Annotated in this window: 119 protein-coding genes, 1 tRNA gene, 1 other RNA gene, 2 pseudogenes and 1 riboswitch (1 of these 124 cut by a window edge); of the genes and pseudogenes, 87 read left to right on the top strand and 36 right to left on the bottom strand. The window is 44.2% G+C overall.

The window, feature by feature from the left end; genetic code table 11:
* Both UQ64_RS15815 and UQ64_RS15810 read left to right on the top strand, forming a co-directional pair.
* Positions 1-57 carry the end of a GNAT family N-acetyltransferase gene (locus UQ64_RS15815; protein ID WP_060624407.1) on the top strand. Its footprint begins 693 nt before the window's first position, so only the last 57 of its 750 coding nucleotides appear in the window; its start codon lies off the left edge, out of view; the stop codon is at positions 55-57.
* Between the two features lie 21 nt (positions 58-78).
* Positions 79-723 carry a class I SAM-dependent methyltransferase gene (locus UQ64_RS15810; RefSeq protein ID WP_060624406.1) on the top strand — a complete coding sequence of 215 codons (645 nt, stop codon included), beginning with the start codon at positions 79-81 and terminating at the stop codon, positions 721-723.
* Here UQ64_RS15810 and UQ64_RS15805 read toward each other — a convergent pair.
* Together UQ64_RS15805 and UQ64_RS15800 are read right to left on the bottom strand one after the other, a co-directional pair.
* Positions 697-1,500 (bottom strand): MBL fold metallo-hydrolase, encoded by an 804-nt coding sequence (locus UQ64_RS15805; protein ID WP_060624405.1) that lies wholly within the window; start codon positions 1,498-1,500, stop codon positions 697-699. The genes UQ64_RS15810 and UQ64_RS15805 overlap by 27 nt on opposite strands.
* 145 nt (positions 1,501-1,645) lie before the next feature.
* A complete protein-coding gene (locus UQ64_RS15800; protein ID WP_042186785.1) occupies positions 1,646-2,230 on the bottom strand; it encodes a helix-turn-helix domain-containing protein in 585 nt (194 codons plus the stop codon).
* A 164-nt stretch (positions 2,231-2,394) separates the two neighbouring features.
* Here UQ64_RS15800 and UQ64_RS15795 point away from each other — a divergent pair, with 164 nt between their 5' ends.
* From UQ64_RS15795 to UQ64_RS15755, 9 genes are all read left to right on the top strand, one after another.
* Positions 2,395-2,682, top strand: a complete 288-nt coding sequence (locus tag UQ64_RS15795; protein ID WP_060624404.1) for a Dabb family protein — start codon at positions 2,395-2,397, stop codon at positions 2,680-2,682.
* Positions 2,683-2,892: 210 nt separating this feature from the next.
* Positions 2,893-3,333 (top strand): DUF86 domain-containing protein, encoded by a 441-nt coding sequence (locus UQ64_RS15790; RefSeq protein WP_060624403.1) that lies wholly within the window; start codon positions 2,893-2,895, stop codon positions 3,331-3,333.
* Positions 3,334-3,392: 59 nt separating this feature from the next.
* Positions 3,393-4,058 (top strand): helix-turn-helix transcriptional regulator, encoded by a 666-nt coding sequence (locus UQ64_RS15785; protein WP_060624402.1) that lies wholly within the window; start codon positions 3,393-3,395, stop codon positions 4,056-4,058.
* 100 nt (positions 4,059-4,158) lie between these two features.
* The gene (locus UQ64_RS15780; protein ID WP_060624401.1) at positions 4,159-4,611 is read left to right on the top strand and encodes a YtxH domain-containing protein; all 453 of its coding nucleotides are present in this window, start codon (positions 4,159-4,161) and stop codon (positions 4,609-4,611) included.
* A 253-nt stretch (positions 4,612-4,864) separates the two neighbouring features.
* Positions 4,865-5,671: a glutamate racemase gene (gene racE, locus UQ64_RS15775; protein WP_060624758.1), complete on the top strand. Its 807-nt coding sequence runs from the start codon at positions 4,865-4,867 to the stop codon at positions 5,669-5,671.
* 306 nt (positions 5,672-5,977) lie between these two features.
* Positions 5,978-7,186: a M14 family metallopeptidase gene (locus tag UQ64_RS15770; protein ID WP_060624400.1), complete on the top strand. Its 1,209-nt coding sequence runs from the start codon at positions 5,978-5,980 to the stop codon at positions 7,184-7,186.
* A 110-nt stretch (positions 7,187-7,296) separates the two neighbouring features.
* Positions 7,297-7,548 (top strand): hypothetical protein, encoded by a 252-nt coding sequence (locus UQ64_RS15765; protein ID WP_060624399.1) that lies wholly within the window; start codon positions 7,297-7,299, stop codon positions 7,546-7,548.
* A gap of 125 nt (positions 7,549-7,673) precedes the next feature.
* Positions 7,674-7,976, top strand: coding sequence for a HesB/IscA family protein (locus UQ64_RS15760; RefSeq protein ID WP_042126263.1), 303 nt, complete (start codon positions 7,674-7,676; stop codon positions 7,974-7,976).
* Positions 7,977-8,017: 41 nt separating this feature from the next.
* On the top strand, positions 8,018-8,257 hold the full coding sequence (locus UQ64_RS15755; RefSeq protein WP_042126265.1) for a YuzB family protein: 240 nt from the start codon (positions 8,018-8,020) through the stop codon (positions 8,255-8,257).
* 87 nt (positions 8,258-8,344) lie between these two features.
* Here the strand turns inward: UQ64_RS15755 and UQ64_RS15750 are convergent, their stop codons facing one another.
* A complete protein-coding gene (locus tag UQ64_RS15750; RefSeq protein ID WP_060624398.1) occupies positions 8,345-10,363 on the bottom strand; it encodes an LTA synthase family protein in 2,019 nt (672 codons plus the stop codon).
* A 102-nt stretch (positions 10,364-10,465) separates the two neighbouring features.
* Positions 10,466-11,605, bottom strand: coding sequence for a THUMP domain-containing class I SAM-dependent RNA methyltransferase (locus tag UQ64_RS15745; protein WP_042126269.1), 1,140 nt, complete (start codon positions 11,603-11,605; stop codon positions 10,466-10,468).
* A gap of 279 nt (positions 11,606-11,884) precedes the next feature.
* Here UQ64_RS15745 and UQ64_RS15740 point away from each other — a divergent pair, with 279 nt between their 5' ends.
* Positions 11,885-12,514 carry an O-methyltransferase gene (locus UQ64_RS15740; protein WP_060624397.1) on the top strand — a complete coding sequence of 210 codons (630 nt, stop codon included), beginning with the start codon at positions 11,885-11,887 and terminating at the stop codon, positions 12,512-12,514.
* 6 nt (positions 12,515-12,520) lie between these two features.
* Here the strand turns inward: UQ64_RS15740 and UQ64_RS15735 are convergent, their stop codons facing one another.
* Positions 12,521-13,741 (bottom strand): MFS transporter, encoded by a 1,221-nt coding sequence (locus UQ64_RS15735; protein ID WP_060624396.1) that lies wholly within the window; start codon positions 13,739-13,741, stop codon positions 12,521-12,523.
* Between the two features lie 276 nt (positions 13,742-14,017).
* Here UQ64_RS15735 and hemE point away from each other — a divergent pair, with 276 nt between their 5' ends.
* The 10 genes from hemE to UQ64_RS30910 all read left to right on the top strand — a co-directional run bounded on the left by hemE (position 14,018) and on the right by UQ64_RS30910 (position 24,151).
* Entirely contained in the window at positions 14,018-15,079 is a 1,062-nt protein-coding gene (gene hemE / locus UQ64_RS15730) for a uroporphyrinogen decarboxylase (protein WP_060624395.1), read from the top strand.
* 35 nt (positions 15,080-15,114) lie between these two features.
* Positions 15,115-16,071, top strand: coding sequence for a ferrochelatase (gene hemH / locus UQ64_RS15725; protein ID WP_156417576.1), 957 nt, complete (start codon positions 15,115-15,117; stop codon positions 16,069-16,071).
* Entirely contained in the window at positions 16,068-17,489 is a 1,422-nt protein-coding gene (gene hemG / locus UQ64_RS15720; protein ID WP_060624393.1) for a protoporphyrinogen oxidase, read from the top strand. The genes hemH and hemG overlap by 4 nt, the downstream gene beginning before the upstream one ends.
* A gap of 173 nt (positions 17,490-17,662) precedes the next feature.
* Positions 17,663-19,051, top strand: coding sequence for a CapA family protein (locus tag UQ64_RS15715; RefSeq protein ID WP_060624392.1), 1,389 nt, complete (start codon positions 17,663-17,665; stop codon positions 19,049-19,051).
* Between the two features lie 21 nt (positions 19,052-19,072).
* Positions 19,073-19,804, top strand: coding sequence for a glycerophosphodiester phosphodiesterase (locus UQ64_RS15710; RefSeq protein WP_060624391.1), 732 nt, complete (start codon positions 19,073-19,075; stop codon positions 19,802-19,804).
* A 36-nt stretch (positions 19,805-19,840) separates the two neighbouring features.
* Positions 19,841-20,464, top strand: a complete 624-nt coding sequence (locus UQ64_RS15705; RefSeq protein ID WP_042126285.1) for a fumarylacetoacetate hydrolase family protein — start codon at positions 19,841-19,843, stop codon at positions 20,462-20,464.
* A 23-nt stretch (positions 20,465-20,487) separates the two neighbouring features.
* Complete coding sequence (locus UQ64_RS15700; RefSeq protein WP_060624390.1) at positions 20,488-21,291, top strand: DUF92 domain-containing protein; 804 nt, start codon at positions 20,488-20,490, stop codon at positions 21,289-21,291.
* 11 nt (positions 21,292-21,302) lie between these two features.
* Complete coding sequence (locus UQ64_RS15695) at positions 21,303-21,905, top strand: TetR/AcrR family transcriptional regulator (protein ID WP_060624389.1); 603 nt, start codon at positions 21,303-21,305, stop codon at positions 21,903-21,905.
* A 54-nt stretch (positions 21,906-21,959) separates the two neighbouring features.
* A complete protein-coding gene (locus UQ64_RS15690; RefSeq protein WP_060624388.1) occupies positions 21,960-23,897 on the top strand; it encodes an ABC-F family ATP-binding cassette domain-containing protein in 1,938 nt (645 codons plus the stop codon).
* A 107-nt stretch (positions 23,898-24,004) separates the two neighbouring features.
* The gene (locus tag UQ64_RS30910) at positions 24,005-24,151 is read left to right on the top strand and encodes a hypothetical protein (RefSeq protein WP_209445812.1); all 147 of its coding nucleotides are present in this window, start codon (positions 24,005-24,007) and stop codon (positions 24,149-24,151) included.
* Positions 24,152-24,205: 54 nt separating this feature from the next.
* Here the strand turns inward: UQ64_RS30910 and UQ64_RS15685 are convergent, their stop codons facing one another.
* The 6 genes from UQ64_RS15685 to UQ64_RS15665 all read right to left on the bottom strand — a co-directional run bounded on the left by UQ64_RS15685 (position 24,206) and on the right by UQ64_RS15665 (position 28,970).
* Positions 24,206-24,949 (bottom strand): hypothetical protein, encoded by a 744-nt coding sequence (locus tag UQ64_RS15685; RefSeq protein ID WP_245238013.1) that lies wholly within the window; start codon positions 24,947-24,949, stop codon positions 24,206-24,208.
* 70 nt (positions 24,950-25,019) lie between these two features.
* Complete coding sequence (locus UQ64_RS15680; RefSeq protein WP_060624757.1) at positions 25,020-26,060, bottom strand: M42 family metallopeptidase; 1,041 nt, start codon at positions 26,058-26,060, stop codon at positions 25,020-25,022.
* A gap of 2 nt (positions 26,061-26,062) precedes the next feature.
* A complete protein-coding gene (locus tag UQ64_RS15675; protein ID WP_060624386.1) occupies positions 26,063-26,374 on the bottom strand; it encodes a LapA family protein in 312 nt (103 codons plus the stop codon).
* An 87-nt stretch (positions 26,375-26,461) separates the two neighbouring features.
* The gene (gene pepF / locus UQ64_RS15670; protein ID WP_060624385.1) at positions 26,462-28,252 is read right to left on the bottom strand and encodes an oligoendopeptidase F; all 1,791 of its coding nucleotides are present in this window, start codon (positions 28,250-28,252) and stop codon (positions 26,462-26,464) included.
* 307 nt (positions 28,253-28,559) lie between these two features.
* Positions 28,560-28,730, bottom strand: coding sequence for a hypothetical protein (locus tag UQ64_RS31305; RefSeq protein ID WP_167348490.1), 171 nt, complete (start codon positions 28,728-28,730; stop codon positions 28,560-28,562).
* A gap of 6 nt (positions 28,731-28,736) precedes the next feature.
* A complete protein-coding gene (locus tag UQ64_RS15665) occupies positions 28,737-28,970 on the bottom strand; it encodes a hypothetical protein (protein ID WP_060624384.1) in 234 nt (77 codons plus the stop codon).
* 174 nt (positions 28,971-29,144) lie between these two features.
* Between UQ64_RS15665 and UQ64_RS15660 the strand changes: the two genes are divergently transcribed.
* The gene (locus UQ64_RS15660; RefSeq protein WP_042126303.1) at positions 29,145-29,342 is read left to right on the top strand and encodes a cold shock domain-containing protein; all 198 of its coding nucleotides are present in this window, start codon (positions 29,145-29,147) and stop codon (positions 29,340-29,342) included.
* Between the two features lie 215 nt (positions 29,343-29,557).
* On the opposite strand, the gene UQ64_RS15655 is transcribed toward UQ64_RS15660, so the two are convergent.
* Positions 29,558-30,805 (bottom strand): MFS transporter, encoded by a 1,248-nt coding sequence (locus UQ64_RS15655; RefSeq protein WP_060624383.1) that lies wholly within the window; start codon positions 30,803-30,805, stop codon positions 29,558-29,560.
* A gap of 201 nt (positions 30,806-31,006) precedes the next feature.
* Here UQ64_RS15655 and UQ64_RS15650 point away from each other — a divergent pair, with 201 nt between their 5' ends.
* Both UQ64_RS15650 and pfkA read left to right on the top strand, forming a co-directional pair.
* On the top strand, positions 31,007-32,089 hold the full coding sequence (locus UQ64_RS15650; protein WP_060624756.1) for a tetraprenyl-beta-curcumene synthase family protein: 1,083 nt from the start codon (positions 31,007-31,009) through the stop codon (positions 32,087-32,089).
* A 66-nt stretch (positions 32,090-32,155) separates the two neighbouring features.
* Positions 32,156-33,127, top strand: coding sequence for a 6-phosphofructokinase (gene pfkA, locus UQ64_RS15645; RefSeq protein ID WP_060624382.1), 972 nt, complete (start codon positions 32,156-32,158; stop codon positions 33,125-33,127).
* A gap of 65 nt (positions 33,128-33,192) precedes the next feature.
* Here pfkA and UQ64_RS15640 read toward each other — a convergent pair whose 3' ends face one another.
* The 4 genes from UQ64_RS15640 to UQ64_RS15625 form a co-directional block, all read right to left on the bottom strand.
* Complete coding sequence (locus UQ64_RS15640; protein WP_060624381.1) at positions 33,193-34,563, bottom strand: MATE family efflux transporter; 1,371 nt, start codon at positions 34,561-34,563, stop codon at positions 33,193-33,195.
* Between the two features lie 153 nt (positions 34,564-34,716).
* Positions 34,717-35,925: a putative glycoside hydrolase gene (locus UQ64_RS15635; protein ID WP_060624380.1), complete on the bottom strand. Its 1,209-nt coding sequence runs from the start codon at positions 35,923-35,925 to the stop codon at positions 34,717-34,719.
* Between the two features lie 229 nt (positions 35,926-36,154).
* Positions 36,155-36,343 carry a hypothetical protein gene (locus UQ64_RS15630; protein ID WP_060624755.1) on the bottom strand — a complete coding sequence of 63 codons (189 nt, stop codon included), beginning with the start codon at positions 36,341-36,343 and terminating at the stop codon, positions 36,155-36,157.
* 192 nt (positions 36,344-36,535) lie between these two features.
* Positions 36,536-37,357 (bottom strand): YitT family protein, encoded by an 822-nt coding sequence (locus tag UQ64_RS15625; protein ID WP_060624379.1) that lies wholly within the window; start codon positions 37,355-37,357, stop codon positions 36,536-36,538.
* A gap of 331 nt (positions 37,358-37,688) precedes the next feature.
* Between UQ64_RS15625 and cshA the strand changes: the two genes are divergently transcribed.
* Complete coding sequence (gene cshA, locus UQ64_RS15620; protein WP_060624378.1) at positions 37,689-39,335, top strand: degradosome RNA helicase CshA; 1,647 nt, start codon at positions 37,689-37,691, stop codon at positions 39,333-39,335.
* Between the two features lie 122 nt (positions 39,336-39,457).
* Here the strand turns inward: cshA and UQ64_RS32185 are convergent, their stop codons facing one another.
* The gene (locus UQ64_RS32185; protein ID WP_245238009.1) at positions 39,458-39,553 is read right to left on the bottom strand and encodes a YjcZ family sporulation protein; all 96 of its coding nucleotides are present in this window, start codon (positions 39,551-39,553) and stop codon (positions 39,458-39,460) included.
* A 186-nt stretch (positions 39,554-39,739) separates the two neighbouring features.
* On the opposite strand from UQ64_RS32185, the gene UQ64_RS15615 reads away from it, so the two are divergent.
* The 3 genes from UQ64_RS15615 (at position 39,740) to UQ64_RS15605 (ending at position 41,412) form a co-directional block, all read left to right on the top strand.
* Complete coding sequence (locus UQ64_RS15615) at positions 39,740-40,567, top strand: YesL family protein (protein WP_060624377.1); 828 nt, start codon at positions 39,740-39,742, stop codon at positions 40,565-40,567.
* A 104-nt stretch (positions 40,568-40,671) separates the two neighbouring features.
* Positions 40,672-40,863, top strand: a non-coding RNA gene (ssrS, locus tag UQ64_RS15610) — 6S RNA.
* A 159-nt stretch (positions 40,864-41,022) separates the two neighbouring features.
* Positions 41,023-41,412: a DUF1499 domain-containing protein gene (locus tag UQ64_RS15605; protein ID WP_060624376.1), complete on the top strand. Its 390-nt coding sequence runs from the start codon at positions 41,023-41,025 to the stop codon at positions 41,410-41,412.
* 299 nt (positions 41,413-41,711) lie between these two features.
* Here the strand turns inward: UQ64_RS15605 and tpx are convergent, their stop codons facing one another.
* On the bottom strand, positions 41,712-42,230 hold the full coding sequence (tpx, locus tag UQ64_RS15600) for a thiol peroxidase (RefSeq protein WP_042186841.1): 519 nt from the start codon (positions 42,228-42,230) through the stop codon (positions 41,712-41,714).
* Between the two features lie 116 nt (positions 42,231-42,346).
* Here tpx and UQ64_RS15595 point away from each other — a divergent pair, with 116 nt between their 5' ends.
* Positions 42,347-42,982 carry a rhomboid family intramembrane serine protease gene (locus tag UQ64_RS15595; RefSeq protein WP_060624754.1) on the top strand — a complete coding sequence of 212 codons (636 nt, stop codon included), beginning with the start codon at positions 42,347-42,349 and terminating at the stop codon, positions 42,980-42,982.
* Between the two features lie 4 nt (positions 42,983-42,986).
* A complete protein-coding gene (gene gltC / locus UQ64_RS15590; protein ID WP_060624375.1) occupies positions 42,987-43,901 on the top strand; it encodes a glutamate biosynthesis transcriptional regulator GltC in 915 nt (304 codons plus the stop codon).
* A 34-nt stretch (positions 43,902-43,935) separates the two neighbouring features.
* Here the strand turns inward: gltC and UQ64_RS15585 are convergent, their stop codons facing one another.
* Positions 43,936-44,607, bottom strand: coding sequence for a zinc metallopeptidase (locus tag UQ64_RS15585; protein ID WP_060624374.1), 672 nt, complete (start codon positions 44,605-44,607; stop codon positions 43,936-43,938).
* A 35-nt stretch (positions 44,608-44,642) separates the two neighbouring features.
* Complete coding sequence (locus UQ64_RS15580; RefSeq protein WP_060624373.1) at positions 44,643-45,077, bottom strand: MerR family transcriptional regulator; 435 nt, start codon at positions 45,075-45,077, stop codon at positions 44,643-44,645.
* A gap of 521 nt (positions 45,078-45,598) precedes the next feature.
* On the opposite strand from UQ64_RS15580, the gene UQ64_RS15575 reads away from it, so the two are divergent.
* From UQ64_RS15575 to UQ64_RS15565, 3 genes are read left to right on the top strand one after another with little or no spacing between them, the layout of a single operon-like run.
* Positions 45,599-46,993: an ammonium transporter gene (locus UQ64_RS15575; RefSeq protein ID WP_060624372.1), complete on the top strand. Its 1,395-nt coding sequence runs from the start codon at positions 45,599-45,601 to the stop codon at positions 46,991-46,993.
* A gap of 39 nt (positions 46,994-47,032) precedes the next feature.
* The gene (locus UQ64_RS15570) at positions 47,033-48,106 is read left to right on the top strand and encodes a DUF294 nucleotidyltransferase-like domain-containing protein (RefSeq protein WP_060624752.1); all 1,074 of its coding nucleotides are present in this window, start codon (positions 47,033-47,035) and stop codon (positions 48,104-48,106) included.
* On the top strand, positions 48,103-48,852 hold the full coding sequence (locus UQ64_RS15565; protein WP_060624371.1) for an exonuclease domain-containing protein: 750 nt from the start codon (positions 48,103-48,105) through the stop codon (positions 48,850-48,852). The genes UQ64_RS15570 and UQ64_RS15565 overlap by 4 nt, the downstream gene beginning before the upstream one ends.
* Here UQ64_RS15565 and UQ64_RS15560 read toward each other — a convergent pair.
* Positions 48,834-49,310 (bottom strand): M67 family metallopeptidase, encoded by a 477-nt coding sequence (locus UQ64_RS15560; RefSeq protein ID WP_060624370.1) that lies wholly within the window; start codon positions 49,308-49,310, stop codon positions 48,834-48,836. The genes UQ64_RS15565 and UQ64_RS15560 overlap by 19 nt on opposite strands.
* A gap of 195 nt (positions 49,311-49,505) precedes the next feature.
* On the opposite strand from UQ64_RS15560, the gene UQ64_RS15555 reads away from it, so the two are divergent.
* Positions 49,506-50,069: a TlpA family protein disulfide reductase gene (locus tag UQ64_RS15555; RefSeq protein WP_060624369.1), complete on the top strand. Its 564-nt coding sequence runs from the start codon at positions 49,506-49,508 to the stop codon at positions 50,067-50,069.
* A 96-nt stretch (positions 50,070-50,165) separates the two neighbouring features.
* On the opposite strand, the gene cimA is transcribed toward UQ64_RS15555, so the two are convergent.
* Positions 50,166-51,785, bottom strand: coding sequence for a citramalate synthase (gene cimA / locus UQ64_RS15550; protein WP_060624368.1), 1,620 nt, complete (start codon positions 51,783-51,785; stop codon positions 50,166-50,168).
* A 179-nt stretch (positions 51,786-51,964) separates the two neighbouring features.
* Between cimA and UQ64_RS15545 the strand changes: the two genes are divergently transcribed.
* The 3 genes from UQ64_RS15545 to UQ64_RS15535 all read left to right on the top strand — a co-directional run bounded on the left by UQ64_RS15545 (position 51,965) and on the right by UQ64_RS15535 (position 55,265).
* On the top strand, positions 51,965-53,296 hold the full coding sequence (locus UQ64_RS15545; RefSeq protein ID WP_425339597.1) for a DNA polymerase IV: 1,332 nt from the start codon (positions 51,965-51,967) through the stop codon (positions 53,294-53,296).
* Positions 53,297-53,445: 149 nt separating this feature from the next.
* Positions 53,446-53,688 (top strand): ferredoxin, encoded by a 243-nt coding sequence (locus UQ64_RS15540; protein WP_060624367.1) that lies wholly within the window; start codon positions 53,446-53,448, stop codon positions 53,686-53,688.
* 134 nt (positions 53,689-53,822) lie between these two features.
* Positions 53,823-55,265 (top strand): L,D-transpeptidase family protein, encoded by a 1,443-nt coding sequence (locus UQ64_RS15535; protein WP_060624366.1) that lies wholly within the window; start codon positions 53,823-53,825, stop codon positions 55,263-55,265.
* Here UQ64_RS15535 and UQ64_RS31300 read toward each other — a convergent pair.
* On the bottom strand, positions 55,262-55,399 hold the full coding sequence (locus UQ64_RS31300) for a hypothetical protein (protein WP_167348489.1): 138 nt from the start codon (positions 55,397-55,399) through the stop codon (positions 55,262-55,264). The genes UQ64_RS15535 and UQ64_RS31300 overlap by 4 nt on opposite strands.
* A 211-nt stretch (positions 55,400-55,610) precedes the next feature.
* Between UQ64_RS31300 and UQ64_RS15530 the strand changes: the two genes are divergently transcribed.
* The 7 genes from UQ64_RS15530 (at position 55,611) to UQ64_RS15500 (ending at position 62,705) form a co-directional block, all read left to right on the top strand.
* The gene (locus tag UQ64_RS15530; RefSeq protein ID WP_060624365.1) at positions 55,611-56,705 is read left to right on the top strand and encodes a quinone-dependent dihydroorotate dehydrogenase; all 1,095 of its coding nucleotides are present in this window, start codon (positions 55,611-55,613) and stop codon (positions 56,703-56,705) included.
* Positions 56,706-56,735: 30 nt separating this feature from the next.
* Positions 56,736-57,548, top strand: a complete 813-nt coding sequence (gene yjbM / locus UQ64_RS15525) for a GTP diphosphokinase (protein ID WP_042126350.1) — start codon at positions 56,736-56,738, stop codon at positions 57,546-57,548.
* Positions 57,538-57,990, top strand: coding sequence for a DUF309 domain-containing protein (locus UQ64_RS15520; RefSeq protein ID WP_060624364.1), 453 nt, complete (start codon positions 57,538-57,540; stop codon positions 57,988-57,990). Before yjbM ends, UQ64_RS15520 begins: the two co-directional genes overlap by 11 nt.
* A gap of 103 nt (positions 57,991-58,093) precedes the next feature.
* Positions 58,094-59,614, top strand: a complete 1,521-nt coding sequence (locus UQ64_RS15515) for an RsmB/NOP family class I SAM-dependent RNA methyltransferase (RefSeq protein ID WP_060624363.1) — start codon at positions 58,094-58,096, stop codon at positions 59,612-59,614.
* Between the two features lie 2 nt (positions 59,615-59,616).
* A complete protein-coding gene (locus UQ64_RS15510; RefSeq protein ID WP_060624362.1) occupies positions 59,617-60,378 on the top strand; it encodes a pseudouridine synthase in 762 nt (253 codons plus the stop codon).
* A 260-nt stretch (positions 60,379-60,638) separates the two neighbouring features.
* Positions 60,639-61,439 carry a Cof-type HAD-IIB family hydrolase gene (locus tag UQ64_RS15505; protein WP_060624361.1) on the top strand — a complete coding sequence of 267 codons (801 nt, stop codon included), beginning with the start codon at positions 60,639-60,641 and terminating at the stop codon, positions 61,437-61,439.
* A 208-nt stretch (positions 61,440-61,647) separates the two neighbouring features.
* Positions 61,648-61,739: riboswitch (cyclic di-GMP riboswitch) on the top strand.
* Positions 61,740-61,856: 117 nt separating this feature from the next.
* Positions 61,857-62,705, top strand: a complete 849-nt coding sequence (locus UQ64_RS15500; RefSeq protein ID WP_060624360.1) for a DUF6612 family protein — start codon at positions 61,857-61,859, stop codon at positions 62,703-62,705.
* A gap of 125 nt (positions 62,706-62,830) precedes the next feature.
* Here the strand turns inward: UQ64_RS15500 and UQ64_RS30150 are convergent, their stop codons facing one another.
* Together UQ64_RS30150 and UQ64_RS32910 are read right to left on the bottom strand one after the other, a co-directional pair.
* Positions 62,831-63,004, bottom strand: coding sequence for a CapA family protein (locus UQ64_RS30150; RefSeq protein ID WP_167348488.1), 174 nt, complete (start codon positions 63,002-63,004; stop codon positions 62,831-62,833).
* Positions 62,985-63,122 (bottom strand): annotated as a pseudogene (locus tag UQ64_RS32910) (CapA family protein); the annotation flags it as partial. The pseudogene UQ64_RS32910 and the gene UQ64_RS30150, both read right to left, overlap by 20 nt.
* 293 nt (positions 63,123-63,415) lie before the next feature.
* On the opposite strand from UQ64_RS32910, the gene UQ64_RS15495 reads away from it, so the two are divergent.
* From UQ64_RS15495 to UQ64_RS15415, 17 genes are all read left to right on the top strand, one after another.
* On the top strand, positions 63,416-64,654 hold the full coding sequence (locus UQ64_RS15495; protein ID WP_060624359.1) for an FprA family A-type flavoprotein: 1,239 nt from the start codon (positions 63,416-63,418) through the stop codon (positions 64,652-64,654).
* Between the two features lie 16 nt (positions 64,655-64,670).
* A complete protein-coding gene (locus UQ64_RS15490) occupies positions 64,671-65,885 on the top strand; it encodes an NAD(P)/FAD-dependent oxidoreductase (protein WP_060624358.1) in 1,215 nt (404 codons plus the stop codon).
* A 31-nt stretch (positions 65,886-65,916) separates the two neighbouring features.
* On the top strand, positions 65,917-66,099 hold the full coding sequence (gene rd, locus UQ64_RS15485; protein WP_060624357.1) for a rubredoxin: 183 nt from the start codon (positions 65,917-65,919) through the stop codon (positions 66,097-66,099).
* Positions 66,100-66,144: 45 nt separating this feature from the next.
* Complete coding sequence (locus UQ64_RS15480; protein WP_060624356.1) at positions 66,145-66,855, top strand: Crp/Fnr family transcriptional regulator; 711 nt, start codon at positions 66,145-66,147, stop codon at positions 66,853-66,855.
* 224 nt (positions 66,856-67,079) lie between these two features.
* The gene (locus UQ64_RS15475; RefSeq protein WP_060624355.1) at positions 67,080-67,286 is read left to right on the top strand and encodes a tautomerase family protein; all 207 of its coding nucleotides are present in this window, start codon (positions 67,080-67,082) and stop codon (positions 67,284-67,286) included.
* On the top strand, positions 67,276-68,232 hold the full coding sequence (locus tag UQ64_RS15470) for an ABC transporter permease (RefSeq protein ID WP_060624354.1): 957 nt from the start codon (positions 67,276-67,278) through the stop codon (positions 68,230-68,232). Before UQ64_RS15475 ends, UQ64_RS15470 begins: the two co-directional genes overlap by 11 nt.
* A 21-nt stretch (positions 68,233-68,253) precedes the next feature.
* Positions 68,254-69,138 carry a carbohydrate ABC transporter permease gene (locus UQ64_RS15465; protein WP_156417574.1) on the top strand — a complete coding sequence of 295 codons (885 nt, stop codon included), beginning with the start codon at positions 68,254-68,256 and terminating at the stop codon, positions 69,136-69,138.
* Between the two features lie 64 nt (positions 69,139-69,202).
* Complete coding sequence (locus UQ64_RS15460; RefSeq protein WP_060624352.1) at positions 69,203-70,234, top strand: response regulator transcription factor; 1,032 nt, start codon at positions 69,203-69,205, stop codon at positions 70,232-70,234.
* Positions 70,234-72,030, top strand: coding sequence for a sensor histidine kinase (locus UQ64_RS15455; protein WP_209445811.1), 1,797 nt, complete (start codon positions 70,234-70,236; stop codon positions 72,028-72,030). The genes UQ64_RS15460 and UQ64_RS15455 overlap by 1 nt, the downstream gene beginning before the upstream one ends.
* Before the next feature lie 47 nt (positions 72,031-72,077).
* Complete coding sequence (locus tag UQ64_RS15450; protein ID WP_060624350.1) at positions 72,078-72,839, top strand: SDR family NAD(P)-dependent oxidoreductase; 762 nt, start codon at positions 72,078-72,080, stop codon at positions 72,837-72,839.
* Complete coding sequence (locus tag UQ64_RS15445; RefSeq protein ID WP_060624349.1) at positions 72,836-74,914, top strand: heparinase II/III domain-containing protein; 2,079 nt, start codon at positions 72,836-72,838, stop codon at positions 74,912-74,914. The genes UQ64_RS15450 and UQ64_RS15445 overlap by 4 nt, the downstream gene beginning before the upstream one ends.
* Positions 74,915-74,916: 2 nt before the next feature.
* Positions 74,917-77,211 (top strand): DUF4962 domain-containing protein, encoded by a 2,295-nt coding sequence (locus tag UQ64_RS15440; protein ID WP_060624348.1) that lies wholly within the window; start codon positions 74,917-74,919, stop codon positions 77,209-77,211.
* A gap of 58 nt (positions 77,212-77,269) precedes the next feature.
* On the top strand, positions 77,270-78,826 hold the full coding sequence (locus tag UQ64_RS15435) for an extracellular solute-binding protein (RefSeq protein ID WP_060624347.1): 1,557 nt from the start codon (positions 77,270-77,272) through the stop codon (positions 78,824-78,826).
* Between the two features lie 234 nt (positions 78,827-79,060).
* Positions 79,061-80,233 carry a serine hydrolase domain-containing protein gene (locus UQ64_RS15430; RefSeq protein ID WP_060624346.1) on the top strand — a complete coding sequence of 391 codons (1,173 nt, stop codon included), beginning with the start codon at positions 79,061-79,063 and terminating at the stop codon, positions 80,231-80,233.
* Between the two features lie 49 nt (positions 80,234-80,282).
* Complete coding sequence (locus UQ64_RS15425) at positions 80,283-81,104, top strand: ABC transporter permease (RefSeq protein ID WP_060624345.1); 822 nt, start codon at positions 80,283-80,285, stop codon at positions 81,102-81,104.
* Between the two features lie 29 nt (positions 81,105-81,133).
* Entirely contained in the window at positions 81,134-81,883 is a 750-nt protein-coding gene (locus UQ64_RS15420) for an ABC transporter permease (RefSeq protein ID WP_245238007.1), read from the top strand.
* 22 nt (positions 81,884-81,905) lie between these two features.
* Entirely contained in the window at positions 81,906-82,904 is a 999-nt protein-coding gene (locus UQ64_RS15415) for an ABC transporter ATP-binding protein (RefSeq protein ID WP_245238005.1), read from the top strand.
* On the opposite strand, the gene UQ64_RS15410 is transcribed toward UQ64_RS15415, so the two are convergent.
* Positions 82,895-83,464, bottom strand: a complete 570-nt coding sequence (locus tag UQ64_RS15410) for a TetR/AcrR family transcriptional regulator (protein ID WP_060624343.1) — start codon at positions 83,462-83,464, stop codon at positions 82,895-82,897. The two genes, UQ64_RS15415 and UQ64_RS15410, sit on opposite strands and share 10 nt — an antisense overlap.
* 164 nt (positions 83,465-83,628) lie before the next feature.
* On the opposite strand from UQ64_RS15410, the gene UQ64_RS15405 reads away from it, so the two are divergent.
* The 3 genes from UQ64_RS15405 to UQ64_RS15395 all read left to right on the top strand — a co-directional run bounded on the left by UQ64_RS15405 (position 83,629) and on the right by UQ64_RS15395 (position 86,462).
* Positions 83,629-84,570, top strand: coding sequence for a ketopantoate reductase family protein (locus tag UQ64_RS15405; RefSeq protein ID WP_060624342.1), 942 nt, complete (start codon positions 83,629-83,631; stop codon positions 84,568-84,570).
* 644 nt (positions 84,571-85,214) lie between these two features.
* Entirely contained in the window at positions 85,215-85,856 is a 642-nt protein-coding gene (locus tag UQ64_RS15400) for a histidine phosphatase family protein (RefSeq protein WP_060624341.1), read from the top strand.
* A gap of 15 nt (positions 85,857-85,871) precedes the next feature.
* Positions 85,872-86,462 (top strand): class I SAM-dependent methyltransferase, encoded by a 591-nt coding sequence (locus UQ64_RS15395; protein WP_060624340.1) that lies wholly within the window; start codon positions 85,872-85,874, stop codon positions 86,460-86,462.
* Positions 86,463-86,531: 69 nt separating this feature from the next.
* Here the strand turns inward: UQ64_RS15395 and UQ64_RS31725 are convergent, their stop codons facing one another.
* Both UQ64_RS31725 and UQ64_RS15390 read right to left on the bottom strand, forming a co-directional pair.
* On the bottom strand, positions 86,532-86,627 hold the full coding sequence (locus UQ64_RS31725; RefSeq protein WP_209445810.1) for a YjcZ family sporulation protein: 96 nt from the start codon (positions 86,625-86,627) through the stop codon (positions 86,532-86,534).
* A gap of 117 nt (positions 86,628-86,744) precedes the next feature.
* Positions 86,745-88,142 carry an RsmB/NOP family class I SAM-dependent RNA methyltransferase gene (locus tag UQ64_RS15390; protein WP_060624339.1) on the bottom strand — a complete coding sequence of 466 codons (1,398 nt, stop codon included), beginning with the start codon at positions 88,140-88,142 and terminating at the stop codon, positions 86,745-86,747.
* 157 nt (positions 88,143-88,299) lie between these two features.
* Between UQ64_RS15390 and UQ64_RS15385 the strand changes: the two genes are divergently transcribed.
* Genes UQ64_RS15385 through UQ64_RS15375 form a run of 3 tightly spaced genes read left to right on the top strand, consistent with a single transcriptional unit; the run spans position 88,300 to position 93,994 of the window.
* The gene (locus UQ64_RS15385; RefSeq protein WP_060624338.1) at positions 88,300-89,436 is read left to right on the top strand and encodes a glycosyltransferase family 4 protein; all 1,137 of its coding nucleotides are present in this window, start codon (positions 88,300-88,302) and stop codon (positions 89,434-89,436) included.
* 6 nt (positions 89,437-89,442) lie between these two features.
* Positions 89,443-90,753, top strand: a complete 1,311-nt coding sequence (locus tag UQ64_RS15380; protein ID WP_060624337.1) for a metallophosphoesterase family protein — start codon at positions 89,443-89,445, stop codon at positions 90,751-90,753.
* Entirely contained in the window at positions 90,743-93,994 is a 3,252-nt protein-coding gene (locus UQ64_RS15375) for an AAA family ATPase (protein WP_060624336.1), read from the top strand. Before UQ64_RS15380 ends, UQ64_RS15375 begins: the two co-directional genes overlap by 11 nt.
* Here UQ64_RS15375 and UQ64_RS15370 read toward each other — a convergent pair.
* Positions 93,981-95,093 (bottom strand): YkvI family membrane protein, encoded by a 1,113-nt coding sequence (locus UQ64_RS15370; RefSeq protein ID WP_060624335.1) that lies wholly within the window; start codon positions 95,091-95,093, stop codon positions 93,981-93,983. The two genes, UQ64_RS15375 and UQ64_RS15370, sit on opposite strands and share 14 nt — an antisense overlap.
* A 195-nt stretch (positions 95,094-95,288) precedes the next feature.
* Here UQ64_RS15370 and UQ64_RS15365 point away from each other — a divergent pair, with 195 nt between their 5' ends.
* From UQ64_RS15365 to UQ64_RS15355, 3 genes are all read left to right on the top strand, one after another.
* Positions 95,289-95,861 carry a xanthine phosphoribosyltransferase gene (locus tag UQ64_RS15365; protein WP_060624334.1) on the top strand — a complete coding sequence of 191 codons (573 nt, stop codon included), beginning with the start codon at positions 95,289-95,291 and terminating at the stop codon, positions 95,859-95,861.
* Between the two features lie 100 nt (positions 95,862-95,961).
* Entirely contained in the window at positions 95,962-96,279 is a 318-nt protein-coding gene (locus UQ64_RS15360; RefSeq protein ID WP_036689410.1) for a hypothetical protein, read from the top strand.
* Between the two features lie 117 nt (positions 96,280-96,396).
* Positions 96,397-96,615, top strand: a complete 219-nt coding sequence (locus UQ64_RS15355) for a hypothetical protein (RefSeq protein ID WP_060624333.1) — start codon at positions 96,397-96,399, stop codon at positions 96,613-96,615.
* A gap of 77 nt (positions 96,616-96,692) precedes the next feature.
* On the opposite strand, the gene UQ64_RS15350 is transcribed toward UQ64_RS15355, so the two are convergent.
* A complete protein-coding gene (locus UQ64_RS15350) occupies positions 96,693-97,139 on the bottom strand; it encodes a YhjD family protein (RefSeq protein WP_060624332.1) in 447 nt (148 codons plus the stop codon).
* A gap of 187 nt (positions 97,140-97,326) precedes the next feature.
* On the opposite strand from UQ64_RS15350, the gene UQ64_RS15345 reads away from it, so the two are divergent.
* Positions 97,327-97,410, top strand: a tRNA-Leu gene (locus tag UQ64_RS15345).
* A gap of 722 nt (positions 97,411-98,132) precedes the next feature.
* On the opposite strand, the gene UQ64_RS15340 is transcribed toward UQ64_RS15345, so the two are convergent.
* From UQ64_RS15340 to UQ64_RS15325, 4 genes are read right to left on the bottom strand one after another with little or no spacing between them, the layout of a single operon-like run.
* Positions 98,133-98,663 carry a hypothetical protein gene (locus UQ64_RS15340; protein ID WP_060624331.1) on the bottom strand — a complete coding sequence of 177 codons (531 nt, stop codon included), beginning with the start codon at positions 98,661-98,663 and terminating at the stop codon, positions 98,133-98,135.
* A gap of 41 nt (positions 98,664-98,704) precedes the next feature.
* The gene (locus tag UQ64_RS15335; protein WP_060624330.1) at positions 98,705-99,388 is read right to left on the bottom strand and encodes a hypothetical protein; all 684 of its coding nucleotides are present in this window, start codon (positions 99,386-99,388) and stop codon (positions 98,705-98,707) included.
* Positions 99,385-100,278, bottom strand: a complete 894-nt coding sequence (locus UQ64_RS15330) for an ABC transporter ATP-binding protein (RefSeq protein WP_060624329.1) — start codon at positions 100,276-100,278, stop codon at positions 99,385-99,387. The genes UQ64_RS15335 and UQ64_RS15330 overlap by 4 nt, the downstream gene beginning before the upstream one ends.
* Positions 100,275-100,646, bottom strand: coding sequence for a GntR family transcriptional regulator (locus UQ64_RS15325; RefSeq protein ID WP_060624328.1), 372 nt, complete (start codon positions 100,644-100,646; stop codon positions 100,275-100,277). Before UQ64_RS15325 ends, UQ64_RS15330 begins: the two co-directional genes overlap by 4 nt.
* A 235-nt stretch (positions 100,647-100,881) precedes the next feature.
* Here UQ64_RS15325 and UQ64_RS15320 point away from each other — a divergent pair, with 235 nt between their 5' ends.
* Entirely contained in the window at positions 100,882-101,676 is a 795-nt protein-coding gene (locus UQ64_RS15320; protein WP_060624327.1) for a methyltransferase domain-containing protein, read from the top strand.
* A 6-nt stretch (positions 101,677-101,682) separates the two neighbouring features.
* On the opposite strand, the gene UQ64_RS15315 is transcribed toward UQ64_RS15320, so the two are convergent.
* A complete protein-coding gene (locus UQ64_RS15315) occupies positions 101,683-102,723 on the bottom strand; it encodes a S8 family peptidase (RefSeq protein WP_209445809.1) in 1,041 nt (346 codons plus the stop codon).
* Positions 102,724-103,097: 374 nt separating this feature from the next.
* Between UQ64_RS15315 and UQ64_RS15310 the strand changes: the two genes are divergently transcribed.
* The gene (locus UQ64_RS15310) at positions 103,098-103,475 is read left to right on the top strand and encodes a hypothetical protein (RefSeq protein ID WP_060624325.1); all 378 of its coding nucleotides are present in this window, start codon (positions 103,098-103,100) and stop codon (positions 103,473-103,475) included.
* A 49-nt stretch (positions 103,476-103,524) separates the two neighbouring features.
* Here the strand turns inward: UQ64_RS15310 and UQ64_RS32575 are convergent, their stop codons facing one another.
* A complete protein-coding gene (locus tag UQ64_RS32575; RefSeq protein WP_060624324.1) occupies positions 103,525-104,373 on the bottom strand; it encodes a MerR family transcriptional regulator in 849 nt (282 codons plus the stop codon).
* 102 nt (positions 104,374-104,475) lie between these two features.
* On the opposite strand from UQ64_RS32575, the gene UQ64_RS15300 reads away from it, so the two are divergent.
* From UQ64_RS15300 to UQ64_RS15245, 13 genes and pseudogenes are all read left to right on the top strand, one after another.
* Entirely contained in the window at positions 104,476-105,810 is a 1,335-nt protein-coding gene (locus UQ64_RS15300; RefSeq protein WP_060624323.1) for an MATE family efflux transporter, read from the top strand.
* 29 nt (positions 105,811-105,839) lie between these two features.
* Positions 105,840-107,111, top strand: coding sequence for a hypothetical protein (locus UQ64_RS15295; protein ID WP_060624322.1), 1,272 nt, complete (start codon positions 105,840-105,842; stop codon positions 107,109-107,111).
* Positions 107,108-107,782: a DUF6320 domain-containing protein gene (locus tag UQ64_RS15290; protein WP_060624321.1), complete on the top strand. Its 675-nt coding sequence runs from the start codon at positions 107,108-107,110 to the stop codon at positions 107,780-107,782. Before UQ64_RS15295 ends, UQ64_RS15290 begins: the two co-directional genes overlap by 4 nt.
* A gap of 195 nt (positions 107,783-107,977) precedes the next feature.
* Positions 107,978-108,460, top strand: coding sequence for a hypothetical protein (locus UQ64_RS15285; RefSeq protein WP_060624320.1), 483 nt, complete (start codon positions 107,978-107,980; stop codon positions 108,458-108,460).
* A 280-nt stretch (positions 108,461-108,740) separates the two neighbouring features.
* The gene (locus UQ64_RS15280; protein WP_060624319.1) at positions 108,741-109,778 is read left to right on the top strand and encodes an ABC transporter substrate-binding protein; all 1,038 of its coding nucleotides are present in this window, start codon (positions 108,741-108,743) and stop codon (positions 109,776-109,778) included.
* A 16-nt stretch (positions 109,779-109,794) separates the two neighbouring features.
* Positions 109,795-110,784: a FecCD family ABC transporter permease gene (locus UQ64_RS15275; RefSeq protein WP_060624318.1), complete on the top strand. Its 990-nt coding sequence runs from the start codon at positions 109,795-109,797 to the stop codon at positions 110,782-110,784.
* 1 nt (position 110,785) lies between these two features.
* Entirely contained in the window at positions 110,786-111,565 is a 780-nt protein-coding gene (locus UQ64_RS15270; RefSeq protein ID WP_060624317.1) for an ABC transporter ATP-binding protein, read from the top strand.
* A gap of 45 nt (positions 111,566-111,610) precedes the next feature.
* Positions 111,611-112,138, top strand: a complete 528-nt coding sequence (locus UQ64_RS15265; protein ID WP_060624316.1) for a HugZ family pyridoxamine 5'-phosphate oxidase — start codon at positions 111,611-111,613, stop codon at positions 112,136-112,138.
* Positions 112,139-112,141: 3 nt separating this feature from the next.
* Entirely contained in the window at positions 112,142-112,570 is a 429-nt protein-coding gene (locus UQ64_RS15260; RefSeq protein ID WP_060624315.1) for a DinB family protein, read from the top strand.
* Positions 112,571-112,733: 163 nt separating this feature from the next.
* Positions 112,734-113,033, top strand: a complete 300-nt coding sequence (locus UQ64_RS32175; protein WP_082651152.1) for a MerR family transcriptional regulator — start codon at positions 112,734-112,736, stop codon at positions 113,031-113,033.
* Positions 112,940-113,152: pseudogene (locus UQ64_RS15255) on the top strand (SDR family oxidoreductase); the annotation flags it as partial. The gene UQ64_RS32175 and the pseudogene UQ64_RS15255, both read left to right, overlap by 94 nt.
* A gap of 87 nt (positions 113,153-113,239) precedes the next feature.
* Positions 113,240-114,325, top strand: a complete 1,086-nt coding sequence (locus UQ64_RS15250) for a glycerol dehydrogenase (RefSeq protein WP_060624313.1) — start codon at positions 113,240-113,242, stop codon at positions 114,323-114,325.
* Between the two features lie 105 nt (positions 114,326-114,430).
* Complete coding sequence (locus UQ64_RS15245; RefSeq protein ID WP_060624312.1) at positions 114,431-115,297, top strand: divergent polysaccharide deacetylase family protein; 867 nt, start codon at positions 114,431-114,433, stop codon at positions 115,295-115,297.
* Positions 115,298-115,343 lie beyond the last annotated feature (46 nt).

Here is a 115,343-nt window from a genome sequence, read left to right as displayed (position 1 = left end):
GACAAGCTCGGATTTAAGGAGATATATCAATATTGGTATAGAGTGGTGGGCAATTAAAGCGAAGTGAGGCGATGACGAATGTCCAATTACTGGAACCGGCGGTTCGCTCAGGAAGGAATGATCTGGGGAACTGATCCAAGCCCTACGGCTTTGGAGGCAAAGGGTATCTTTCGTAAGCATAATGTGAAGTCTGTACTGGTGCCAGGAGCAGGTTATGGACGGAATACGAAGATGTTCTCCAGTGAATTTGAGACCATTGGTATTGAATTAAGCGGAGCCGCACTTGCGATTGCGGCGGAGTGGGACCCCGCATGCTTTTTTATTTCCGGTTCCGTGTTAGACTGCAATCTCGAGACAAAGGTCGATGCTATCTACTGCTATGACTTGTTACATCTATTTCTTATTGAGGATCGTCGTAGGTTGCTAACAAATTGTCTGGAACAGCTCCATTCCGGAGGTCTGCTTTATTTTACTTCTTTTTCCGATGAGGATCCGAATTACGGCTGTGGAGCATGTTTGGAACCTGCGACCTATGAATATAAAGCAGGAAAGTATGCTCATTTTTTTAGTGAAGCTGATTTAAAACAGCATTTTGAGCACACGGAAATTATAAAGACGGGTACCCATATGGAGACACTTAGAGATCCTCAGGGAGCTGCCCGTCAATACGTCCTAAGGTCTATATTAGCAAGGAAATCAAACGAACTTTCCTTGACCCGGTAGCGCCATTTCTTTGAAGTTTTTGCATAAATGAGCAAGCTGAGCAGACAACTTTTCGCCTTCCATAGGTACCCCATGTCCAGAGAGAACGATATGAGGATCTAGCAGTGCGAGAGTGCGGACCGACTTTTCCGCGTCTTCCCAGTCCGTCGTGAAATAAGAGGGTGGGCCGTGCACAACCTGATGCTGAGTAGCCACTGCGAATACGGACTCTTGTTTGACTGTAAGAAAGGTGTCACCAGCAATCAGAACCTTATCCTCTGGTCTGAATAGAGAAATATGACCGGGACTATGACCGGGAGTATGGATCCATTTCCAGCCTTTTGCACCAGGGACGGTTCTGTCTTCTGGCAACGGATGTATGGCTGATCCAAGGTCGATACCATGATGTGAAAATAATGAGGACACCATACTCATCAGCCCGCCGCCTACGGCCGGATCCGCTGGAGGATAATCCGCTTTACCTGTTAGATAAGGAAGTTCTAGTGGATGAGCATACACGGGTACATTCCATTCCTCAATAAGCTTTTTTACGCCCCCGATATGGTCAAAATGCCCATGAGTCAGGATAATTGCCACCGGAGGTTTCTCATACTTCTCCTTAGCAAACTCTATAATTCTGTTTGTGTAAGAGCTAAGTCCCGTATCTACAATGATCCAGTCCGAATTGGGCTGGCCGATGAATGCGCAATTTACGAACATGGTTCGTAGTCCGATGACACCGGGGGCCACATCCCAAGTGTCGGTGTAGCCTTCAGATAGTATTCCATCAAGTCTCATCTTACGCCTCCTGTTCCGTTCTTAAGTTCTGAACAATGTTCCTACACAATAGTATGACCCTTTTTCAAGAAAAAAATATGGCAAAAAACCCTTCTCCTTATTAAGGAAGAAGGGCTTACATTGAACTTATTGAGATAGGATCACATTAGAGCGTTCCGCAGTCTGCAAATAGAATATGGCGTGGAATCCGGAAGAAGGCTTCGGCTTTTTCCTGCAGAGCAGGGGTTGGTAGATGGCTGCTGTGCAACCATTTTCGAAATGTTCCGGGATGAACGCCTATCCAAATACTTACATCGGTTACGGAAAAATCGTAAACCATACAGAGGCCGGTCAGAATCACGTTGCTGCGTGGTGAACTGGTAATACTTCTCTTCATAAATCGTGAAGGGGTTGGTTGACATACAATTGGACTCTGACGAATTAGTGCTTCATTGAACAAAATGTGGGGCGGGTACCCGAGTAGGCGGCAGGTCTTGTCAATGTTATTGTTGGAAGGGATACGACCTTCGTATACCCAGGCGCTTACGCTGCGAGAGGATATACCAAGATCTTCTGCGAGTCGTGAAAGTTTGATATCCTTAGCCATCAATACAGCAAGTAACACACGGTTTCTAATCTGGCTACGCTTTGGACGGCGAAATCTTTTTACACGAACGCCTTGTCCAAGATATTTGCGGTTGATCAGAGACCACGCCTGGATATTATGAGTTTCTTGTTGGTTACTAGGCATAATTCCTCCGATTTTTTAAAAATATACTACAACACTTTCCTGTACATCGGCAATGGTTAATGCTGCTATTTCTGTCATCACTTCTTAAGTTTCTTTCAGAACGCTTAAGCTTATGATATATTTTTAATATCTAATTACAATATTACAACAGGGAGCGAGATAGAATGATCAAGCATATTGTGTTTTTTAAATTGAAGGACCGGTCCGAAGAGAGCATTGCGGCAACGGTAGCCGTACTGCGAAATATGGAAGGTAAAATCCCGCAGCTCCTTTCGATTGAAGTGGGTGCTGATATCATTCATTCTGATCGATCCTTTGATATTGCTCTAGTTACGGTGGTAGCTTCTCTAGATGATTTACAGGCTTATCAGGTTCATCCGGCGCACAAGGAAGTTATAGCTCATATTAATGAAGTTAAAGAACTTTCAATTGCTGTGGATTACGTAATTTAAGCGATCTACTGATTAAATAGCATCATCATTTTATACCGGAAGCGGTGACAGAAATGCGTGAGCTCGAGTATCCGATGGAAGCGTTAACTTATTTGGTCGTTTTTCTTGCGGCATGTTTCATTATGTTCTTCTGGCTGAAACGCCGTGGCAAACGCGGTAAGTAGGGATAATGCAGATTTCTCTAACTATTTTCGACATGGGGGTATTACTGTGTATTATGTCAACCGCAAACAAATCGAAACCATTCTTGCTCAAATCCCAGATATAACCACGGGTCTTCGGACTGTGGCTGCTTCATGGGATGGCAATACTTTAACCGGACTAATACAGGAACGCTGCCTTCATCTGGCGATAGAGGTGGTTACGGACGTTGGTAGTTGTCTGATTGACGGTTTTATTATGCGTGATGCTGGAAGTTATGAGGATATCATTTCTATCATACATGAAGAAAAAGTGCTAGGTAAAAGTGAGATCTACGAGCGATTGATAGAGCTTGTCGCACTTCGTAAGCCGCTCGTGCAGGATTATTTTGCCTGGGAAAGAGAAGCACTACACCCGCTCACACCAGTCCTTTCAGAGGTGCTAGAGCAGTTTGCTGTTGAAGTAGGGAATTATTTGGATCAGGAACTTGGGTCCGGTGTAACGCTATAATAGCATAAGATAGAATCATATAAAATAGGCGATAGCCGTGAAAGAGAGGGGGTTCCTTTATGATGAAGATGGGGCAGGAAAACGGATCGACAAGGCATTTGATTATGACGCTCCTGAAGACGAAAGGACCACTGACCATCGGCGCGCTGGCAGAAGAGTTGGGAATTACAGAGATGGGTGTTCGTCGTCATGTTCTTCAGCTGGAGCAGGAGGGACTTGCCAAGACAAAAGTGGTTCGGCAAGCGATGGGGCGGCCTTTACATATGTATTCTTTAACGGAGAAGTCCGAAGAGTATTTTCCAAAAAGCTATCATAATTTGGCTTTGGAGCTTCTGCGTGAATTGGATTATGGCAGTGGATTGGAAGCTGTTAATATATTATTTGAGGGACGCCGTCGCCGGATGCTCACCCAGTATGCACCGATGATGGAACGCCGGAATTTGGAAGAACGAGTAGCTGAGTTATCGTCGATCCAAAACGCTGGTGGATATATGGCGGAGTGGAACCGTGAAGAGGATGGTTCGTATGTCATAAGAGAATACAACTGCCCGATTCGCCAGGTGGCTACTCAGTATCGTAAAGCTTGTCAATGCGAGCATAGCCTATTTGAGGAATTGCTTGATGCTAAGGTTACGCGAAGTGAATGTATGGCGGAAGGCGGACAATGCTGCCGATACGCTATAGCACCCAAAAATGTAACAGACAAAACTTCTGAAAAGTCGTAATAATTAGTCACAAGACAAACTCCTGCTGCTTATGATATAGCAGATATAGGCATTAGCCCGGTAGAGCGGGGAGCAATGAATCCAAAGGAGAGATGAAACGATGAAAAAGGACACTAAAGGGTTGTTATGGGGAGCATTAGTCGGAAGTGTGGTTGGATCGGTGACAGCACTTCTGTTCGCGCCTAAGCCAGGTAAAGAGCTGCGTAAGGATATTGCCGAAGGTACAGCAGCTGGCATTGAAAAGGTACAGGAAATTGCCGTGCAGGCAGGAGACAAGAGCGTTGAGCTATATGACAAAGCTAAGGATTCTATAGGTCATGTGGTACATGAGGTCCGCGAATGGAGCAAATCATGTGCAAATACTGTAGAAGAAGATACTGCTACTGTAGCTGTAAGTGGAATTGCTGCTGAAGAAACTATTCAAGAAGCTGCGGCCACTTTGGAAGAGGTAACGGAGTTAGAGGTATCGCCTGTAAGTGATGAAGTTAGCAGTGAAGAAGCTAGTCTTGAAGAAGTTCAGCCAGATGATAAGGGCAATAACGAAATCGCATAATGAAACAGTGGATGGAGTGTTTAGTTTTACGGTCAAAAAGTACTTATTCTTTTTAATAAAGCCGCTTTTTCGCATTGGGCGGAAGGTGGCTTTTTTATTTCATTCTTACGGACCTGTAAAATGATGGTAAAAGTCTTAGCTTGAACTAAGAGTATAAAAGGAGTATTATCTGCAATTGGGGCTGAAAGTCAGGTACATTTTGTTTTCGGCTTACATAAGCTACACAAAACAAGTAGAAGGAAGCGGTGTGTTCGTGCAGCAAGCTATTGCAATATTAGACTCAGGTGTGGGAGGGCTAACAGTTGTCAAGGAAGTGATGAGGCAACTCCCGCGGGAGAAGATCATTTATTTCGGAGATACGGCCCGAGCTCCGTACGGACCCCGTTCGACCGAGGAAGTAACACTGTTTACAGAACAAATTGTTGATTATTTGATCCAGTTTAATCCTAAAATGATTGTTATCGCTTGTAATACCGCTACAGCTGCGGCACTCGATTATATCTCGGCTAAGGTCTCTATCCCTGTCATTGGGGTGATTCATCCCGGAGCCCGTGCTGCAATTAGCGCGACCAAAAGCGGACATGTCGGCGTGATCGGTACAATAGGAACCATCGGCAGTGGAGCTTATACTAACGCTCTGAAGCAGCTGTCTCCTTTTGTTGAGGTTGTAAGTCAAGCCTGCCCAGCGCTTGTCCCACTCGTTGAGCAAGGCATGTTCCGCTCAGAGAAAAGTTATGAAATTGTAGAGCAGGCATTGGAAGGCATTAAAGATAATAACATCGATACTTTAATTTTAGGATGCACTCATTATCCATTTCTTGTTGAGCCTATTGGAGAGACCATGGGACCGGGAGTCAAACTGATCAGTTCCGCAGATGAGACAGCTCGTGAGATCAGCACGATTTTATATGATAAAGGCAAGCTGTCCATCGGGGACGAAAGTCCAATTCATCAGTTCTTCTGCAGTGGTGATGCTGAAATGTTTCAGCGAATTGCACGAGACTGGCTCGGAGAACAAATTAATCGTACCCCAGTAGTATGGCAAGTATCCACGTTATAAACAGAGCAATGTTGAATTGAATAGGGACAAACTCCACGGAGTATAAGAAAAAATAGGCTGGGAAGCACATTTCCCAGTCTATTTTCTTGAAATATAATAATTATTTTGCTGTGCAACTATAAATATTCCTTATATTTCTACGAGAAACACTTGCCATCTATTAAGTGTGACAACGTTGTTCCTTCTTGTGATTCATTTCTCCTTCATGCAGGGTAGTGGCACTTGCATACAATAGAGTTAAGTGCTGTTTGCTGCTATTTTTGTATCTGCCGTATCAGCAATTAAAGGCCGAGAGGATGAGACCTAATGCGACAATATATTGCAAGCAGGGGAGATACCGTAAGCCGAATTGCCGCCCTGCATGGATTAACCCCTGAGCATGTTATTCAAGGTAATCCATGGGTTGGGAGACAGTCTTATTTATATCCGGGACAGGTTTTATTTCTGCCGTCCTCGCCACGTAAAAGGTATGCGGTGCAAGAAGGGGACGATCTTGAACACATAACCTCATTATTCAATGTGAGTTTAGATGATTTGGAGAAGCTTAATCCAGGTGTGACCTCCGGGCGCTATTGTACACCGGGAAAAGTGCTCGTCATTCCACCTCCGATTCCGGAGCGAGTAGTATTCTTGCGTGGAGAGTATGGCCCGGTTGATGTTGAGAACGATATCAGAAGTCTGATAGCACAATATCCTTTTATACAAGCACATCCAATTGGCAGCAGTGTGCTTGGCAAGCCAATTCATGTGCTTAAAATAGGCAATGGAACCCGTCATCTGCATGTTAACGCGGCTCTACATGCTAATGAATGGTTGACCTCGCCATGCCTGATGTCGTTCATAGAAGAGTATGCAGCAGCTTATGCTAAAGGTTTGGCATGGAATGGTCATCGTCCAGAAGAATGGTACAATAACTGGACCCTATGGGCTGTACCCATGGCTAACCCTGACGGCGTGGAGTTAGTACAGGAAGGTGTTTTGCCAGGCCACCCTTATTATGCGGACCTTATGAAATGGAACGGGGGACGGCGAAGTTTCCGGCATTGGAAGGCTAATATACGCGGTGTGGATCTCGGGGATCAATTCCCTGCTCATTGGGAAGAGGAACGGGAACGCCGTGGTGTAATGCTGCCCTCTCCGCGTGATTACAGTGGTCCTGAGGCGCTTAGTGAGCCTGAAGCAGCTGCTCTGGCCGCCCTGGCTGAGGAAGCGCCTGGCGAAGCTGCAGTGTCTCTGCATAGCCAAGGAGGAGAGATTTATTGGAATTATCGAGGGTATGAGCCTCCCGAGAGCCGTGAATTAGCCGTGCAGCTGGCTGCTGCGAGCAGTTACCGGGCAGTTGAGCTGACTGGAAGTGATGCTGGATATAAGGATTGGTTCATTCAGACCTTTCGCAAGCCTGGATTTACAGTGGAGCTGGGGATCGGTAAAAATCCGTTGCCACTGACAGATTTTGAAGATATGGCACTAGAAACGGGTCTGATTTTGGGAACGATACTATCCAATGTGAAATAATTATGAAACAATTACAGTAAACTTGCGTAACATAAACCATAGGGTATGGCCGCTGTCGTCACTACACGTTATCCGCGGCTGTATCCTTTTTACTTGGGAGGAGGGCCACTATGAAACTGAAAAAACTGCTGTCACTGAAACAATGGTCTACTATCTTCAGTAGTTCCTGGCGATATGTAATCTCCCCTAAAGTCGCAATAGGGGACAAGCTGTTATTCACAATTCCAGTGCTGCTCTATTGGGTATTGCCGGATTTCATGCCTTTTTTGCCGGTCGATGATATTGGAGTGACGATGCTCCTTATGGGCTGGTTCGTGTCACGGATGGGACGGAAATACCCGGCACTTCAGGTCGGGAAATGAGGCAGTAAAGAGTGGTTTGCCTCGGATTGTGTGTCTAATTCGCTAATTTAGTTGCTTTTAGATGTCATTTACCTTTAAAATAGGTAATTGAGTATTTAATTTAAGTACTAGGAGATGGATGATAGATGAAGGTCAAAATTACCCGCAATGCGGCTAAAGTGATAAAGAAACAAATGGAACTTGAAGGAAACAGCGAGTTGAAGCTTCGCGTAGCGATTACGCATGCTCACGGTGATCATGCTCACTACGGACTGGATTTGGACACGCCTAATGAGAATGATGTTGTAGTCTCGACAGATAAAGAAATCGATGTTATTCTTGATCCGAATCAACCGCTCCTTGATGGTGTGGTCGTTGATTATTTGTATCTTCCTGAAGAAGGTTTTGTCATTACTAATCCGTCTAAAGGTAATCACGGCGATCACTAAACATTTCGCCTTAAATTTCGGACATAAAGAAGGGTTGCTCCATGGCTAACGATATACAAGTGTGCGATGAATGTAATTTCATGAAATTGAAGAGTATTATACCCAAACTGCAAAAGATGGCGCCTGATGCAGAGATCAAGGTCGGCTGTAAGTCGTACTGCGGTCCGTGCGGCAAACGGGCCTTTGTTTATGTTAATGGTCGTTATGTGAGTGCTCCAACAGAGGAAGAAGTGTTGAAGAAGGTAGAAGCTTTTATCAAACAACCGGCCGTTCAGAAATAATGCAGAGGTCTTATCCATCAACTTAAAAAGTCCTAAACCCGTGTTGATAACGGAGTTTAGGGCTTTTTTGTTTATAGATCGGAATTTTTATGGTGTAGATTCTTCTTTTCGGAGCATTTTAATACCATCGTATTTCATGATATCGTCCGAGATTTGCAGTCGTTGCTTGCTTGTCTCGAACCCGGTGCTGCACCCCGCAACGTCAATGGCTTCGCGGCTGCCCTGGCTATAACAGGTGCCACTGTCGAATTGTCCATTTTCACTTGGGAGATAGGATCTCTTTGCATCGGCAAAGGCACCAGTTCGCAGTGTCACAAGTCGCTCTTTACCGCTGAACAGGTTATTACCCATAAGATAATAAGGATCACGAGAGATCCCCAGCAGATGGAGTAAGGAAGGTGTGAGATCCATTTGACCAGCCGGATTAGCATCAACGATCGAGACGTTAGTGCCCGGTAGATGAATAAGTAATGGAACTTGGTGCATGATTTGATGCATGTCGAGCTTACTTAGGCTTTTGCCAAGAAATTGTTCGTAATAAGAGGTCTCTTGGATGGAGTTATCATGATCCCCATAAAAGGCAAGAATCGTATTATCCCACAACCCACGCTGTTTCATATCACTCACTAATTCCCCTAAAGCTTCATCCGTATAGTGAACAGCCTGCAAATAATCTCCGAAGATGGTGCCCTTAAACTCGCCGGTTTCAAGCCCTTGCTTGTCCGCAGGGAGAGAATAAGGATGATGACTAGATAGTGTAGTCAAAAAAGAGTAAAAAGGCTTCTGTATCGATTCTTTAGAATCCATAATGTTTAGTGACTGCCGCAGGAACGATTTATCTCCCAAAGACCAGCCTAGGGGTTCGTCGATCTTGAAGTCTTTTTTACTATAAAAATGATCATACCCCATCGCCTTATACATGATCTGCCGATTCCAGAAGCTTCCCTCATACGCATGGAAAGCATTGGTGCTGTAGCCCTTTGACTTTAAAATGGCAGGTAGCGTGTCAAATTGATGATCCGGGTAACGTACAAATACTGAGCCTGAGACCAGCGGATACAGCGAACCATTCGAGGCGAAATCGGCATCGGAGGTTCGTCCTTGTGAGGTCTGATGATAGTAATCACTGAAGTAGGTGTTCTCTTTGATTAGAGCGTTCAAATTAGGTGTGACCTCTTGTCCATTGATTGAACGTCCTACTACAAAATTCATAAAAGCTTCGGCCTGAATAACAACGATATTACTTCCGCTGTATTTCCCGAAGCTGTCGTTAAGAGCACTTTGCTCAGCATTCTGTTCATTGAACCAGAGCTTCATGGAGCTGGCTTCCTTTTGTGAAAGCTCAGGCTGCAGGCCTGAATGATCTTTGGCATACAAGTAAATATCATAACCGTGAAATCCAATGAGTCCTGTAACGTTATACATTGCCAAGCTCCACCAGTTACCAGTGAATAAACCTTTGGCCCACGTAGTGGCGTAAGAGTGGATAGGACCAAAAGTCAGAATGGACCCTAACACCAATGCTACGACACCGTTAGCGCTCCGTTTCAGCACTCTCATTAAGCGTGAAGAGGGACGGAAATGACTTGTACGAGCATAATAGGAAGGCTGCCTATTGTTATTGGTATCGGTGTTCCAGCGGAATAGCACTATGCATAAGGCGTAAACCATAAACAGAAGCCAATCCGCGAACAAGTAGAGATCAGAAGGACGGAGCAGTGCAAAGATACTCCCGCCAAGTGCATCCATCTGTCCGGCTTGAAACAGAACAGGAACGGTGATGAAATCCTGAAAGTAGCGGTAGTAAACAATATCAGAATAAATAAGTAGTGTCAGAAGCACGTTTATGATTGACAGGGCTATGGTTTGTCCACGTCGGGGGAGCCATAGCACCCAAAATGACAACAGCATAACTGAACCGAGAGCAATCAGCTTGTCGAGACGGTTCATATCAATATTAGGGGCATGCAGCCCGCTGTGAAGAAACATTAGCTTTGCGAACATAATGCCAAGAAAAAGGATATAACCGATATAACGGGAGCGGACAATAGTGATTATTGTATCTGTTAAGGACGAACTGCTCCTAGTAAATGGATCTCGTGACACATTAAAGCCTCCTAGCGCAGAAGTTGAATATGTAAGAAGAAACGGACACCGTCCTCTATCGAGGTAGATGTCCGTTTATGTTTGGCGTAATTGAATTCCAAATCATTTTGGATTTCTAGGTGGAAGTGGACCCAGGTATTGATAATATTGACACTCAATACGTCCGTTATACAGCTTGCGACGCTTGTCCGCTTTACGGCCGTAATATTGTTCGAATTCCTTATAAGGACTAATCGCAAAGAATGACCAAGTCGGTAGATATAACATCATTTCACCAAATTGGCGAGTCAGCTTCTCAACCTCTTTGTCATTACTGATCCGTTCACCATATGGCGGGTTGGTGATGATACAACCATATTCACCTTGGGGTCTTGCTTTGGCGGCAGCCATCACGGTGAAGGTTATTTCTCCGGATAGGCCGGCGCTTTTAGCAGCGGCTTCAGCAATTTCTATGGCAGCAGGATCGATATCAGTGCCAGTTAGCTGCAACGGATAATCGTCTCGCACGGCATCGAAAGCTTCTTCGCGAGCTTCTTCCCACAGATACTTAGGAATGACTGGCCAATGTTCCGAAGGGAAGGAGCGGCGTAGTCCCGGTGCGATGTTCCAAGCGATCATAGCAGCTTCGATCAACAGTGTTCCCGAACCACAACACGGATCATAAAGCGGTCGGTGGCCATTCCAGCGGCTAAGCTGGATTAGCGCAGCAGCCATCGTTTCCTTCAGTGGCGCTTCCGTTGCTTGTCTGCGGTATCCACGTTTGTGAAGAGCAGGTCCAGTGGTGTCTAGTGTAATGAGCGCAATATCATTTAGCAAAATCACTTCGATTACATAACGAGGTCCGTTCTCTGGAAACCAGTCCGTATGGTAGGAGAGCTTCAGCTTTTCGACAATAGCTTTTTTGACAATCCCTTGGCAAGCGGGTACACTCGTTAGTTGTGATTTATGGGACCGTCCTTCCACCGGAAATTCTCCATTCTCTGGTATCCAGTCTTCCCAGGGAAGGGCTTTAACACCTTCAAATAATTCATCAAAGGTTTTAGCCGGGAATTGGCCCATTTTCACTAATACGCGGTCGGATGTACGCAGCCATAAATTACAGCGACAGATGTCGATATAATCACCACTGAACAATACACGACCGTTCTCGACCGTGGTCTCATAACCCAGTTCGTTTAATTCGCGCGCTACTACAGCTTCTAATCCCATAGGGGCAGTAGCGATTAATTGTAATTTGCTCAAATACTCTCAACTCCGTTTAACTTGTAGATAAATACAAAAAGCCAGTACAATAAGAAGAAACGACATTGTCGTCCTTTAAAGACGATAAGCGTTTCTCGTAAAAATATAAGACATAAACAATAGCGTGAAGCTATGGTTTCTTATATTTTAAGAAAAGCATCCATACAAGTATAGGGGAATGCGGGACACTTCACAATGCCCGGCATTCCATAAACCATAAAATCTTCCCCGTCATCCCTTCATTCGAGAAAACGGGGGATCATCAAAGGAGAATTTTTAATGCTTACACAAGAAGAATACAGTGAACAACTTTATACCGAGGACGAAATCCTGCTTCAGGTAAAAGAAGCAATCGTCCAAGCAGGTATGCCGGAGGTGTCTGTCGAGCCGGGGTACGGAAGACTGCTCACTATGCTTGTAAGACTGTCCCGCTCCACGTGTGTTTTGGAGATTGGCGCACTTGGCGGCTATAGCGGGATTTGCTTATCTCGCGGTTTCGCTGCGGGTGGTCAGCTAACCTCACTGGAGCTAAGGGCCGATTATGCCGAGCTTGCTCGCCGCAATTTAGAACTGGCCGGATTCGGGGACTCCACGGAGTACAGAATCGGTCCTGCTATGGACAGTTTGAAGGCATTGGAAGCAGAAGGCGCTAAGTTCGACTTCTTTTTCATTGACGCAGATAAGATGAATTACCCTAATTACTTGGAATATGCCATCAAGCTGGCTAACCCAGGAGCGATTATTGCTGGTGATAATATTTTCCTCCGCGGACGAACGCTAAATACAGATCGAAATGGACCTGCCATTCTGGCTGTACGGCATTTCAATGAAATGATCGCCACCGATGAACGTCTGATCAGCACTTGTCTGCCAGCTTATGATGGACTGGCGTTGGCAATGGTGAAATAGCAGAAGTTAGCGGAATAGCCGTGGCGGAGTAGCTTTGTATAGTTTAACCCGGACCCATACGGTGTTTAACAGCAACAAGCTTCCGGAGATGATAAATAGTCCCTCAATACCAATATAACCAGATAGAAAGCCGCCTATGATAGCTCCCAGCATATTGCCCAGTGACAAGGTGCTGCCGTTGAAGCCGAATGCGCGGCTTTCTTTCCCGTCAGGGGTATAAGACCGGATAAGCGCATTAACGCTGGGCAATAGACCGCCCATAAAAATCCCCATGAGAAAACGGACAATGATTAGCTGCCAAACGCTAGTAACGAATGCCTGCGGAATCAGGAACAGTGAAGCCCCGATTAACGCGTAGGTCAGAATGCGATGTGCACCGACTTTATCACTCAGCTTGCCGAGCAAGGGGGAAGCCAGCATGTTAGAGATCCCAGTCACAGCGCTGACCATTCCGGCTAGGAAGGCTATATTCTCAGCAGGACCATTTAGCTTTTCTACATAGAGTGGCAGCAAGGCCATGGGGCTGATCATTGCAAATTGCAGCAAAAAGGTTACACCAAACAGCGCCGGGAGCTGAGGGATTTTGATCAATTCCTTCAAGCCCTCCATAACTGAAACCTGTGGCTCTTGTGCCGCTTCTGCACGATCGAATTTCTCTTTAACGAGAAATAATGCCAGCAGAGAGGCGATGAAGAGCAAGGCGCCAACGATATAAAAGATCGGACGAAATCCGATTATATCAGCAAGAAAACCACCAATAAGTGGTCCAAGAATGGTACCTGCAACAGAACCCGACTGCATCAGCCCCATCGAAAATCCCATACGTGCTTTCGGAGTAGTACCCGAAACGAGTGCGATGGAAGCGGGATTGAAGCCGGAGATTGTACCGTTTAGCAGTCGCAGTAAGAGCAGCTGCATAGGGGATTGTGCGAAGCCCATCAACACCATAACGATAGCCATGCCAAAGCTGGAGCGCAGGAGCATGATTTTACGTCCGTATTTGTCAGCAAGTTTCCCCCATAGTGGCTGGAAAATGAAAGAAGTTAAAAAGTTTGCGGCAAAAATTAGGCCCGCCCAAATTCCAATTTCATGCTCACCCTGAACACCAAGATCCTTAGCAAGATACAAGGTCAGGAACGGTGTAATCATCGTCATTCCGGCATTTACCAAGAATTGTCCGAACCAAAGCACTAAGAGGTTGACCTTCCATGTCTCCCATTTCTTCAAAGTGCTTTCACTTCCTTTCAAAGAATTTCAGAAATTACATGATTCACAGAAAAATAGACATTATATCAGTATATCATTTTTTTAGCTTCAAAAGTGCAATACATGTCATAGTAATGTCATAGGATTGTCATTCCACGATCTTCGTTTTGCTTGTTACAACCTTTTAAAAAGGGCATAATAGTAAGTATGTCAATAAGCATAAACGCCATCGGCGTCCTAATCAGGACGGTAAGCGTTTATTAAAAAAATCTTATAAAATATAATGGAGATCTTATCATGACCTACAACGACACTTTTATCCGCGCCTGCAGAAAGCAGGATACGGAGCACGTTCCCGTATGGTACATGCGGCAGGCCGGCCGTTATGATCCCGAGTACCGTAAAATCAAGGAAAAATACTCATTGCTTGAAATCTGCAAACAGCCTGAGTTAGCGGCAGAAGTAACCATGATGCCTGTGCACAAGCTAGGTGTAGACGCGGCCATTCTGTATTCGGACATTATGAATCCGGTCGCTTCTATTGGTGTGAAGTTCGATATCGTCAAAGATATCGGTCCTGTAATCGAGAATCCGATTCGCTCTGCAGCAGATGTTGAGAGACTGAAACCCATTGATGTTGAAGGGGATCTCGGACATATTTTGGAGACGATTGCAATTCTGGATAAGGAGCTGGACGTGCCCTTAATTACTTTTGCAGGCGCACCTTTTACGATTGCCAGCTATTTGATCGAAGGCAGACCCTCTAAAGGATATATCCGTACTAAAGAGCTAATGTACAGTGAACCTCGTGTCTGGGAAATGCTGATGGACAAGCTCGGCGATATGATCATCGCTTACCTCCGCAGTCACGTGCGTAGTGGTGGAAAAGCATTTCAATTGTTCGACAGCTGGGTTGGTGCCCTTGCGCCACGCGATTTTGAAAAGTATGTGTTACCGACGGTTTCTCGTATTTTCTCCGAATTATCTGATCTTGATGTACCGAAAATATACTTTCCTGGTGTAAGCTCTGGTGAATTGCTGCCGAGTCTTACGAAGCTTCAAGCAGATGTTATTGGGGTGGACTGGCGTGTGAGCTTGTCCGAAGGTCGACGTAGAATGGGTGGGAAGTTTGCAATTCAAGGAAACCTAGATCCATATTTACTTACTGCGCCGATGGATGTCTTGAAGGAGCATGCGAAAGAACTGATTGATGAAGGGGTGCAGGAGCCAGGTTATATCTTCAATCTGGGTCATGGATTATTCCCGGAGGCTTCCTTAGAGAAGCTTAGAGAATTAACGGAATATATTCACGATTATTCACAGGAAGTATTGAAACAATCAGCGAAACTGCGTTCTTAAAGGCAACCTATTAAATCTTAAAGGGGATGGAATCCGTGACAGCAAAAATAGGTGTTCTCGTCATGTCGTATGGCACTCCTAAGAGCTTAGAAGACGTTGAAGCATATTACACACATATTCGGCGAGGTAATCCGCCGACAGTGGAGCAGCTTAAAGAATTAACAGATCGCTATGAAGCGATCGTCGGGGGTGTATTCCCGCTGCGGGAGAACACAGACCGTCAAGTAGCAGCATTACAGGCAGCACTAAACGCGGATAAAGCTGGGGTAGATGTTGAATTTGTCTGCTATCAGGGGTTGAAGCATGCCTATCCGTTTATTGAGGACGGCGTCGAGGCGATGGCGAAGGACAGCATTACCCAAGCAGTTGGTGTTGTGCTTGCCCCTCACTATTCAAGCATGAGCGTGGGTGGCTATATCAAACGTGCTCAGGAAAAGGCTGAAGCATGTAAGATCGACATGGGTTTTGTGGAGAGCTACCATATGCACCCAGTATTGATTGATGTTCTAAGCCGGAGAGTAACTGCGAAAATAGATCAATATATCGAAGCAGGCGCTACTCGCGATGAGATACGGGTATTATTTAGCGCTCATAGTCTTCCAGAGCGTATTCTAGCTATGGGGGATCCTTATAAAGATCAACTATTGGAGACCTCAAAGGCTATTGCAGATCAAGCGGGGATAACCAATTGGCAGTTTACGTGGCAAAGCGCAGGACGGACGGCTGAACCATGGCTTGGACCAGATATTCTGGATACGCTTCACCAGCTTAGCAAGGAACAGGTAGAGTATGTTCTAGCGGCACCGATCGGGTTCGTATCCGATCATTTAGAAGTGCTGTACGACCTCGATATCGAGGCAACAGCCATAGCTTCAGAGCTGGATATGCGTCTTATGCGGATAGAATCATTGAATAGTGATCCTGCGTACATGTCCGTATTGAGCGATGTTGTTCGTACAAGACTGAATCAAATGACAGCCGGTCAGTCATGAGTGGTCCCTCTAGGCGAATTGTTATCATAGGCGGTGGGCTGAGTGGACTCAGCGCCGCCTTTTACATTCGTAAATATTATAAAGAAGCTGGCATTAAACCTGATATAGTCCTGCTTGAGAAAGACAAGACACTTGGTGGGAAGATCGAAACCTTGCACCGGGATGGATTTGTAATTGAAAAAGGTCCGGATTCGTTTTTAGCTAGTAAAACAGAGATGATCGATCTGGCTAAGGAATTGGAGCTGGACCACGAATTGGTGACCACAAATCCAAAGGCAATGAAGACCTATGTATTGCAGCGTGATAAGCTTCATCCTTTGCCTTCCGGTCTTGTGCTTGGAATTCCTACTGAGCTCAAGCCATTTTTATCTAGTGGACTAATTTCATTTGGTGGCAAAGTACGCGCGATGATGGATTTAATCCTTCCTCGCCAACGTAGTGGTGAAGATGAATCCCTTGGCCAGCTGATCGAGCGTCGTTTAGGTACTGAAGTGATGGAGAATTTGACCGAACCGCTATTGTCCGGTATGTATGCGGCCAATATACACGAAATCAGCCTACAGGCTACCTTTCCGCAATTTGGAGAAGTAGAACGGAAATACGGCAGTCTTATTCGTGGAGTTACTGCAGAGCGAAAGTCAAATAAGACAGTTTTGAGCACAATGAGCAACACTTTACTGACGTTTCGAAAAGGGCTCCAAAGTCTCGTGCATAGCTTGATTCATGAGCTACACGATGTAGAACAGCGTACCGAAGCTGCGGTTGTCTCTATTCATTCTTCAGGAAATACATCTGCTTCCTACGAACTAGAGCTGGAAAATGGTGAACGGCTGCTAGCGGATGGGATTTATATCACCACACCAAATTCTGTAGCCGCCGAACTTCTGCGTCCACATCTGGATGTTTCAGCGCTCGATGCAGTAAATTATGTATCGGTGGCTAACCTTGTCATGGCCTTTAACAAGAAGGATATTGCCATCGAGGATGATGGATCAGGTTTTCTTGTGCCATTTAAAGAAGGACGTAACATTACTGCTTGTACATGGACGTCTAAGAAGTGGCTGCATACAAGTCCAGATGATAAAGTGCTCATGCGCTGTCATGTAGGACGATCAGGAGATGAGCAGAATGTTCAGCTTCCGGATGAGGCACTTACGGAGCTGGTAAGTAAGGATTTGCGAGAAATTATGGGGATTACAGCGAAACCCATATTCACGGAAATTACTCGGTTGGAACATTCGATGCCGCAGTATCCTGTTGGACATTTAGGCAATCTTTCTGAATTCCATAGGGAACTTGAGAAAGCTCTTCCTGAGATCTATGTTATTGGAGCTGGATACGATGGATTGGCAATGCCCGATTGTGTCAAGCAGGCCAAGCTTACAGCACAAAGCGCTGCTAAGCGGTTAATGAATTAGATGACATGGAGATCTAATATTACAAAATGAACGGTGAAGCGAAGATTATTTTGCTTCACCGTTTTTGTTTAAATATAAGAACCTAGTATTTTGACGACTCTCTTATTTGGAGGGACAGGTGCTAGATATGCTATAATAGAACCAATTTGAGAGTAGAGGAGATCATAGAATCAATGTATCCGCCGCGATCGCGTTCTAGACAGAAGAACAAACATAAGAGCAAGCGTAAGCGCAGAACGGCCTGGATGTGGATCAATGCAGGTCTTCTTCTGATGATTATTGTGGCGCTCAGCTATAGTTTTATGGATGACAGATTCAAGGGGAGTTCTGAGCCACCTCCGGTGGCACAAGTCACAGCTTCACCAACACCGGATATTACTGCTCAGGAGACAGCACCTATAGTAACGGCAACGCCAGAAGCTACGGAGACTCCCGTCCCTTCTCCTACAGTAACCCCTGAGGTCACGGCTACACCGGAGCCAGAGAAGGAAGAGAATATTGAAACACAGGCGCCTGAAGCAACTGCGACCCCTTCGTCAGATGAGGGTGGCTCTCAAGTCGCAGATGGTGGTCCTGTGTCTGGACTTCCATCAGATGATCAGGCTTCTGGCAATACAGTGACATTGAATTTTGGTGGAGATGTTATTTTTTCAGGGAAAGCTGGAGAATTACTTGAAAAGAAAGGCTACGATTATTCGTATGCCGCGCTGAATGGAATGTTCAAGAAAGATGACCTTACGGTCGTGAATCTGGAAACTCCTGTGACCACGGGCGGGGTTGGCGCCGCTAATAAGCAATTTGTATTTAAAGGCTCGCCGAAGGCGCTAGATGCTCTTAAGGCAGCCGGAGTGGATGCAGTAAATATGGCGAACAATCATACGCTGGATCAAGGGGAGGAAGGTCTGCGAGACACGCTTAGCCATCTATCGGAAAGAGGCATTCCTTATGTTGGTGCTGGACTAAATAGTAAAGAAGCATTCTCGGCGCAATATTTTGAGCGTAAAGGGATTAAAATCGCCTTGCTAGGGTTCACGCGGGTGATTCCTGCATCTGATTGGATGGCGGGAAAGAATAAACCGGGACTTGCTTCAGTATATGATAGTAGAGAAGGACTTAAAGCGATCGCGGCAGCCAAACAGAAAGCCGATTTGGTTGTCGTAGTTGTTCATTGGGGCAAGGAACGGGTAGAGCAGTTCGATAATATCCAGCAGACACTAGGACGTAGCTTTGTCGATGCGGGAGCTGATCTTGTCATTGGCGGTCACCCACATGTGTTGCAAGGTCTGGAGCCGTACAAAGGCAAGTGGATCGCGTACAGCACTGGTAATTTTATTTTTACGAGATCAACGGTACCAGCCACTTGGGAAACTGCTGTTTTTCAGGCGGAATGTAGTAAAAAAGGTCAATGTTCATTACAGCTAAAGCCTATGACTGCTGAGCTAGCACAGCCCGTGCCCATGAACCAGGTGAACGGACAGCTATTGCTGAAAAAAGTAGAGTCTTTATCTGCTGGTCGAGTTAAGATCGACAGTGACGGCAAAGTCACTCAAGTGACAAAATAGGGTTCCTGGGAGGTCCTTATGATGAACAATTTATGTGTTGCCCATCGGGGATTTTCTGGTAAAGCTCCTGAGAATACATTAGCAGCGATCCGGATGGCTATTGCCATGCCATTTGTGCACTGGATGGAATTGGATGTCCAGCTTTCCAAGGATGGTGTTCCTGTTGTCATTCATGACTTTACGCTGGACCGTACGACCAATGGTCATGGTAAGGTGAAGAACATGGATTGGGAACATATCCGGCGTCTCGACGCGGGGAGCTGGAAAGGGCGTCCTTTTCGGGGCGAGAGGGTGCCTTCTTTGGAAGAGGTACTCTCACTAGCCTCCGGCAGACTGCGTCTCAATATTGAACTGAAAACAGTGGGCGATATGTATCCTGGTATCGAGAAGAAGGTGACGGGTCTTATTTCCTCCAAAGGCATGCGGGATGACGTGATTTTGACCTCTTTTGACACAGATGTGTTAAAAAAAATCAAAGAAATAGACCCCCGCTTCCGTACAGGCTTAATTTTTGATTCAAGGTTTGGTAATCCTGCTCGAAGGCTGCATGAACTGGAGTGTTCTCTTTTATCGATCAGCTTTTCGCGATTAAATCCTAGATTGGCTAAGCTTTTGACGGAGCAAGGTGTAAAAATTATGGCTTGGACTGTGAACAAAGGGAAAGAGATGCGTCGCTTAGCAGATATGCATTCTGATATAATGATTTGTACAAACCGTCCGGATATCTGGGGCGATACATTTCTAAAAGTATAAACAATCCAATTCGATGAAAAAGAGAGCTGATTGTCTGTGTGCGCTGCTGTTAATAATTTATATTGTGTTGGACGGAACTACAAGCTACATGCCGAGGAATTAGGGAATAATATCCCCGTGGAGCCACTTATTTTTTTGAAGCCCTCACATGCGGCGGTTTCCCTCGATAAAGCAGTCATTCAGCTACCAAAGGATTCAGGTCAGGTACATTATGAAGGAGAGCTTGTGCTACGTATCGCGCGGGACTATGTACCGGGTATGAGCGTGGAGGATCTGGTGGATGTTATGGCCCTGGGACTAGATTTCACACTACGTGATGTGCATAATGATCTACAAAAGAAAGGCCTACCTTGGACACCGGCTAAAGGCTTTAAGAACGCTGCTCCACTCACACCTTACATTGCGTTTCCTGACAAGGAAGAGCTGGAGGGAACAGATTTCACGGTTTTGAAAAATGGTGTTGAAGTTCAGCGAGGTAATGTCAAAAACATGATCTTTTCACTCCAAAAAATTGTCGATTTTATAGCTGCGCGTTACGGGCTGGGTAAAGACGATGTAATATTCACAGGAACACCAGCAGGCGTAGGCCCTACCGTATCAGGAGATTCCTTTGAATTGTATTGGGGTGACAAGCTGATGGGGACTTGCCTGATCGGCTAAAAACATCTGTTGGAGATGAATCTATGTTATGGATTATTGGCGCCCTTGGCGCTTTGTTAGTTGCGGGAGCGGCTTATAGGAAACAATCCTTAAGCCTCTCCGGCATGCTTGCCGCGATAGCGATGGGGACCATTTATTTTGGTGCTGGGAATGCCTTTTGGTTTGGAATATTGTTGATTTTTTTCATCTCATCAAGCCTGCTGTCTAAGCTCCATCATGACAATAAGGCGGAGCTTGAGCTAACTTATGCCAAGACAGGTCGCCGAGATGCTGGGCAGGTCTTTGCTAATGGTGGGCTCGGGATGGTTTTCGTTCTACTGAATGCGATTGTTCCAATGGAACTTTGGGAATTTTTATTTATCGGCGTTATGGCAACGGTAACCTCTGATACATGGGCTACGGAGATTGGTACACTCAGCAAGAAGCCACCTCGGTCTGTCCTGACAGGTAAAATACTTACGGCAGGTGCCTCGGGTGGTGTATCCAGCCTTGGTACGCTGGCCGCCGCCGCAGGAGGCGCACTTATTGGTGCAGCTTCATGGCTCCTGCGGATGATATCCGGCATGCCGGATCAATCCTTCCTGCTGCTTACCTTGGCTGGACTCGCCGGAGGACTTACAGGTGCGTTTACGGATTCTATTCTAGGAGCAACCGTGCAGCAGATGAATCGCTGCACCGTATGCGGGCGCGAAGTGGAAAGTACACACCACTGCGGTAATAAGGTTGAATACGCACGTGGCTGGAAATGGATGAGCAATGATGCAGTTAATGCTATCAGCTCTATCGCCGGAGGGGCAGCTGCTTTATTGCTTGGGGTGATAATTTAAAGGAGGAACCGATGAGCAGCATGTCCAATCATAAACATACAGCCATTCTGGATGCCGCATACGAGCTCTTCGGTTCAGGAGGATTTTACGAAACGAAGATGTCGGAGATTGCGGTTCAGGCCGGGATTGCTAAGGGCACCGTTTATTTATACTTCAAGAGTAAAGAAGAATTGTTCATGGCGGTAACGCGCCGGGATTGTGAAGGATTCCTTCAGCAGTTGCAGGAAAGGCTTAAGGCTAGTGATACTTTGGCAGGTAAACTGTCCATCATCGCTAAACATCATCTTTACTATTATTATGAGCGCAAGCGACACACGAAGCTCTTTTTCCGCGCACCTAACAATAACCCTGAGCTTGTGGCGTATATGACGCTTTTTATGAAAGAATATATGCAGGCAGTAGTGATGGTATTGCTGGAGGGCGGAGCGTCCGAGCCTGAGCTTATGGCGCAGTCCTACATAGGGATGTTGGATCGACTGAAAATGGATATTTTGTTTGATCCGTCTTTTAAGGAAGAGGACGCGTATAAACGCGCTGGCTTTGCTGCGGGTCTTTTTATTAAAGGGGCCTTGGATTACTTGAATTTAGGTCAGGATGATAGACCGGTGGAATAGCTGTCTAGAGCGGCTACCGGTTTTATGAAAATATAAGGCAAGCGAGGAAATAGCATGAATATTATGACCGTGGAACATCTTTCCAAGAGTTATGGAGAGAAAGTACTCTTTAGTGATGCTTCATTTGGCATGGATGATCGGGATAAAATTGGCTTGATCGGTGTGAATGGAACGGGGAAATCAACGTTTTTACGTATTATTGCTGGTCTGGATACTCCTGACGGTGGGCAAATAGCGATTGGAAATAATGTACGCGTACAGTACTTGGCCCAGAACCCGCCTTATGAGCCCACTAATACGGTATTGCAACAGGTCTTCGCCGGAGATGATCCAGATCTTACTACCATGCGTGAGTATATGGAGACCATGTCACAACTTGAAAAAGAGCCAGGCAATGCAGAACTGGAAGGCAAACTGGTGCGGATTGGGCAGGCTATCGATGCAGCAGGTACTTGGCATTTAGAGAGTGAAGCTAAGAGCGTGCTTACTAAACTGGGTATAGTGAAGTTCGATGCGCTAATGGATACGCTGTCTGGTGGACAACGGAAACGTGTAGCACTTGCGGCTGCCCTGATTACGCCATCTGAGCTTCTTATTCTGGATGAGCCTACGAACCATATTGATACGGACTCCGTGGCTTGGTTAGAGCAATATTTACAGAAACGGCGCGGCGCCCTCTTAATGGTAACACATGATCGTTACTTCCTGGAGCGTGTCGCAAGTGTCATGCTGGAGTTAGACGGAGGGCAGTTGTACCGTTATGAGGCTAACTATTCCCGTTTTCTAGAGCTAAAAGCCGATCGAGAAGAGCGTGAGGCCTCTGCGGAGCAAAAGCGTAAGAACCTGCTTCGGACGGAGCTTGCTTGGATTCGTCGTGGAGCTAAAGCTCGTTCAACGAAACAAAAGGCAAGAATCGACCGTTTTGAGAAGCTGAAAGAAGGTACAGGAAGCAGTTCGAACGGTTCGCTGGATATTTCGGTGGCTTCGACACGTTTGGGCCGTAAAATCATTGAAATCAATGAACTGTCGAAATCGCTGGATGGTCGTCAGCTGATTAAAGATTTGACCTATATTGCTGTACCGCAAGATCGCGTAGGTATTGTAGGACCGAATGGTAGCGGTAAATCAACACTTTTGAATCTGATTGCAGGTAAGCTGCAGCCGGATAAGGGAGAGGTTCAGCTTGGTGCGACGGTTAAGTTGGGTTACTTTACGCAAGAACATCAGGATATGGATGACAGCATGCGAGCTATTGAATATGTGAAGGAAGAAGCGGAAGTCATACGTACGGCTGATGGTAGCGTCATTACGGCAGGCCAAATGCTCGAACGCTTCTTATTCCCTCCTGCGATGCAATGGACGCCGATATCCAAACTGTCAGGTGGCGAAAAAAGACGCCTGTATCTGCTTCGTGTATTGATGGGAGCACCAAATGTATTGCTGTTGGATGAGCCTACGAACGACTTGGATATCGGCACGTTGGCTGTTTTAGAAGACTATCTGGATGAATTCCCGGGCGTTGTCTTTACAGTATCCCATGACCGTTATTTCTTAGATCGTACTATAGATAAGCTGATCGCTTTTGAAAATGGTGATATCCGGATTCATGTTGGCGATTATACGGAATATGAAGAATGGCTGGCCAAAAATGCTCCTTCGCGCAATCCAGAATCGAACAAAGATGACGGAAATGCAAAGCGTAAAGAGATTATAGATACAGGTAGTAACACAGCGGAATCATCAGCTCCCAAGACTAAACTCAAATTCAGTTTTAAGGAACAGCGTGAATATGAGGGGATTGACGAGCAAATCGAGCTTGCAGAGCAGCGCTTGACGGATATTAGTGCGGAGATGGAAGCAGCGTTTGCTGACTCGGGGAGATTACAGGAGTTAGTGGAAGAGCAGCGGCTTGCCGAAGCTGAACTGGAGCGTTTGATGGAGCGCTGGACCTATCTGAATGAGCTTGCAGAGAAAATTGCGGGTAAGGCATAAACCGGATTGTCCTTAACACACTCGGAGAATATGAGAACTCCAAAGCAATTCTGGAGTAGGCCGTTCATGAATACCCAGAGAATAAGGAATTTCCAGTGTTTCTGGCGATGACTATGCACAATCCTGGAGATCATAGTCTGGCTATGGGGATGTTGCTTAAATTACTGGCAGAAACCTCAGCGGACGAAGGGATTAGAAGCTACAGTAAGGCCATTTCGTATTATTCAGATAAGCTAGAGCAAGTCTGGGATTGAATAAAAACAAAGAAAGAAGCGATCTCTAATACCAGAGTATCGCTTCTTTTTGCTTTATTTCGTTCCGTCCACCGCGATCATTTGCACCACGGCACGAGAGTCGCCAGGTAAGATAATTTCATCAGCATTCATCTGAGAGGAGCCATCTCCATCTAGGAAGATACCTTCGAGACCTTTAGCAGGCACGGTCTGTAGGAGGGCTGAGCGGAACTCTGCCGCCGTCGAGAGCGTTGGTGTAACAATCAGCCATAGCTTGCCGTTATCGTCATACAGCATGCCTGAGCGCATTCGTTTCTCATCCGCATAAGGAAGATGCTCTTCGGCTATGGCAGCTTCCCAGAGATCCTCATGCTTCAGATTCATACTAATGCCACCTTGCGCAAAATAATGCTCGCGATCCGTAACGTTCAATTCTTCTCCTGAAGAGACGACCTGTACGGAGAAGCTGCGACTGGCACCATCCCAGACTAGTGTTCCGCGAGCATATTTAGCGTTAAACCAGCCGGAGCCATACGCCTTTTTAACACCGTTAGTGGGAATATCATTCATGATAGCAATGGATAGAAGTGCATCTCCGTAGAAGAAGCCTCCATTAATCCCATAAGCAATCACTTGCTGAAGGGGTGTACCAGCGGCTCTGAGTTTAATATCTTCTGGCGAAAGTGACATCATATAGAGTTGTATATTTTCTGGACTCACGGTCTCTAAATAGGTGTAAGCATGGGGAAGACCGTTAAAGGGATTTTCCTTGTGACTTCTGGATAACAGGAACATCGAGATTGCTGATGCTGTTATCAAGAGCAGCAGAAGTGAGACTATCAGCCATTGTCTACGTCTCCGGAGCTGCTTAATCCTGCTGGTGATAGACTCAGTTAGTACCCACATAAGCAGCGAGAAGCTTAGCAGTGTTGACTACAGCTTGCTTATGTGTACGTTCCATGGAGTGGGAGGCATGTACGCCTGGGCCGATCAGTGCTGCGCGAATATTGTTGCCGCCTCGAAGGGCAGCGGAAGCATCGGAGCCGTACATTGGATAGATATCAACGGCATAAGGAATAGCAAGTGCCTCTGCCAGCTCAATCAAACGGCCAGTCATAACATAATCGTAAGGGCCGGAAGAATCTTTTGCACAGATGGACACATCGGTTTCTTTGCAGCTAAGATCGTCGCCCATGGCGCCCATATCGACTGCGATCATTTCATTGATCTCGCCAGGAATCCAAGCTGTACCATGTCCTACTTCTTCGTAGTTGGAGATGAGGAAGGAAAGGTTGTGGAGCGGTTTCCAACCTTCACGCTTCATACTTTCCAGTAGTCCAAGTAGGGCAGCAACGCTCGCTTTGTCATCCAGATGACGGGATTTAATATACCCGCTAGGTGTAATCACCGCACGTGCATCGAAGGAAATGAAATCACCAACAGAGATGCCAAGCTTGAGTACATCTTCTTTGGTAGATACTAGCTCATCAATCCGTACTTCCATGTTCTCCTCTGAACGGTTAAATTCACGAGCATCTGGATATACGTGAACGGATGGATGGCTGGTTAAGATGGTTCCAGTATAGGTTCTACCACTGCGGGTATGGATCACGCAGTATTCATTCTCGATACTGTGCATAGCGAAACCACCAACAGAGGTCAGTCGCAGCGTACCATTAGATTTAATAGAGCGAACCATGCCTCCAAGTGTATCCACGTGAGCGCTGATGCCGATTGTACGGGAAGGATCAAGGCCTGGAACGGTTAGAATTACGCCGCCTTTTTCATTCCAGCTTAGCGGTACATTCAATGCTGCCGCTTCTTCGGCTACAAGATTCATTACTTGTGCTGTGAAGCCGCTGGGGCTCGGTGTATCAAGTAATTTTTTAAGAATTGAGAGTATGTAATCTTCGTTTGGTTGAATAGTAATCATTAGTTAAGTCCTCCTGTTAGGCCATCATTGTCTGTGTTAAAAGAATCTAAAGAAGTGTTGGCATCACGAAGTTTGGTTAGCTCAGCATTTAAGCTTTTAATTTGTTTTTGTAGTTTGTACTGGCGAAAAATACCGTAAGAACCCACGATGATTCCACCAATTAACGCGCAGCCCAGAATAACTAGGATCAGCGGTATTTTAACTACATCAAAACCGAAATTGACTTGAACGGGATCTACGTTGATGACTGCAAATATGGCTGTTAGCAACGCAAAGATTAGACCTGCAATTAAAGACCATTGAATTCTCATTGAATTCTTCCTCCTCAGGGGATATAACAGAATAAAATCCCTTGCCCAAATAGGGCAAGGGATTAATGCAATACTAAGCTCTCTGCCTTATTTGGTCAACTGTTCCATTTGAGCGATAACATCTTCGAAGACACTCATCGCTTCGCGAATCGGTTCAGGAGAAGACATATCAACACCAGCTTTAGACAAAATATTAATGGAGTAGTCACTGCCGCCACTCTTCAGGAAGCCGAGGTAACGATCCACCGCAGGTTTGCCTTCTTCAAGAATTTGTTTGGCAAAGCTAGTCGCTGCTGAGAAGCCGGTTGCGTATTTATAAACATAGAAGCTGTTATAGAAATGCGGAATCCGCGCCCATTCCATCTCGATATCCTGATCTACAACCATATCTTTACCGTAGTATTTAAGATTCAGGTCATAGTAGATGCTCGAAAGATCTTGCGGAGTAAGCGATTCGCCCTCTTCAACACGCTGATGAATGATTTTCTCGAATTCAGCGAACATCGTCTGCCGGAAAATCGTTGTCCGGAACTGATCAGCGTAGTAGGTGAGCAAATACATTTTTTCCTTAGGATCTGTAGACTTTTTGAGTAAATAATCCATAAGCAGCGCTTCGTTGGTAGTAGAAGCAACCTCTGCTAGGAAAATCGTATATTGCGCATCCCGATAATTCAGAGCGTTATCCGAAAAATACGAGTGTAATGCATGGCCCATCTCATGTGCCAGTGTAAACATACTGTTTAAATTATCATTATGGTTCAACAGTACGAAAGGATGCGTACCATATGGCCCCCAGCTGTAAGCCCCGGATCGTTTGTTCTCGTTCTCATACACATCGATCCATCCGTTGTCGTAGCCTTTTTGCAGCACATTCAGATAATCTTCACCGAGCGGTTTGAGACCCTCTTTAGTGATTTTCTTGGCTTCTTCATAGGTAATATCTAATTTATATTCATCAACAAGTGGTGCAAAAAGATCATACATATGTAGCTCATCGACACCCAGCAGCTTCTGACGCAATTTCATATAACGGTGCATCAATGGAAGGCTTTCGTGAATCGTATCAATCAAGTTGGTGTAAACCTCTTTAGGAATGTTATCACCATAGAGTGACATTTCCATTACAGAAGGATACTTACGAATCCGTGAGTAGAACACATTTTTATTCACATTGGCGCTAAGCGTTGCTGCTATAGTATTCTTTTGCTTCCGGTAGGTATCGTAGACTGCTTTAAAAGCATTGCTGCGAACCTCACGGTCGCTACTTTCGAGAAACTTGATATAGTTGCCATGAGTCAGCTCAACTTCTTTGCCATCCTCATCTTTGATCTTGGGGAACTTCATATCGGCATTGTTCAGCATGCTGAAAATGTTCTGAGGCGCTTGAGCTAAATTCCCTACCTGGGCAAGCAATGCTTCTTCAGCCTTAGAAAGTACGTGGGCTTTTTCGCGTTTCATTTCAGTTAAGGTGAATTTATAAGCAGATAGACTCGGATCAGCGATGAACTGGTCTAACTTCTCAATAGGCAACGCCAGGATTTCTGGGGTTACAAAAGATAAGGCTTCACCTGCTTCAATCCCAAGCTTTTTTGCTTTGGAGGACAAAGCTTGAGAGTCAGGATTAGCGGTGTCTTCATCCTGACGCATGTGTGCATATACATAGAGTCGTTCAGTTAGAATGGACAGCTTGTCATCCAGCTCAAAACACTTTTTTAAAGCATCCGCGGAATCTAGTGTACCTTGAAAATCCGCCGCTTTTTTGATTAGGGATATAGATTCTGCATATTCTGAATCCCAGTCCTTCTGAGAAGCAAACACATCTTCAAGCTTCCAACGATTCTCAGCAGGTACTTCGCTTCTTTTCAATAATTGTTCCATAGAAACCCTCCTAGAATGATGAGATGTAGTAGGCATAATCTCCCTCGGCAATACTGTAGATGATAAATCACCTGGTAGCAAGCTGAGCACAAGTAGAAGAGGGATGGACTTAGGTGAAATAGGCATAACGTCCTCCTCTTGAAAGTAGAGTCGGTTTATTATGCCCTGTTAAGTCCTGATTATTAATGTTTAGTCTTCTTTAAAATATAAGAAAGTATAAGTTATGAACCTCTACTTTATGTCTTATATTTCTCACTTAAACCTTACCGTCCTTTATAAGCCGAAGGCATTTATACTTGTATGGTAGTTATGCCAATAAGCTATAAATAACAAAGATGAAGGCGAACAGTATCATAATGACTGCAGTTAAGGCCATGCCCCGCTTAAACTGCGGCGGGACACGATCCTTGGTCATAATTAGAACTGCGCCTAGACATAAGACTAGTACAACATAAATCGCGATGTTTTCTGTATTCATTTTCTGTTATACCTGTTTGAAAGCTGCGATAATATTTTTGTACTCTTCTTCATTATCTTTATAAGAATCTTTGTTGAATCGGTTGTTCACCCACTGCATCATAGCTGGACGACTAAGGAAAGTATGTGTTTCTTCTCCCCATTGATCGGAGATTTCGCGAAGTACGATATAACGTCCTTGAACTTCTACCGTCATCATATTCCATTTGTCTGTTTTGTATATTTCATGTTTTTTGATCATTATCATTACCACCCTGGCGATTTTTGGCTTTTGGCTCAATGATAACGCACTGGAGAAGGGAAAAGCAAATTAAATCACATATTTAAAGGTCTAGATAGATTGATTTGAGCAAAAGATTGCAGTATAATATAGTTATACGCCATATATGGCGGTTATTTTTAGGAGGTTGTTCAATTGAAAGGTACAGTAAAATGGTTTAACGCAGAAAAAGGTTATGGTTTTCTTCAAGTAGAAGGCGGCGAAGATGTATTCGTACACTTCTCAGCAATTCAAGGTGAAGGATTCAAAACTTTGGACGAAGGTCAAGAAGTAGAATTCGATATCACTGATGGTAATCGTGGACCGCAAGCTGAAAACGTAGTAAAATTATAAGAAACGGCAAAGACAGTTAAGCTGTCAGCTATAAATATATAATTTACTTGGCAAGCCCTTGCAAGAGTGGTTACCAACTATAGAACACAGTTCTTTCGGGAACTGTGTTTTTTTACGTCTATTAGAGGTCAACTTAGATAAAAAGGTCTTTTGCGATCCCAGTGCAGGGACAGCAAAAGACCTTTTCTATATTTTTGAGTTTTAGAAGTGTTCTATTATAGTGAAGCTTTTTTGTTTCTTTTCTTAGAGTAGCGAATCGAATCTCGATGGGTATCCAATAAATGCTGTCCTAAAAAGCCTACAAAAGCAAGAAGGCTGAAGCCAACCGCTACCATATAAAAGGTGAAGCGTCCAGCTTCTTGATAGATCATTCCACCAAATGTACCACTTAGAAGTCCAGCTGCACTTGACCAAACAACTGTGTAGATGGCAAGACCGGTTGCTCTGAGACGATCAGGAATAATCCGAGTGATATAACGGACACATGTTACAAAAAAGACGCCAAATGTCAGGCTATGCAAGGCTTGAATCGCGATTATTGAGCCTGGATGATCAGCGAGCGCCATTAGTAGAAAACGAAGGGCATACATGAGACTTGCTAAAACTAACAAGGGCAGTTCTTTAAATTTGTCACCGTATTTGCCGAGTATAAATAATACAGGGATTTCACTTAGTGCTGAGGCAAGTAATGCCCAGCCGATCACTTCCTCACCAGCGCCAAGGTTCTTTAAACTGATGGTGAGAAAAGCTTCGTTCATTCTATGGCCCAGTGCGAGTACAAAGACACATCCGAAGAACCACAGCACCTCTTTTCGTAAAAGAATATCTTTAAGCCCATGCTCTTTCTTGCCTGGTTTGGCAGTAACAGCTTTCTGATTGGGGAGCTCTGGAACAGTTTTTTTGACATCCTTTAGGCCAATTGTAATTAGAAGTGCGATTATAATGATGATAATACATAAGGTAAGACTCCATGTAGCACCTAAAGCTCTAAGCGCATAACCGATGGTTAAAGCAAAGAAAGAATAGCCTAATGAGCCAAATACACGAATTGTAATGAAGTTCCGTCCGTGACGCTCCGCAATTTTGATGGCCATTGTATCAGCAAGCGGAAAAACTGGGTAATAGAAGAAGTAGAAAAAGGACAAAATAAGCATAACGGAAGAAAATTCGGTCGCTCTGGCTAATAGAAGTCCGGTTACTAATTGCCCCGCGAGTAAAATAAACATGATTTTTCGAATGGTACCCAGCTTATCGCTCATCATACTCCAGAAGAGATTGGATAGGATGGAGATGAGGGGACCGAGGGAATACAAGTAGCCCACCTGAGAACTGCTAAACCCTAAATGTGTGTAGAATAAAGGAAAGTAGGATACTACAAGAACGCTAGTGCCATAAATCGTAAATAGAAAGGAACGAAGCCAGTTCTGATCACTGTAAGGGCTTCCGGTCCGTTTTGAAAACATGAAAGTGCACTCCTCTGAGATTGAAATATGGCTAGTATAGCATAAAGCAATGGAGGGGTTATGTGTTTTATTCTTGAATTGCGTTATTTCTGAATCTTTCATAATTTTACGAAAGTGATTTTGTTGTTTGTACAAATAGTCTGATCATATTATAATAAGTGGTGATTTGGATAAGGAGACAACAATGTGGAGGCACTATCATTGAGTGAATTAGAGCAAGGCCGTTACCTTAGCCCGCGTGGCCCTATTGGGCTTATGAACAGGGTCTATAAGTACGTGCTGCCTGAAGTGAGAGAAAGTCTGCACTTCTGGCGCCAAGATGCGAATGGGATTCCCGATCCCGAGCTCCGGAAGCAAGCACTTGCCAGCATTGAAACAAAGGAGTTTCACTGCATAGGTGGTGGTATTTATGCCGCCGGCAATTTATCGATGAGACATATACTTATTCCGCTTATTGTTGCTTATCAAACTATCAGTGATTATCTAGATAACTTATGTGATCGCAGTACTTCGCTTGATCCTGCAGATTTCAGGCTGCTGCATCAATCTATGCTGGATGCCATTGATCCAAACGCTGAACCTGTCAATTATTATGCGCTTCGCGATGAACAGAATGACGGCGGGTACTTGTATAGGCTAGTTCGAAAATGCCAGGAGATGATCTCTTTGCTGCCAGGTTATTCCGCTGCTGCAGCGGAGATTCGTGATTTGGCTGTGCTGTATACAGATTTGCAGGTATATAAGCATATCCGCCCGGAACTCAGGGAAACAGCCCTGAAGGAATGGTGGGAGCAACAGGGTAGCCGTGCTCCGCATCTGCACTGGAATGAGTTTGCGGCTGCGACGGGCTCTACTTTAGGCGTATTCATGCTTTTTCTATCCGCATGTGATCCGAAGCTAAGTAAGTCTTCTTCGGAATCGATTCGAGCTGCATACTTTCCAAATGTGTGTGGATTGCACATTATGCTGGATTATTTAATTGATCAGGAAGAGGACCGAGCAGGCGGTGATCTTAACTTCTGCAATTATTATGACGACACGGATACCATGTTAAGTCGGATCGCTTCCATGGTTGAGTGGGCCCGTAAGGATGTACGTGAACTTCCGGAATCATCTATGCATCGTATGGTGATTGAAGGATTGCTGGCACTTTATTTATCTGATCCGAAAGTTAGCGAACAGCGGGAAGTTCGCACTGTATCTAAAAGCCTAATGAGAGGAAGTCCGCTTACAAGGCTGTTCTTCTTCGCTAATAGCCGCTGGATACGCAATCGTTTTTTGTAACAAGGCTGCGAAGCTTCACCATTACAACGGATGGGGCATTGCACAACTTTAAGGAGGAACAACAGAATGTCAAAAATCAAAAAAATTGCAGTACTGACTAGTGGTGGAGATTCACAAGGTATGAACGCCGCTGTTCGTGCGGTTGTAAGAAGCGCACTTTATTACGGCATTGAAGTTTTTGGAGTTCAACGTGGATATCAAGGACTTCTGAATCGTGATATTTTCCCTATGGATCTTCGCAGTGTTGGTGACATTATTCAACGTGGTGGAACCGTTTTGCAATCTGCAAGATGTCTGGAGTTTACAAAACCAGAAGGTCAGCAAAAGGGTGCAGATATTCTAAATGAAATGGGCATCGATGGTTTAGTAGTTATAGGTGGAGATGGTTCTTATAAAGGGGCTAATAAACTAAGTAAACTCGGTATCAAGACGATGGCATTACCGGGAACTATTGATAATGATATTTCCTTCACGGATTACACTATTGGGTTTGATACAGCAGTTGGTGTCGTTGTAGACGCCATTAACAAGCTGCGTGACACGATGTCCTCCCATGAGCGTTCTTCCATTGTAGAAGTTATGGGACGTCATTGTGGCGATATTGCGCTGCATGCGGGTCTGGCTTCTGGAGCAGAAACAATTCTCGTGCCAGAAATGCCATATGACTTGAATGAAGTTGCGGATCGGATGCGCGACAATTTTGTCAGAGGTAAACGTCACAGTATCGTTATCGTTGCAGAAGGTGTAGGTAAAGGCGAAGATGTGGCCCAAGCGTTGAAAGATCGTCATGCTTCTCTGGATGCACGGGTTACTGTACTTGGACATATTCAGCGCGGAGGAACACCAACCCCAGGAGACCGGAACCTTGCTAGCCGTCTTGGTGACTTTGCCGTTCGTAAACTAATTGAAGGTGAGTCTGATAAAGGTTGCGGTATTATCAAGGGTGAACTAACCCTTACAGATATCGATCTTGTAGTGAATACGAAGAAGGAATTTGACGTGGAGTTGTACGAGCTTGCATCCCGTCTTTCTCAATAATTAACCACACAAAAAAGGAGCAGCTGCGAACTTCGCACTGTTCCTTTTTTGTGTTCTTTTGATGACTAATGATGTGCTTGTGCGTCTGCCTGTGTGGCATAACGGCGTTGAACTTTAACTAGCCGAGTCAAGAGTAGTATGGCCCCAATCGCAAGGCCGGTGATAAGGCCAATCCAATAACCATATGCCCCTAGATCCGTGTAAGTAGCAAGTGCATAGCCAGTAGGAAGCCCTATAACCCAATAAGCTATAAAGCAAATAATGAAGGCTGGGTTAACGTCCTTATACCCACGAAGCGCTCCTTGTGTAGGTGTGGCAATCGCATCAGAAATCTGGAAAAAGATCGCATAGATCAAGAAATGCTGGATTAATGAAATGACAACAGGCTCATCAGAGTACAAACCAGCTACATGGTGGCCAGCAAATAAGAGCAGGAGTGCTGTTGCCAGGGAGAGAATAGCCGCAAGGCCAATACCCATTATGGCATATTGTCGGGCATCCTTTTGTCTGCCAGATCCAGTCTCGAAGCCGACGAGAATGGTAAGGCTCATACAGATACTGAGCGGAATCATATATAACGTAGTTGCAAAATTAATAGCTGCTTGGTGAGCGGCAATCGTTACGGTATCGAAGCGACTCATCAACAAGGTTACTGCGGAAAAGACCGCAGTTTCAAAAAAGATCGAGAAGCCAATAGGTACACCAATCTTTAGTAGGTCTTTGAAGCTTTTTAGCGATATAAAGTAGAACTTTCTGAAAATTCTAAGGCTTGCAAAGGGTTCAGCTCGATAAATGAACAACAATGCAACGGAAAAGATTACCCAGTAGGTGATGGCGGATGCCACTCCAGCTCCAACACCACCAAGTCGAGGAAATCCGAATTTACCGAAGATAAGCAAGTAGTTCAAACCAACATTCACGGGTAAGGCTATTAATGTGATCAACATGGACACGCGCGTTTGCCCTAGAGCGTCTATACAACTACGGAGAACCGTATATCCAAACAGCGGGATAATTCCGAAGGAGATCGAACTAAGGAAACGGAATGCAACATCTCTTACAGTTGGCTCCAGATTCATAAAATTAAGGATAGGTGACAAGGCGAAGCTCCCGATTAGTAATACAATTACAGAGACGATCAATGATAGCCAGATTCCCTGTGTGACTTGATAGGCTACATCCTTATCTTTTTTGCTTCCAATGAGCTGAGAGACAATGGGGGTAATCCCCATAAGAATTCCACTTAAGCCTGTTTGAATTGGAATCCAGAGACTGGTTCCTATCGCCACACCTGCCAGATCGGCTGTACCAAATTTACCTGACATGTTTGTATCAAAGAAGGTTATCGCTGATAAAGCAATCTGTGTAACCAGAATTGGAAATAAAATATGGAAAAATTGTCCTGCTTTTTGTTTTAAAGAGGTGGTTTGTATCATAGTTCTTTGCCTCATTCTTTGTTGATTTGTAATGATTACAGTAAAAGTTCCTTTTCTCCATTAAAAGACCCGGCAGATGCCGGGTCTTTATCTAAATTAATGATTTATATATCATACCTGATTTCAATTATAAATAATAAGGGCCTCTATACATTATTTCTCATAATCGACATCGGAGGTATATCGGTTATTGGCGTTCCAGAGCAGAAACTCCTCTACATTTTCATCTTTTAAAGCGCGGATTTGATCTTCCACCTGTTTTTTGCCGTATTTAATATAATGACCTTTTCCGAGCCAGCTTGCTGTAAAGTCTTGAATCCAAGGACGAATAACGGGTTTGTAACTGCCCAGAGGATCAAGCTTCTTATGGGTATCAACTATGGAGCCTTTAATGGTAGCATATGGATCTAAGTCAGGCTCTTTCACTCCAAACCATCCTGTTGAATAATGACTTGGATAAATCATCGGACTGATGACATCCACATTCTTAGATATTTTAACGAAGTCTTGTCCAATGCCCTCAGCAGGGGCAGATGCAGCATATCCAAAAATATCTACAGATACACGAACACCTAGTGGAGCAAGCTCTGCTTTGGCGTATTTCACAAAATTAGAAATGATATCTACACGAGAATCGCTAGTTTTGGTGTATTTAAGTGTATCTGCACGTTTTTCGAATCCTTCAGGAAAGCGCACATAGTCGAATTGAATTTCTTTAAAGCCGAGTTTGACAGCTTCTTTGGCAATATCGACATTGTACTTCCAGACATCTTCATTATAAGGATTAACAAAGCTATCGCCGCCTTTATTCTTCCATACTGAGCCGTCTGCATTAACAAAGGATAATTGCGGGTTCTTTTTGGCGAGTATAGAGTCCTTGAAGACAACAATTCGAGCAATAGGATAAACATCATGCTTATTCAATCTTTCCATCAGTTTGTTGATGTCACCAATAAAGGTCTGCGGATTACCGAGTTTCTGAAGTTCTGGATTATCGGTTTTATACGTGATGTAACCTGCATCATCCTTAATGTCGATGACCATAGAATTTAGTTCAGTTTGATCAAGTAAAGAAAGAAGCTTTTCCATTCGTTCTCCACCGGCACTGTATGCGGTAACATAGATGCCTTTTACTTTCGGTGCATCTGGCTGAGGATCTGCGTGTAGCACACTTTGTGAGTCGTTTGACTCTGTTGTAGCATTTGGAGCTGGAGTTGCAACATTTGAATTATTGTTTTGCGCAGCGATGATGGGGGGATTCATGGCGGACTTCAATGCGATTGCCACTTCAGCGTCATGTTGATTCTGTTGCACGCCTACGCTTCCCAAGGCCATCATCAGTAGAGCCCAGGTGATGTTCATTCGTATTCTCTCCCTTTATGTACATTTCCTAAATTATATAGGAACGGTTGCTTCTAAAAAGAACAGTGTTGTAATAATGTTGGCTCAGATCGGGTCTGAAAAACCATCCTTGTTGTATATAACCGGGACGCACTGATTCTAAACGTTTGTTAAAAAGTAAATGCCGCCTCAACACGGCTTCATGGCCGAACTTAAGGCGGCAACTATCAAGACTTCTCTTGCGGCATACTCATTGAAGATACGCAGAATTCTGATGTTCACAGATACTGTAATGGATGATATCCATGGCATCTGCAGGTTGCAGAATACTAAGCCCGTCACGCAGAACGATTACGGAATTTAATTCGTTCTGCTTAAGAAACGGCATCATATCAGGATACCACCTCATGACGATTGCTGACAGCTTTACCGTTTCCATTTCCACAAAAATCACCCTTTCCTTTTTCGATAGGTCTGAATGGAATTCAGTGTTCATCGGAAAACGAAGTGCTTGGAAAAAAGAGGGGTAAATCTCAATCTTTATGAAATTGTTAGGGTTCTGCGTGATTATAATATATCATAATTCTGTGATTGGTGCATTTTCCAAATTAATACTATTCATTGCCAATTTTTATCTTTTTCGGAAGGAACCCATAACGCCAACCGTTTCGACAATATTTACAAAAGCTTGAGGATCTGTCGTGCGGATAATACGTTGCAGCTCCGCAAGTTCGTAGCGGGTTGTTACTGTCATTAGCATATCCTTTTCAACAAGAGAATAAGCGCCTTCTGTTTTAATCTTTGTGACACCACGTTGGAGTCCCATTAGATGCTGAAGGAGCTCATCTGTACGATTTGTTACTATATATACGGTTACCTTTAAATGACTGATGTGAATCATATCTAGTACCTTACCAGTTACGTATATAGATACCATCGATGCAAGAGCCAAGTTCCAGTTGTTATCAAAATATGCCGCAGCAAGAATAACGAGTCCGTTTAAGCTTACCACCACATTTCCAACTGGGAAATCGCGGAATTTAGTGATGATGGATCCCAGAATATCAAAACCTCCGGAGGAACCACCTGCACGGAAGCTGAAACCACAGCCAATACCGACCAATACTCCACCAAATACAGAAGAAAGCAGCATATCTGTAGCTACCAAATATTCGGGAATGATCGTTAAGAACCAGGTTGTTGCCACAACGGATAACATGCTTAGCATAATGAATCTCCGGCCCAGCTGGAACCAACCAGCTATAAGCAAAGGAATATTAAAGAGCAAGTACAAAAGGCTTATGTTTATTGGTGTAAAGTAACCCACTAACATCGAAAGCCCTGATACTCCTCCGCTGAGTAAGCGATGAGGGATTAGAAAAAGATTAAATCCACTGGCAATCAGCGCTGCTCCGAAAATAACTGCAATACAATTCCAAATCTGTCTTAACAAGCGATCCACCTCTATAAATTAATTTATAAATAAACCATGTATGCAATGAAAAGAAAGGAACCCACTGGTATTCCTACTTAGAGTTGTGATATAATGTACAGGATATTCTTGAGTAGGACGTTACAATGGTATTTTTGCATTGCATCGGATGTAAAGCTACAGTTGCTCAGGTACAATGAAGTGCCTGATGAAAGGGAGGCTTTTCGTCCCAAAAGCGCTATATCATGCAAGAAAAAGAGCATGATTGGACAGCATATAAATGTGTTTACCGCTACTTAAGAATACAGACAAGCATGTGGAATGTCCACTGTATAGAAGGAGCATGAATAATTTGAAAACATTTGCAGAATTTGGCTTGGAGCCGAAAGTGCTACAAGCAATCACAGAGTTAGGATTTGAGGAGGCAACACCGATACAGGAGCAGTCAATTCCATTGGCATTGACTGGGTCGGATCTGATCGGTCAAGCACAGACTGGTACTGGTAAGACTGCTGCTTTTGGTATCCCTCTCATTTCAAAGATTAATCGCGAAGACGAAAAAATTCTGGCGCTTATTATGGCACCAACACGTGAGTTGGCCATTCAAGTATCAGAAGAAATCGGAAAGCTAAGCCGTTTTAAAGGTCTTCGTTCGTTGGCAATCTATGGTGGACAAGATATTGGTCGCCAAATTCGTGGTCTTAAGAAGAAACCACAAATTATTATTGGTACACCAGGTCGTTTGCTTGACCATATCAACCGTAAAACCATTCGTTTGGATGATGTTCAAACTGTTGTATTGGATGAAGCAGATGAAATGCTGGATATGGGCTTTATGGAAGATATTCAGACCATCCTCAAGCTCGTTCCTGAAGAGCGTCAAACTATGTTGTTCTCGGCTACAATGCCTCCAAACATTCAACGTCTTGCACAGCAATTCCTGAACAACCCGCAACATGTCTCCGTTATTCCGAAACAAATCAGTGCTCCGCTGATTGATCAAGCATATGTTGAAGTACCTGAACGTCAAAAGTTCGAAGCACTTAGTCGTTTGATTGATATGGAATCTCCTGAGCTTGCAATCGTGTTCGGACGTACGAAACGCCGGGTTGATGAGCTTGCAGAAGCTTTACAAAAACGTGGATACTCTGCTGATGGATTGCATGGTGACCTGTCTCAGAATCAACGTGATGCTGTAATGCGTAAATTCCGTGATGGCAGCATTGATGTGCTGGTAGCTACTGATGTAGCGGCTCGCGGTTTGGACGTATCCGGTGTTACTCATGTAATTAACTTTGACTTGCCGCAAGATCCGGAAAGCTATGTACACCGTATTGGTCGTACTGGTCGCGCTGGTAAAGAAGGTACAGCTTGGTCTTTCGTTACTCCTCGCGAAATGGATCACCTGCATTTGATCGAACGCGTTACACGTCACCGTATTACTCGTAAACCATTGCCGACTATGGCTGAGGCTATTGAAGGAAAACAACGCGTAACAGCTGAACGTTTGCTTGAGATGGTTGAGAGCGGTGAATTGAACGAGTACAAAGGTATTTCTATTCAATTGCTTGAGCAATATGATTCCGTTCAATTGCTGTCGGCTGCAATGAAACTTCTGACTGGCGATAAGAAGGATTCTGCAATTGAATTGACTCCTGAAGATCCAATCCGTGCTAAACGTCGTGGTGGTAAGAACGACATTCGCAGTGGCCGCAAACCTAATGGTGGCTACGGCGGAAACCGTGGTACTTCCGGTGGCAGTTCCGGTGGATACCGTGGAAACCGTGACAACAACGGTGGCGGTAGTCGTGGTGGCTACAGCAGCGGTGGCAGTAATTATGGTAGCGGCAGTGGCGGTTATGGCGGTGGCTATAAAGGCAACCGTGATGGCGCAGCAAGCCGTGATGGTGGAGCGAACCGCAGTGCGGACCGCAAACCATCTACTCGCCCAAGTAGCACAAGCACACGTCCTGCAAAACGTGAAGATTTCGATAACTAATACTTGATCTGAACCCCTAGGGTGATGATTTATCAAAAAAATACAAAGAAGACGAGATGCCGAATAGCGGTTCTCGTCTTTTTTTGCTGAAATATTAGGATGTTTATTGAATGAGCGCTTATTTATACGAAAGTACGAGTGATGATAACGAGAAGAATAAACAATACGAGGATCGTGCCGGTGGAAGTCCAGCAGCCGAAGCCAACAGGTGAGGACATACAATAACCTCCTTTAGAATGTGGTGATTTTGGTAATTCTTATGCTTACAATCCCAATATATGGACTTTATAAACTTGATGTATAGACGATGACCTAGAATTCTGAAAGTTGGGCTATGGAAAAGAGGAGGTCAAATGAGGTATAGTTAAGTTAAGCAGTATGCAAGAGACAGAGGAGGAAGGGAATTGGAGTTTAAAGGAGCAATGGGCGGCTTATACCGCATCACGGAATGGATTACACGTATCGCAGCTAGTAATATCTTATGGGCACTATGTTCCGCCCCGTTTTTATTTTTTGGATTGATGAAAATACTTATGCTAGGGACAAGTTCGGGTGGAGTTAATGAACAGCTCACTTTGAACTGGGCTATGGGGATTCTGGCACCATTCACAGTATTTCCTGCTTCGGCGGCTTTGTTTACCGTAGTACGTAAATGGGTTATGGGGAATACGGATGTAGGAACTTTTCGTACATTTTTTCAGGGGTATAAAGAGAATTATTTGAAAAGTATGCTCGGGGGAGTTATCTATACATTGATGTTCGTTATTATGTACGTCGATGTAACGGTTTACATGACACAAATGCCTAACTTTAGAATTGTTGGTATTTTGATGTTGGTGCTCATGATCATTTTGTCGGTGTCCATGTTTAACTTCTTCTCAATTGTTGTTCATTATCAAATGAGCTTTAAGCAAGTGATGACTAACTCAATATTGCTGACTATAGCACGTCCAATTCGTGTGTTCTCAACATTGATTGCAGCGGGAGTTCTTGCTTATATTGGCCTGAGATATCCAGTGCTGTATATTATCTGTATTCCGTCGCTGATTGCGATGGCTGCTTTCTTTAACTTCTATGCTACCTATAATAAACTGCAATTGCAGGTGGAGCAGAAGAAGCTGAAAGAGGAAGAAGAGCGAGAAGCTGCGTTGAACAATCAAATGGATGACGATGATGATGACGACGATGACTATGAAGAGAATACTGAGGGTAAAAATTTAAAACGGATTTAATAAAGACAAGTAATAAGCACTCGGAAATCGTCAGTAATTTAATTCCAGTGTAAAATAAAGCGCATACAGGTTTACTTTTTCGTTAAAACGCAATATAATAATAACAAATCCTGCGATGTTCGTTACGGTTGCTCGTTGTTTTGAACCAATGATAATGTCTTGGGAGATCTACACGAAGCGCAGCTGAACAGCCCTGTCTATATGACCTGGGGAATTCAAAAACGTTTTCTGCGGTCACCCACCTGCTCTAGCAGGTTCAGAAGACACTGTAGCCGGACGGCATAAGCGGGTTTTTCTCTTGTTTAAGCCAAGCGCCCTGTTTCCCGCGAAAGTTGGGAGCGGGCGCTTTTTTGTATGTCTGGAACAAGGATAAAGTGAGTAATACCCTTTTGTTCCTGAGACAAGAGTGTTACACTTAGAATAATGAACTTGGGATTTGTAGAGGGGGAAGAATTTTGTCGTTAAAAAGAACCTTGGTTGGTTTATTCCGCAGTCATGATGGAACAAGCGACCGCGCAAAAGATCCGACATTAAAAACGCGTTATTACAGTCTTACGAAAGACAAAGCTTGGGAGGAAGTTTCATCAACGCTTAAGAAGATTCCTGGATTTAAGGTGCTTCATGAGGTGGAGTCAGTAGGTGAGATTACTCTGGAGAAGAGAACGGCATTTGGCCGTACGCTGGACATTACTGTCTCAGTACTTAATACCACACCCGTACGTTGTGGCGTAGATATGTATTCTGCATCAAGAGGGTCGCTAGGTGATCTGGGTGCTAATTACCGTGTTATTCAGCGGTTGTATGCGTCTTTGGACAAAAAATTAGGAAAATACAAAGCAGACTAATTTTCAGAGATCCATACAAAATCTTCTTACTTAGGGATAGTATGAATGCGTTTACGCATACGATGGCTGCTCTGGATGTTATCGATAAATCTTTCTATTACAAAAAAAAGCGGGAGAAGGATGGACCTTCTTCCGCTTTTTTCAAAATATAAGAAAGTATAAGTTTTACACCTATACCTTATGTCTTATATTTCTCGCATAAACGCTTGTCGTCCCTTTTAAGGACGACAAAGGCACTTATGCTTGCAGTGATAAGTAAGTATTGTCGAAAATGGCCGCTAACTTACTGTTCTAGAGAATTAGAGCAGACTCTTCACAGCAGCTATAGCATCTTCATAATTAGGGTGCTCGGTCATTTCACTCAAATATTCAACATAGGTGAGTGTGTTGTTCTTGTCTAGTACAAAAATAGAACGCATATCTAACCGGAATTCTTTGATTAGTACGCCATAAGCTTGTCCGAATGAGGCTGCTTTGTGATCCGATAGTGTGATTACGCGATCGATTCCTGCAGCGCCGCACCAGCGGGCTTGAGCAAATGGTAGGTCCATACTTACCGTAAGGATAACTACATCGTCACCTAGCTCTGCAGCTTCGCTATTGAACCGGCGGGTCTGTGCATCGCATACACCAGTATCTAGAGAAGGTACAACACTGATCAGCTTGATTTTACCGGCATAATCACTAAGAGACACTTCTTCCAGTAGATTCTTACTAAGAACAAAATCAGGAGCGGGATCACCAGCTGTAAGCTTGGGTCCTACGAGAGTGATGGGGCTGCTTTTGAAAGTAGCTACGCCTGTTCTTTCTTGCGTCATATCCTTGTTTTCCTCCTCGAATTGTAATATTGGCTCTTACTGCCACAATAAATTATAATCTTATTTACAGGGAGATGTCCAACAGGGCAAGATATAAATGTAAAGGGATGGGTGTAATGATATTTATTCGGTATGAAAATTGGAAAAGTTATCTCCGGTATTACCCGGTAACATGTCTTCTCATTGTGGCTAACGTAATTATGTTTATCCTCATGACGTTTAATGGAGGATCTACCAACATTCAAACACTTGTTGATTTTGGTGCTATAGTTGATGTTAGTCCGTATAAAGAGGAACTATGGCGCTATGTAGCGGCTATTTTTTTACATAATGGGTTTTCCCATCTATTCTTTAATAGCTTCGCTCTGCTGGTATTTGCACCGCCTCTGGAGCGCCTGCTTGGCTGGTGGCGATATGCAATTCTTTATGTGGTAGGCGGGATTGTTGCGAACGTTCTAACGATTGCTGTCAGCAGTCGCTCAATATTAGAGGTAGGTACAGTCTCGGTTGGTGCTTCTGGAGCAATTTACGCCGTCTATGGCGCATTTTTATACATTGCTGTTATTCAACGGGCGATGATGGATGAAGGCTCACGAAAGACATTATACGGATTGCTTGTAATCGGGATCATTATGTCGTTTGCAACACCAAATGTGAATTGGGTTGCGCATATCGGAGGTTTGGTTTCTGGCTTTTTCCTATATGGACTTATTATTCGTTTATTTAATAAAAGCCTAAGACAGGGGCGATGATGGAGTGGAGCTAAGACAGCTGCAATATTTTCTAAAGGTAGCCCAAAAAGAACATGTAACAAGAGCGGCGGAGGAACTTCATGTAGCGCAGTCTGCGGTAAGCCGTCAAATTCATCAATTAGAGCAAGAGCTTGGGGTTGACTTGTTCATGCAAAAAGGGCGTAATTTGCAGCTTACGCCAGTTGGACAGCTCTTTTGCAAGCGGGTGGATAGTATCCTTAAGGAATTGGAGCATTCGGTAAATGAAGTGCATGAATTTCTGGATCCGGAACGTGGGGAGATTCGAATCGGATTTCCTCACAGTCTCGGAACGCATCTTATTCCGACGATTGTTGCAGAATTCCGCCAGCATTATCCCCATGTTAAGTTTCGTTTTAAGCAAGGGTCTTACCCATCTTTAATAAAGGATGTATTATCAGGTGAGGTAGATTTAACATTTATTTCACCTTTTCCGGAAAATGATGAGCATGTCTCTGGGGATATTGTTATGACTGAAGAGTTATTTGCGATCCTTCCTCAGAATCATCGGTTGGCAGGAGAATCTGAGATTAGATTGGAACAGCTTCAAAAAGAAAAGTTTGTTCTGTTCAGTCAAGGTTATTCTCTGAGACCGATCGTTTGGCAAGCATGCTTGCAGGCGGGATTCCAACCACAGATTGCATTCGAAGGCGGGGAGACCGATACTATTCGTGGTTTAGTGGCGGCAGGAATGGGTGTAAGCCTTCTTCCGGAGATGGCGTTCTATCAGACGAATCCTCTCCAGCCGGCTCAGGTAAGGGTTGTGGAGCCTGCTGTGACACGGACGGTTGGCTTGATTTACCGAACAGATAGTAAGCTGCCGCTGGTTGCGCGTTCATTTAGGACTTTTTTGATATCTTATTTTAAAGCTAGACAAAACAATACCCCGGTTGGCTCTTAGCCTTCCGGGGTTTCTTTTTGTACTGTGATTTGTATTAGTCGCGGTTACCTAAAAAGACGGTAATCAAACGAAGCAGTTCGAGTAAGGATACTAACGCTGCGGCAACGTATGTTAGTGCAGCTGCATTTAGGACTTTGGCTACTCCGCGTTCCTCTTCGTTACGAATGTAGCCTTGCTCTACCATGACTTGGCGTGCCCGGTTGCTGGCATTGAATTCAACTGGCAGTGTCACAAGCTGGAAGGCAACAGCGGCCGAGAAGAAGATGATACCAAGGCCTATAAGATTAAAGTAACCGAATATGAATCCTGCCATAAGCATGAATGGTGCTATACCTGATGCAAAATTAACTACTGGGAACATCCGGTGACGTAGTGTTAACATAGGATAACTTACTTTATGCTGAATGGCGTGACCCACTTCGTGGCAAGCGACGGAGACTGCTGCGATAGAACTCTCATAATATACAGGTTCCGATAAGCGTACAACTCTGTGAATCGGATCATAATGGTCAGAAAGCGTGCCTCTTACAGGCTCGATCGGAACATCGTGAAGTCCGTTTGCGTCGAGCATGCGTCTAGCTGCTTCATATCCTGTCAGGCCGTTTAGGTTCGCCACCTTGGACCATTTGCTGAATGTCCCTTTAACTCTGAACTGAGCCCATAATGAAAAAATAAAGGCGATAATTACCAATAGATACATTCCCATAGCTGCATTCCTCCACTGTATTGTAAATATGGTATTTACATTGGCGGTCCTTGCGTAAGCAATAGAAGCCGAATCGCCTCCATGCAGGCCACTCCTTGAGGGAGTAGGTTAGAGAGCGCGCGTCTGGCCTGTCCAGGCTTCAGACCGCTTATAATTGGTTCAAGTGCCTTTACTTCACGTTCTAGTCGTTGCATATGCTGCTCTAGCTCGACCAATTTATCAGATACGTCAGTTTCAGGAGTAGCCTCGCTCCATTTGCTCATCATGGATTTGATTTCTTCCAATGAATACTTGTCATGCTTTAATTGATTAATACGTTCTAAGGCGACCAAGGTTTCATGACTGTATAGTCGGTAATTTTTGGTGCTTCTTGACTCTGGGGAGATTAATCCCAATTTCGTGTAATAATCAATGGTACGCTCACTGATGTGAGCAGCCTTAGCTAATTCTCCGATTCGATATAGAATCATATCCCCATGCTACCTCGCCTCACTAATCGAATTCGACTGACCATAAAGGTAGTCGTCTCCTATATTGGTGGTTTCTATTATGCTATCTGTAATGATAACAAACTGGAAACCATACAGTCAAACGTCATACTTTCATAAAGTATATGCATTAAAGAGAGGTTAATTCAAAATACACTCAAACTCCCCGTGATATCAAATTTGAACCGATTATGATCATAAGTATAGTCCGACCACAAACATGACATCTGTTGTTATGTTTTCGTGGGTGTTTAATAAAGAAAATTCTATAAAAAGTAATATTAGAGTGTGTGTTCACGTAGTTATTTCAATGAATCTATAGCTGAATAGGTCTGAGATACTTAGATAGTCCAAGTGTACTAAGGATATTTTGTGAGCTTAATGAAAATAAATTAAAAACATTCTCCAAAATAGTCTTGTCAATTTACCTGACTTCTGATTATAATGACATTAAGAGTTTCACGCTTTGTTAGAAAATATAACATTGGGGGAGTGGGGTAAAAATGAAAAAGAAATGGTTGATGATGTTACTAGCCATGATTACGCTGATGGTTTATCCGGTAAGTGCTTTTGCGGCGGATGGTCCGACAAACGCAGATTTGCAGGTCGGGCTGGACACAGCGTTTACCTTCTTGGCATTCATCTTAGTCTTCTTTATGCAAGCAGGGTTCGCGATGCTTGAAGCAGGTTCAGTTCGAATGAAGAATGCGGGTCACGTAGCCGGTAAGACGGTACTGACACTAGCCATTGCGAGTGTTTGTTTCTGGGCCGTTGGCTTTGGACTTGGCTTCGGTAATGGTAATGGCTTCTTCGGTACTACAGGCTTCTTATTTGGCGGAGATTCAACGGCATCTTCATTTGAATCACTTGTATTTTCTGATGTTACTTTAAATGTTAAATTTTTGTTCCAAATGGCCTTTGCAGCAGTTTCCTTAGCTATCGTATCTGGAGGCATGGCAGAACGTGCGAAGATCAGTGTGTACATTATTTTCGGAATTTTATTCTCAATCGTAATTTATCCTGTCGTAGCGCACTGGGTATGGGGCGGCGGTTGGTTGGCTGAGCTGGGAATGCAAGATTATGCAGGTTCTACAGTTGTCCATCTTACAGGTGCGACTGCAGCAGTAGTAGCTACCATATTGCTTAAGCCAAGACTTGGTAAGTTTAATAAAGAAGGTAAACCAGTTATTATTCCAGGTCATAACCAAGTATTCACTGTACTCGGTGTGATTATCCTCTGGTTTGGTTGGTTCGGATTCAATCCAGGTAGTGCTCTGTCCCCAATGGGAGGTTTCTTCGGTCACGTAGCATTAACCACGAATATCGCAGCAGCAGCAGGCGGCTTGGCGGCGTTGATTGCTTCTTGGTTGTATTTTGGTAAATCTGATATTCCTGCAATGCTGAATGGCGTTCTAGCTGCACTGGTTGCGATCACTGGAGCATGTGCTTATGTTGAACCATGGGCAGCGATTATTATTGGATTAGTAGCTGGTGCATTCACATTCATGACTTCCCAATGGCTGGAACGTGCAGGACTTGACGATCCGATCTATGCTTTCTCGGTCCATGGTATTGCGGGAATGTGGGGTGCGGTTTCCACAGGTCTATTCGCAGCACCGGATCTTATTGCTAAAGGCGGTTTGGTAGGGGAAGCTGGATTATTTTACGGTGGCGGTTTCCACCAACTGGGTGTTCAAGTGTTAGGAGTAGTTGGAACATTTGCATTCGTAGCTGTGCTTTCCTTCATCATCTTGTATGTAATGAAGGTAACTACAGGACTTCGTGTTACGGAAGAAGAAGAATTGATGGGTCTGGATATCAGTGAGCATGGTACTTACGGATACCCTGAACAAATGAAATTAATCGCAGAATCAGAATCCAAAACCCTTAAACAATAATATTAATCCTCAGATAGGGAGGCGGACTGTGTGGCTTCGATGGAATTAACAGATGATTATTATGAAGATAGCTTTAGAACCATCGTCTTAGCCGGTTCGCCACAGGAACTTAGGGAGAGGCGAATTGCCTGCCAAAGTATTCTTCTGGAACAGTTGAATGTGATTCCAATTGAGGAATGGATGTTCCGTGTGAATACGATGCATGATCTTATTGCACAGACTGCAGTACTCATATGTGAGGCGCAGATGAAAGAGGCGGGCTATGGCCCGCCTCCCTGTGCTTATTCCTTTATTGTGTTTGGCAGTAGTGGGAGGCAGGAGGCTACACTGTGGAGCGATCAGGATAATGGTTTGATCGTTGAGGGTGAAGCAGATGGAGAGAAGAATAGGTATTTTGAATTTTTTGGAACGATGTTATCCGATCTGCTTGAGGAAGTAGGGTATGAGAAATGTGCAGGTAAGATAATGTGTTCCCAAGAGATGTGGCGGAAGACATTATCTGAATGGATGGTGCAGCTGAAAGAATGGAGAACCCAGCTGGAATGGGAGCCTATCCGTTATCTTATTATTTCTTCTGATATGCGCCATGTTGCGGGAAGTACGGAGTTATCATCGTTGTGGCAAGAGTCTTTCTATGAAGGTTTTATTGACAATGAGGAGTTGTCTGTGGCCGTTCTTCGTAATACAGTCCGGCATAAAGCGACTTTAAATCTGCTGGGACAGGTGTTGACAGAACGCTTTGGGGATTACGCAGGTGGATTTGACATTAAGTATGGAGTCTATATCCCGTTAGTGAACTTTGTTAGACGCTTATCGTTATTGCATGGTATTAGAGCTAGCTCGACCTTAGACCGAATTGAAGAGCTTGAAAGGCTTCAGAAATATCAACATTTGGATGATATTCGGCGAGCTTTCTTGTTGGCAACACGGATGCGAGTGAACACGCCATTTAGTGTCCAGAATGGCTTGTTAATCAGCAGTGATTATATTGCTGAGAGTGAACTGAAGAATAAGCAGCTGTTGTCTGAGTTGCGTGAAAGTCTGCTGCTTGTTAGACGCCTTCATCGGGCATTGCAGCGTCAGCTCCGCTCAGCGGAAAGGTGGCGAACATGAAGGAGCCGAACAAGAATGGAGGATTCTGGAATAACCTGAGACAAGGCGGAATGCCGTCGGCAATCGCTTCGATGAGAGGGGGAGAAACTGCTCATCAGACTGCCCAGCAAATGGCCTATATCCGATCTCTCATGCGTGAGAAGCGGCGTCCTGAGGTGCTACGTACTCCGCTGTCTGAATTGGAGACGGTTATATTTGATTTAGAGACGACGGGATTTTCTCATCAGCATGGGGATGAAATTATGTCGTTTGGTGCAATTAAGGTTGTTGGAGAGGAAATTAAGGAAGATGAATGCTTTTATACCTTGGTAAATTGTCAGACTGCAATTCCAGATGATATTACGAGGTTAACAGGGATAACGGAAGAAATGACACAATCCGCCCCCTCCTTAATAGATGGTCTTCATAATTTCATGTCCTTTGTCGGGCAAAATGTGCTGGTGGCACATGCAAGCTCGCATGATAAAGCTTTTCTTAATGCTGCGCTATGGAAAACTTCTAAAGTTCAGCTTACACACCGGGTGCTAGACACGATGATGCTTGCACGTTGGCTCGAACCGCAGCGAATTAACTATACGCTCGATGAGCTGTTATATGTCCACGAAATTCCGATCCATGGACGACACAATGCGTTAGAAGATGCCAAAATGACAGCCCAGCTGTGGGTAGCTTATCTTCGAGAAATCTCGGAGCGGGGCCAAGTAGATACCTTAGGCGATTTATATGCTTATTTAAGTAGAACGTGAAGCGGGGCTTGTGATAGTTCAGGGAAAGGTCTTCCTTGTTCATTTGAATACCGCTCAATATAGAATCCGTTCAGAAATGGAGAGCAGCCATCCCCAGTTCTGGGAGAACCAATAAGGTAGACCTTAAATTCAGGTCCTAGTGCTGCTAGTCCTTTATAATCAGCGACTGAAGGTATAGGTTCTGAATGTGGATGGGAATGAAATAAACCGATGAGTGTCGGCTCATTGTAAAGAACATGAATCCACTCTTCAGGGTGGGGAGTAAATGTGTGCAGCGGGTCTGGCGCTACGTTGCGCATAGGTACGTAAGTATCGATGAGCATGCCACCCGCTGCGGCAGCGCCCAGCAGAACTCCACATGCTTCATGTGGATAACTGGACAGCAGGTGCTTCCCCAGTGCTTGCTGTACGGAATATTTCAGTCTTATAGGCTGAACATTTCCCTGTAATGCTGCCATTTGTTCGCCCCTCTCTCTTCATTAGGGTTTCGTCACTGACGAAACCCTCTTTTTTGAATGAAATTATGTGTGTAAGTTTCTTGCTATACATAATTCTTTATATTTCTTTTTGACTAAAAAATGGATGGTTTGAAATTGAAGTTAATGAGGGTACAATAGTAGAAAACTATTCCATTCGAAAAGGAACAGATCCCTATGAAAGCAGTCAATAAATTGAATATCACGATAGTGATTCTTATTGTATGTGTAGCCGTATTTGCAGTATGGCATAATCGTGAGCCGGAGGCTGCCGCTGTTTTCGGACAACAAGATGAGCCGCCAATGAAAATAGGACCTAAGGCTGGATTGCTCGCTCCTTCGTTTTCACTCCAAGGAACGGACGGAACTACCTATGTAGTTGACGGACCACGAGAGAAGGCAGTTCTCGTTAATTTCTGGGCTTCATGGTGTGATCCCTGCAAGGAGGAGGCCCCAGAGCTTAACGCCATGGCCACTAAGTATAAGGATGCTCTAGATATTTACGGTATTAATGTGAGTAGTCAGGACTATAAACCCAATGCAGAACGTTTCATCAAGAAATACGGTCTTGTGTTCCCGGTTATGTTTGATGTGAAAGATGAGGTGTACAGCAAATATAACGGAGCTGTATTTCCTACCAACGTGCTTATTGACAAGAATGGAGTGATCTCAGAGATCATTCTGGGCATTCTTAGTCCGGAAGAGCTGGAGAAAAAAATTATCAAGCTTACTGAATCATAAAGGATCTACACCTAAGAATTATAAAAGGCCCCCTTCACTACAGTTAAACTGTTGAAGGGGGTTCTTCGTCATATGGATGCTTATGAAAGGTATGAATTAATGATTTATCAGGCCTCTAGGTTCATTACTGCCAGACTTTTCATTTTCCATCGAGAGTTGATTCAGAAGTGCGTAACGCATACTATCAACAAGCGCTTCCCAGCTGGCTTCAATGACGTTACCGGAGACGCCAACCGTACTCCAAGTGTCTGTGAAGTTCTTAGATTCAATCAATACCCGTACCTTCGCTGCAGTCTGATCCTGTTCATCTATCACACGGACTTTATAGTCGGATAGATGCATATCTTTCAATTGCGGGAAGTAGGTCTGCAATGCTTTACGAAGGGCGTTATCGAGTGCGTTGACTGGACCATTACCCTCAGCAGCGGTATAGAGGTTCTCGTTGCCAACTTTCAGTTTCACGAAGGCTTCAGATACAACTGGATGCTCTGCGGTTTTTTCGACTAACATCTTGAAGGATTCAAAGGTAAAGGTTTCGTTCATCTCGCCAGTAGCTTCTCGAAGAAGTAGCTCCAGTGAGGCATCAGCACCTTCAAATTGATAACCTTGATGCTCCATCGTTTTAATCTTTTCGATCACCCGGCGAGCCTGCTCACTGCTAGGGTCCAAATTCAAACCCATATCCTGCGCCTTGGAGAGCACATTGCTCTGACCAGCCAGTTCAGAGACCAGCACACGTTGTTTATTCCCAACAAGCTCAGGAGCGATGTGCTCATAGGTCCGTGAATCACGCATGATAGCGGAGACGTGGATCCCACCTTTGTGTGCGAAAGCCGCATTTCCGACATAAGGTTGGTTTACCGGCAGATTAACATTGGCAACTTCACTAATATAACGTGCGGTGTTCGTAAGCTGCGGTAAAGAATCACCAGGAATACAGTGGTATCCCATTTTGAGCTGAAGGGTAGGAATGATGGAACATAGGTTGGCGTTGCCGCACCGTTCACCGTAACCATTGATGGTGCCTTGAACTTGCCGTGCTCCAGCACCGATGGCGCTAAGGGTATTAGCTACCGCCAGCTCACAGTCATTGTGAGTATGAATTCCGAGATTTGCTCCAGGGAGTTGCTGGTTCAGCGCGGTAACAATCTCATGAATTTCAAATGGTAACGTTCCACCGTTGGTATCGCACATTACAAGCCAATCTGCTCCAGCTTCCTGGGCTTTGGACAGAACGGCTGCTGCATATTCAGGATTGTTCTTGTATCCATCAAAGAAATGCTCGGCATCAAAAATCACTTCAAGGCCTTTGCGTTTCAAGTAGGATATGGAGTCGCCAATCATGGCGAGATTCTCCTCAAGTGTAGTCTGTAATGCAGTGTGTACATGAAAATCCCAAGATTTTCCGACGAGTGTAGCTGCAGGAACCCCTGCATCAATCATGCGTTTTAAATTGTCATCGTTTTCGGCCAAGGAATTCTTCCGCCGTGTGCTACCGAACGCTGTGATTTTGGCGTTCAGATGAAGCTCCTTGACTCTTTTGAAAAATTCAATGTCTTTATTGTTGCTTCCCGGGATGCCACCTTCAATATAGTGCACACCCAGATCATCTAGCTTCTTGGCAATCTTCAGCTTGTCGTCAGCCGACAGACTGATGCCTTCACCTTGGGTGCCGTCGCGTAATGTAGTATCGAAGATGGAGATGGACTTAGACATGAGTGTCCTCCTAAAAGTTTTGTAAGCTTCGTCTTCCGGATTCACTTCGTGCAAAACTCACATCGGAAGCATTGGCAAGGGAAATGAATTTATATATTATAGCATTTTTACGCGGGAATGTAACAAAGAACTTTACAGCCTCTTAAGTTGACCTAACCGCAGCGGAGAGGTATTCTAAATTGGACAATAGAGACCCTGAGGATAAGAAGGTAGATATTGTGCATAATGTTAATCAGTATTATCCAACGAGTGGCAGGGTCATCCTGCATGTGGATATGAATGCTTTTTATTGCTCGGTGCATGAGGCAGAGGATCCGGACCAATTCAGAGGTAAGGCTACTGCGGTTGCGGGTAGTGTGGAATTACGGAAAGGGATCATTGTTACTTGTTCGTATGTCGCCCGCAGATTGGGGATCTCGACGGGGATGCAGGTTCAGAAGGCGCTTCGTATTTGTCCATCGCTTATCGTTATTAAGCCGGACTTCCATTTATACCGCAAATATTCTAATGCGTTTATGCAGATTGCTTATAGCTATACACCATTATTGGAAGCAGTGTCGATAGATGAATGTTACTTAGATATAACCGGCTCTCGACAATTCGGTACGCCGATGGAAATTGCGGAAACCATTCAGCGCCGTATAATGGAGGAATTGGGCTTGCCATGCTCCATTGGTATTGCTCCAAATAAGCTGCTGGCGAAGATGGCCTCGGATTTAAAAAAGCCAAATGGCATATCAGTACTACGGTTGCGAGATGTACCTAAGATTTTATGGGACAAGCCATGTAATGAAATGTTCGGCATTGGCGGGAAAACAGCAGAAAAGCTTCGTAAACTGGGTATTTACAGTATTGGTCAGTTAGCAGCGGCAGATGAGAAAATGCTGGTTGAGAATTTTGGAGTTATGGGCTCATGGCTAAAGCGTGCAGGTAATGGCATCGATCATGGGATAGTAAATCCTGAGCGGGAGCAGAGTAAGTCGATCGGACACACTACTACACTGCCGCGGGATGTTATTGGCCTTGCTGAGGTACGCCCCATTTTGCTGAATCTAAGTGATCAGGTAGCGCGGCGCTTGCGAAAGCAAGGGCTTGTGGCTTCGGGTGTGCAGCTTACCATTCGGACGCCGGATATGAAGACAATTACTCGTTCGCGTCAGCTTGAGGCGCCCTCAGAGAGTGGAGAGGATATCTACAAGTCAGTCTGTGACCTGTATGTTCGACATTGGAATGGCGAGAAGCCCGTACGGCTGCTTGGTGTGACCTTGCAAGGATTGATTGCTAAAGAGGATTCTGCAATTCAGCTTGATTTGTTCGATTACGAACGGCAGCCTAAGAAAGAGTCACTGACTAAGGCCATGGATATGCTTCGCAATAAATTTGGCGAAAATGCGGTTTTGACTGCTGGGATGTTAAGTGATACTCATTCTGCAAGGCTCCGTAATCATAAGGAACGTGGTACCTCACTGCAAAAGGATAATCTGTTGTCTGTTGAGTCAGATAAAGATTGAAAAGACGTGTCGAAATTGATGCTATAGAATGCGTCAGAAATGCAAACGTATTGAAAATCAATTGAAATTGTATCCTTTTTATATTAATATGAGAAAAATAAGACGCTAGTTCAACAGCGCAGCATTGCTTAACGGGAGGCAGAGAAAAAATGGCTAAGTACACTTGGGTCGAAAAAGACACTTGTATCGCTTGTGGTGCATGTGGCGCAACGGCTCCTGATATTTTTGATTACGATGATGAAGGTTTGGCAGAAGTTATTTACGAAAATGACAAAAACTGCGGTGTGACAGCGATTCCGGACGATTTGTTTGATGATCTCCAAGATTCCTGTGATGGTTGCCCAACCGATTCCATTAAAATTGCGGACGAACCTTTTAACAAAGAAGGTTAATTACTCGATAAAGAGTAACGTGCGACACCACATAAAGACATCTTCTGCGAACATTTTGTTCAGCCAGGGATGTCTTTTTTGCTATGTCTGACCGATATTAATAAGGTAGGAATTATAAACTCTCGGAGGTTCCGATGAAGAACTCACAGCACCTCAAAGCATATGTACAGATGCACCCAGATAACAAAATGGCATGGTACTTGCTGGGGAAGGAATACTATAAGAATGGTCAACACGGAAAAGCTAATTATTGCTTCAATCAGGCTGGTGAAGTGTATGAGGCTTTCGAGCATAGCAAGGTACCTGCTGAAATGCTACGCGAATACGAAGATGGATTGCTGCAAGCGAGTCGCCAGCGTGAACGCGGCCAACAAAGATTGAGATACATATCACTGGCGCTAATGCTTCTTATACTGTTAATGGTACCTTCAGCAGTGGCTCCGGGTATTGGTGTTACAGGAGAGCAAGGAGAGCAAGAAGTCCTTCAAGACAAGACAGCTTCAGAAGTCAAAGATCCGCCAGATCAAAAAGACTCCGTCCAAGAGCCTGTTATTGAGGCGGAAAAAGTGATGTATACAGCGCAAGAGAATGCAGCTGCGGCTTCGCAAGGGAAGTTAATGGCGAAAATGCTAATGCGTAAAGAACCTTTTGAAGCAGCTGCGTTAGGGATGGGGCGAGAGGGAAAGTGGCTGTTCTGGAAAGAGAAGCTTCCGCTAAATTTCACGCTGCAAAAGAATGGAAAGGGACGGATGGTATACCAGTCTTACGATCCTAAGGCATGTGCATGTGAGCCGCCAGAGCAAGGGCAGCTCGCCAAGGATGCAGTAGAATGGCAGGGTGACCAAGAGGAGCTTGCCACACTCTGGAGTGCAATGCAGGCTTATCAAGAAGATAAAGGGATGCTTCCAGATACATTAGCGGATTTGACGGGATCATTTCCTGAGAACTGGATTGGTGGGACGACAACCGTCATGAAGCGGGAATTCAGCCCTCTTAAAGCGGTGGCTACGAACAAAATGGCACTGGGAACAGAAGACGCAGCGGAGCCTTCGAGCTCAACTCACGATGGTGTGAGAAGTATACCGACAGCATTAAGTGTGAGTGGAAGTGATGCGAGTGACGTTCCATTTTTTGATCAGCCGCTAAGAGTCATTGTGGATAAACAAAATCACAGATTGGCTGTAGTCAGCGGTTCTATTATTTTGCGGAATTATGCAGTAGGACTTGGCGGAGATAAGACACCGGAGGGCAATTTCATCATTACAGATAAAGTAGTCAATCCGAATGGCCGAGATGATGGGGATTTCGGCAGCAGAGGGCTTCAGCTTTCGGATAGTAATTATGCTATTCATGGCACGAATGAGCCTGATAGTGTTGGTAAGGATGAATCTCTTGGATGTATTCGAATGGGGCGAGAAGATGTAGAGGAGCTATTCGCGTTGATTCCTAAAGGTACAAAAGTATTGATTAGTAAAGGGGTTCTGCCTGAAAAGCAGCTTGTGCCGGTTAAACGCTTCAGCTCTACTGCTAAGCATGATCAGACCAACCCCCACAAAGTATACCACTGGCTGAATTAGTTTCCTGCAACGATAAACAGAACGATGATTAGAAGAATTAGTAAAGTTAAACTGACGCCGATCCACATTAGCGCTTTACGGTTAACTTCTTCTTTCTTTTGCTGCAAAGTTGGTGGTTTACGTTTAGTTGACATACTGGGCATACCTTCTTTCTCTCTTAATCGCTGATTACACCTATATTGTAATGCGTTTACAAGAAAATTACTATACTCTACGTTATGTACTCAACGTACTCGCACTGTAAAATACTTTTCTTTTGTTCAAGAAAAGGCTAAAATTAAGAAGAAACCTACAGAAACGGGTAGACACGTGGATTAGTGAAGTACCCCTTAAGGAGCGAGAACGGTGTTGTATCGTAATTTTGGTAAACCAATTTTCTTCAAGATTGATCCCGAGAAGGCTCACCATCTCGTTATAGGTGGATTGGATAAATCGTCATCAGTGCCCGGCGGAAGCGCGGCGCTACGTTTAATGTACGGAGTTCCTGAAACGGCGGATTTAGCGGTTGATTTGTTCGGCACGCATTTTCCGACGCCAGTTGGACTTGCTGCAGGCTTAGATAAAAATGCCGAAGCCGTAATCGGATTCTCATCGATCGGGTTCGGATTTATGGAAGTGGGCACGGTTACCCCTAAGGGTCAACCGGGTAATGATAGCCCACGTTTGTTCCGTCTTCCTTCGGATGAAGCGCTGATTAATCGAATGGGCTTCAATAATGAAGGGGCTGATGCTATGGCACAGCGTCTGAAGAAATTAAAGAATCGGAGAATTCCTATAGCAGTTAATATTGGCCGGAATAAGATAACTAGTAATGAAGCGGCTCATGAAGACTATCGTCAGTGCATCCGTACGCTTTATCCGTACGGTGATTTTTTTGTGGTCAATATCAGCTCGCCGAATACACCTGGTCTTCGCAATCTCCAGCATGGCAGTGAATTATCGTTCCTGCTGGCTCAAGTGAAGGAAGAAATGGAGATTCAGCGTAAAGCGACCGGGATTACCAAAAGCTTGTTGGTTAAGATAGCACCAGATGTAAGTGACGAAGAGCTGGAGTATATGGTTCAGACACTGACAGAAGCTGGTATGGATGGTATTATTGCTACGAATACTACATTGAACCGTGATGGACTTAGTCATGAAAAGGCTAATGAGACGGGGGGCTTAAGCGGCAAACCGCTGCGGGACCGCTCAACGGAGATCATTCGCAGTATTTATCGCCAGACGGAAGGGAAGATGCCGATCATAGGATCAGGCGGCATTTTCACCAGTCAGGATGCGTATGACAAGATAAGAGCAGGTGCAAGTCTGGTCGAAATTTATACAGCTCTGATCTACGAAGGACCGGAGGTTAACCGCAAATTGCATGCCGGATTACGGCAGCTCTTGCGGCGGGATGGATTCAGTCATATCTCTGAAGCAGTGGGCGCTGATCATCACTGAAGGAGACGAAAGGACAGGAGGACGAAGGCGATGGACGGCAGGGACTGGGGAACTTTTTTGCTTCCATATGAACAGACTGTGGAAGAATTGAAAGTTAAATTCAAAACAATGCGTTCGGAGTTGAAGAAAAGAGAGGAATACACGCCGATAGAATTCGTAACGGGGCGTGTAAAGCGGCTGTCAAGCATTCTGGAAAAGGCTAAACGGCTGAATGTGAAGATGGAAGATCTGGAGACGGGGATTGAGGACATTGCAGGAATTCGGATCATGTGCCAATTCGTGGAGGATATCCGCAGAGTGGCAGAATATATCCGGGCTCGTAAGGATCTTGAAGTACTCTATGAGAAGGATTACATCACTAATTATAAAGAGAGCGGCTACCGCAGCTTCCATATGATTATTAAATATCCTGTGCAAACAGCGCTTGGCCAGAAAATTGTGCTTGCGGAGATCCAAATTCGTACGCTAGCTATGAATTTCTGGGCTACCATAGAGCATTCCCTGAACTATAAATATCGGGAAAGTCTACCCGATGAAATGCGTGTTCGACTTAAGACGGCAGCTGAAGCAGCATCGATCCTCGACAGTGAAATGTCCAGTATTCGGGAAGAGATTCTGGAAGCACAGAAGACATTCGAGGAAAATTCGAATATGACCACACAGATTCTCAAGGCCATTCATCAATTGTATTTCTATCACTTGGTGAATGAGGCTATAGATACGCAGGCTCGCTTTAACGAAATATGGCAGGTTCAGGATATGGAAGCGATGAAGGAGCTTCTGGATCATGTGCGGGGACTTCTTTCCGCAGCTAAAAAGGATAGTTTGCCGGATGGCTTATAAACCATTGTACTTGGAATACCTAGTGTACTTTAATCGTGACAGGGATTATTTCGAATGTCACGAGGTGCTCGAAGAACTGTGGCTTGCCCAGGAACGAGATCCTTTGTACAAAGCACTTCTCCAAGTAGCAGTAGGGTTATACCATTTTCGCAATCAGAATGTGCGCGGTGCAGCTATTATGCTGAGTGGTGCTTCTGCCAAACTGGAAGAATATCCAGCAGCAACACTCGGCATTAATCTGGCGAAACTCGTGGATGAAGTGAAAGATTATGTTCGGCGCTTAGCGTCATATGATGAGCGGCCATTTTCTTATTACGATCTAACCATAGAGATTATTGATCCAAGTTTAGCGGACCAAGTGGAGACTGCAGCTGTAGCTATCACACCGAATAACCCTCAACGACGCGGTCCTCAGAGACCGACATCCTTTCATCGTAAGTAAAAGATCCTCTATATATGAGTATTGTATAAGGGACACCCGTAGGGGTGTTCCTTGAATCTTTAAAACACCTAAATTTTTGCAATACTATCAGGAGGACGGCATCATGGCGGCACAATTGCCCAGTTCTTTCAGCGAGCGTATGATGGACATGCTGGGAACAGATTATAATCAATTTGCGGAATCGTATAAGGAAACCCCTTACGGAGGCGTCCGTGTTAACACATTGAAAATTTCCGTGGAGAGTTTAAAAGCTCTTTCTACTTTAGGACTGGAACCCATTCCTTGGTGTCCAACTGGATTTTATACAGAGAATGGGGCTAGACCAGGTAAACATCCTCACTACCACGCAGGATTGTATTACATTCAAGAACCAAGTGCGATGGCACCTGTGGAATTGCTTAATGTTGAGCCAGGTGATCGTGTACTTGATTTATGTGCCGCCCCCGGGGGGAAATCTACACAGATTTCTGCCAAGCTGTTAGGTGAAGGATTGCTGTTTAGTAATGATCTTCATCCAGAACGGACTAAAGCTCTAGCCAAAAATCTGGAGCTGTATGGGGTTCGTAATGGTATTGTACTGAACGAAAGTCCAGATCATATTGCGGCTGCATTCCCACTTTTTTTTGACAAAATCTTGATTGATGCTCCCTGCTCTGGTGAAGGGATGTTCCGTAAAGATGAAGACATGGTGAAGCAGTGGGATTCGGGTACACCTGCTAAATATGCTGCAATGCAGAAGGATATTTTACGTTCAGCAGCAGCGGCACTGGCACCAGGAGGTAGACTTGTCTATTCGACCTGTACCTTTGCTACAGAAGAAAATGAGGAAATTATAGCGGAGTTTCTGTCTAATCACTCACAATTCTCAGTGGTAACGGTAGGAGGTACAGGCTCATTCGCTCCTGGCTTCGGAGAACTCTCAGGAACTGCAAGACTGTGGCCGCATAAGGTGAAGGGCGAAGGACATTTCATGGCTGTATTGCAACATGAGGGAATTAGGCTTTCCATGGAGGAACGTGATCATATAGAGGCTAAATTAAATGAATCTGCAAGAACTACTACTCCAAAAGGTGCAGCACACGTTAAATCATCCAATAAATCAGAAGGAAGACGGGGGAAAGAAGGGAAACCCTCTCACAAACCTACTGGTGGCGCTGACCGTGGTCGGCAAGTTTCAGGTGACGAGCAAGCTTTGGCTCTGTATGGGAATTTTGTACGAGATCAGCTTGGTTGGGAACCGCAAGGATATCCTGTTCTGTTCGGTGACCATCTGTACATTTCTCCGCTCCCAAAGGAAAGACTAAATGGATTAAAGACGATTCGTCCGGGATGGTATGTAGGACAAATCCGTAACGGAAGATTTATCCCGGGACATCCGATGGCTACAGCTTTGCATCCGGAAGACAGCTGCCGAAGTATCTCACTCTCCAGTACGAATCATGAAGCTATTTCCTATCTTAAAGGAGAGACGTTGTCGATTGCTCAAGAACGTCTCTCTATTAGAATAGGAAGTGTCCAAAAAGGATACGTTCTGGTCTGCATTGATGGCTACAGCGCAGGCTGGGGTAAGTGGCAGGATGGCATACTCAAGAACGAATATCCCGCTGGCTGGAGGTGGATGTAACAATGAGCCAATCAGGTAAGCCCGCCAAAAAACAACGATTAGATAAAGTGTTGTCCCACATTGGAGTGGGGTCACGTAGTGATATCCGTAAACAAGCCAAGCAAGGCTTAATTTCGGTGAACGGGACAGTGGTAAAAGATAGTGGGCTCCATGTAGATCCTTATGTCGATAAAATAGAGGTGGGGGGAGAGGTTGTTACCTACCGTGAATTCATATATCTTATGATGAACAAACCCCCAGGCGTCCTGTCAGCAACGGAAGACAAGCGGGATCGGACAGTCTTGGATCTTTTAAAGCATGAATATGCGCATTTTGAGCCGTTTCCTGTAGGAAGGCTAGATAAGGACACTGTGGGACTGCTGCTGATCACTAACGATGGGAAGATTGCGCATGAATTGCTGTCGCCACGTAAGCATGTCCCGAAAACGTACGAGGCAACCATCGAGGGCGATGTAGACGCGGATGATGTCGCGGCCTTTACAGCAGGGGTGGAGCTGGAAGATGGTTATGTTACTTTACCTGCACACTTAACCATTCTTGGTAGAGAGCGCGGCAGTAAAGTGATTTCTCATATTTCACTTATCATCACCGAGGGGAAATTTCATCAGGTGAAGCGTATGTTTCAGGCGGTTGGCAAAAAAGTCACTTTTCTGAAACGTGTATCTATGGGAGAATTGAAGCTGGATGAAAGTCTGCCGCTGGGAGCTTGTCGGGAGCTGACGTTAGAGGAACTGGCACTCTTAGGCGGAGAATCTGAAAGATAATATAGAAAAAACGATATATAAATTGAACTTGGAAACTTGGGATAAGGGAACGGAGTGACGGAGGGGAATTTTGGAACTGTAGGAGCGTTAGCGACCGCCTTTGTTTCCAGATTTCAACCGCTATTAAACGATACAAATCAAGAAATCTGGAAACAACAGCGGCTGGAAGTCCAAACATTCACCGTAGTTGCGACTGATACTTAACACAAAAATCCTCAAATTCAATATGTATAGAAAAAGAAAGACAAGGATGGTGGAGTATGAGATACAAATTGATTGCACTAGATGTGGACGGTACGCTATTAAATGATGATCACCACTTAAGCTCTGAGAATAAGGAAGCTATTGCTGAGGTTACACGTCTTGGCGGTCAAATCGTATTGTGTACGGGACGCAGTCCACAGAACTCAATTCCTTTCATGGAGGAAATGGGGCTGTCTGGTTACGTGCTTGGCCACAATGGAGCAGCGACGGTACGTGTGAAAGATCGAGAAGTATTACATCAATACGGTATGGATGCACGTGGTCTTGACCCTTATATTGAATACTGCCGTAAGCACAATATTCATTATGATGTGAATACTGCTTTTGATATGTATGTTGATAATGTAGAGAACCTGACTAAAGAAGCTAATTATATGTATGAGCACTTCCGTATTGTGCCAGCGACGCTACCAGCCTGGGAGGATTTTCGTGAACCAGTAGTTAAGTTTACTGTATTTACACAGCCAGAAATCCTTGACGAAGCTGAACGTGAATGGCGTACTTGGGCTCCTGAGTATAACATTTTGCGGAGTGGTGAATTTTTTGTTGATTTGATGCATCCTGAATCCTCTAAAGGCAACGCATTAAAAAATCTTGCTGTGAAGCTGGGAATTCCGCAGGAAGAAGTCCTCTCGATCGGTAATTATTTTAATGATATTTCTATGCTTACTTACGCGGGGATGGGCGTGGCGATGGATAATTCTCCTGTTGAGGTAAAAGCGGCAGCGAATGCTGTTACGGGTTCGAACAACGAGCATGGCGTGCGTAATGCGCTGGTTAAATATTGTTTGTCCTAATCTTTTTGACCCTGTAAAATAAGTTTAGATGCAAAGCATAAAGCAGACTGAAGTGCTGTTTTATGCTTTTTTTTATGCTGATATAAGGATACGAGTAAATCAGTAGGTGAACAGAAATGGAAGATAAGCCGTTTACAGGTAAATATGACCATGCTAAAATTAGCGAAGAGACAAACGTTCTTTATTCTAATTTAAAATAATTGAAAGTCCGCGTTAAAGGTAAAATCATCGAAAGATGATGACACAAAGCCATGGGTCTAAAACCTTTAAATAAAAGGAAATGATCGCCAGGCCGCCATAGGGATGTCTTAGAAATCATAAGGAATAGCTCTGAAGGACATGTAGTCTATTTCGAGCTATTTTTATTATTTAGACCTACGGTGTTACATTATCGCAAGGGGCCGAAAGGGGAAGTACATGAAGAGTTTTGTTAAAACAATAGGTACAGGTTTGGCAGTAGGTGCTTTATTGCTGTCCGGAACGATCGGATGGATGTCTAATCCTGAAGTCGTGTCTGCAGCTACCACAACAGCAGTAACCGCGGATCAAATGATTAGCAAAGTAACGGCAGCCTCAAAAGCACTAAAGAATTTTCACTTAGATGTGACCAAAAAACAGGATATTCAGAGCGGTGGGGTGCGTATCAGTAACACTAACACACTGAAGCTGGATATTAACCGACTGCCGAATTTTGCCGCAGCAGGCACCGTCGATAGCAGTCTTTTAGAAACATCTTACAGTCTGTATGCCAATGACAAGGAGTTTTATTATCTTGTAGACGGAAGTGAACTGATCGATGAATCTGAAGATGAAAGTTACGACGATGACGGGGAGCCAATCGATCCTGATGCACAGTATTGGATTGGACTGGAGAAGATGGAGTGGGATTCTTTTTACTCCAAAGGTCAATACGATCCTGTTTCCATGCTTGATTCGGTTAAAAGTTATAAAAAATCTATGAAAGTCAGCACTGCTGGCGCACAAACGGTCCTACAGTTCACGGTAACCGATCCGACAGCAGCTAAGGGAATAATCGCACTTTATGACCAGGAGAACCTCTGGGATGGTGAGATAGTTCAACCCAAAAGCGTAACGTGGAAATTATTCGTCAATACTAAGACCTGGCAGACGGAAAAGCTAACAGTCGATTTGAGTTATGTGCTGATAAGTGACGGAGAAAAAGATACATACAACACGAAAATCGAAGCTAAATATTCCAAGAATAACAAAGGTACAGCTATTGTAAAACCGGCTGAATTACAATAATAAGGGCAATTTCATCTCGAACAAAAAGCGCTGTTCAATAGAACGGCGCTTTTTGCTGTATTCTTTATTTTAGTAACGATTCTATTCTCTTTTTAAGATTGTCGTTGTATGTTCCAACATTCGATTCATAAGATTTCGCTGCTCTGTTCTAATGCCGGTGTCGCTTGCCTTAAACCTGCTGTGTAGGAGAGGATGCCGATCGTAATTCCTTTGACATTTTTAATCAGAGATTTCCTGGATTCTTCTAATGAACTGGATGTTCCGGTATGATCGAGTCCATTACGGTCCAGAATTCGCAACGTCCGGATTCAGAGCTGGGGCACCATAATCCATGCAGTGATTGTTGGCCGTTACTAATACGTCGAATTCAGCTCCCTTAAGTGCCGAGGCTAGTTCGTCTGGACACTTGAATAGCGGACCGCCTGATCGTCGGCTTTTCCGGGATCGGGGCCATTTCCAGCAAAGGTGGTTTCGAGATTGCCAATCGTCAAATTAGCCTAAAATTGGAGCCAAGAGACATCCGGAACATAAAACTTTTTTATTTAAAATGTGACCCAACGCATAATCACTTTATTTAGATCGTCTAAATTAAAGATATTCATTTTTTTTAAACTTTCATAATTTGATTCAAATCCTCTTTTTTGTTTGGCAGCCATAATAAAATATGGTTGTTGATAAACATTATCAATCAAACATTGGAGGTTATAGAGATGAGTACACAATTCAAAAAAATCGCCGAGGATATTTACTGGATAGGCAAAATTGATAACCGTCACGTTCCTTTTCATCGCCTGATTCTAGAAAAAGGAACTACTTATAATTCCTATTTATTAAAAACAGGCAAGCCGACTGTCATTGATACCGTAGATATGGAATTTGGACGTGAATATGCCGAGTGCCTGGGTGAAATGATTGATCTTCTAGATATCCATTACATTGTAATTAACCATACAGAGCCTGATCACTCTGGTGGACTGGCGGCTCTGGCTGCTAAGGCAGCAAATGCCACGATCGTATGCACCGAAATTGCTGTACCGGAATTGCAGGAAATGTACAAGCTTCATAGCCGGAACTTCCTGGTGGTTAAAGATGGAGACAAGTTGGATATTGGAGGAAAAACGCTGCTGTTTAAAGAAACACCATATCTTCATACCGCTGAAACGATGATTACCTATTGTATCGAAGAGCAAATCTTATTTCCTTGTGATATTTTTAGCACGCATGTTGCGGTAGAGAATCTATTCAGCGATGAAGCCGGGTTTGATATTACGGAAGATTTCCAAGGCTATTACGCAGCTATTATTCATCCTCATAGAAGATATGTAAGAACACTGTTAGAGGCTGTTAAGGATCTTGAGATCCGGATGATCGCTCCTTCTCATGGGTTTGTGATCAGGGAGGACATACGTAAGTATATCGATATGTACGCCACGTTAAGCCGCGAAACGACGCAAGGAAAAAAAGCAACCATCGTATATACCACCATCAAAAACAGTACCAAGAAGATGGCCAAAATTATACAAGATTGCTTGCAGGAAAATAATATTGAGACAGAGGTCTGGGATGCAGATAAAAGCAGTGCCACCGATATTCTGAACAGCATAACGTCAGCAGACGCTGTCTTTATCGGCAGCTCGACTAAATACGCAGATATGATCGGGAACCTGGAGAACATTCTGAAAGAATTGCACCATATGAACCTGGAAGGCAAGCTTGCTGCCGCCTTTGGCTCCTACGGTTGGAGTGGTGAAGCCATTGAAGTCATTCAGGATTATCTGAACGGAACAAACATGACGGTGCAAAGCACTTCTGAGGTTATTAAATCCACGGGGATGACACATGTAGAGTTCCCTGTACGAATCAGGTTTTCTCCAAAAGAGCCTGAGAAAGTTCAAAAAATTAAAAATGCGGCTGAATTTGTATCGGATTTGCTGCTGAGTTCATTTTAGGGAGGAGGAACTTAGGATGACCAAACATTACGTTATTGTTGGCGGCGGAGTAGCAGCCGTCCATGCCGCCAAAGCCATCCGTGATCAAGACGCAGAATCGGAAATTACGATACTGGGAGAGGAAAACCAACTCCCTTACAACCGGATTAAACTGACCAAGGGGCTGTTTACCGACCTGCACAGTGAGAAGGTATTAATCAAGAAGGAAAAATGGTACCGTGATAACCGTATATCCGTAAAAACCTCGACCCGAGTCTGTTCTATCCACTTGGACCGGCAAATGGTGGTGACAGAAGAAGGGCAGCGTGTATCTTATCATAAGCTCCTATTGTGCATGGGAGCGAAGAATCGTGCGCTCTCCCTCGAGGGCGCCGGATTGAACAATGTGCATACCCTCCGGGATATGAACGACGCGGATCGATTGAAAGATAACCTGCAGGCTGGCAGTAATGTAGCTGTAATCGGTGGGGGAGTGCAGGGAATCGAAACCGCTTGGGCGCTGTATGAAGCTGGATATCAGGTGACAGTGATCGAAGCTTCTCACCGGCTGATGGGCAGACAGCTTGATGAGAAATCCTCACAGCTACTTAAAGATCGCCTTGAACAAGCAGGGGTGAAGGTTATTCTTCAAGCAGGTGTGGCGTCTATTACAGGAACAGAGTTTGTTACCGGAATAACGTTAGACGACCAATCTCATTTTTCTTGTGAACATGTAGTCTACTCCATTGGTATTGTACCGAAGACGGAATTGTTAAGTGGCTCGAATATACAAGTCCGGCAGGGCATTATCGTAAATGAGTATATGCAAACAAATGATCTGCATGTGTATGCAGCCGGAGATGTTGCTGAAATTAGCGGGCATGTGGAAGGATTGTGGGGCGGAGCGATGGAGCAGGGCCGGATTGCCGGCAGTAATATGGTTGCCAATCTGACTGCGTATCGTAGAACTGTTCCAGTTACCTTATTTAACGCTTTTGGAGTCTCTTTATTTTCGATAGGCGACGTTGATGAGCGGTATTGCGATACGGTGGTGAGTGGAGAAGAAAATGGGGCGTATACGCGTATCTTTGTGAAAGATAACACAATGATCGGTGCGATATCCTGGCAAGGTGCAGCTGCTTCTCTGGTATACAAAACCGCTGTGGAGCAAGGCATCCTCCTTACGGGGATTGATGTTATCGGGAGTAGCCTCGTGGAAATAATGTCTGAATTACAAACCAGATTGAACTAAACTACTAAATTATTTTTAGGAGATGAGAAAGATGAAAAAATACATTTGTCTACCCTGTGGTTATATCTATGATCCGGCAGTAGGCGACCCCGATGAGGATGTTGTTGCAGGCACTGCATTTGAAGACTTGCCTGAAGATTGGGTTTGTCCGGTATGTGGTGAAGATACAAGCCATTTTGCGCCGGTTGAAGAGAAAAAAACTTCTGCATCCTAAAGGGAAGTAAGGTTTATACAAAAAATGAACAACAGGGGGACAGTTATGAAGGAGTATTCTTGCCAATACGCTGCTGAACCTTGTACCCGCAAGGTACCTATTTTTGCTGCGTTAAGCGATGACGATCTCTCCCGGATCAGCGCCATGATCAAGCATCGTAAGTTCACCAAAGGTCAACCGTTAATTCTGGAAGGGGCGCCATCGGATACGCTGTACATTATTCAGCGAGGCCATGTTAAATTATCCAAAACAACTCCCGAGGGCAAAGAACAAATTTTGCACATCTTGACGAACGGGGATTTTTTCGGGGAACTGAGCATTTTTAACAGCGATGAGCTGAGCAACTTCAGTGCTTATGCTCTAAAAGATACTAACATTTGCATGCTGACTCGAACGGATATGGAGCAGCTGATGACGGAAAATCCGGATATTTCACTCCGACTGCTGAGGAGTGTGACCAAAAGATTAGCCCATACAGAAAATTTGGCGCAGAGCTTGGCGACCAAAGATCCAGAAATACGAATTGCTTATATGATCATGGAACTCGGTGACAAATATGGTAAGCAACGTGGTGCTCATATTCATATAGACCTTCCGTTGTCTCGTGAAGAACTGGCCAGTTATGTTGGGGTCACCCGCGAAACCATCAGCAGAAAATTCTCAAGGTTTGAAGATTCAGGCCTTATTGAACTAATTGGAAACAAGCAAATGCTCATTATAGATCCAGCGGGTTTGGAAAGTTATATGGGGTATTAAAATAGTAATTATAAATCTAAAATGATAAAGCGGCATTTCTACCATAGATTACGGTAGAGATGTCGCTTTTTTTCAGGGGCTCGCTTGAATTGCAGCTCGATTATTACTGAATATACCCTAAAGAAAACACAAGCTTACTCATAGAAAATCCATATTGCAAGCGCTTTATTGCAGGTAGAATGAGGTTAGATTCAATCACTATTCGAGGAAATGGAGGAAAGCGGATGCCACATATTGAGATTAGGATGTACGAAGGCCGAACGAGTGAGCAGAAGGAGGAGATCGTTACTGTATTCACACGGGAGTTATCCCGAATTATTGAACGGGAGGAACGGTTTATTACCGTCGAATTTCAAGAAATTCCATTAGATGAGAATGCTCCAGCGAACCTGCTGAAAAAAGGACCTATAGGAAACGGTTATGAAGGCTAAGTTAACCGGGATTGACCTTATTAACTACAAAGCCGACACGAAAAGGTCCTTGTTTTTAAACATGTGGAAATTCAGAGCACTCTATGTGATCGCGATTCCCGGGATCTTGTATTTTATCATTTTCAAGTACTTGCCGTTGGCCGGTTCAGTGATTGCGTTTCAGAACTACAACATTTTTAAAGGCTTTACAGGCAGTGAATGGGTAGGGCTTGAGCACTTTAGGACGATGTTTCAATACCAGGATTTCGGAAGAATCTTAAGCAATACGATTCTGCTAGGCTTGTATGATCTCATATTTGCCTTCCCGGCTCCAATATTGCTTGCGCTTCTGCTGAATGAAATTCGTCTTGTGTTTTACAAACGGTTTTTGCAAACGGTGGTTTATATGCCCCATTTCCTATCCTGGGTAATTGTGAGCGGTATCGCCTTGGGTATCCTCTCCCCAGGAACAGGGATTGTGAATCAGGTTTTACAAGCCTTCGGCTTTGAACCGATTTATTTTCTTGGTGAAAATTCATATATTCGCACGATTTTGATCAGTTCCGGCATTTGGAGGGATTCCGGGTACGGTACGATCATTTATCTGGCCGCGTTGGCAGGAATAAATCCAGATCTGTATGAGGCTGCTGAAGTGGACGGAGCCGGGCGCTGGAAACAAACCTTAGCCATTACACTTCCGTCACTGATACCGACGATTATGATTTTGTTCCTTCTCCATATCGGGAGATTTCTTGATCTTGGCTTCGAGCGGGTATGGGTATTCCTGAACGCGCTTAATACCGGGAACGGGGAGATTCTGGACACTTATATCTATAAGGCGGGGCTGCTGTCTCAGCAATACAGTTATACAACGGCAGTGGGGCTATTCAAGTCGGTAGTTGGACTCATTCTGGTGCTCATCGGCAACATTTTGAGCAAAAAAACAACCGGTGAATCGCTGTATTAATCGCTCTTTATGGAGGTAGGGATGATGAGAGTACGCTATACTCGCGGCCAGAATCTATTTAATATGTTCAATCTATTGTTTCTAACTGCTCTCGCTTTGGCTATGTTTCTGCCGTTTCTGAATGTGATTGCCCAGTCCTTTAGCAGCTCTGAAGCAATTATTAATGGCAGGGTAGGCTTGCTGCCAAAGGACTTTACGGCGATCAATTATCAGTATGTTTTCAGCGATCATTCCATTTGGCGGGCGTTCGGTGTCTCCGTCTATATTACGGTACTGGGCACCGCCATCAATCTGATTGCGACAGCGTCTCTCGCTTATCCGGTGTCACGGCCGGAATTCGTAGGACGCAAATATATTGTCATGATGGTATTGTTCACTATGGTATTCAGCGCCCCCCTTATTCCAAACTTTATCCTGATCAAAAATTTGGGTCTTATGAACTCTCTTTGGGCACTTATGATTCCGGGCGCCATCAGTGCTTTTAACTTTTTCGTGATGAGAAGTTTCTTCATGCAGCTACCTCAGGAGCTGATAGATTCCTCCAGAATCGATGGGTGTGGTGAGCTGCGGATCATTGTCAATATGGTACTACCATTATCAAAACCGGTAATGGCCTCATTGGGGATTTTCTACGCCGTCGGGCACTGGAATACGTACATGAGTGCTCTGTATTATATCAACAAGCCGTCTTTATGGCCTCTGCAGGTGATGTTGAAGAAGCTCTTCGAGACGGACGATATCAGCATTGATCCGGCTTCCTCAGTTTATAGTTCTTTGGCCCACACCTCACCTGAGGGCATTAAAATGGCTGTTATCATTGTCGCTACTATTCCGATTATCATGATTTATCCGTTTCTTCAACGCCATTTCGTTAAAGGAATGATGGTCGGATCCGTCAAATCCTGATCTAATATAGTGTGGTAGAATAGGAACGCGTTAAGCGAGACGAATCGGAAGGTGGTATCCATGGATGAGATGTGTATTAATCGTAGACGACGAGCCCATGATTCGAAAGGGACTGTCTATCATGATCCAGCAATGCAGCGAGCATCCGTATAATATCAAACTGGCTCAGAATGGCGAAGAGGCAATTCAGCTCATTATGGAGGAACAGCCGGATTTTCTTTTTACAGATATCCGTATGCCCAAAGTAAACGGACTGGAGTTATGCCGGCGGTTATCGGAGATGGAGACGGATATTCAAACCGTTGTTATCACAGGTTACGGTGATTTTGAATACGCCCGCCAATGCGTGTCCTATGGAGTGAAAGAATATCTCCTGAAGCCCGTGAGCAAAGTGAACCTTCAAAATGTGATCGCCAAACTGGAAGCGTATAGAAAGAAGCTGGAGAGTTTTGTTTCTGTCGCTAAGCTTGATGAATGGGTCATGCGTATGGATGATGCCATCTGGACCTTGGATAAAGAGAGGTTGTACCTTGTACTACAGGAATGGGAAACTGACTTCCTCCAGCGCAAGATGAGCCGAAGTCAGCAAAAAGAGCTTCTGGAAGAGGGCTACGCCTTGCTCGTGAAGAAGCTCCTTGTCAATTCGGTCATACCCGGGAAAAGCGTGTTAGACTTGTCCGCAGCAGCTGGACCTGAACAGTTATTCCACTGCTTCGCAGAAGCGTCAGCAACTATATTGGAAGAGCTCCGTAGAAAGCGCAAGGGCAAAGCGAAGGACCCGATAGAGGAAGCTAAAGCATTCATCGAAAAGCATCTCGCCCAGGAAGTATCGCTGGAGGAGGTGGCGGAAGTGCTTGGTCTAAATGCCTCTTACTTCAGCCAGATGTTTAAACACTCGACGGGAGAGACCTTTGTACATTACCGCATCAAACGTAGGATGGAGAAGGCCAAAAGGCTGCTTGCCGATGCAAGCTTTCGGATAACCGATATTTCCTATGAGGTCGGGTATGCAGATCATCCCCATTTTACGAAGACATTTAAGAAGTTTACCGGGCTGGCTCCTTCTGAGTATCGCAACCAGCTGGGGATAGATTGATGAGAAAAAGTCTGTCGAACAAGTTGTTTGCCTCCTTTTTGACCGTCATTCTTCTTTCCTTGTCCATGGTTGGATTTATCTCCTATTTTCAGGCTTCGGCTGAGCTGGATAAATCTTCAGAGAAGTCCATTGCCCAAGTCATCCGAAGCGCGTCCTATCAAACGGATTTGTATTTGCAAAATTATGAAAAGGCTAGCGACTCCATCCTGTCCTACAATCAAGTCAAAGAATTCCTGGATATGGACCCGGAGAATAGCTTCTCCTACTATCAATATACGAATGACATACAGAAGTATTTGTTTCGATCTTTGTTTATTCTGTATCCCCAGATTAATCTGATATACGTTATCGGTGAACACGGCAAGGCCATTAGCGATGATAACTCAAATCAAGCGCATAGCCTGAAGTTTCATCCGCAGGAACGCTACCGCTTCTTAAGCGAACATACGCCGGAGAGCGGCCGCATCACCATTCTCAACACGAATGTGATGAATGAAGGGGATAAGAACATTATTACGATGGTCCGCCGGATCAGAGGAGTCGCTTCCTATCGCCCGAAGGGTATAGTAGCCATTGAATTTAAGGCAGAGGATCTGGCCCGCATATGGGAGCCTCTTGATCTGGGACAGGGCGGGTCCTATTTTATCATGGACGAATTCGGCAAGCTCCTATATCGGGCAGAAGGAAATAAGAACTATCCTGAGTTATCTGCTGAGCAAATTCAGAACGTATTTCAACACCCAAATGATTCTGTCGTGGAAAAGGTAGACGGGAAAGAGTATTTGTTCGTGTCGAGAAAATCCGATTATTCCAATTGGCAGCTTGTAGTATCCATACCGATTGGCGAGCTGCGCAAGCCTATTTCTACCATTCGTACGACCACACTGGTGGTGGGAGCTCTTACGCTTGTTGGCACACTATTGCTTGCCATCTGGTTCGGACGATCCATCACGAAGCCGATCCTGATTCTTAAGGAAGGGATGAGGGAGGCGGAAAAAGGCAAGTGGCGTAGGCTTGAGATGAACGGCCGTCAGGATGAGCTGGGGGGATTGATGCGTAGCTACAATCTCATGGTGACCCGGTTGTCTGAAATGATTGAGCGGGTATACGAAGCGGAGCTTACCACCCAGAAGGAGGCTCTAGAGCGTCATCAGGCTGAATTCCAAGCACTCCAGCTACAGATTAATCCACACTATTTATATAACACTTTAGAGACTATTAAATGCTACGCGGTCGTTCAGGATTCGGATGAAATTACAGAAATAGTGGAAGCTATGGCATTTATGCTGCGCTACTCTATCCAAACCAACCTTGAGGAGATCAGGATTGCCAATGAGCTTAATCATGTACTGAGCTATATGACGATTCTCAAACACCGGATCGGCAGGGAGTTCGAAATCGACGTTGTGATTCCACCGACGCTGCTACTGGCTAAGATGGTCAGGCTGACACTTCAGCCCTTGATCGAAAATATTTTTCAGCATGCGTTTCCTGAGGGAATTGAAGACAGGCATTATATTCGAATTGACGCCAGAATTGAGGGAGATCGGTTTCTAGTTTTCGTAGAGGATAACGGAGCAGGGATGTCCCATGAACGGCTTATTAAACTTCGTGAGAAGCTGAATCTGAATCAGCTGGCGGATACGGAAGGAGACTCCCTCTATCATACCGGTGGGATCGGGCTCATGAATGTGCATCGGAGAATTCAAATGGTGTTCGGTGAACAATACGGATTAAGCGTCGAAAGCGTGGAGAATGAAGGTACTCGGTTGATCTTATCCATGCCTGCGGAGTGAGAAAATAGATGTGTTCAGACAAGACTATTACTAGGAGGAAATTAGCAATGAAAATTGACTTAACGGGTAAAATTGCGCTTGTTACAGGATCCAATGCAGGGATCGGCCGGCAAATCTTGCAGACCTTGGCTGCTTCCGGCGCCAAAGTGGCTGTAAACTATTTGCTTGGTTCTGCGGAGGAGACGGTCGACGCAATCCGTCAGGCCGGAGGAGAAGCTTATGCTTTTCAGGCAGACGCAACAAGTCCTGCCGAATTGGACAATATGGTGAAGGAGATAGAGGAGCATTTTGGCGGAACCATCGATATCCTCGTCAACAATGCGGGTGGTATGATCAATCGGGTCCCCAATACTGAAATGAACGAAGAACATTACAGTAAGGTAATGGACGTCAATTTTAAATCATGCGTGTTTGCCTGCAAAGCTGTAGCAGCGGGAATGATTGCCAAAAAAAGCGGAAAAATCATCAATGTATCTTCCCTCGCGGCTCATGACGGCGGCGGACCGGGGGCTTCCATTTATGCAGCAGGTAAAGCTGCAGTATGGTCTTATACCAAGGGACTTGCCAAAGAGCTGAGTCCTCACGGAATTAATGTAAACGCTATCTCTCCCGGATTTATCGGTCAGACCGCTTTCCATGCTACCTTTACTGCAGATGCGGCAAGACAGGCAACGATTGCAAAGATTCCACTGGGCCGGGAAGGTGCTCCACAGGATGTGGGCAATGTGGCACTCTTCCTCGCTTCAGAGCTGTCGGATTATCTGACAGGCGAAATTATTGAAATTAACGGAGGCTTGTTCATGCGATGATGAACCTTAAGGAGAAAGCGGATACTTTTTCCTGGGTTGGTCTTGAGGTGGAGAAATTGAAAATGGAGCTGGATCCCTTCCGGAGAGAAGAGATTCTGCTCCCGACAGAACCGGGCGGTTGGTGGCACCAATATGTATGTCCCCAGCATCATACTGAGCTAATCTTCGATGCTATGGAGCAAGGCGCGGTTGTCTTTTCTTGCCCGAAGGGCTGCAAGCTGGAAGGTGAACCCTACCGGGGAGCATGGCTGGTATACCGGCATCAGGCGATGGCGCGATACGCCTTGCAAGCTGCCGCGGTATTCGCCGCAGACGGAGAAGAATTCTATAGCAGTATAGCCCAGAAGATTCTTGTCGGTTATGCAGAGCAGTTCCCCTTGTATCCGGTTCATCCCGATGCCCAGCCATGGATGCTTAGTGGCCGTGCTTTTCATCAGGCGCTGACGGAGGCTATCTGGTCCACCACGCTTATTCGGGCCTATCTGCTTCTTGTGGACCATGGAGTAACGTTCACTGAGGAAGAAGAGTTGAATTTGCAAGCATTCTTCACGATGCTGGAGGAGAGTATGGAGCAATACCGCCACATTCTCATTTACGAGAAGAAGAATGCAGAGAACAATTACACTGCATGGCTAAACGCCAGCCTGGCATGCGTATATGCTGCCAAAGGCACCAGAGAAAAGCTTGCTTCTTTGCTGGAGGGAGAAGGCGGATTCTATCAACATCTATCCATTGGCGTTAAGTCAGATGGTTTTGAATTTGAGGGCAGCACATACTACCATATTTTTGTATTGCGGGCTTATCTCATAGCAGCCGAGATGGCTGGGCGCTTCGGAGTTGATCTCTATGAGGCCAAAGGTGATCAAGGACAATCCATCCGTGGCATGTTTCAGTTGCTGGTAGAGCTTAGCGGCGATAACGGGGAGCTTCCAGCCGTGCATGATGGTCCTTATGCACGCGTTCCTTTCGCCCGAGAAACTGTTGAAGTATTTGAAATAGGTGATGCGGTGTACAAAGATCCGAGTCTCCAGCCAATATTGGCGAATGCTTATAGGTATCTATATGGGCAGGGATTACGGACTGGTCTGGAGGCGGTACTGTATGGAGTAGGTGAGAGTAAGGACCTTCAATCCAGTTATAGGGTGAGGGACTCTGTCCTACTGCCGGATTCTGGATTCGCCATGCTCCGCCACCCGGACAATCCACTTTCCGTTCTGGCAGATTTCGGAGAGCATGGCGGATCACATGGACATTTTGACAAGCTTCATATCACGATTATGCACCGATGGGGGGAGGTTACTCCCGAGCTGGGTATGGTTCCTTACGGATCTGTTTTACGCAAGGAATGGTATTCCGAAACCGCTAGCCATAACACAGTCACCATCGGAGCTCGCTCCCAAGCCCCACATACCGGAAGCTGCAGGCAATTCCGCCAGGAAGGCAACGCTACGTACTTATGGATTCGCTCGGACGGCGCCTATGAAGGAGCTGTTTTAGACCGGCATCTTGTATTGGCCGATGGTTGGCTGCTGGATTGGTTTCATGTTGAGCAGGTAACGGAGCGGGATGAGGAAGTAGACTTATGGTTTCATCCGACGGGACATTTGGTGTTACCATTCGACCCTCACCGTGTCCAGACGGACTCTCCGACAGTCCTCGGACTGGAAGCGGGTTATGACTCAGTAGAAGTACTGTCCGTAATGAAAAATGAGACGGATTGTACATTAAATACGGATTGGAATATCCGTTATGATGGAGTGAGCACCGGCCGGGAATATGAAGTATCCACAAGTACTCTACTGGCGCCCGGCTCTATTATGCATGAAATCCGCACACCGGGTATTGCCGAAGACCCGAGTCGATTGCTACGAGGCATCATGCTTCGGCACATTGGACCGTCGGCTGATTTTATTACGGTTTATCGGGATGGTCACGAACCTGCTGTACTGAAGCTTGTGAGTCAAGCGGGCGAACTGCCCCGAATCCAAATAGCAACAACTGGGCAACGAATTGACTATTGCCTTGACCCTAAAGCGGGACTGATTCAGGAAGAGTCCCGGAATACGGAGGAGTAGAGATGTTAGAACCTTTATTTCAACCTACCAGTGGCGTACTTGACCTGTCATATGGACCAGATGAACATACAGATGTTGGAGAGAATCCTCCGCGGTTTACTTGGATGCCTGCTTGCCTGGAAGAGAGTATGTATGAATTGCAGATCTCCTCAAACACAGAATTTGAACCTGAAGGCACCTTGACCTACAGTCGAATTCCCTATAATTTGTTTACCCCGGATAAGCCGTTGTCGCCCGGCTCGTATTATTGGCGATACAATCTTATCGGGGAGAATGATATCCGTTCCGAGTGGAGTAAAGTAAGAGCTTTTGTGGTGGAGGATGACTTGCCGCTGACTCCACTGCCTTCCCGAACAGAACGATATTCAGCTGCTTCCGCCAACCATCCGCGGCTTTGGCTTCAAGCGGAGCATCTTCCGTCTTACCGAGAAGTTGTCCGTCAAGACCCAATTTCAACTGGCTGGGATGACTTCCTGAAGCATTCCGTTCTACCCTGGACAGAGCGCGATCTTATTCCCGAACCTGCACCGTATCCAGATAATAAGCGTGTCGCCAAACTATGGCGGCAGATGTATATGGACTGCCAGGAAGTTTTCTATGCTGTCCGGCATCTTGCTATAGCTGGAGTTGTGTTGGAAGACGAGTCGCTTATCGCCAAAGCTAAAGAGTGGCTGCTTCATGCTGCAAGCTGGAACACGGATGGTACCACCAGCCGGGATTACAATGATGAATGCTCCTTTCGCATAGCCGGAGCGTTGGCATGGGGCTATGATTGGCTTCACAGCTCTCTGACGGAAGAAGAACGCCTTAAGGTAAGGCAAGCGCTACTGCGAAGAACCGGGCAGATCGCCTTCCACGTCATCGAACGTTCCCGAATCCATCAAGTTCCTTATGACAGCCATGCTATCCGCTCTTTATCCTCTGTGCTCGTTCCCTGTTGTATTTCCATGTTAGGCGAGGAGGAGAAAGCGCAGGAATGGCTTGATTATACACTGGAGTATTTCTCCGCCATGTATACCCCATGGGGTGGCAAAGATGGCGGGTGGGCGGAAGGTCCGATGTATTGGACCACTCAGATGGCGTTCGTTACGGAGGCGCTCAATTTAATTCGCAAATACATGGCAATCAATTTCTATGACCGTCCTTTCTTTCGCAAAACCGGTGACTTTCCGCTCTATTGCTTCAGTCCGGATACCGTGAGAGCCAGCTTCGGCGATCAATCGTCACTGGGAGATCCGGTCAATCTCAAGACGGGCTTCAATATCCGCCAATTTGCCGGTTTAACCGGAAATGGGCAGTACCAGTGGTATTTTGAGCAAACTAAGGAACTGAACCCTGACACCCAGATGATCTTCTATAACTACGGCTGGTGGGATTTCCGGTTCGATGAGATAGTTTATCGCACGGATTATCCGCAGATTTCTTCAGAGCCACCGGTGGCTGCAGAACCTCTGAAGTGGTTTCAGGATGTGGGATGGGTCGCCATGCATCATCGGATGGAGGATCCGCAGGAACATATCATGCTGTTGGCCAAGAGTAGCCGTTACGGCTCCGTGAGCCATAGCCATGGGGATCAAAACGCTTTCCTGCTGCATGCCTTCGGCGAGCCTTTAGCTATTGAAAGCGGCCAATACGTTGCATTCAACAGTACGATGCATATGCAGTGGCGCAGACAGACCCGCTCCAAGAACGTAATTCTTATTGACGGCCAAGGCCAATATGCTGGCACGGACAAGTCGAAGAACATGGCAGCCTACGGCAAGGTGTTAAGGGCGTACAGTAAGCCTGGGATCAGCTACACGCAAATGGATGCAACTGAAGCTTACCGCGAGAATGTACCCTATATCAAGCGTTATATGAGAGAAATATATTTATTTGATAGCGCTTACTTTGTTATCACAGATAGTGTCGATCTGGATCGTCCGGGAAAATTGGATTGGTTGTTTCATACGCTTTATCCCATGAAGTTGAAGGATCAATCCTTTAAAGTAAATGGAAAAAAAGCTCAAATGGCGGGTAGATTTGTCTACAGTTCCTCGGGGGAAATGACTCTTAGCCAAAACAATCAATTTACTGATGTAGATCCCAAGGAATGGGAAGGGCTGCCCGAGCATTGGCATTTGACTGCATCTACTCAAGAGGCTATAAGTCATCGGATCGTGACTCTTCTGATTCCACAAAAATCAGGAAGCCGGGATTACGTATCGTATTTTATGGACGATCAAGACCATGGGGTTCATGTCTATTTTACGAATCAGGGGATTACCCACCGGGTTGAGATTCCAAAAGCTTATTAGTCTTAAAATATCTTCATTTTATGTATGACACCCCATTGTACAAGGAGAGGGTTATATTATGAAAAAATGGATGGGTATCTGTTTGGCTATCGTAATGGGTGCTACCGTAGTTGCAGGCTGCTCAAACAAGGACAAAGAAGAGCCTGCCGGAGGCGCGTCAAATACGCCGCAGAAAACTGAATTCTCGATCTCGATGCGGACGCTGGCTTTTAACTATGTGGAGAAATCACCCGACTTGAATAAGGACAAATGGGTGAAAAAGCTGGAGGAGATGACAAACACAGACTTGGATATTGTGTTGGTTCCTCATAAAGAGTTCGAGCAGAAAATGGTGCAGATGTTCGCCACTAATGATATTCCAGATGTCGTTCAAGGCTCGGGCGGCGTAAACGGCAAGGAAATGGCTGGTTCCGTTGAAGCTGGTGTGTTCATGCCCTTGGATGATCTGCTGCAGCAAAACGGCCAGAACCTTTTGAAAGTAATCCCGAAGGAAGCTTGGGAGAACGTCACCTATCAAGGGAAAATCTACGCAATACCGGAGTTTCTGTCCAATCCCTCCCGCCGTGCGACTTGGATTCGTAAGGATCTGCTGGATCAAACCGGCTTGCAGGTTCCAAAAACGGTTGATGAGTACTTGAATGTGTTGCGTGCCTTCAAAAAGTTGGGGATAGAGAACCCTTATATGGGCCGTCAAGATTTCAAATATGCGGATACTTTCTTTGGCGCTTATGATGTTTTTCCGTACCTGACTATGTTCGAGGAAGTAAATGGCCAGATTCAGCCGAAATTTATGGATAGCGAAAATATGATGAAGGCGTTACAAACCTACAACACCATGTATACAGAGGGTTTGATCAACAAAGAATTCGCTACTATCAACCCGACCAACTACAAGAATGCGATTCTCTCAGGCAAAGCCGGCATGTGGACGATGAATGCAAACGAACTTCTACAATGGGAGCAGCAATTGAAGGCTTCAACGCCATCCGCTAAGCTGGAGATTATTGCTTCGCCAGTTGGACCTGACGGAAAAGGGGGTTCCTATTTGTACGGATCCGCTACACGCACCTACTTTATCAAAGAGGGGACGAAGAATGCTGCGGATATTGTGAAATTTTTTGACTGGATGCTGAGTGAAGAGGCAGAAACCTTCTTTACCTTTGGGATCAAGGACGAAACCTATAAGGAAGAAAACGGAAAAATCGTATACACTTCTCCTACGGATTCCGTTGCTGTAGATGAGGAGCGTTACCGTCAGTCTTTCCTCTGGATGGTGCAAGATACTACGTATAACAAGGGTGTCCTTAATACGACAGAAGAAGGCAGAAGCTTGATCAATGTATATGATACTATTCTGGCTAATGAAGGTCGTGACGGAATTCAGTTCGACCCGCGGCTAGATGCCCTGGTGAAAAATCCAGACATTGCACCTAACTCGGACACTGCTCCTCCGGTACTGCTGACGCATATGGTAAAGATGGTATATGGGAAGGAGCCTATCAGCGACTGGCCGAAAGTTGTGGAAGAGTGGCTTTCCAAAGGCGGCAACGATGTCATCAAAGAAGCTACGGAAAAGTATAATAACAAAGTAGGCGTTACCATGCCACGTAGATAAACTTACCTTCCTGAGGAGCTGACGGTTAACCGGGCTCCTCTTAAGGTTATAGAAGACGCAAACCATACATATTGAAGTGAGATCAGTATAGAATACTTAAATATAAACTTAACCTTCCAGTTCGTTGGATTTTGTTGTAACAATAGTACTGAAAAGGTATTATTAATAAGCAATATATTTACTTTTTTGTGAATTAACTATTTTTTTTAATGAATGATAGGGGGAGTGCGAATTATGTTAACATCCACAGAGCTTAGCAAGCTGAATGAAGCGAATTACAGGGAGGACCGTTTAGAGGCACTTAATCATTTTTATGAGGATCTCTGTAATAAGAAAGTAGCCGATGGCTATATTTATTCTCTTAGTCGTTATGGGAAAATATTTGCTAATGGAGCGGGGGGACGCTTCAGTTACGAAGAAGATAGCGACCAAGAATTGAAAACGGATACAATTTTTCGAATCGCTTCTATTACCAAGCTGTTTACGGCAACAGCGATCTGGCAGCTGGCAGATGATGGTAAAATTTTTATGGGACAATCAGTCAGTTCTATTCTTCCAGAGTTTGATGCAGAACCTTTTAAGCCGATTACAATTGCTCATTTACTGACTCATACCTCCGGCATCGCACCTGATCATGGCACTATAAGTGATACCTATTATAAAAGTGCATGGTGGTATATTTATGAATCAGAGCTTGGAAAAGAAAACTGGATTAAAGCTGGACTTTCCTATGGCATTCGTTTTCCGGTAGGGACTCAATGGATGTATTCATCGTTCGGATACGTGGTTCTTGGTGCAATTATTGAGAAAATAACAGGTGTTTTTGCAGAAGATTACATAATGGACAACATTGTAAAACCGTTAGGCATGACAGATACTTTCTTTGATATACCGCCTGAGAAAGCTGGTAGTATCGCTATTCGTTCGGAAGAAGCCAAGGAATATCTTCAGAAGCTGCAAAACGGGGAAATTACGAATGAAGAACAAAGGTCTGAGGAAGAAATCAAGACTCCCGGAACTGGTGGGGGACTGTATTCAACCGTTAATGATCTACAAAAGTTCGGAATCATGCTGCTTAACCATGGGGAATACGAAGGTGGTCATATCTTGAGTCGGATGGCTGTTCAGAGAATGACCAAGCGGTTCAATTCTGAAAAACTTCCAAACTACGCATGGGGAGATGGAGGAGCGGATAGACCATACGGTCTTGGGCCAGACCTTCGATATAATGAAAGTACATCTTATTCTGAAGGCACTTTTTTTCACGAAGGATGGGGGTCTTGTTCCTTGGTCGTTGATCCAGTAGAAAAGCTGATTGCCGTTTGGTATATCCCTTTTCATAAAAATATATGGGACGGTAGAGGGATTTTCGGTACAAACAATGTGATCTGGTCCGGACTCGAATAAGAATAAGATTATATGTTGTGAGATATCAAAGATAGGCAGGATGTGACTTATGTTTGAGAAGATAAAGCATCGCTTTCGCGTTATGAGAGCGGTTGCTTTTGTTACTTATAAGGAATGGAGTGCGTACAGAACGCATTCGATGGTTTCTATTTTTGTAGGCCCGGTATATTTTTTAGTGCAGTATTATATATGGAGCGCTGTTTATAGCGGGGAATCCTCTATTAACGGGATGTCACTCTCTCAGATGCTCTCTTATTTTTGCGCCACGATGTTGATCAACTACTTGACCATGGATTTTGCCGATTGGAACTTGCAAATGCTCATTCGCACCGGGAAATTCATTACGTTCTCTTTAAGACCAATGAATCATATGTTCTATGCTTTATCTCAGAAGGCAGGGCATAGGGTACTTGGGCTTCTATTTGAATTTATACCCTGCTTTATGATTTTCTTCTTTATTTTTCATATTGATGTTTTGCCCACAAATTTACTATACGCAATTCTTTCGATAGCTATGGCGTTTATGATGAATTTTTTCATTCATTATAGTATTGGAATGGTCGCCTTTTGGATGGTGCAATCCTCCAGTATTCGTAACTTTTTCAGTCTTTGCGAGGGGATATTCTCAGGGTCGCTGATTCCATTGGTATTTTTCCCAAAATCCTTACAAATGGCGTCCTTTTTCTTACCCTTTCAATATACGACCTTTCTTCCTGCAATGGTCTATACGGGTAGCTATACTTTAGCTGATATAACCTTACCTATTCCTCAGGTGTTATTGCTGCAGCTCATAGCAGTAATTATTGCCGGAGTTGTCTGCCGGGTGCTGTATGCGGTATCGCTTAAGCATTTTACGGGGGTGGGCGCATGAAACGGATGTATCTAATATACAAAACTTGTATGAAGGCGAATATTGCTTCTGCTATCACCTATCGTGTTAATTTTATTCTTAATAGTCTTATCATGCTCATAGGGAATGTGTTGTTTCCTCTAGTAACGGTGTTCATCTATAATTCGAATGCTTCATTTGAAGGATGGACCTTTAAAGAGGCGCTGTTAATTCAATCTGTGTTTATTCTGTCTACGGCTTGTGCCGGGATTTTTTTTAACGGAATTATGTGGAATACGATGTCCCATGTAGTTGAGGGTACTCTGGAAGTGGTATTAATTAAACCTACCTCGAGCTTATTTCTGCTGTTGGCCAGATCTTTTGAGTTCGAAAGTATCGGGCTTTTAGGTGGAGGAGTAGTCATGTTCGTATACGCACTTAGCGGAATCGATGGGATGACCTTCAGCTCTTGGTTATTGTTCCTGTTGTTGTTTGGTGCAGGGCTGCTTGTTATGTTCGGCGTGGCACTTATTGTGGCAGCAATTTCCTTCAAATGGGTGGCGAATTCCCGCTTGCCGGAGATGTTTGAAAGTATTAAGTCTTTTGGACGGTATCCGGGGACAATTTTCCCTAAAGCAGTCGTAGCCGTAAGTTCTTTTCTTTTTCCGGTTTCCATGATTGCTTACTTTCCAGCATCTACTCTGATTGGACGATGGGAAGCCTATTTTTTTATAGCGATTATCCCTTGTGTGTTATTTGCTGCCTTCGGAATTTGGCTCTATACGTACATGCTTCGTAGTTACAAAAGTGCCGGAGGATGAATTTGTATGAAGGAGAATTACATTGGACATTATTACCGTCAAGAATTTAACTAAGCAATATGAAACCTATCACCGGGGACAAGATGCTAAAAGCGTATTTAAAAGTCTGTTTCACCGTGAAAAATCGATTATCACCTCTGTAGAAGATCTTTCGTTCAGTGTTGGAAAAGGAGAGATCATTGGCATTCTGGGGCCAAACGGTGCGGGGAAATCTACGACTATTAAAATGCTCACAGGCGTTCTCTATCCCACATCGGGAGAAATAAATGTTCTTGGGTACAACCCTCATAAGCAGAAAAATCAATATGTAAAACAAATCGGAGTATTGTTCGGACAGAAATCGCAGTTAATATGGGACATTCCTCCTTTGGATAGCTTTTATATGAATAAGGAAATTTATGATATTCCTATGAACGACTTTCGTACAAGACTAGACCGATTTGTAAGTATGTTTGAGATTAGTGATATTATCACTAAGCCTACGCGTACCCTTTCACTGGGGGAACGAATGAAATGCGAGTTTATTATGGCAATGCTTCATTCACCGCCAGTGGTTTTTTTGGATGAGCCTACGATCGGGCTGGATGTTATAGCTAAGCAAAGAATCAGAGAATTCATTAAGCAAATGAATCGGGAAGGCACCACATTTATTCTAACGACGCATGACTTGGAAGACGTGGAGCGTTTGGTTCAAAGAGTACTTATTATTCATCAAGGTAAAAAAGTATATGACGATAAGTTCTCTGAACTTCGACTCCATCTGGGTGCTAAAAAAGTGGTTAGGCTTTCTGCAGCTACAACGATTGGAGATATTGATTTGCCTGGGACTCAGATATCGGAAAGAATATCGGATTACGAAGTGGAACTAGAAATCGATACCGAGCAATGTAAAATGGGCGAGTTCCTGCATATTCTTAGCGAAAAGGTAGAGATCCTTGATATATCCATTAAGGAGATTCCCATTGAAAAAATTATCAGCTCCATTTATGAGAGGGATATAGGAGAACATATTCAAGCTTGAGAACGGATCATCTGCAGATTTGTATCGAGCAAGGACCATAACTTTTCAGTGATCTCTTTTGCAGTACAAGGATTACTATGGGTAAACCACCATTCAATTACTCCGACAGCCGCCGAACTCAAAAATTGCACGGATATATCTTTACTTAGCTCATCTAGGGTTAAATTGTTTTCTAAGAATTGTGCTTTGATCTGTTTATTTATCATATCTTGTAATTGGTTTCTAAAGGAGAGCAGCGCTTTGTTTCTTAGTAAAGTCTTATAAAAGAGAGCATTCTCCTCCAAGAGTTCCAGCGTGCGGAGCAATGACGACTTCGAGGGATTTGATTCTGTTTCATCTACTACTACAGAGCAACTTTCGATTAGTTGTTGGAGCTGAGCCTCCAGACATTTATCCATCAGATCGTATTTGTCTGCATAATGGGAATAGATCGTTCCGCGGTTAACATCAGCACGCTCTGCAATTTCGTTAATCGTGATTTTTTCAAAATCTTTTTCTGTCATCAATTGAATTAATGCATTCATAATGGCGGTTTGGTTTTTTTTAATTCTTCTATCCATTGAAGTACTCCCTTTTTATTAAACATTATCTAGTCATCTGTTGAAAAACCAACAAAACCGGTAAAACTAGCGATTGATCCCTACCGGAGATGTGATAATCTGATTTTATCGAACAGATGATCGAAATTCAACAAATGTCTAAAAAGGGTAGAGGGGTTACGAGTATGAGAGTATTAGTGTTCGGAGCGGGAGTTTTAGGCAGCTATCTTGCGCATGTTCTAGTGCGTGGGGGAAATGATGTCACCATGCTTGCCAGAGGGAAGCGTGCGGAGCAATTGACGAAAGACGGACTAGTGCTTCGCCATTATTTTCAATATAGAAACACGGCGGATGCTGTAAGAGTCATCTCAGAGCTTCAACCGGATGATCAATATGATCTTATTTTTGTTGTTATGAAATACAACGATTTTCCGGCCGTATTACCTATTCTAGCTAAGAATCAGAGTCAGAATATAATTCTTGTAGGTAATAATGGCGATGCTCATGGCATGCAAAAGGAACTTCAGGAAATGAGCAGCATGAGGAAAAATATAGTCTTTGGATTTCAGCTTAGTGGAGGAATTCGTGAAGAGAGCGGTCGCGTTATCAAAATACACGCAGGAGGGCAAATGGTACTCGGCAGTCTAGACGGTGAGATTCCAATAAAGCCTTTACTAGAAAATGCCTTTAAAAATGTTAAGTATAAGCTAACTTATCATGAGGATATGGATGCTTGGCTCAAAAGTCATATCGTGCCTATAGTGGCTTTGAACTCCCTTAGTTATCTTCACGACGGGGATTTGAAAAAAGTGTCTAAGGACAAAAAACGATTAAAACAAGCCATCTCAGTAATGGACGAGGGATTTCAAATTATGGAGAAATTAGGTTATACTATCACTCCGGCAGGTCAAGTTAACTTTATTCGAAAACATAAACAAGGTGTATATTATGGTTTGAAGTTAATTCATAAATTACCTTTTATGAAATTTGTAGATGGTTCTTTCAGTGAAATTGCAGCTTTGTTTGATTCATTTGATAAGTTGAAGCAACAAGTAAACATTGCTACACCCCATTGGGATCAACTTCAAAAACAAGCGATTTCGAAATTTATTGCAAATAGTCACTAGTTTCAGCTAAAAAGGCTTCCGATCTATCGGTAGCTTTTTAGTTGTTTAAGAAATTATTCAATACAAAAAAGTGGGGATAACATCAAAGAAAAAAGAAGGGAGATGAAAGTGTAAACCAGCAGACATGGAAGAAGAGAGGGATCATTCTACAGATCCCAAAAGACCACTTTCATAGATTCATGGCGATGTGCAGCTATCATCCGCCTAAAGTTCTGCACCATATAGGGAATCATTCCCTGTAATTCTGTGTATTAAGGTGAATTTTATCAAATATACGGAATTACTCCCTATAATTCGACTGAAATTGTTATATTTAAGGAATTTCTCAGTATTATAGGGAGAAATTCCTTATAGCCTAGTCATGGTAAGAGCTATAACCTAATTTATAGGGAGTTTTTCCCTGTAATGCTCTCCACCTAAGCAAAATCCCTCGCCTACACAGGTGTTCTACTCGCCCCCCCTGAACTCCCTGCAGAAAGCACAGAAAAGTATACTCTGTAAGCAGCCGTTTAAACTAACAGCCTACTATTCACCCGATAGGGTGATTTTGCTCTTACTGGTTGAATTATTTAACAAAAATGGAGGATTAGCAGCTTATTATATTGAAATGTGTATAACAATCTTTTTTTGGAGGGATACGGTCGATGGCTATATATTTTATAAGGCATAAAATAGATGATGAAGGTTTTCGTGGGGGTTGGAGTCAACGTGGCCTTGTAGTTGAGGGATATAGACAAGCCGAACGGCTTGGTTGTTATCTTAAGGAGAATCAATCTAGGTTTAACATATCTCGCATCCTCTGCAGTGATTTGCAACGTGCGTTAGATACAGCAAATGAGATTGCCAGGGAGCTTAGCTTGCCTGCTGAAAGCAGCCAGTATTGGAGGGAGACGAATAATGGTGTAATCGCTGGAATGCCCCATGAAATTGCAAATGAACGATACCCGGGTCTTTATTTCTCGGCTTTAAGAATGGATGAAGGATTTCCAGGAGGAGAGAGCCCAAAGGAGTTTTTTACGCGAATTAGTACAAGTTTCTCGAAACTATGTAATGAACTGGAGAGTACTGATCCAAAAGAAAATGTAATTGTGGTCACTCATGGTGGCGTAATTAATGTTATATACCATATTTTAAAAGGGCTAACGTGGACCAATAAGAATGCCCATTTCCCAACTTCATACACTAGTATTCATAAAATAGAGTATCAAGTAGATAAGTGGGTAGTTACAAATGAAAATCTTACGGAGCATATATCAAGTGAACAGGCTGCTGGTCTGGCCAATTGATTAGGAGGTACATGTATGGAATTATTGAATACGCTGATCGAGCAGGCTAAGAATCCGAGAGGGTTCGTTGGGAACGTGATGATCAAGATCATGAATCAGGCACATACCAGCATAACCACGTGGGGTATCAAAAAAATAGGAATTATAAACAACGCTCCTATTTTGGACATAGGCTGTGGTGGCGGTCAAACTATACATACGCTAGCAAAACAAAATAACCATCACGAAATCTTCGGCATAGATTATTCACAGCAAGCTGTAGAGACATCCATTCAAAAAAACAATAAAACTGTTGCAGCAGGTAGAGTGAAGATTAGTCAGGGAGAGGTGTCGGCGTTACCATTTAACGATGGGATATTCGGGACGATCACAGCTGTTCAGACGCATTATTTTTGGCCGGATCTGGAACATGATATAAGTGAAGTATGTAGGGTGCTGAGAGCAGGCGGTACCTTTGTTATAATTTCTGAGATATACAAAATTAATTATCATATGAAACAATACACGAAGAACGAAGAAATGGAACAATTGTTTCGTAAATCAGGTTTTCAAACGGTAAATATCCACGAGAATAACAAATGGAGATGTTATATCGGTAAAAAATAAAGCGGCCGCACCGCCCTAAGAGGACGACACAGCCGCTTTAATTTCACCGTCTATTTAGCCGGATTGGTATTAAACGAACAACGAACGGGAAATGATTACGAGCAAGATAAAAAGTACCAAGATCGCACCAGTCGAAGTGAAGGCTCCTCCATGAAAATCACCCATGTTATATTCCTCCTTAACATATGTCTTGTTCTCATTGCTGCGGCGGATGTCGTAGCTTTCTGAGATAATGACATCATATGCCAAAGTGGACTGGATGCACTGGTCTATGGCCTATTGCTAGTCAATATGGGCTTTTAGGATGCGAAGTCCTTTAGGAAGATGATTCTTAAGTTGGCCTGTACTCGCCTTGCCCCAGCTAATCGGCAATCCATCTAAAGTTACAAGTGTCCATCCATGTAATTCTAAGGGCACAGGTAAGCTTTCGCCCCGGAGCCAAGTATGAATTTCCAGCCCCCCACTACTGAGATCAAAACTACGTGTTACTTGTGTGTGCTGAATCGCCATCGCAAGGGCGTGAGCGGGTTCAATCCGATTTTTCTTCAAATGGGCAATATGTAGCCCGGCTCGAGGAATTCGCAAACCATCTAGCAGCCCAGTATGGAGGTTGCCATTAAAGGATTCGGGGAGCAAATAAAGGGATTCACCAAACAGCAGAGGGACACCTTGGTAAGAGAAACCCGGCAGTTCTACTGTGGCCCAGTCTTGAAATAACTGATACGCATCGCGTACGGAAGAATTAATCTTTGGGTTGTTTTTGCTTCGACGTTTATTTGTGCTGCGTTTGACATCGTCATTAACGTCGTTTTCGGTGACACTTTGCTTACGTAGGAGTGCAACAAAGTGGCCTTCGCCTTTTTCTAAATGTGGCCAAAGGCGCTTGTGGGTAAGTAGTTCCATATCGGGGTAACGTTCCGTCAATCGGGCAATAATCTCCTCATTCTCTTGGCGGTTAAAGGTGCAAGTAGAGTAGGCTAGAGTACCCCCTGGTTTAAGCATAAGGTAGGCGTCTTGCAGAATGTCCCATTGTCTTGCCGCGCACATAACCACATGATCAGGAGACCACTCAGAAACGGCGTTTGGATCTTTTCGGAACATGCCTTCTCCTGAGCAAGGTGCATCTAACATAATTCGGTCAAATGCTTGCGGGAAGCGTGAAGATAGCTGTTCTGGCGTTGCACAGGTTACGAGGGTATTCTTAATACCTAGACGTTCTACGTTCTCAGCTAGAATTTTTGCGCGTTCCGGATGAATTTCATTAGAGATTAAGAGGCCTTCTCCTTGCATTAAACCAGCAATATGCGTAGTTTTGCCCCCGGGGGCTGCTGCAAGGTCGAGGACGGTCTCGCCGGGTTTAGGTGCCAGCAGTTCAGCTGCGGACATTGCGGAAGGCTCCTGAATATAATATAGTCCAGCAGCATGGTAAGGGTGTCTGCCTGGTCGAGCGGGCTCTTCATAATAATAACCATCAGGGCACCATGGGATAGGTTTCAGATCAAACTGTGAGACTGTGCGCTCTACTGCGACTTGACCTGCATCTGAGATGCTTTTTAATGGGTTAAAGCGAAGTCCCTGTGTTCGTGGTGCTGAATAACTTTCCAGAAAAGCATTTGCCTCTTGCCCCAGCATTTCCTGTATATATGCGGTGTAAGAGGCAGGCAGCTGTTCTTCCTTCATAGATCATTCTCCTTTTTCTTAGTTGCTGTTTCATGTTTATACCGATAAAATCAAGGTATGGGGAACGTAATCGTACCTGAAATTCTACATATACACAACTATATCATAATTGCCAAGTCTTACTGTACGTAGGGCAATTGTAAAGGGGATGTACCATATGAATTTGCTGCAAGCGCTCTTCTTCCCGCCGGAGCAACCCGGTGGTGTATCATCCATGATCCCTTATCTTCAGGAAAGGTTCCGTTCAAGCCGCTGGGAGATGGATTTATTTTGGTTACCTAAGCGGATTCGCAACAAGGGACATGAAAAAGTCATATTCGAGACCTTTGATTGGACCCAGTTCGGGGAAAGTCAGATCGTTCAGAAATATATTCAGACCTATCGTGATTATCTATGGTGGACTAAACTACGGATGAGTAAGACATACGATCTTATCCATTCCCATCATCCAATTGCTGGTTTAGCGATGAAGAAAGTTTTTCCGGATACTCCGTTAATTCAAACCTTACATTCTAGTTATGAGCGAGAGCTAATTCTTAATGGAGCTATTTCTGAGGGAGGGCTGGAACATCAGTTTCTAGTTTCGCTTTACCGAGAACTTGAGCATGTTAGTGACCGGCTAATGACCGTTTCGCAAGCTTTTGCAGAGTATGTGGCGCCTTATATTCTAGATCCTTCTAATATAGGAGTCATACCGAATGGTTTTGATGAAAAAAGGTTTAAGCCAGTCCCGCATGACAACGCTGTACCACAATTAGTGACTGTGACACGTCTAGTTCCAGCTAAGGGAATTGACACTTTACTCAAGGCCTGTGCTGAACTTAAAAATCGCGGCCACGAATATGTACTGCATATTATTGGCGATGGACCATCCCGTGCGGATTTGGAAAATATGGCTAAACAATTAGGGATTTATAATGAAACGATTTTTTATGGATATACGCTCCATCCGGAAGAATTCATGCCTTTCTTTGATATTTTCGTGCTGCCTTCTCGGGCAGAGGCCTTCGGATCGGTGTTTGCAGAAGCGGCGCTAAGCTGCTTGGCTTTAGTTGGGACGAATGTAGGCGGGATACCGGAGCAGATTGAAGATGGTGTGAATGGTCTGTTGGTCAGTCCTGATGATGAGATCGCACTTGCAGACGCTTTAGAGAAGGTGATATCCGATCCGGCTTATCGTTATGAGCTTTCTCGTTCAGCTTGGGATAAGGCGAAAAGCTTGTATTCACTGACTCGCGTTGCTAATGAACTTAAAAAGACATACTTACAGTATCCCTCAGGAACGAAAGGGTGAGCAGCTATGATTCCATTTCGATTTCTACATGCTGCCGATTTACATCTGGATAGCCGTTTCTCTGGGCTGGCGCATATTTCGCCAGCCATTCGTTCTTATTTACGTGAGTCAACCTTCGCCGCCCTCGGGCGGCTTGTCCGCGTTGCCATCCAAGAGAACGTTGATTTTATTGTCATCAGTGGAGATGTGTATGATGTTTCTGACGCTTCATTACAGGGTCAGCTCCGATTTCAGGAAGCGCTCAAGGAACTTGGCCAGCACGGGATTCACGTGTTTCTGATCCATGGCAACCATGATCCACTTGATGGATTGCGTCTGACTACGGAAATGCCAAAACATGTTACTGTGTTCGGAGGGCATAAACCGGATCACTCGACTGCCTACCGTCGTAAAGATGGTCAAGAGGTGGCTATTGTTAGTGGAATCTCCTATCCGACTGCAAAAGTGACGGACAACACAGCACTGACCTTTTCTCGTAAACCTGGCAGTCGTCTGTTTCATATTGCTATGCTGCATGGAAATGTAGACGGTGATTTGCTGCACGAGACGTATTCTCCCTGCAGTCGTAGGGATCTTATCGAACGGGGCTTTGATTATTGGGCGCTGGGACATATTCATAAACGTAGTATATTGCATGAGAAACCGGCGATTGTGTACCCAGGTAATATACAAGGGCGCAGCATTAAGGAAACCGGACCAAAAGGTTGTTATGTTGTGGATGTTGATGAGGCTGGAAGTCCTACGCTCCAGTTCCATGAGCTTGATTATGTTCGCTGGCAGGTACGGGAACTATCCATTGAAGGATTAAGTAATGAAGCAGAATGGATACAACAGGTGGAGCAAGTGATTGACGAGATCAGGGAGGAGCTACCGGAGCTTATGTCGGTGGTCAGATTTCGTCTGATCGGACGAGGTGACGTACATAAAGTATTAGCTGAAAAAGGAGCGGCAGAGGATCTGCTGTCTGAACTTCAGCGCCGTGAGGCGGTTCGGGCGGAGCGTAAAGATTATGAAGGACTTGTCTGGGTTGAAGGATTCGCTGTAGAGTCCGGGTTATCTATTGATCGTGAACGATTATTAGAAGAGGATAGCTTTCTTGGAGAAATGCTGAGACTTTCGGTGCGTACGGAACATACAACAGAAGCGCTTGAAGAGCTAATAAATAGTGCGCTTAAGCCGATGTTGGAGAATCAGGAGCTACGAAAGCTGCTTTCGGATACAAGTCAAGAGGAGAAGTTAAGCTGGCTTCGTAGCGCAGCAGAACAGGGAATCACAATGCTTGGTGAAATGGAGGGTACTCCGGAAGATGAGAATTGAACATTTGCAGATCCATGGCTTTGGGCGTTTACATAACCGAGAGATTGATCTATCGGATGGAGTTACCATACTCTATGGACGTAATGAAGCAGGAAAAAGCACGACGTTGCAGTTTATTCGCTCCATGCTGTTTGGAATTCCAAGTCGTGGCAACCCTACGGAGAGATATGAACCTATGCAAGGGGGATTACATGGGGGAATACTGAAGGTATGTGATAATAATGGTGGTTTATGGACCATTCGTCGGCATACATCTGGTGGTGACAGCTCAGGAAGAAATGAGAAACTAAACATTACGGTTAACCATCCGAATGGAACGACGCAGGAGCTAGGACAAGCTGATATGGAGCGGATTTTGCTTGGTGGCATCTCTCGAAGCATGTTCCATCAATTGTTCGCAGTCTCTCTCGATGAGCTACAGGAGCTTGCTGCTCTTCAGTCAGAAGAGATGAGCAGTTTTCTCTTTCACGCAGGGATGGGTGGCGGTGGAACGATCATGCGGGCAGAACGTCGATTGGTACAAGAAGCTGAGAAGCTATATAAACCTCGTGGGAAGCTGCAGGAGGCTGCCAAAATTGTTCAGGCTATTGAGAAACTAGAGCGCCAGATGGCAGAGAGCCGTTCTTATCTTCCGCGCTATAACGGTAATATAGCAGCTTTAAAGGTTGCGGAATCTGAGCTGGAACAATTGGAACAGCAACGTAAGCTCACTGGAGACAAGCTTGTGATGCTTCGCAAAGCACAGGATGTTCGTGAATTGTGGTTGAAATGGAGCGATGCGCAGCTAGAGCTGAAAGGCCTGCCAATGATTACAACCTTTCCTGAAGATGGAGCAATTCGCTTTCAGGAACTTGAAGGCGAAATTCGAAATGCTCAGGGAGCAGTAGCTCGTTATGAACGTTTGCAAAGCGAGCTTACTGCTGAGATGGCGCTGAATCCGCCGGATGCGGTGTTAACTGCGCAGGGACCTGCTCTGGAGCGGCTGGACCGCCATCGGAGCAGCTATGAGAACCTGCGAGCGGAAAGACAGCGGCTGGAAGGTGAATTGACCGCGCTGAATGAGCAGTTGCAGCGAATTCTGCGAGGCATTGATGTCAGCTGGAGCGCGGAAGAGCTGACTGCATTTTCGGGTGCAGCGGCGGATCGTGAAGCTGCACGGAGGTTTGCGACGGCGTTCGCGAGCTATGATCGCCGCATGGAAGCGGAGGGCGCAGCGCGGCAGACGCTGCGTTCCCGCTTAGCCGCTGCCTCAGCTTCGCTGCAGGCAGCAGAACGGGCGCTGGCGCGTGAGCACGCCACCGGCGCGGAATCTTTTGCGCAGCTGGCTCCGCGCAGCGCCCGTGAAGTGCTGCAGCTATGGGACGAGCTGCAGCAGGCGGCCGAGCGCTGGCGCGAAGCGCAGCTCAGCGAAGGGCCGCTGCGCGGCCCCGGCGCCGGAAGTGACGGCTCTAGCGCGCAGCGCATGGCCGCGCTCTACCGGCGCCTGCTGTGGGCTGGGGCAGCACTAACCGTGCTGCTGCCCACAGCGCTGTGGCTGACCGGTGCTCCGCCGGTCAGTGCAGTGCTCGCGATCGGCCTGCTAGGCGCGGCCGATCTGGCCCTTTGGGCCGGCCTCAGCGGAGCGCGCCGGCCAGAAGCGTCCCCGCCAGGGCATGGCGGGGACGTGGGCACAGCCGCAGCCGAGATGCTGCGGCTGCGGGGGCAGCTGCTCTCCGGGGCGGAGCCGGAGAGCGCAATCACCCCGGGGCGGCGGTCGAACGCCGCCCCGGGGGCCAGCCCTGACGCAGGCGGGCTGGAAGCCTCCATGAGGGAGCTTCGCAGACTCATGGAGGCTTGGTCAGCATGGCGGCAGCGCATTGAGCGCTATGCCGCCGAGAGGGATGCCTGCCGCACGGAGCTGGACACGCTGGCTGGCCAAGAGAAGCTGCTCGCGGAAGAAATGAGCCGATCGGAGACGGCTTTTACGCAAACCGCTGAGCAATATGAAGAATGGCTGCGTGAACGCAGATTGCCCGAAGGATTGTCTCCGGAAGGGCTGCCGGATATCTTCGCTATGGTGGAGCAAGGGAACGAACTGCTGCGCCAAGAGAATAAGCTCTCATTACGACTTAAGGAGCTGGAAGATGAGTGCAACTTGTTCGAGGAGGAACTTCTTGCTCTTGTTTACGAGTCAGGTACTGATCCTTTAGATGAGACTGGCGTAGCGGCAACTAGCTTTGATATGAACCCGCAGGATGGACAACGAAGATCTGCACTAACTTTACTAAGCTGGCTGGAGATTCGAAAAAGAGCTTGGGATGAATTGAAAAAGGATCTGGTTCGCCGGGAAGGTATTCAGTCACGGTTACAAGAGCTCCTGGAAGAGCTTAAGGAAAGCCATAGAGTATTAGACGAATTTAGAGAACAGCGTGATCTGCTGTTGCATGAAGGCGGAGCAACAGGCGGGGAGGATTTCTTGCGAAGATCAGCTGCTGTACAGCGGCGTAGTGAGCTGAATAAGTCCATTCGTCAGTGGGAGTTAGCTATGTTTGGAGGCTGGGAGGATGAGCGAGTTGCTTCTCTGAAAGTATTATTAGATCATCATGATGCCTCAGCACTCCAGAAGGAGCGAACGGCGGCTGAAGAGTTAGCTGAACGGGAAGAAGCAATGTGGAACACCCTGCTGGAGCAACGAGGGAAGCTGCTACAGGAAAGGGAGTATTTGAAAGAGCGTTGTATGGAGGACTCTGTTATTCAGCAATTGGAAGAGCAGAGAGCCGCTCTGCGAATCGTGGCTGATAAGTATGCGGTAGCAGCATTAACTGCTGAATTAATCGGAAGAACCCGCCGTATTTATGAACAGGAGAAGCAGCCGCAGGTGCTGTTGCTTGCATCCGACTATTTCTCCAAGCTGACCGAAGGGGAATACAAGAGAGTAGTTATGACTCTAGGTCATAAAGAACTAAAAGCGGAACACAAAGATGCTGGACTGCTGGACAGCGGACTGCTCAGCCGTGGGACGGCAGAACAACTATACCTTTCCATCCGCTTGGCACTTGCAGAGACGATGTCTCGGCAAGTATCGCTGCCACTGCTGTTCGATGATCTATTCGTCAATTTTGACGAGGCTCGTCTTCATGCTGCGCTTTCACTGCTTGGTGAACTGTCGGTCTCCCGCCAGATTGTGATGATGACCTGTCACAAGCATGTGGCGGAAGCGGCAGCACGAATCATTCCAACAGCAGCAGTTATTTCCGTGTAACTGGTTTTATGGAAACAAGACTGTTCCCTTTTCTGCTCGAACCCGATGAGGAATCGATACGTGGTGGAGTAGACCATGGCGTACGTAGTAGCATGACAGCCCAGACCATCGACAAAGCTCCGAAGATCGGGTAGAACACGGAGAGAAGAGAACTAAAGCCAAATTGGCTAAGTAAATAACAGACCAACATCAGAATCGGCGTAATCAAAGCGGGTTTAACTGGAATTCGTTGTTTAAGCTGCATGGTGACACCATAAATGTCGGCGACAAAAGTGCTAAAGATCTCCAAAAAGATCAGCAGCAAATATATAGTTTGCACTACAGTACCCAAGCGGACGGCTATATTGCCCATAGGGATTTCAAATAGGAGAATACCAGGCATCTGTGAGCTCATTGCGAAATGCGCGGCGATCAACATAAAGCCGATTCCGGCACCACCAATAATACCGCCCCATACAAGAGATTTTTCATCATCTGTATGTCGAGCCATGGGAACTAATACGGCTTGAGCCATACCTAAATTGAAGGCGGTGTAGAGCAGCGGCGACATCCAAGCACCAAAGATAGACCGATCAGTTTCTAGGAATAAGAACCGTTCAGCTCCTGGAATTTGAAAGGTATTAAAAATAATGATGAGTGACAGTGTAAGCATTAACGGGACGATCAGACTATTCATTTGCAGAATACCAGAAATCCCCCGTTTAAGCAGAAAATAAGAACCAACCAACGTCAGTATTAGCCCTGTTTGATAATGAAGTCCCAGATGCTCCTGAAAAATAGCGCCAGCCCCTGCAAGCATTATACTGTTGACACCGATCAGGATGACCATTGTGAACAAACTGATGGTGCTTCCGACTTGGTCCCCGAAGAGGTGGCGGTTAAAGTCTTCATAGGATTCTGCTTCTATTCGCCGAGCGATAACCATCATTTTTGTACCCAGCCATATGAACAGTATAGTAGAGACCAGGATAGTCAGGACTGCCCAGTGTCCGTATCGAGTGAAGAATTTTAATATTTCTTGTCCGGTGGCGAATCCGGCCCCTACAATGGTGCCAATGTAAGTGAAGGCGATCTGTAATGTTCGGACATGTGATTTCATGGCTCCCCTCCTAATAGTTTTAAGAAGCAAAAGGAAAATCATAAAGGTGCTATGCAGGATTGCCTTGTGCACTCTGTATAGTACAGGTTATGATGAGGATCAGTAGGACATGACTTCCGTCGTAATTGCTTTATGATTAGTGATTGAATTGTACGGAGCGTCTGCAATTATAAAGGGTATTGGAGGTTCAAAATCATGGAAGTATTGAAAAAGCGGATTTTGGAGGAAGGTGTCGTCATTTCGGATGAAGTTCTGAAGCTGGATGCACTGTTGAATCATCAGGTAGATCCGCAGCTTACGATGGAAATGGGACGGGAGTTTGCCGGGAGGTTTGCGGACTGCGGAATTACACGTATTGTGACCGTGGAATCCTCGGGCATTGCCGTGGCATTTGCCACCGCATATGAATTAAAGGTGCCGCTAGTTTTTGCACGCCGCAAAAAAACGCTGTTAGCAGATCCGGATGCACTTTGTGAAAGAGTTCCTTCTTTTACGAAAGGTATCGTTACCGACATCATGTTGTCCCGCCAATTCATCTCTCCAGAGGATAAGATCCTCTTTATCGATGATATTATTGCTAATGGTGATGCGGCACGTGGACTGATTAAGATCATCGAGCGCTCTGGCGCTGAGCTGGTAGGTCTTGGCGTTGTAGTGGAAAAAAGCTTTCAGGCTGGAGCTCGAACGATCAAGGAGCAAGGGATCCGATTGGAGTCACTTGTAAGAATTACCTCACTTCGTGGGGGCACCATTGAATTTGGGGAATAACCCGAATTTGGAATAAGAACATGCCTATTTTTAAACAACTGCTTTTCACCCTATAGTTTTTCCTTTATAATAAAATCAGACATAGGGAGGAGGCGTCACAATGGGGAAAGAACCGGTGACTGAGCAATTTTTTATTGATAAATTAACCGAGGCCAAGGATCACTTCGAGCGTGCGCTGGATTGCAAACACACGGAATTCGACGATCTGTATCCCTATATGATTGAACATCCTCAGTTTTTTTGGTACAAACGCTATGTAGCTTGGTCAGAGCTTCTGACAATCAAAGGATTATGTGAGGAACTTTCCTTCCCCTGGAGGGAGAAATTCACAACTAACCAAGTAGAGTATCTGGAGCAACGTGTGATGTCCGCTAAAGTTCTTGATTTCTGGTTTGAGAAGAATGAAGCGCTGATATAAGAATGCTTTAGCAGACATGCAATTGGTCAATTGCTTATACGAGACCCAGATGATTTTTCATTTGGGTCTTTTTTCTGGATGAAAATAGGATAAGCTATAAAGAGGGAGGGATTTATGATGATTAGCGATGAACAATTGGATGCGTACCGAATTTCCGGCGAAAAAATTCGTGTGGTGCGGGATGGCATAGAAAGTAACGATGTAAAAGGGATTGTTCTGGCTTGGGACGATTCGCAGGTAATGATACGTCGTCAGAATAGACGGGTAGTAAAGCTTGATCGGAATTATCAATTCCAACCTTTCAGCGAACCAAGGAAAGATCCTGATAATATATAATCTCCACAGCATAAACAGCTCCTTACCCAAGTGGGTGGGGAGCTGTTCTGTGTAAATGCCCGCCTGCCTCTGGCGGATTAAATGGTCAACGCTAGCTGACTCTCGCTTTCTTCTCTGGAGAGTATTGAGAGCTCTGTGGACAGCCCGAGATACGCGCGCATTCGCAGCATCATCTCTCTACGGAATCCTGGCCATAATATATTCATCTCACCTTGATATCCTCTACAGGAGTACAAAGCCTCGACTCCTCGTTGATCTTGGCGAACGGTTGTGATCTTCAGATCACGTGAACTCAATTCGCGCGTAACCTCTTGAAGCATTAAAGAGGTCTTCTTAGTGGCACCAGACACGAGCTCCATATAAAGCTGAGGGGTCTTAAACAGACCACTCTTGCTGATTACACGGCAGTCACGCTCGAAAACTTTATGAATAAACGTTAGCAGCAAATAGCTTCTGACAAGGGACAGTTCTTCTTTAGTAACATCTTCATCAACAATGGATGTCTTCAACTTCGTAGTCGCCATTATAAATCACCTCATTTATATTATGCGAACTTTTGTTCCCATTATACCTTATATTCGGAAGTGAAAGCAATAATTATCCATAAAATAATGAACGATAAGAAAAGCTGTAAAATATATTGACGCTTTAATCTCAGCATGGTATGATCTATCTTGTGACCGCAAGATTGATATGTAGTCATTATGATGTGCGGTCGTGGCGGAATTGGCAGACGCGCACGGTTCAGGTCCGTGTGGTAGCAATATCGTGGAGGTTCGAGTCCTCTCGACCGCATCACTAGAAACTCCCTTGAGTAATCAAGGGAGTTTTCTTTACGTTAAATGTAAGGTTGACTAACCAGTAACCATAGATATGGGAATAACATTTTCATTGTAGATGGAGCCTAGGCTCATGAGAGTTTGTATAATTCAATCAACTTACAGGTGTTTATGTAGGTGTATAACTGAGGGGAAATCGGGGAGCATTGGAGTAGGATTTATTAAAGGAGAATTCAGGACTATAGGGAATTACTCTCTATAAATTCGGATTAAAAACCCCAAATAAGTCAAAATCCAATGAATTATAGGGAGGTTTTCCCTATACCCTTCGATTTATGGACTAAAGCGTAAAATTAAAGGGAGGAATTCCCTATATCCGTGATTGAGACTGAGAAGGAGCAGAAAGTGGGGCAAATGCCCCAGATTTGCCCCGGAAATTTCCCATAGTCGCCTCAGCCTACAAAAGTACATTTATAAATAATACGAGGGTGGCAAACACCTTAATTCCTTCAAAACTGTAGTAATTCTTACTTCAGTAGAAATCTTCGAGCTATAAGTGAGGATATACCTGTACATTCTCAGTTTATGAACTTAATGAGGAAGATAGCATGTGCAAAAAGCTGACCATTTGCAGGCTTTCTCTAGTTCAGTGAAAGGTATGGATGAATATAGGTATATCATTTTCATTCTGAGATGTGAGCCGAGGGCTCATGAAAGTTCTGATGATCCTGCTATGACTTAGCTTAATAAATATCGAATTAAACCTAATAGAGCGAAGGCGAACAAAATGGTTCCAGCACCCATGCCTGTAATTGCACTGTTTGCGACGTTAAGTTTTTTAGATATGAATAATGAAGCGATAGAGACTGCAACAAGAAGCACTGCTAAAAGGTATAAACTGAAATCGTTAAAAACACTTTTTAAGCTGATAAAATGAATCCCTACAATAAAGGCAATCCAAGGAGCAACGTAATCATTATACTTACATTTCAGTAATATAGAAGCTCCGGCACCAGCCAAAAATAATTCAATATAGACCGAAATTAGATAATTATCAAAAGAGTTCTTGTCATTTAATACAGAGGGAGCATCCCAGTTCGTTACACTTAGATAGCCACCAATCAAGCAGACGAGAAGGGATACACCAGAAGCTATGCCAATATATTTTCGCCAGCTGGATTTGGGATTTTCTTGTGCCCAACCAAACCAACTAAAACTAAACATACCGAATATAGAAGCATACATGGCGTAATCCCTCACAAAATCCATACTGTACCTCCTACAATATTTAGAATATTCGAGGCAGTGCCTTATACTGTAGACTTCCGAAGCATCCAGAACGATAAGAGGGCATACAAGATCGTCAAAGGCATGGTCCACAAGGCAAGTTCAAATGCAGTATGACTAGCAAACCAGCTAAATAGATCTACCCACCAATGATAATACGTCATTAACAATCCAGCGATGCTGTACAGAATAAACATGACTGCGGCGAAAATGAATAGACCATTTCTACCAAATCTGCGGAAGATACTGGAGATAATAAACCCCCAATAAAACATATGCAACATGATCACGAAATAGATCCACAGCTGTTCTAGGACAGTGCCATCATTCAAGTATGGCATTTGAAAATAATGTAGCTGCACACCCCATCCAGGTGTTATTTTGGTTTCTACAACAGATAGCAGGAACAGAAGAAGTGAGAAGACAGCGCTCGTTATAACGGCCATCAAAGAGGTGCCGAAGAAATAATCCGTCCTCCTTAGGCTTAAGCCTAAGGCAAAAGGGAAGGTCTGAACTAAAATGATGATACCTATGACAAACATATAAATGAAGATAGAGACTAGACCACCGGTATACATTGGTTCTTGCAAGAAAAAAGCTATGACGAGATTAACAAAAAAACTGGATAATAATATGATCCAAGGCATAAACAACCAAAACCATTTATCCTTGTAGTGCATTTTTAATATTCCTGCGGTATGGTTCATTGTGCTGCCACTTCCTTTCCTTGAGATCTACTATTTGTAAGATGAACAATTAACTGTTGTAAAGATATGGGAGATATCTCCAGACCGAGCATTTCAGCACGTGATAGATCTGTTGTGCTTAAGCCTATTACAGTGGCAGAAAGTAGTCCGCCAAAAGGCTCTCGAGAGATGACATCTTTACCGGTGATGAAATCTTCGACCTTCGCGGCCGCACCGATAACTTTAGCAGCCCGTCCGCGGAGAGCTTCAGCATCCTCATTGATAATCAGCTTACCGTTGTCGATAACAATGACATGCTCTAACAGCTGGCTTACCTCGTCAATCAAATGTGTGGACAAGACAACTGTTCGTGGATATTCTGAATAATCCTCAATTAATCGATCGTAAAACAGGCTTCTTGCCACAGCATCCAGACCTAAATAGGGCTCGTCAAAAATAGTCAACGGAGCGCGGCTAGCTAGGCCTACTACAATGCCTACCGCCGAGAGCATTCCTCTGGACAGCTTCTTTATTCTTCTTTTTAAAGGGAGATTAAAGTCCTTAATTAAGGAGTGGGCGTAGTCCCGATCAAAGTTGGGGAAAAATAATGCGGATATCTCCAGAACGTCGATAATGCGGTACGTATCTGGATACTTTTGGCTTTCCTTTATGAAGCAAATCTGATTAAGTACGCGGTTATTCTCGTAGGGATGTTCCCCAAACACCTTCAGATCACCACTTGTAGCAAATAACTGAGCTGTAATCATGTGCATGATCGTTGTTTTCCCCGCACCATTCCTGCCAAGCAGTCCATAGATTTTGTTCTGCTCCAAAGAAAAACTAACGTCTTGGATGACGGTTACCTTTCCATACGACTTGGTCAGTCCCTTGATCTCAACGACTTCATTCATGACCGATTATCTCCTCTCTGAATCATCTTCGTTAATTGATCCAACGTAATTCCTAATTTCTCAGCTTCACGGACCATAGTTACAACATATTGCTCATAAAATTGCTCTTTTCTCTTCTCCATCAATACTGCGCGTGCTCCAGAAGCTACAAACATGCCGATACCTCGCTTTTTGTACAATATTCCCTGATCCACTAGCAAATTCACACCTTTCGCAGCCGTCGCCGGATTGATCTGGTAGAAAATAGCAAATTGATTTGTTGAAGGAACCTGTGATTCCTCCAGAAGTGTTACTTCGATGATGTCATTTTCTATGCGTTCGGCGATCTGCATAAATATCGGTCGTGTATCATCCATTAAGCTTCCCATGTATTCACCGCCATGTTCGTTGGTTAGTTAGTTATGTAATTAACCATATATGCAATGAACTTATTTGTCAATCATTACAATGTCCATTTTTTTGATTGTCTGAGCCCAAATACAGCGAATTAGGCTTATAAGCATAAATAAAAAGGCTATTCGGATTCCCTCCGAACAGCCTTTTATTTTCGTTGGATGTCTGCTATGATTTTGTCCTATTAGAAAACAAGAGAAGGGTGAAACTATGGATGAATATGGTCCGGATTTATTTAAAGGTACAGCAGTTTACTATTCAGAATATCGGCCGAAATATCCTTCATCCCTTATTCGGTTCTTAATTCAGAAGTTCTCGCTTAACGGAGAAGGCCGTCTGCTTGATTTAGGCTGTGGTACTGGTCAACTGGCACTGAGATTTAGTGATTGGTTTGAAGAAATGATAGGTGTAGATACGGAATGTGAGATGTTGGTAGAAGCTAATCGTCTATCAAAGATCCACAGGATAGATAACGTTAGTTGGATGCTTGGTAGAGCAGAAGAGTTGCTGAGCGACTGTGCATCCTTCCGTCTTACCATCCTGGCCAAAGCATTTCATTGGATGGATAGAAAGACTATTCTTGAAATTCTATATCACAGTTTGGATGAAAATGGCGGTATCGCGATTATTGATACTTTTAATGTTGAGCAAGAGCTTCTATCTTGGCAGCTTAAGGTAAATGAAGTAGTGAAACGCTGGTTAGGTAACGAAAGAATAGCAGGGGACAGCACTTATACGCACCCTAAAGAAAAACATGAAGATATAGTAGCGCGATCTAGTTTTAAAGATGTGGAAAGACTGGTTTTACCGAGTTATTCAATGACATGGACCGTGGATTCGATTCTTGGGAATTTGTATTCCACATCCTATGCTTCTAAGCGATTATTTGGAGATCACTTAGAACGGTTTGAAGAGGATATGAAATCTTCTTTATTAGAAATTGAGCCTACAGGTAAATTTACTGAAGAGTTGTCTGTTTCTGTTATCACAGCTTTCAAGAAGTAAGCAAAATCACAATAAGAATCTCGCATTGATCTCACCAGAGCCTGCTGTGTTAGGGGGAAGTTTCAGTGAGAATGTGTTCTTTTTCAGTATGGTTTTTACTTGCTTAGGAGTTAGTGAGGGATTTCTCTGCAGCAATTGCGCAATAACACCAGAGACTATAGGTGTTGAGACGCTGGTACCGGACAGCACAAAGTAATTTTTAGCGATCCGCAAGTAAGGAAGCTCCAGATCTAGCTTGGAGTAAGGAGCACGAAGAGAGATAATCGTCTCGCCAGGGGCTACGAGGTCTGGTTTTTTCCGTCCTCTCGGTGCAGGCCCACGGCTGGAATACCAGGTAATCCGGTCGTCCTTTTGTGTGAGCGTGCGGCGATCATCCACTGCACCAACAGTAATTGCTGAAGGACTAATCCCTGGTGACTCGATCGTACTTCGCTTAGGACCGCTATTTCCAGCTGCTATTACAACTGTAAGGCCGGCCCTAATTGCTTTTTCTACAGCTTGGCACAGCGGGTCATCAACACAAGTTGAATTAACAGTACCTCCGAGTGACATCGAAAGGATACGCAGCTTTAGCCGCTTTCGATTTGCAATACACCACTCAATTCCCTTAATAATCGTGGAGTCATATCCGTCGCCATTTTTATCAAGTACTTTAACACCAACGATCCCTGCTTCTGGAGCAGGGCTTTTGTATTTTCCTTTGCTCATCCACCCGTTTCCTGCTGCATCCCCTGCGATATGAGTCCCATGGCCGTTATCGTCATAGGGCTGTTTTCTATGATTGATGAAATCTTTAAAAGCCATGATGCGGTTACAGGGCTTACTCAGATCAGGGTGCCTATACACGCCTGTATCAAGAATAGCAATGTTGATTCCTTTTCCGGTAAGTCCCTGTTTCTTTTGGATAGCGGTAGAACCGATGGAGGGTGTCGCTATATTAAGGGATGTTTTTTTGATTCCATCTACATAGATTTTCTCGATCCCATGCCAGCCACACATCTGTTTCAGACAGTTCATCGAAACTCGTGATGCCACAGAATTAAGCATCGGGAGGTGATGTTTAATAGGGAAGTCGTGTAATTCTAAATGTTTTTGTAATGACTTCAGCTGGGCTGGGGTCATTTTTTGTTTGAACTTAATAATGATAGGGATTTTAGCGGATGTACGGCGAGGTCCTTGGGATTGTTGAATTTTTTTTCTTAGTGCCCTTTGGATTATTGAACTATGCTGCTCTAGCCACAATTGTCGGCTCATTTATTAATGGATCACCTCACAAATGCATTATATGCATTACTGATCCAGTGGGTACGAATCTATGAATCTAGGAATAAAGTACATTTCTAGAATAGTAGGTAAAAGTAAAGTCAAGAATTCCAAATTTTGCATTTACTATCGTATCCTAAAAGAAAGTGGTGAAGTAAATGACAATTATTAAGAAGCCAGTCAATAAGCAAGCCGTAATGGCGGCCAAAGCTCTCGCAGCAAAAAAGAGAGTGAAAGCAGCTGCAACCCGGAAGAAACGGAGAGTCAGACAGACCTTGGACAGATTTATTGTTCTCGCTATTGGTACAAATGCAACTGGAACACCTAAAGACACTACGGGGTGGACCGCTTCCTTATTGAGAACTGGAAATCCAGCTATAGTCGCTGATTTCGATGAATTCGGTGTAGCTAGATTCCCAACAGTTAGCACATTAACAACGGTGCCGTATCTTCTCACATTAAGAGATGAGAACGGAAATGCTATAAAAAGCTTTAATGTACCATCAGATCGAGAATTCTATGTTGCTAGGTTCTAAATTTGGACTAGCTTAGTTATCCTCAAGTTAACAACAGCATGTGTCGATTCTATATCGCCACATGCTGTTTTATTTGTCTTTTATCAGATGATGCAGATTTTAACAATACTTGAATCTCATAAACCCACTGAAACATTCCGGTGAAAATGACCGACTGGATGACGGATAGAATCTCAGTATTATATTCGGCTTTAGCATGTGCAACAATATTCTGAATCGTTTCCCTTCTCTGCTCCTCCGAGCAATAACCATAGAGATAAATTCCTTTAGGTAATATCGAAATATAGTCGGACTGTTCAGGATACTTCTCACAGACTACAAAAAAGACAGAAGGATTCTCAGGAGGCTCTAAAGTAGTCATAATATTTGCACGAAGATCAAATGCGAATGCATCTCTTGGCTCATCTTCAAGCTGTTGATTTAGCGCATTCTGCATTTGATGGAAACTTTCGAGGCTGGGTTTCTGTAGGGAGTGGATTTTTACGATCGTTCTTTCTCCCAAAGCTTTGGTTAAAAAATGGTTGGGGGATAGGGGGACGTCGGATAAATAAGCTTGATTTTCGTATTGTTTTCGCAAAGCTCTAAGCTGTAATTTCGTCTTATTTAGTTGCTTGATTTCCTGTTCAATTTCCTCGTCCTTTGTTTTAAGGAAACTAATAATATAATCGAGATTATCATTCGTAAACACATCTTTAATCTTATGAAGTGGCATGTTCTTTTTTTTGCAGAAGTTAATGACATCGAGATAAATAAGCTCTTTATCTGAATAATAGCGATAACCAGAGGACGGATCTACTTTTGCAGGCTTCAGCAAGTTAATCCGGTCATAATGCCGTAAGGTTTCGATAGTAGTGTCTGCTAGTTTTGCTGTTTCACCAATAGAATAATAGTTGTTCATTGCATCATTCTCCCGTTGACTCTTGTGTTACCCAAGAGATTATAGTGTTCATTGTACTGATTTTCATCTAAAATTTCAAAACAGTGAATGGAGAATGAGAGTATGAAGACAACAGAACTCGATGTATTAAAAGATCCAATTTCCAAACTTTTTCGTGGTTATGCGATTCCCGGGATCGTAGCTTCTCTTTCTATGTGTCTGTACGGAATTATTAACGGAATTATTTTGGGGCGTTTTGTAGGACCTAATGCGCTAGCTGCAGTGAATATGGCTTCTCCGATTTTTAATATCATTTCCTGTATAGGGATCTTAATTGCCATTGGAGGAAATACATTAACCGCTATTAGTCTAGGAGAGCAGAACAAGAGAAAAGCCAACCATTACTTCAATAATGCTTTTTACACTCTGTTTATGATTACCGTGGTTATTTTCATAATGGTAGTTTTTTTTCCTCATGTACTGGCTAGAATAGTTGGAGCGAACTCTGTACTTTTTCCTATGGTTGTTGATTACATACGAACTTTTGGTGTATTTGTCGTGCCTGTAATTTTTAATATTCTACTTGGTATTTCATTGCAATCCATTGGCAAACCTCAGCTTTATATGGTCGGTAATTTGTTGAGTGTAGTCTTGAACATCATCTTGGATTTGATTCTTATTTGCGTTTTCGATATGGGGATTACAGGTGCTGCTTTGGCATCTGGGATTAGTGCAACGGTTGTTTTTATATTATTTTTCTCGAAATTCATCTCAAAGGATAGTTTTTTAAGAGTGGGTAGATGGAAGGTGGAGTTAAAAGCAATCGGAAGGATGATCTATAACGGTTCCTCGGAGGCGATTACGCAATTCAGTGCAGGTTTTTCTTTTATGATCTTCAACTGGATTTTGATAACTAAATTTGGTGAAACAGGCGTATCTTCATTTGCGGTAGTTCAGTATATCTCACTTGTAGTTAATGCAGTTATCATGGGCATGTCGAGAGGGTTAGGAGCCATTAGCAGCGTGAATTACGGAGCAAAGGAATACGGCCGTATAACAGAATTGATTGCCGTAGCGATTAAAATAGTCACATTGGTTGGTGTGGTTTGTACAGCGATTTTGATTCTTTTTAAATCCCCATTCATTTCTCTTTTTGTAAAAGACAATCTTCAGGTCATGACTACATCCAGTGAAATTATCACATTTTATAGCTTTAATTTTATCTTTGTAGGGGCCAATATTATAATTAACGCTCTGTACACAGCCATTAATAATCCCAAAATATCTGCGATTTTGGCGATTTTACGATATGTCTTGTTGATTGGAAATTTCTTTATCCTTCCTTTAATGTTTGGTAACATCGGTTTATGGCTTTCCTTTGTAGTGGCAGAGATAATCTGTGTCGTGGTAAGCTATGTTTGTTTGAAGAAGACAATGCAAAAGTGGAGTCTCAACTAGTTAACAGCAGATTAAAGAGGAGTTTTGAAGTGAAAAAGTGGTACAAACTTGATAACGCAGCAAAACTATTTCCATCCGTTACAAATACAAAAAACACTTCTGTTTATCGGATTTCAGCCGTTCTGACAAATCCTGTAGATGTGGACGCTTTGCAGCAAGCCGCCGATACGGTATTCGACAGATTTCCGATGTTCACAGTGAAGCTTCGGAGGGGTGTGTTTTGGAATTATTTAGAGTCTAGCACGGATAAAATTGTGATCGCTGAGGATCAGCAGTATCCTTGTCGCAACATTGATCCAACTACGAATAATGGATATTTATTTAAGGTTTTATACTACAAAAATAGAGTCTCTGTTGAAGTGTTCCATGCGCTCACGGATGGTAATGGGGCCGTCGAGTTTTTAAAATCACTGTTGTATTATTATCTTTTGTATATGGGACATGAAATTGACACTGAGGACAGGATTCTACTCGCCGATTCAGGAGTGGATATCCATGATATGGAGGATGCTTTTCGCAGATACTACAAGGATTGTTATGTTGAATCGGTTAGAAACAGCAGAGCTTACCACATTAAAGGCACAGCTTTCGAACAGTTCGGAAATAACGTGGTACACGGGGTCGTAAGTGCTTCCCAATTGAATGCCCTCGCTAAGCAAAAAGGAAGTACGATCACTGCTTATTTATCTGCATTACTGAGTTATTCTATTTATCAAACAAGAATCAAATATAGCAAAAGTAACGCTCCCGTGGTTATCGCAGTGCCTGTCAATTTGCGCAAAGCATTCCCTTCACGTACTCTTCGTAACTTCTTTGGCGTAGTTAATCTTGGAGCGCGAATTACGGAGGATACCACACTGGATGAATTAATTTTTAGGATGAATGAGATGCTGAAGTATAAAACGGGGAAAGAAAATTTGCAAAATATCATTTACAACAATGTTGCGCTTGAACGGAACAAAGCTACACTGTTTGTCCCGTTATTTTTGAAGAACTGGTTCGTGAATTTAGGGTTTCATATGCTTGGGGAAAGTAAAAGAACACTGACCTTGTCCAATATCGGCAATATTATATTGCCACAGCAAATGAACGAGCATGTTGAGCTAATTGAGGCATTAGTCTATCCATCCAATAAAAGCCCTATGAACTGTGGGATCAGCTCAGTCAATGATAAGCTGGTGATCACGTTTACCAGAAATATAGTGGAGTCCGATATATTGCAATACTTCTTTTCGACCTTAGCGGGTGAGGCTGGACTTGAAGTGGAAATCTATTCAAACGATTGGGGGATTAGCGAATGACCAAATGTATTCGTTGCAATGTGACGGTTGATAATCAACATAATCGTTGTCCGCTATGCTCCAAGCCACTTAAGATCAGGGGAGAGAGTGCGACAGAATACCCGTCCTATAAAGAGGTTTATCAGGTAACCAAACCATTTACGGTAGCTAAATTGTTCCTCTTTTTGACCATATCTGCGATCGTGCTTTCGATTACAATTAATGCGTTAACCTATCATATCAATCCGAGAATATGGTCAATTATCGTAAGTACCGGTCTTATCTATGCGTGGATCGTTGTTAAAGATACCATTTTATCTAATAAACATATCGGCAGAAAGATTTTATATCACTATGTTATGTTGTCCATATTCCTTTTGGTGATCGATATTTTTGTAGGTTTTAGGGGATGGTCTACCAATTATGCAATTCCGCTGTTTGGAGTGGCAGCTACATTTATTATGACTATGCTCGCAATTGTTCAAAAATCATTATGGCGTCATGATATAGGTTATATTTTAGCGATGTTCTTTATTAATTTATGTCCTATGCTTCTGTTTGTATTTAATTTGTCTCATGTCATTTGGACCAGTGTGTTCTCAATCGTATACTCACTCCTAACCATTATAGGGATGATTATTTTTTCTGACCGGAAATTTATAAGCGAAATCAGAAGAAGATTCCATTATTAGATTTTTCATTAGTGAATACCTATTATCATATTTCTCCGGATGGGGCTGAAAACCCACTAGCTGAAATGGCTGCTGCAGATTTTTTTGAAATGGATGAAGTAAGAGGTTTGATGCAACAAGCTGGAGAAACGGTTCAGGCACATGGCTTAGATTTACCTGCATCTTTTTTTGGGACATCATGAGGATCATGCGCATTTGGGTTTTAAAATTAATGAATTACACTTTAAAGATGTCCCAGAGGAAGAACAGGAGACGGTGATCCTAAAAGATTGGGAAGTATTTATTACATATACAGTTACGCCTGCCGTAGAGGCAATCGCAGAAGCTGCTGGGGTCAAATCAGCCATGATCTGGCAACAATTTGGTGGTGAAACAGGGATGTTAAGAGAGTTCATCGCTCAGAATGAAACGCGTGAAGAAGTGATAGAGAGATATAATCGTAACTTCTTGCTTCTATCGGAGTCTATTCCGCCGGAGCTTTTTCACAGAAATAGAAATCCATTTAAGCATACGATTCGTTATACAGATAATCCGTATCATGAAGGAGAGCGACTAGTGTTGCGTTCTTCCTGCTGCCTCTATTATTGCCGTGAGGATGGCGAGAAGTGTTATGTATGTCCAAGGTTAACGGAAGAAGAAAGAGAAGAGAAGAAAGTGAAAATTCTCTCCACTCTATAATTAAATTTAGGTTTATTATGCATATTGACCACGTCCTTTGGACGTGGTTTTTTTGTGGATTCAAGAAAGTGAAAGGTTCATACGACACCGAATTCCTATTTTTCTACAAGAAAGGTTGTCCTTTTTAATGAGATGATTAAGGCATTTTTGCTAGTTTAAAATTTAAATAAAATTCTTGACACTTCATAATGATAAACATTATCATAGGAATGGTAGATGAAAATGAAAATCATTATCACTACTTAGGGCGTATAATTATACATACTCGGAGGGATGGATTTTGAAGAAATTATTAGTACTTCTGGTTGTTGCAGTGCTGACTGCAATGACTGCATGTTCGTCCACGAATACAGCGGATAATCAAACAAAGAATGAAGCCGTAACGAATACAGCTGCTAATGAAACGAAAGAAGCAAATGCAGCGGATACAACAGAAGCAACGAATACAACGGATGCTGGTAAGGTGTACAGTCTGGAGAATGATGGTGTAGATGAAGCATTGTTCAAAGAAGCTTTAAGCCAATTTCCAACCACAGTTCCACAGCGAATTGTAACTACATCTGTACCATTAACAGAAATGCTCTACTTGCTTGGAATCACACCAGTTGGTGTACCAACCTCTACCAATCCAATCCCTGCAGATTTTGATTCGATAGATAAAATTGGTTCGCCAATGGCACCGGATCTTGAAGTAGTAACAAAGCTTGAGCCAGACTTGCTGCTGGGAGCAGAATCGCTTCGAAGCACGCTAGATAAGACACTGGAAGGCATGGATTTGCAAAAAGCATATCTACGCACAGAATCCTTCGAGGATTTAAAGCTTAGCCTTAAAGTATTAGGCACTTATTTTAATAAAAAAGATGAGATGAATGCGGCTTTGACCAAGATTTTGGATAAAGAAAATGAGCTAAGTAAATTAGCCGAAGGAAAAGAGCTGCCCAGCGTGATGCTCGTTATTGGAACCTCGGATTCCTTCATGGTTATGAGTGAGAAATCTTATCTAGGTAGTTTGGTGAAGAAGCTCGGCGCAGATAACATTGCTACTTCTGTACTTAAAGTTACAGATACTTACTCCCCAATTAATATGGAGAACATTGTAGCCGCTGACCCAGATGTCATTCTCGTACTCGCTTCAGGTGATCATGGTGCGACAAAGGATAAATTTAAAAAAGAAATAGAGAAAAATGAAACTTGGACAAAGCTTTCCGCTTATAAAAACGACAAAATCCAGATATTAGATTATAGCGTGTTCGGTGTGACTTCGATTATTAATGCAGAGACAGCCCTAACTGAAATAGCAAAATACTTCTATGAATAATTAAAGGAGACAGCAAGTGATAAAAACATCTCGTAGCAGAATAGTTGTTATTGTAACGGTTATACTAGCGCTCGTTGCCGCGATTATTGCAATCGGACTAGGCTCTGTATTCATTCCGATATCAGACATACTCGGCACGATCTTTGGTTCATCGTCTAAGGCGGTGAATACCACCATCATATGGGATATTCGATTGCCACGCGTATTACTGGCGATGATCATCGGAGCGAATATAGCGATTTCGGGCGCACTGCTGCAAGCTGTGATGGGTAACCCGCTTGCTGATCCTGGATTGACGGGTGTAACTAGTGGGGCGGCTGCATGTGTTCTTGTCATAATGCTTGCTGCACCACAGTATACTCAGTTCATTCCGATTGCTGCTTTTGTTGGTGGACTAATCGCTGCCGGCATTGTATATGCATTGGCGTGGAGACGAACCGGCATTTCGCCGGTTACCATTATTTTATCTGGTGTCGCTGTGAATGCGCTCTGCGGAGGAGTCATCGGCCTCTTAACAATCATGTACAGTGATAGACTTCCTGCAGCGGTTCAATGGCTTAACGGCAGTCTCGCAGCTAAAGGGAATAATGCCTTGATGATGGTCCTTCCATATGCGATTGCAGGTTGGATCTTATCATTTTTCGCGATTCGTAAAGCAAATATTATTCGTCTGGGTGATCAGGTTGCCTCAAATCTGGGTGAAAATGTAAATCAAATTCGTATCTTGCTCTCCTTGCTAGCAGTATTTCTCGCGGCTATTTCTGTAGCAGCCATTGGAATGATCGGATTTGTTGGTCTTGTTGTACCACATATGGCTAGAATGCTCGTTGGTTCTGATTATAAGTATCTTTTGCCGATGAGTATGGCTCTTGGTGCATTGGTTCTGTTGATTGCGGATACGGGCGGACGTACTCTATTCGCACCACTAGATATCCCTTCGGGTATCCTTATGGCTGTGATTGGTGGACCTTATTTTCTATACCTGATGAGAAAGAAGGCGTTCTAACATGTTTACTGTCGATTCCATTTCAATTCGGTATGAGCAGAAAAGCGTGATTAACAACTTCTCTTTTTCCGTAAAAAAAGGTGAGATCGTCTCTATCATAGGACCGAACGGCTCCGGTAAATCTACGTTGCTCAAAGCGGTATCACGGCTAATTCCTTATCATACGGGTACGGTCATACTCGATGGTACGGATCTGAAGTCTATGAGCGCCAAACAAGTTGCACGAAAAATGTGCATGCTGAGCCAGAAGAATCAAGCACCAAGTGATATGACTGTGATTGATCTGGTCTCGTATGGCAGGTATCCACATAAAAAGTGGTTTGAAAGATTGAACCAAGAGGATATGGACATTGTTCATTGGGCCCTTGAGAAGACACATTTGATAGAGTATAAGGACCGAGCCGTAGCTTCATTGTCAGGTGGTGAATCACAGCGTGCCTGGATTGCAATGGCTTTAGCGCAGCGTCCACTCATCATGTTGCTTGACGAACCAACCACTTACTTGGACATTTCTCATCAGCATGAAGTGCTTGAGCTTGTTCGCGAGTTAAATCAGGACATGGGCATGACCATAGTGATGGTACTGCATGATCTCAATCAAGCGTCTACTTATAGCGATAGTATTGTTGTAGTGCAGGCTGGTGAAAAAGCGATGTACGGCACACCCAATGAAGTCATGACAACAGACATGATCCGGGATGTCTACCGAATGGATGCGGAAGTCCAGTATGTGCAAACAGAGAAGAAACCTCGTATTCATTTGTTGAGTACCGTTCGATAGATTCAAATTTTGATTACATAATCTACTAATGGAGGGATTTTTTGAATGAAGAAGCCTATAGATGTAGAGAAAAATAAAGAAAACTACTTACAATTTATCAATAAACGTAAGAATCTGATTTTGAGTTTAATTGATGATGAAGGTAAGCCGTTTATTAGCTATGCACCTTTCGTAAAGAAAGACGGTAAACTGTATATCTATATTAGTAAGATTGCAGAGCACTATGGCTATATGGAAAATAATGATTTTGTGGACGCTTTTCTGATCGCGGATGAGTCTGAAACAAATAATAAATTTGCAACTGAGCGTGTACGCTGGAGTTGTACCTCAAGTAATATCGGTAATGATGGACATGAGGATATCTTTGAATTGTTTAATGCGGATCATGGTGAAGCCATGCTGAAATTGCTGCGCGGACTGGATTTCTCACTATTCGAACTGACCCCTGTGAAGGGGCGTTATGTTGTAGGTTTTGGATTGGCTTTTGATATTGATGTGGATGCGAATTTGTTCAACCACGTTGTTATTGATAAGAAGAAAGATGAAGAAGCAACTGTACAAGGGAGCAAATAGCCGATGACTATTACTTCAGTACTGCCCATCTGGCAAGCCGTTCAAGAGCGATTTCATAAAATGGTGAAGGCATTGCCGGAAGAAGACTTAAATCTTAAATTAGGGAATTCAACCATCGGAGGGTTGATTTCTCATAATGCTGAGGTAGAATTTATGTTTGCAGAGTGGTTCTTTGGTAGACCTAAACCTCAAGCTGATGATGCAGCGTATACTACATTAAGTGAACTGGTGGATCTGCTGACGGCTTCAAATGAGAATCTAATTGCAGCGATGCAGGAGCTTCCGGAAGATGCTTGGCATGTGAGTGTAGAATTGGCTTTTGGCACATCTACTCCGCTTGAAGCGGTAGGGAGACTTATGTATCACACAGGCATTCATGCCGGACAGATTTCTCTGATACAGAAAAATGCGGTTCAAAGTGAAGCGTTGTAGAGGTAGAATAATAGAAGGAATAGGGAAACGGCAGAAATGCCGTTTTTTTTGTGTGTAAACATAGGTGGGAAATTGATCCCGGAAATTCGTTGTCTCTATTTTGATACCCTTTGTTTTATGTGAATTTTGGTATAATATAGGGGATTCCAAGGAGGCGTAGATCATGACGGAGTACTTGCGAGGCCAAATGGCCAAACTGGCGAATGTGAGTATGGAGACGTTGAGGTATTATGAGGAACTCGGATTAATAAGCACACCTATACGTTCTGAATCCGGTTACCGTCTTTATTCTGAAGCGGCGCTTAGTCGACTTACGTTTATACATAATGCTAAGCGATGCGGGTTCACCCTAAAGGAAATCAAAAAGGCATTACGATTAATGCGGTTTCGCCCGGTCCTGTTAATACGGAGCTTTTCACAGTTGGAAAGACTGCTGAAGAGATTGCGAATGTTGGGAATATGAATTCTTTTGGACGCTTAGGAGAACCTGATGATATCTCGAATGTAGTGCTGTTCTTGGCTAGTAAGGAATCACAGTGGGTTACGGGCCAGACCATTCGAGTGAATGGGGGATTCATTTAAGAACAAAACCGATAGCATCATTTTTAATAGCCGGTCTGCAGCAATACTCCTTAGAATAAATGGATACTCAAAAAGAGGAGTGAAACTATGACGCAGATCATCTGTTCACCGACTAAATATATTCAGGGGCATGGCGAGATCCAAAAGCTGGGAGAGTATTGTTTGCAGCTAGGAGCAAAAAGTGCGTTTGCAATTATAGATCCTTATATTTTCTCCATGTACAAGAAAGATATCTTACACAGCTTTGAAATAAATGATATTCCACTTATTATGCGCGAATTCAAGGGGGAGTGCAGCCGTAATCAGGTGGATGAGATAGTGTTGGAACTTGGTCGTAAGGACGTTGAAGTCGTCTTAGGAATCGGTGGCGGCAAGACATTAGATACAGCAAAAGCAGCAAGTTACATGTCGGATCTCCCAGTAGTTATTGTACCCACAGTGGCTTCGACGGATGCACCTTGCAGCGCTTTATCAGTGTTGTATACGGATGAGGGTGACTTTGATTGCTATCTTCCCTTAAAAAGAAACCCCGACATGGTCATCGCAGATATAAATATCATAACGAAAGCTCCTGCAAGATTACTGGTTGCTGGAATGGGTGATGCCTTATCCACCTTTTACGAAGCAAGAGCTTGCCGTCAATCAGGGGCGGTTACCCATGCAGGTGGGACTAGCACAATCGCAGCGTTCTCCTTAGCCCGAGCTTGTCTCGACACACTTCTTGCTGAAGGTGAATCAGCACTAATAGATGTTAAACAAGGGATTACCTCTTCTGCAGTAGAACATATTGTTGAAGCTAATATTTATTTGAGCGGCGTGGGGTTTGAGAGTGGTGGGCTTGCGGCAGCCCATGCTATTCATAACGGACTGACACTGCATGAGGGATGCAGGAATGTGCTACATGGTGAGAAGGTTGCTTTTGCTACGATCGTGCAGTTGGTCTTAGAGAACACTTCAGATGATGAGATCGCTCAAATCATTGATTTCTGCAAAAAAATCGGCCTTCCCGTTACACTTAAGGAGCTTGGCATTATTAGCAGCGAGATCGATAAATTAATGGTGGTGGCAGAAGCTAGCTGCTCCCAGGATAGCCCGATGAAGAATATGCCGTTTGAAGTTCAATCTTTGGATGTGCTGAAAGCAATCCTTGCCACAGACAAGCGCGGGCAATAGGAGCAGTTCTATTGTAAATTATTGCGAACCCTCCTCGTACATATTTAACCTTCGTGAACCAAACAATGAGGACAATTGTTTAAGACGAAGGAGGCGTTCCTCTTGATGAAGGACAGTCGAAAGGTTAAACGTTACTTACTAAACTGGATTGCTGTTGCTGCAGTAATGATTACCACAATTGTTCCAGCGACGCCGACTGTATCTGCTGCCACGTCTAAAGACAACGTTACAAATACGCAACGTGAAGAGAGTGCACCAAAACGTGATAAGGTTGCGGTTGCTATCATTATTGACGATTTCGGCAATGGCATGAAGGGGACTGATGAAATGTTCTCGTTACCGATAAAGCTTACTGTAGCCGTAATGCCCTTTTTGCCTACATCCGCGAAGGATGCCACGCGCGCGCATGAACGCGGAGATGATGTTCTGGTGCACTTGCCTATGGAGCCGCGCCAAGGTAATCCTAAATGGCTTGGACCAGGAGCTATATTGGCCAAGATGTCCGATGAGGAAGTGCGACAAAAGGTTGAGGCAGCACTCGAAAATGTTCCATATGCGATCGGGATAAATAACCATATGGGCTCGAAAATTACCGGGGACGAGCGAATTATGGCGGTGATCTTATCTGTATGCAAAGAACGGGGATTGTTTTTTGTAGACAGCAAGACCAACTATCGTTCCGTTGCTGGCAATATGGCTTATCGAATGGGATTACCTCGCTTGGAGAACCATATCTTCTTGGATGACATACACACGGCCAGTCATGTTCTGAAGCAAATGGGACTCGTTAAAGATCTAGCACAGGATCAACGATACTGCGTAACCATTGGTCATGTTGGCGTACATGGGAAAGAGACCGCAGCAGGGATCCGCAGTGGTATTGAGCATTTGAAAGACAGTGTTGAATTTATAGGTATTTCTGATCTGGTTAAAGACGAGATGAAATGGATCTCTCATCCTACACTTCCATAAGATAAGCTACAATACCATCAGCGATGGCTTCTGCGATTTGTTGCTG

The organism is Paenibacillus etheri, assembly GCF_001012825.1.
Lineage (GTDB): Bacteria > Bacillota > Bacilli > Paenibacillales > Paenibacillaceae > Paenibacillus_AQ > Paenibacillus_AQ etheri.
Note: the sequence above shows the minus strand (reverse complement) of the source record. Positions and strands in the feature narration are given on the sequence as shown.

Bases quoted from the DNA above. Each gene is read 5' to 3' on its own strand.
- UQ64_RS15455 (WP_209445811.1), top strand. From the start codon at position 70,234: ATGAGAAAAAGTCTGTCGAACAAGTTGTTTGCCTCCTTTTTGACCGTC.
- UQ64_RS32185 (WP_245238009.1), bottom strand. From the start codon at position 39,553: ATGTCCTCACCTGTTGGCTTCGGCTGCTGGACTTCCACCGGCACGATC.
- UQ64_RS15425 (WP_060624345.1), top strand. From the start codon at position 80,283: ATGTTTGAGAAGATAAAGCATCGCTTTCGCGTTATGAGAGCGGTTGCT.
- UQ64_RS15795 (WP_060624404.1), top strand. From the start codon at position 2,395: ATGATCAAGCATATTGTGTTTTTTAAATTGAAGGACCGGTCCGAAGAG.
- UQ64_RS15555 (WP_060624369.1), top strand. From the start codon at position 49,506: ATGAAAGCAGTCAATAAATTGAATATCACGATAGTGATTCTTATTGTA.
- UQ64_RS15335 (WP_060624330.1), bottom strand. From the start codon at position 99,388: ATGAACCATACCGCAGGAATATTAAAAATGCACTACAAGGATAAATGG.
- UQ64_RS15710 (WP_060624391.1), top strand. From the start codon at position 19,073: ATGAACAATTTATGTGTTGCCCATCGGGGATTTTCTGGTAAAGCTCCT.
- UQ64_RS15265 (WP_060624316.1), top strand. From the start codon at position 111,611: ATGAAGAAGCCTATAGATGTAGAGAAAAATAAAGAAAACTACTTACAA.
- UQ64_RS15445 (WP_060624349.1), top strand. From the start codon at position 72,836: ATGATGAACCTTAAGGAGAAAGCGGATACTTTTTCCTGGGTTGGTCTT.
- UQ64_RS15580 (WP_060624373.1), bottom strand. From the start codon at position 45,077: ATGATTCTATATCGAATCGGAGAATTAGCTAAGGCTGCTCACATCAGT.
- UQ64_RS15470 (WP_060624354.1), top strand. From the start codon at position 67,276: ATGAAGGCTAAGTTAACCGGGATTGACCTTATTAACTACAAAGCCGAC.
- UQ64_RS15695 (WP_060624389.1), top strand. From the start codon at position 21,303: ATGAGCAGCATGTCCAATCATAAACATACAGCCATTCTGGATGCCGCA.
- UQ64_RS15575 (WP_060624372.1), top strand. From the start codon at position 45,599: ATGAAAAAGAAATGGTTGATGATGTTACTAGCCATGATTACGCTGATG.
- UQ64_RS15320 (WP_060624327.1), top strand. From the start codon at position 100,882: ATGGATGAATATGGTCCGGATTTATTTAAAGGTACAGCAGTTTACTAT.
- UQ64_RS15515 (WP_060624363.1), top strand. From the start codon at position 58,094: ATGGCGGCACAATTGCCCAGTTCTTTCAGCGAGCGTATGATGGACATG.
- UQ64_RS15370 (WP_060624335.1), bottom strand. From the start codon at position 95,093: ATGAAATCACATGTCCGAACATTACAGATCGCCTTCACTTACATTGGC.
- UQ64_RS30910 (WP_209445812.1), top strand. From the start codon at position 24,005: ATGACTATGCACAATCCTGGAGATCATAGTCTGGCTATGGGGATGTTG.
- UQ64_RS15805 (WP_060624405.1), bottom strand. From the start codon at position 1,500: ATGAGACTTGATGGAATACTATCTGAAGGCTACACCGACACTTGGGAT.
- tpx (WP_042186841.1), bottom strand. From the start codon at position 42,230: ATGACGCAAGAAAGAACAGGCGTAGCTACTTTCAAAAGCAGCCCCATC.
- UQ64_RS32175 (WP_082651152.1), top strand. From the start codon at position 112,734: ATGACGGAGTACTTGCGAGGCCAAATGGCCAAACTGGCGAATGTGAGT.
- UQ64_RS15380 (WP_060624337.1), top strand. From the start codon at position 89,443: ATGATTCCATTTCGATTTCTACATGCTGCCGATTTACATCTGGATAGC.
- UQ64_RS15245 (WP_060624312.1), top strand. From the start codon at position 114,431: ATGAAGGACAGTCGAAAGGTTAAACGTTACTTACTAAACTGGATTGCT.
- UQ64_RS15330 (WP_060624329.1), bottom strand. From the start codon at position 100,278: ATGAATGAAGTCGTTGAGATCAAGGGACTGACCAAGTCGTATGGAAAG.
- UQ64_RS15520 (WP_060624364.1), top strand. From the start codon at position 57,538: ATGGCTTATAAACCATTGTACTTGGAATACCTAGTGTACTTTAATCGT.
- UQ64_RS15385 (WP_060624338.1), top strand. From the start codon at position 88,300: ATGAATTTGCTGCAAGCGCTCTTCTTCCCGCCGGAGCAACCCGGTGGT.
- UQ64_RS15810 (WP_060624406.1), top strand. From the start codon at position 79: ATGTCCAATTACTGGAACCGGCGGTTCGCTCAGGAAGGAATGATCTGG.
- rd (WP_060624357.1), top strand. From the start codon at position 65,917: ATGAAAAAATACATTTGTCTACCCTGTGGTTATATCTATGATCCGGCA.
- UQ64_RS15780 (WP_060624401.1), top strand. From the start codon at position 4,159: ATGAAAAAGGACACTAAAGGGTTGTTATGGGGAGCATTAGTCGGAAGT.
- UQ64_RS15755 (WP_042126265.1), top strand. From the start codon at position 8,018: ATGGCTAACGATATACAAGTGTGCGATGAATGTAATTTCATGAAATTG.
- UQ64_RS15355 (WP_060624333.1), top strand. From the start codon at position 96,397: ATGATTAGCGATGAACAATTGGATGCGTACCGAATTTCCGGCGAAAAA.
- cimA (WP_060624368.1), bottom strand. From the start codon at position 51,785: ATGTCTAAGTCCATCTCCATCTTCGATACTACATTACGCGACGGCACC.
- UQ64_RS15400 (WP_060624341.1), top strand. From the start codon at position 85,215: ATGGCTATATATTTTATAAGGCATAAAATAGATGATGAAGGTTTTCGT.
- UQ64_RS15700 (WP_060624390.1), top strand. From the start codon at position 20,488: ATGTTATGGATTATTGGCGCCCTTGGCGCTTTGTTAGTTGCGGGAGCG.
- UQ64_RS15540 (WP_060624367.1), top strand. From the start codon at position 53,446: ATGGCTAAGTACACTTGGGTCGAAAAAGACACTTGTATCGCTTGTGGT.
- UQ64_RS31300 (WP_167348489.1), bottom strand. From the start codon at position 55,399: ATGTCAACTAAACGTAAACCACCAACTTTGCAGCAAAAGAAAGAAGAA.
- UQ64_RS15465 (WP_156417574.1), top strand. From the start codon at position 68,254: ATGATGAGAGTACGCTATACTCGCGGCCAGAATCTATTTAATATGTTC.
- UQ64_RS15495 (WP_060624359.1), top strand. From the start codon at position 63,416: ATGAGTACACAATTCAAAAAAATCGCCGAGGATATTTACTGGATAGGC.
- UQ64_RS15675 (WP_060624386.1), bottom strand. From the start codon at position 26,374: ATGAGAATTCAATGGTCTTTAATTGCAGGTCTAATCTTTGCGTTGCTA.
- UQ64_RS15715 (WP_060624392.1), top strand. From the start codon at position 17,663: ATGTATCCGCCGCGATCGCGTTCTAGACAGAAGAACAAACATAAGAGC.
- UQ64_RS15740 (WP_060624397.1), top strand. From the start codon at position 11,885: ATGCTTACACAAGAAGAATACAGTGAACAACTTTATACCGAGGACGAA.
- UQ64_RS15405 (WP_060624342.1), top strand. From the start codon at position 83,629: ATGAGAGTATTAGTGTTCGGAGCGGGAGTTTTAGGCAGCTATCTTGCG.
- UQ64_RS15510 (WP_060624362.1), top strand. From the start codon at position 59,617: ATGAGCCAATCAGGTAAGCCCGCCAAAAAACAACGATTAGATAAAGTG.
- UQ64_RS15640 (WP_060624381.1), bottom strand. From the start codon at position 34,563: ATGATACAAACCACCTCTTTAAAACAAAAAGCAGGACAATTTTTCCAT.
- UQ64_RS15390 (WP_060624339.1), bottom strand. From the start codon at position 88,142: ATGAAGGAAGAACAGCTGCCTGCCTCTTACACCGCATATATACAGGAA.
- pfkA (WP_060624382.1), top strand. From the start codon at position 32,156: ATGTCAAAAATCAAAAAAATTGCAGTACTGACTAGTGGTGGAGATTCA.
- yjbM (WP_042126350.1), top strand. From the start codon at position 56,736: ATGGACGGCAGGGACTGGGGAACTTTTTTGCTTCCATATGAACAGACT.
- UQ64_RS15310 (WP_060624325.1), top strand. From the start codon at position 103,098: ATGACAATTATTAAGAAGCCAGTCAATAAGCAAGCCGTAATGGCGGCC.
- UQ64_RS15360 (WP_036689410.1), top strand. From the start codon at position 95,962: ATGGGGAAAGAACCGGTGACTGAGCAATTTTTTATTGATAAATTAACC.
- UQ64_RS15800 (WP_042186785.1), bottom strand. From the start codon at position 2,230: ATGCCTAGTAACCAACAAGAAACTCATAATATCCAGGCGTGGTCTCTG.
- hemE (WP_060624395.1), top strand. From the start codon at position 14,018: ATGACCTACAACGACACTTTTATCCGCGCCTGCAGAAAGCAGGATACG.
- UQ64_RS15480 (WP_060624356.1), top strand. From the start codon at position 66,145: ATGAAGGAGTATTCTTGCCAATACGCTGCTGAACCTTGTACCCGCAAG.
- UQ64_RS15290 (WP_060624321.1), top strand. From the start codon at position 107,108: ATGACCAAATGTATTCGTTGCAATGTGACGGTTGATAATCAACATAAT.
- UQ64_RS15375 (WP_060624336.1), top strand. From the start codon at position 90,743: ATGAGAATTGAACATTTGCAGATCCATGGCTTTGGGCGTTTACATAAC.
- UQ64_RS15630 (WP_060624755.1), bottom strand. From the start codon at position 36,343: ATGGAAACGGTAAAGCTGTCAGCAATCGTCATGAGGTGGTATCCTGAT.
- UQ64_RS15430 (WP_060624346.1), top strand. From the start codon at position 79,061: ATGTTAACATCCACAGAGCTTAGCAAGCTGAATGAAGCGAATTACAGG.
- UQ64_RS15450 (WP_060624350.1), top strand. From the start codon at position 72,078: ATGAAAATTGACTTAACGGGTAAAATTGCGCTTGTTACAGGATCCAAT.
- UQ64_RS15655 (WP_060624383.1), bottom strand. From the start codon at position 30,805: ATGTTTTCAAAACGGACCGGAAGCCCTTACAGTGATCAGAACTGGCTT.
- UQ64_RS15410 (WP_060624343.1), bottom strand. From the start codon at position 83,464: ATGGATAGAAGAATTAAAAAAAACCAAACCGCCATTATGAATGCATTA.
- UQ64_RS15690 (WP_060624388.1), top strand. From the start codon at position 21,960: ATGAATATTATGACCGTGGAACATCTTTCCAAGAGTTATGGAGAGAAA.
- UQ64_RS15340 (WP_060624331.1), bottom strand. From the start codon at position 98,663: ATGGATTTTGTGAGGGATTACGCCATGTATGCTTCTATATTCGGTATG.
- UQ64_RS15315 (WP_209445809.1), bottom strand. From the start codon at position 102,723: ATGCTTAATTCTGTGGCATCACGAGTTTCGATGAACTGTCTGAAACAG.
- UQ64_RS15760 (WP_042126263.1), top strand. From the start codon at position 7,674: ATGAAGGTCAAAATTACCCGCAATGCGGCTAAAGTGATAAAGAAACAA.
- UQ64_RS15270 (WP_060624317.1), top strand. From the start codon at position 110,786: ATGTTTACTGTCGATTCCATTTCAATTCGGTATGAGCAGAAAAGCGTG.
- UQ64_RS15475 (WP_060624355.1), top strand. From the start codon at position 67,080: ATGCCACATATTGAGATTAGGATGTACGAAGGCCGAACGAGTGAGCAG.
- UQ64_RS15570 (WP_060624752.1), top strand. From the start codon at position 47,033: ATGGAATTAACAGATGATTATTATGAAGATAGCTTTAGAACCATCGTC.
- UQ64_RS15785 (WP_060624402.1), top strand. From the start codon at position 3,393: ATGATGAAGATGGGGCAGGAAAACGGATCGACAAGGCATTTGATTATG.
- UQ64_RS15395 (WP_060624340.1), top strand. From the start codon at position 85,872: ATGGAATTATTGAATACGCTGATCGAGCAGGCTAAGAATCCGAGAGGG.
- UQ64_RS15260 (WP_060624315.1), top strand. From the start codon at position 112,142: ATGACTATTACTTCAGTACTGCCCATCTGGCAAGCCGTTCAAGAGCGA.
- UQ64_RS15595 (WP_060624754.1), top strand. From the start codon at position 42,347: ATGATATTTATTCGGTATGAAAATTGGAAAAGTTATCTCCGGTATTAC.
- UQ64_RS15585 (WP_060624374.1), bottom strand. From the start codon at position 44,607: ATGGGAATGTATCTATTGGTAATTATCGCCTTTATTTTTTCATTATGG.
- UQ64_RS15435 (WP_060624347.1), top strand. From the start codon at position 77,270: ATGAAAAAATGGATGGGTATCTGTTTGGCTATCGTAATGGGTGCTACC.
- UQ64_RS15365 (WP_060624334.1), top strand. From the start codon at position 95,289: ATGGAAGTATTGAAAAAGCGGATTTTGGAGGAAGGTGTCGTCATTTCG.
- UQ64_RS31305 (WP_167348490.1), bottom strand. From the start codon at position 28,730: ATGAATACAGAAAACATCGCGATTTATGTTGTACTAGTCTTATGTCTA.
- UQ64_RS15300 (WP_060624323.1), top strand. From the start codon at position 104,476: ATGAAGACAACAGAACTCGATGTATTAAAAGATCCAATTTCCAAACTT.
- UQ64_RS31725 (WP_209445810.1), bottom strand. From the start codon at position 86,627: ATGGGTGATTTTCATGGAGGAGCCTTCACTTCGACTGGTGCGATCTTG.
- UQ64_RS15250 (WP_060624313.1), top strand. From the start codon at position 113,240: ATGACGCAGATCATCTGTTCACCGACTAAATATATTCAGGGGCATGGC.
- UQ64_RS15490 (WP_060624358.1), top strand. From the start codon at position 64,671: ATGACCAAACATTACGTTATTGTTGGCGGCGGAGTAGCAGCCGTCCAT.
- UQ64_RS15440 (WP_060624348.1), top strand. From the start codon at position 74,917: ATGTTAGAACCTTTATTTCAACCTACCAGTGGCGTACTTGACCTGTCA.
- UQ64_RS15350 (WP_060624332.1), bottom strand. From the start codon at position 97,139: ATGGCGACTACGAAGTTGAAGACATCCATTGTTGATGAAGATGTTACT.
- UQ64_RS15460 (WP_060624352.1), top strand. From the start codon at position 69,203: ATGAGATGTGTATTAATCGTAGACGACGAGCCCATGATTCGAAAGGGA.
- UQ64_RS15505 (WP_060624361.1), top strand. From the start codon at position 60,639: ATGAGATACAAATTGATTGCACTAGATGTGGACGGTACGCTATTAAAT.
- UQ64_RS15500 (WP_060624360.1), top strand. From the start codon at position 61,857: ATGAAGAGTTTTGTTAAAACAATAGGTACAGGTTTGGCAGTAGGTGCT.
- UQ64_RS15635 (WP_060624380.1), bottom strand. From the start codon at position 35,925: ATGAACATCACCTGGGCTCTACTGATGATGGCCTTGGGAAGCGTAGGC.
- UQ64_RS15560 (WP_060624370.1), bottom strand. From the start codon at position 49,310: ATGGCAGCATTACAGGGAAATGTTCAGCCTATAAGACTGAAATATTCC.
- UQ64_RS15665 (WP_060624384.1), bottom strand. From the start codon at position 28,970: ATGATCAAAAAACATGAAATATACAAAACAGACAAATGGAATATGATG.
- UQ64_RS32575 (WP_060624324.1), bottom strand. From the start codon at position 104,373: ATGAACAACTATTATTCTATTGGTGAAACAGCAAAACTAGCAGACACT.
- UQ64_RS15535 (WP_060624366.1), top strand. From the start codon at position 53,823: ATGAAGAACTCACAGCACCTCAAAGCATATGTACAGATGCACCCAGAT.
- UQ64_RS15420 (WP_245238007.1), top strand. From the start codon at position 81,134: ATGAAGGCGAATATTGCTTCTGCTATCACCTATCGTGTTAATTTTATT.
- hemG (WP_060624393.1), top strand. From the start codon at position 16,068: ATGAGTGGTCCCTCTAGGCGAATTGTTATCATAGGCGGTGGGCTGAGT.
- UQ64_RS15765 (WP_060624399.1), top strand. From the start codon at position 7,297: ATGAAACTGAAAAAACTGCTGTCACTGAAACAATGGTCTACTATCTTC.
- UQ64_RS15325 (WP_060624328.1), bottom strand. From the start codon at position 100,646: ATGGGAAGCTTAATGGATGATACACGACCGATATTTATGCAGATCGCC.
- UQ64_RS15770 (WP_060624400.1), top strand. From the start codon at position 5,978: ATGCGACAATATATTGCAAGCAGGGGAGATACCGTAAGCCGAATTGCC.
- UQ64_RS15565 (WP_060624371.1), top strand. From the start codon at position 48,103: ATGAAGGAGCCGAACAAGAATGGAGGATTCTGGAATAACCTGAGACAA.
- pepF (WP_060624385.1), bottom strand. From the start codon at position 28,252: ATGGAACAATTATTGAAAAGAAGCGAAGTACCTGCTGAGAATCGTTGG.